The sequence below is a fragment of the Massilia sp. BKSP1R2A-1 genome (assembly GCF_050586525.1).
Classification (GTDB): Bacteria; Pseudomonadota; Gammaproteobacteria; order Burkholderiales; family Burkholderiaceae_D; genus Telluria.
In genome coordinates this window covers 1-115,343 of sequence record NZ_JBOBRE010000002.1, presented here as the reverse complement: position 1 = coordinate 115,343, position 115,343 = coordinate 1, and the positions used below count along the sequence as shown (strand labels likewise).

79 protein-coding genes and 1 tRNA gene (1 of these 80 running past the window's edge) are annotated in these 115,343 nt (G+C 66.1%); 56 read left to right on the top strand and 24 right to left on the bottom strand.

Annotation, left to right across the window (positions count from 1 at the left end; all coding sequences use genetic code 11):
• The 4 genes in view from nirB to ACQ7JA_RS03805 are tightly spaced (at most 13 nt apart) and all read left to right on the top strand, a layout consistent with a single transcriptional unit that may run on beyond the window.
• Positions 1-169, top strand: partial view of a nitrite reductase large subunit NirB gene (gene nirB / locus ACQ7JA_RS03820; protein ID WP_430894674.1) — the end only. It extends 2,366 nt beyond the left edge of the window; 169 of the gene's 2,535 nt are visible here — the last part of the coding sequence; the start codon falls outside the window, past its left edge; it ends in the stop codon at positions 167-169.
• A 13-nt stretch (positions 170-182) separates the two neighbouring features.
• Positions 183-530 carry a nitrite reductase small subunit NirD gene (gene nirD / locus ACQ7JA_RS03815; protein WP_430894672.1) on the top strand — a complete coding sequence of 116 codons (348 nt, stop codon included), beginning with the start codon at positions 183-185 and terminating at the stop codon, positions 528-530.
• Positions 515-1,738: an NAD(P)/FAD-dependent oxidoreductase gene (locus ACQ7JA_RS03810; RefSeq protein WP_430894670.1), complete on the top strand. Its 1,224-nt coding sequence runs from the start codon at positions 515-517 to the stop codon at positions 1,736-1,738. Before nirD ends, ACQ7JA_RS03810 begins: the two co-directional genes overlap by 16 nt.
• Positions 1,738-4,428 (top strand): molybdopterin-dependent oxidoreductase, encoded by a 2,691-nt coding sequence (locus tag ACQ7JA_RS03805; protein WP_430894668.1) that lies wholly within the window; start codon positions 1,738-1,740, stop codon positions 4,426-4,428. Before ACQ7JA_RS03810 ends, ACQ7JA_RS03805 begins: the two co-directional genes overlap by 1 nt.
• Here ACQ7JA_RS03805 and ACQ7JA_RS03800 read toward each other — a convergent pair.
• On the bottom strand, positions 4,425-5,387 hold the full coding sequence (locus ACQ7JA_RS03800; protein ID WP_430894666.1) for a hypothetical protein: 963 nt from the start codon (positions 5,385-5,387) through the stop codon (positions 4,425-4,427). The two genes, ACQ7JA_RS03805 and ACQ7JA_RS03800, sit on opposite strands and share 4 nt — an antisense overlap.
• Positions 5,388-5,390: 3 nt before the next feature.
• Positions 5,391-6,140 carry a DUF6345 domain-containing protein gene (locus tag ACQ7JA_RS03795; RefSeq protein ID WP_430894664.1) on the bottom strand — a complete coding sequence of 250 codons (750 nt, stop codon included), beginning with the start codon at positions 6,138-6,140 and terminating at the stop codon, positions 5,391-5,393.
• Positions 6,141-6,706: 566 nt separating this feature from the next.
• Here ACQ7JA_RS03795 and ACQ7JA_RS03790 point away from each other — a divergent pair.
• The 9 genes from ACQ7JA_RS03790 to ACQ7JA_RS03750 all read left to right on the top strand — a co-directional run bounded on the left by ACQ7JA_RS03790 (position 6,707) and on the right by ACQ7JA_RS03750 (position 23,762).
• Positions 6,707-9,835 carry a TonB-dependent receptor gene (locus ACQ7JA_RS03790; protein WP_430894662.1) on the top strand — a complete coding sequence of 1,043 codons (3,129 nt, stop codon included), beginning with the start codon at positions 6,707-6,709 and terminating at the stop codon, positions 9,833-9,835.
• A 94-nt stretch (positions 9,836-9,929) separates the two neighbouring features.
• Positions 9,930-11,450 (top strand): tryptophan halogenase family protein, encoded by a 1,521-nt coding sequence (locus tag ACQ7JA_RS03785; protein ID WP_430894660.1) that lies wholly within the window; start codon positions 9,930-9,932, stop codon positions 11,448-11,450.
• On the top strand, positions 11,447-14,095 hold the full coding sequence (locus tag ACQ7JA_RS03780) for a beta-mannosidase (RefSeq protein WP_430894658.1): 2,649 nt from the start codon (positions 11,447-11,449) through the stop codon (positions 14,093-14,095). Before ACQ7JA_RS03785 ends, ACQ7JA_RS03780 begins: the two co-directional genes overlap by 4 nt.
• A 225-nt stretch (positions 14,096-14,320) precedes the next feature.
• The gene (locus tag ACQ7JA_RS03775) at positions 14,321-15,307 is read left to right on the top strand and encodes a LacI family DNA-binding transcriptional regulator (RefSeq protein WP_430894656.1); all 987 of its coding nucleotides are present in this window, start codon (positions 14,321-14,323) and stop codon (positions 15,305-15,307) included.
• A gap of 25 nt (positions 15,308-15,332) precedes the next feature.
• The gene (locus ACQ7JA_RS03770) at positions 15,333-16,541 is read left to right on the top strand and encodes an AGE family epimerase/isomerase (RefSeq protein WP_430894654.1); all 1,209 of its coding nucleotides are present in this window, start codon (positions 15,333-15,335) and stop codon (positions 16,539-16,541) included.
• A gap of 1 nt (position 16,542) precedes the next feature.
• Entirely contained in the window at positions 16,543-17,466 is a 924-nt protein-coding gene (locus tag ACQ7JA_RS03765; protein ID WP_430894652.1) for a carbohydrate kinase family protein, read from the top strand.
• Positions 17,466-19,886: a GH92 family glycosyl hydrolase gene (locus ACQ7JA_RS03760; protein ID WP_430895395.1), complete on the top strand. Its 2,421-nt coding sequence runs from the start codon at positions 17,466-17,468 to the stop codon at positions 19,884-19,886. Before ACQ7JA_RS03765 ends, ACQ7JA_RS03760 begins: the two co-directional genes overlap by 1 nt.
• 80 nt (positions 19,887-19,966) lie before the next feature.
• Complete coding sequence (locus ACQ7JA_RS03755; protein WP_430894650.1) at positions 19,967-21,274, top strand: sugar MFS transporter; 1,308 nt, start codon at positions 19,967-19,969, stop codon at positions 21,272-21,274.
• Between the two features lie 25 nt (positions 21,275-21,299).
• On the top strand, positions 21,300-23,762 hold the full coding sequence (locus ACQ7JA_RS03750) for a glycoside hydrolase family 31 protein (RefSeq protein ID WP_430894648.1): 2,463 nt from the start codon (positions 21,300-21,302) through the stop codon (positions 23,760-23,762).
• Positions 23,763-23,773: 11 nt separating this feature from the next.
• Here the strand turns inward: ACQ7JA_RS03750 and ACQ7JA_RS03745 are convergent, their stop codons facing one another.
• From ACQ7JA_RS03745 to ispB, 3 genes are all read right to left on the bottom strand, one after another.
• Positions 23,774-24,673, bottom strand: coding sequence for a hypothetical protein (locus tag ACQ7JA_RS03745; RefSeq protein WP_430894646.1), 900 nt, complete (start codon positions 24,671-24,673; stop codon positions 23,774-23,776).
• A 149-nt stretch (positions 24,674-24,822) separates the two neighbouring features.
• Positions 24,823-24,899: transfer RNA gene (locus ACQ7JA_RS03740), tRNA-Pro, on the bottom strand.
• Positions 24,900-24,951: 52 nt separating this feature from the next.
• Positions 24,952-25,938 (bottom strand): octaprenyl diphosphate synthase, encoded by a 987-nt coding sequence (gene ispB / locus ACQ7JA_RS03735; protein WP_430894644.1) that lies wholly within the window; start codon positions 25,936-25,938, stop codon positions 24,952-24,954.
• A gap of 293 nt (positions 25,939-26,231) precedes the next feature.
• Between ispB and rplU the strand changes: the two genes are divergently transcribed.
• The 7 genes from rplU (at position 26,232) to ACQ7JA_RS03700 (ending at position 31,881) form a co-directional block, all read left to right on the top strand.
• Complete coding sequence (gene rplU, locus ACQ7JA_RS03730; RefSeq protein ID WP_027865917.1) at positions 26,232-26,543, top strand: 50S ribosomal protein L21; 312 nt, start codon at positions 26,232-26,234, stop codon at positions 26,541-26,543.
• 43 nt (positions 26,544-26,586) lie between these two features.
• Entirely contained in the window at positions 26,587-26,859 is a 273-nt protein-coding gene (gene rpmA, locus ACQ7JA_RS03725) for a 50S ribosomal protein L27 (protein ID WP_005668438.1), read from the top strand.
• Between the two features lie 106 nt (positions 26,860-26,965).
• On the top strand, positions 26,966-28,078 hold the full coding sequence (cgtA, locus tag ACQ7JA_RS03720) for an Obg family GTPase CgtA (RefSeq protein WP_430894641.1): 1,113 nt from the start codon (positions 26,966-26,968) through the stop codon (positions 28,076-28,078).
• Between the two features lies 1 nt (position 28,079).
• Positions 28,080-28,490, top strand: a complete 411-nt coding sequence (locus ACQ7JA_RS03715; protein WP_430894639.1) for a hypothetical protein — start codon at positions 28,080-28,082, stop codon at positions 28,488-28,490.
• On the top strand, positions 28,487-29,617 hold the full coding sequence (gene proB / locus ACQ7JA_RS03710) for a glutamate 5-kinase (protein ID WP_430894637.1): 1,131 nt from the start codon (positions 28,487-28,489) through the stop codon (positions 29,615-29,617). The genes ACQ7JA_RS03715 and proB overlap by 4 nt, the downstream gene beginning before the upstream one ends.
• A gap of 140 nt (positions 29,618-29,757) precedes the next feature.
• Positions 29,758-31,329 (top strand): methyl-accepting chemotaxis protein, encoded by a 1,572-nt coding sequence (locus ACQ7JA_RS03705; protein ID WP_430894635.1) that lies wholly within the window; start codon positions 29,758-29,760, stop codon positions 31,327-31,329.
• Between the two features lie 189 nt (positions 31,330-31,518).
• Positions 31,519-31,881, top strand: a complete 363-nt coding sequence (locus tag ACQ7JA_RS03700) for a nuclear transport factor 2 family protein (RefSeq protein WP_430894633.1) — start codon at positions 31,519-31,521, stop codon at positions 31,879-31,881.
• Positions 31,882-31,884: 3 nt separating this feature from the next.
• On the opposite strand, the gene nth is transcribed toward ACQ7JA_RS03700, so the two are convergent.
• Both nth and rsxB read right to left on the bottom strand, forming a co-directional pair.
• Complete coding sequence (nth, locus tag ACQ7JA_RS03695) at positions 31,885-32,574, bottom strand: endonuclease III (RefSeq protein WP_430894631.1); 690 nt, start codon at positions 32,572-32,574, stop codon at positions 31,885-31,887.
• 1 nt (position 32,575) lies between these two features.
• Positions 32,576-33,259, bottom strand: a complete 684-nt coding sequence (gene rsxB / locus ACQ7JA_RS03690; protein WP_430894629.1) for an electron transport complex subunit RsxB — start codon at positions 33,257-33,259, stop codon at positions 32,576-32,578.
• A gap of 144 nt (positions 33,260-33,403) precedes the next feature.
• On the opposite strand from rsxB, the gene ACQ7JA_RS03685 reads away from it, so the two are divergent.
• Positions 33,404-33,736, top strand: a complete 333-nt coding sequence (locus ACQ7JA_RS03685; RefSeq protein ID WP_430894627.1) for an RcnB family protein — start codon at positions 33,404-33,406, stop codon at positions 33,734-33,736.
• Positions 33,737-33,792: 56 nt separating this feature from the next.
• Here ACQ7JA_RS03685 and ACQ7JA_RS03680 read toward each other — a convergent pair whose 3' ends face one another.
• The 5 genes from ACQ7JA_RS03680 to ACQ7JA_RS03660 all read right to left on the bottom strand — a co-directional run bounded on the left by ACQ7JA_RS03680 (position 33,793) and on the right by ACQ7JA_RS03660 (position 38,841).
• Entirely contained in the window at positions 33,793-35,028 is a 1,236-nt protein-coding gene (locus ACQ7JA_RS03680; protein WP_430894625.1) for a polyhydroxyalkanoate depolymerase, read from the bottom strand.
• Positions 35,029-35,312: 284 nt separating this feature from the next.
• Entirely contained in the window at positions 35,313-36,410 is a 1,098-nt protein-coding gene (locus ACQ7JA_RS03675) for an NAD(P)/FAD-dependent oxidoreductase (RefSeq protein WP_430894623.1), read from the bottom strand.
• Positions 36,411-36,519: 109 nt separating this feature from the next.
• Positions 36,520-36,843 carry a ferredoxin FdxA gene (gene fdxA, locus ACQ7JA_RS03670; protein ID WP_430894621.1) on the bottom strand — a complete coding sequence of 108 codons (324 nt, stop codon included), beginning with the start codon at positions 36,841-36,843 and terminating at the stop codon, positions 36,520-36,522.
• A 178-nt stretch (positions 36,844-37,021) separates the two neighbouring features.
• On the bottom strand, positions 37,022-37,297 hold the full coding sequence (locus tag ACQ7JA_RS03665) for a protealysin inhibitor emfourin (protein ID WP_430894619.1): 276 nt from the start codon (positions 37,295-37,297) through the stop codon (positions 37,022-37,024).
• Positions 37,294-38,841 (bottom strand): hypothetical protein, encoded by a 1,548-nt coding sequence (locus ACQ7JA_RS03660; RefSeq protein WP_430894617.1) that lies wholly within the window; start codon positions 38,839-38,841, stop codon positions 37,294-37,296. Before ACQ7JA_RS03660 ends, ACQ7JA_RS03665 begins: the two co-directional genes overlap by 4 nt.
• A 179-nt stretch (positions 38,842-39,020) precedes the next feature.
• On the opposite strand from ACQ7JA_RS03660, the gene ACQ7JA_RS03655 reads away from it, so the two are divergent.
• The gene (locus ACQ7JA_RS03655; protein ID WP_430894615.1) at positions 39,021-39,302 is read left to right on the top strand and encodes a polyhydroxyalkanoic acid system family protein; all 282 of its coding nucleotides are present in this window, start codon (positions 39,021-39,023) and stop codon (positions 39,300-39,302) included.
• A 198-nt stretch (positions 39,303-39,500) separates the two neighbouring features.
• On the opposite strand, the gene ACQ7JA_RS03650 is transcribed toward ACQ7JA_RS03655, so the two are convergent.
• Positions 39,501-39,755 (bottom strand): acyl-CoA-binding protein, encoded by a 255-nt coding sequence (locus ACQ7JA_RS03650; RefSeq protein ID WP_159696209.1) that lies wholly within the window; start codon positions 39,753-39,755, stop codon positions 39,501-39,503.
• Between the two features lie 139 nt (positions 39,756-39,894).
• On the bottom strand, positions 39,895-40,251 hold the full coding sequence (locus tag ACQ7JA_RS03645; protein WP_430894613.1) for an FKBP-type peptidyl-prolyl cis-trans isomerase: 357 nt from the start codon (positions 40,249-40,251) through the stop codon (positions 39,895-39,897).
• Positions 40,252-40,393: 142 nt separating this feature from the next.
• Here ACQ7JA_RS03645 and ACQ7JA_RS03640 point away from each other — a divergent pair, with 142 nt between their 5' ends.
• A complete protein-coding gene (locus ACQ7JA_RS03640; protein WP_430894611.1) occupies positions 40,394-41,203 on the top strand; it encodes an EI24 domain-containing protein in 810 nt (269 codons plus the stop codon).
• A gap of 6 nt (positions 41,204-41,209) precedes the next feature.
• Here ACQ7JA_RS03640 and ACQ7JA_RS03635 read toward each other — a convergent pair whose 3' ends face one another.
• Complete coding sequence (locus ACQ7JA_RS03635; RefSeq protein WP_430894609.1) at positions 41,210-41,881, bottom strand: DNA alkylation repair protein; 672 nt, start codon at positions 41,879-41,881, stop codon at positions 41,210-41,212.
• 74 nt (positions 41,882-41,955) lie between these two features.
• On the opposite strand from ACQ7JA_RS03635, the gene ACQ7JA_RS03630 reads away from it, so the two are divergent.
• The 4 genes from ACQ7JA_RS03630 (at position 41,956) to ACQ7JA_RS03615 (ending at position 49,671) form a co-directional block, all read left to right on the top strand.
• Positions 41,956-42,741 carry a competence/damage-inducible protein A gene (locus ACQ7JA_RS03630; protein WP_430894607.1) on the top strand — a complete coding sequence of 262 codons (786 nt, stop codon included), beginning with the start codon at positions 41,956-41,958 and terminating at the stop codon, positions 42,739-42,741.
• A 443-nt stretch (positions 42,742-43,184) separates the two neighbouring features.
• Positions 43,185-46,283: a transglycosylase domain-containing protein gene (locus tag ACQ7JA_RS03625; protein ID WP_430895393.1), complete on the top strand. Its 3,099-nt coding sequence runs from the start codon at positions 43,185-43,187 to the stop codon at positions 46,281-46,283.
• 35 nt (positions 46,284-46,318) lie between these two features.
• Positions 46,319-47,656 (top strand): TAXI family TRAP transporter solute-binding subunit, encoded by a 1,338-nt coding sequence (locus ACQ7JA_RS03620; RefSeq protein ID WP_430895390.1) that lies wholly within the window; start codon positions 46,319-46,321, stop codon positions 47,654-47,656.
• 71 nt (positions 47,657-47,727) lie between these two features.
• Complete coding sequence (locus ACQ7JA_RS03615) at positions 47,728-49,671, top strand: CocE/NonD family hydrolase (protein WP_430894605.1); 1,944 nt, start codon at positions 47,728-47,730, stop codon at positions 49,669-49,671.
• 125 nt (positions 49,672-49,796) lie between these two features.
• Here ACQ7JA_RS03615 and ACQ7JA_RS03610 read toward each other — a convergent pair whose 3' ends face one another.
• Complete coding sequence (locus ACQ7JA_RS03610) at positions 49,797-50,255, bottom strand: rhodanese-like domain-containing protein (protein WP_430894603.1); 459 nt, start codon at positions 50,253-50,255, stop codon at positions 49,797-49,799.
• A gap of 288 nt (positions 50,256-50,543) precedes the next feature.
• On the opposite strand from ACQ7JA_RS03610, the gene glnA reads away from it, so the two are divergent.
• From glnA to corA, 5 genes are all read left to right on the top strand, one after another.
• Entirely contained in the window at positions 50,544-51,959 is a 1,416-nt protein-coding gene (glnA, locus tag ACQ7JA_RS03605; protein ID WP_430894601.1) for a type I glutamate--ammonia ligase, read from the top strand.
• Positions 51,960-52,118: 159 nt separating this feature from the next.
• Positions 52,119-52,649: a DUF4124 domain-containing protein gene (locus tag ACQ7JA_RS03600; protein ID WP_430894599.1), complete on the top strand. Its 531-nt coding sequence runs from the start codon at positions 52,119-52,121 to the stop codon at positions 52,647-52,649.
• A gap of 21 nt (positions 52,650-52,670) precedes the next feature.
• Positions 52,671-53,744 carry a nitrogen regulation protein NR(II) gene (glnL, locus tag ACQ7JA_RS03595; protein WP_430894597.1) on the top strand — a complete coding sequence of 358 codons (1,074 nt, stop codon included), beginning with the start codon at positions 52,671-52,673 and terminating at the stop codon, positions 53,742-53,744.
• 62 nt (positions 53,745-53,806) lie between these two features.
• A complete protein-coding gene (gene ntrC, locus ACQ7JA_RS03590; protein WP_430894595.1) occupies positions 53,807-55,285 on the top strand; it encodes a nitrogen regulation protein NR(I) in 1,479 nt (492 codons plus the stop codon).
• A gap of 64 nt (positions 55,286-55,349) precedes the next feature.
• Positions 55,350-56,318: a magnesium/cobalt transporter CorA gene (corA, locus tag ACQ7JA_RS03585; RefSeq protein WP_430894593.1), complete on the top strand. Its 969-nt coding sequence runs from the start codon at positions 55,350-55,352 to the stop codon at positions 56,316-56,318.
• A gap of 123 nt (positions 56,319-56,441) precedes the next feature.
• Here corA and ACQ7JA_RS03580 read toward each other — a convergent pair whose 3' ends face one another.
• A complete protein-coding gene (locus ACQ7JA_RS03580; protein WP_430895374.1) occupies positions 56,442-57,236 on the bottom strand; it encodes an EamA family transporter in 795 nt (264 codons plus the stop codon).
• Between the two features lie 56 nt (positions 57,237-57,292).
• Positions 57,293-58,909: an NAD(P)/FAD-dependent oxidoreductase gene (locus ACQ7JA_RS03575; RefSeq protein ID WP_430894591.1), complete on the bottom strand. Its 1,617-nt coding sequence runs from the start codon at positions 58,907-58,909 to the stop codon at positions 57,293-57,295.
• A 713-nt stretch (positions 58,910-59,622) separates the two neighbouring features.
• Here ACQ7JA_RS03575 and ACQ7JA_RS03570 point away from each other — a divergent pair.
• Both ACQ7JA_RS03570 and ACQ7JA_RS03565 read left to right on the top strand, forming a co-directional pair.
• Entirely contained in the window at positions 59,623-62,709 is a 3,087-nt protein-coding gene (locus ACQ7JA_RS03570; RefSeq protein WP_430894589.1) for a TonB-dependent receptor, read from the top strand.
• Positions 62,710-63,438: 729 nt separating this feature from the next.
• Complete coding sequence (locus ACQ7JA_RS03565) at positions 63,439-66,420, top strand: carboxypeptidase regulatory-like domain-containing protein (protein ID WP_430894587.1); 2,982 nt, start codon at positions 63,439-63,441, stop codon at positions 66,418-66,420.
• A gap of 132 nt (positions 66,421-66,552) precedes the next feature.
• Here the strand turns inward: ACQ7JA_RS03565 and ACQ7JA_RS03560 are convergent, their stop codons facing one another.
• Complete coding sequence (locus ACQ7JA_RS03560) at positions 66,553-67,284, bottom strand: 16S rRNA (uracil(1498)-N(3))-methyltransferase (protein ID WP_430894585.1); 732 nt, start codon at positions 67,282-67,284, stop codon at positions 66,553-66,555.
• A 325-nt stretch (positions 67,285-67,609) separates the two neighbouring features.
• Here ACQ7JA_RS03560 and ACQ7JA_RS03555 point away from each other — a divergent pair, with 325 nt between their 5' ends.
• The 4 genes from ACQ7JA_RS03555 to ACQ7JA_RS03540 all read left to right on the top strand — a co-directional run bounded on the left by ACQ7JA_RS03555 (position 67,610) and on the right by ACQ7JA_RS03540 (position 74,832).
• Complete coding sequence (locus tag ACQ7JA_RS03555) at positions 67,610-70,474, top strand: TonB-dependent receptor domain-containing protein (RefSeq protein ID WP_430894583.1); 2,865 nt, start codon at positions 67,610-67,612, stop codon at positions 70,472-70,474.
• 179 nt (positions 70,475-70,653) lie between these two features.
• Positions 70,654-72,651, top strand: a complete 1,998-nt coding sequence (gene tkt, locus ACQ7JA_RS03550) for a transketolase (protein ID WP_430894581.1) — start codon at positions 70,654-70,656, stop codon at positions 72,649-72,651.
• Between the two features lie 81 nt (positions 72,652-72,732).
• Positions 72,733-73,743 (top strand): type I glyceraldehyde-3-phosphate dehydrogenase, encoded by a 1,011-nt coding sequence (gene gap / locus ACQ7JA_RS03545; RefSeq protein WP_379751089.1) that lies wholly within the window; start codon positions 72,733-72,735, stop codon positions 73,741-73,743.
• A gap of 132 nt (positions 73,744-73,875) precedes the next feature.
• On the top strand, positions 73,876-74,832 hold the full coding sequence (locus ACQ7JA_RS03540; RefSeq protein ID WP_430894578.1) for an IS1595 family transposase: 957 nt from the start codon (positions 73,876-73,878) through the stop codon (positions 74,830-74,832).
• Positions 74,833-74,891: 59 nt separating this feature from the next.
• On the opposite strand, the gene map is transcribed toward ACQ7JA_RS03540, so the two are convergent.
• The 3 genes from map to glnE form a co-directional block, all read right to left on the bottom strand.
• Positions 74,892-75,659 (bottom strand): type I methionyl aminopeptidase, encoded by a 768-nt coding sequence (gene map / locus ACQ7JA_RS03535; RefSeq protein ID WP_430894576.1) that lies wholly within the window; start codon positions 75,657-75,659, stop codon positions 74,892-74,894.
• A 106-nt stretch (positions 75,660-75,765) separates the two neighbouring features.
• On the bottom strand, positions 75,766-78,714 hold the full coding sequence (locus ACQ7JA_RS03530; RefSeq protein WP_430894574.1) for a TonB-dependent receptor domain-containing protein: 2,949 nt from the start codon (positions 78,712-78,714) through the stop codon (positions 75,766-75,768).
• A 148-nt stretch (positions 78,715-78,862) separates the two neighbouring features.
• Positions 78,863-81,592, bottom strand: a complete 2,730-nt coding sequence (gene glnE / locus ACQ7JA_RS03525; protein ID WP_430894572.1) for a bifunctional [glutamate--ammonia ligase]-adenylyl-L-tyrosine phosphorylase/[glutamate--ammonia-ligase] adenylyltransferase — start codon at positions 81,590-81,592, stop codon at positions 78,863-78,865.
• A gap of 162 nt (positions 81,593-81,754) precedes the next feature.
• Here glnE and ACQ7JA_RS03520 point away from each other — a divergent pair, with 162 nt between their 5' ends.
• The 3 genes from ACQ7JA_RS03520 (at position 81,755) to tldD (ending at position 88,694) form a co-directional block, all read left to right on the top strand.
• Positions 81,755-85,924 carry a YhdP family protein gene (locus ACQ7JA_RS03520; RefSeq protein ID WP_430895372.1) on the top strand — a complete coding sequence of 1,390 codons (4,170 nt, stop codon included), beginning with the start codon at positions 81,755-81,757 and terminating at the stop codon, positions 85,922-85,924.
• Between the two features lies 1 nt (position 85,925).
• Positions 85,926-86,723: a carbon-nitrogen hydrolase family protein gene (locus tag ACQ7JA_RS03515; protein ID WP_430894570.1), complete on the top strand. Its 798-nt coding sequence runs from the start codon at positions 85,926-85,928 to the stop codon at positions 86,721-86,723.
• 510 nt (positions 86,724-87,233) lie between these two features.
• Entirely contained in the window at positions 87,234-88,694 is a 1,461-nt protein-coding gene (gene tldD, locus ACQ7JA_RS03510) for a metalloprotease TldD (RefSeq protein ID WP_430894568.1), read from the top strand.
• 192 nt (positions 88,695-88,886) lie between these two features.
• Here tldD and ACQ7JA_RS03505 read toward each other — a convergent pair whose 3' ends face one another.
• Together ACQ7JA_RS03505 and ACQ7JA_RS03500 are read right to left on the bottom strand one after the other, a co-directional pair.
• Positions 88,887-91,574: a TonB-dependent receptor gene (locus ACQ7JA_RS03505; RefSeq protein WP_430894566.1), complete on the bottom strand. Its 2,688-nt coding sequence runs from the start codon at positions 91,572-91,574 to the stop codon at positions 88,887-88,889.
• Between the two features lie 139 nt (positions 91,575-91,713).
• Positions 91,714-94,578 (bottom strand): TonB-dependent receptor, encoded by a 2,865-nt coding sequence (locus tag ACQ7JA_RS03500; protein ID WP_430894564.1) that lies wholly within the window; start codon positions 94,576-94,578, stop codon positions 91,714-91,716.
• A gap of 523 nt (positions 94,579-95,101) precedes the next feature.
• On the opposite strand from ACQ7JA_RS03500, the gene aroG reads away from it, so the two are divergent.
• The 15 genes from aroG (at position 95,102) to typA (ending at position 115,294) form a co-directional block, all read left to right on the top strand.
• Positions 95,102-96,160 carry a 3-deoxy-7-phosphoheptulonate synthase AroG gene (aroG, locus tag ACQ7JA_RS03495; RefSeq protein WP_430894562.1) on the top strand — a complete coding sequence of 353 codons (1,059 nt, stop codon included), beginning with the start codon at positions 95,102-95,104 and terminating at the stop codon, positions 96,158-96,160.
• A gap of 204 nt (positions 96,161-96,364) precedes the next feature.
• On the top strand, positions 96,365-97,303 hold the full coding sequence (locus ACQ7JA_RS03490) for an ABC transporter permease (RefSeq protein WP_430894560.1): 939 nt from the start codon (positions 96,365-96,367) through the stop codon (positions 97,301-97,303).
• Positions 97,300-98,310 (top strand): ABC transporter permease, encoded by a 1,011-nt coding sequence (locus ACQ7JA_RS03485; RefSeq protein ID WP_430894558.1) that lies wholly within the window; start codon positions 97,300-97,302, stop codon positions 98,308-98,310. The genes ACQ7JA_RS03490 and ACQ7JA_RS03485 overlap by 4 nt, the downstream gene beginning before the upstream one ends.
• Positions 98,307-99,992, top strand: a complete 1,686-nt coding sequence (locus ACQ7JA_RS03480; protein WP_430894556.1) for an ABC transporter ATP-binding protein — start codon at positions 98,307-98,309, stop codon at positions 99,990-99,992. Before ACQ7JA_RS03485 ends, ACQ7JA_RS03480 begins: the two co-directional genes overlap by 4 nt.
• A 173-nt stretch (positions 99,993-100,165) precedes the next feature.
• Positions 100,166-101,110 carry a VTT domain-containing protein gene (locus ACQ7JA_RS03475; protein ID WP_430894554.1) on the top strand — a complete coding sequence of 315 codons (945 nt, stop codon included), beginning with the start codon at positions 100,166-100,168 and terminating at the stop codon, positions 101,108-101,110.
• Positions 101,111-101,256: 146 nt separating this feature from the next.
• On the top strand, positions 101,257-102,273 hold the full coding sequence (locus ACQ7JA_RS03470; RefSeq protein WP_430894552.1) for a glucokinase: 1,017 nt from the start codon (positions 101,257-101,259) through the stop codon (positions 102,271-102,273).
• Between the two features lie 353 nt (positions 102,274-102,626).
• Complete coding sequence (gene scpB, locus ACQ7JA_RS03465) at positions 102,627-103,379, top strand: SMC-Scp complex subunit ScpB (protein WP_430894550.1); 753 nt, start codon at positions 102,627-102,629, stop codon at positions 103,377-103,379.
• Entirely contained in the window at positions 103,366-105,288 is a 1,923-nt protein-coding gene (rluB, locus tag ACQ7JA_RS03460) for a 23S rRNA pseudouridine(2605) synthase RluB (RefSeq protein ID WP_430894548.1), read from the top strand. The genes scpB and rluB overlap by 14 nt, the downstream gene beginning before the upstream one ends.
• 313 nt (positions 105,289-105,601) lie before the next feature.
• Entirely contained in the window at positions 105,602-106,090 is a 489-nt protein-coding gene (rimP, locus tag ACQ7JA_RS03455; protein ID WP_430894546.1) for a ribosome maturation factor RimP, read from the top strand.
• Positions 106,087-107,652 carry a transcription termination factor NusA gene (gene nusA, locus ACQ7JA_RS03450; protein WP_430894544.1) on the top strand — a complete coding sequence of 522 codons (1,566 nt, stop codon included), beginning with the start codon at positions 106,087-106,089 and terminating at the stop codon, positions 107,650-107,652. Before rimP ends, nusA begins: the two co-directional genes overlap by 4 nt.
• Before the next feature lie 46 nt (positions 107,653-107,698).
• Positions 107,699-110,551 carry a translation initiation factor IF-2 gene (gene infB, locus ACQ7JA_RS03445; protein WP_430894542.1) on the top strand — a complete coding sequence of 951 codons (2,853 nt, stop codon included), beginning with the start codon at positions 107,699-107,701 and terminating at the stop codon, positions 110,549-110,551.
• Positions 110,552-110,660: 109 nt separating this feature from the next.
• Complete coding sequence (rbfA, locus tag ACQ7JA_RS03440; RefSeq protein WP_430894540.1) at positions 110,661-111,068, top strand: 30S ribosome-binding factor RbfA; 408 nt, start codon at positions 110,661-110,663, stop codon at positions 111,066-111,068.
• Positions 111,065-111,982: a tRNA pseudouridine(55) synthase TruB gene (truB, locus tag ACQ7JA_RS03435; RefSeq protein ID WP_430894538.1), complete on the top strand. Its 918-nt coding sequence runs from the start codon at positions 111,065-111,067 to the stop codon at positions 111,980-111,982. The genes rbfA and truB overlap by 4 nt, the downstream gene beginning before the upstream one ends.
• A 144-nt stretch (positions 111,983-112,126) precedes the next feature.
• Positions 112,127-113,152 carry a S41 family peptidase gene (locus ACQ7JA_RS03430; protein WP_430894536.1) on the top strand — a complete coding sequence of 342 codons (1,026 nt, stop codon included), beginning with the start codon at positions 112,127-112,129 and terminating at the stop codon, positions 113,150-113,152.
• Positions 113,153-113,455: 303 nt separating this feature from the next.
• Positions 113,456-115,294, top strand: a complete 1,839-nt coding sequence (gene typA, locus ACQ7JA_RS03425; protein ID WP_430894534.1) for a translational GTPase TypA — start codon at positions 113,456-113,458, stop codon at positions 115,292-115,294.
• Positions 115,295-115,343: the final 49 nt, after the last annotated feature.

Sequence of the window (115,343 nt, the reverse complement as noted above, 5' to 3'; positions counted from 1 at the left end):
GAAGGAAGCCGTCAGCAATCCCGAGGTACGGCGCCGCTTCCGCCACTTCGTCAACAGCGAAGCGGTGGACAGCAACGTCGTCTTCGTGCCGGAGCGCGGCCAGATCCGCCCGGCCAGTCTTGAAGAGCGACGCGGTCGCGTCATCCCGATTGCCGCCAGCGCGGCCTGAACAGGAGCCCATCATGCAACGAGACCTGCAACTTCAACACTGGACCGCCGTCTGCGCCATCGACGAGATCGTACCCGACACCGGCGTCTGCGCGCTGCTGAACGACCGCCAGGTGGCCATCTTCCGCGTTGGCGTGGAAGAGCCGCGCGTGTTCGCCATCGACAACTTCGACCCCAACGCCGGAGCGGCCGTCCTGTCGCGCGGCCTGGTCGGCAGCATCGGCGAGCGCATCGTGGTCGCGTCGCCCATCTACAAGCAGCACTTCGACCTGCACAGCGGCGAATGCCTGGAAGCCCCCGAGCATTCGGTGGCCAGCTACCCGGCCCGCGTGGAAGGAGGCAAGGTATGGATCGCCCCGTGAAACAGCGGCTGGTCGTGGTCGGCAACGGCATGGCCGGCATGCGCACCGTCGAAGAGCTGCTCAAGCTCGACGCCGGCATGTACGACATCACCGTGTTCGGCGCCGAACCCCGCGTGAACTACAACCGCATCCTGCTGTCTCCCGTGCTGGCGGGCGAGAAGCAGCCGGAAGACATCGTGCTGCACCCGCGCGCCTGGTACGAGGAACACGGCATCACCCTGCATGCGGGCGATCCCGTGGTGGCGATCGACCGCCGCCGCCGCGTGGTGCGTGCGCGATCGGGGCTGGAAGTGGGCTACGACCGCCTGCTGCTGGCGACCGGCTCCAGCCCTTTCATCGTCCCGGTGCCGGGGTCGAAGCTGGCCGGGGTGATCGGTTTCCGCGACCTCGACGACGTCGACACCATGCTGGCGGCAGCCGGTCGCGGCGGCCACGCGGTCGTCATCGGCGGCGGCCTGCTTGGGCTGGAGGCGGCGAACGGCCTGCTGCGGCGCGGCATGGCGGTGACGGTCGTCCACCTGACCGACAGCCTGATGAACCAGCAGCTCGACCCGCAGGCCGCGCTGCTGCTCAAGGCAGCGCTGGAGCGGCGCGGCCTGCGCATCCTGCTGGGCGCGCAGACGGAAAGCATCCTCGGCGACGACAAGGTGGAAGCGGTGCGCTTCGCCGACGGTCTCGAAGTGCCGGCCGACCTGGTCGTCATGGCGGCCGGCGTGCGGCCGAACATCGCCCTGGCGCGCGAGGCAGGCCTGTACTGCGAGCGCGCCATCGTCGTCGACGACACCCTGCAGACCTATGACCCGCGCGTGTACGCGGTGGGCGAATGCGTCCAGCACCGCAAGGCGACCTTCGGCCTGGTGGCGCCGATCTGGGAGCAGGCGCGCGTCTGCGCGGCCCACCTGGCCGGCCGGGGCCACCGCCGCTACGTGCAGCAGGCGACCGCCACCAAGCTGAAGGTCACCGGCATCGACCTGTATTCGGCCGGCGACTTCAATGGGCTGGAGGGCAGCGAAGACCTGGTGCTGCGCGACCGCCATGCCGGCGTGTACAAGCGCCTGGTGCTGGCCGGGAACCGCGTCGCCGGCGCCGTCCTGTACGGCGACGTGGCGGACGGGCCCTGGTATTTCGACCTGATCCAGAGCGGCGCCGACATCTCCGCCATCCGCGACCGGTTGCTGTTCGGCCCGGCCCTGTGCGAGGCGGCGTGATGGGGGCGCCCATCATTCCCATCGCCGCGGCGGTGCGCACCACCTGCCCCTATTGCGGCGTGGGTTGCGGGGTCAAGGCCAGCTTCACGCCGGACGGCGCCCTGATCGAGGGCGACCCGGAGCACATGGCGAGCCGGGGGCGCCTGTGCGTCAAGGGCTCGGCGCTGGGCGAGACCCTCGGCCTGGACGGACGCCTGCTGGCGCCCGCGATCCGCGAAGAGGGCAGGCTGCGCACGGCAGGCTGGGACGAGGCGCTCGGCAAGGTCGCGTCGACCTTCGCTTCCATCGTCGCCGAACACGGCCCGGACGCGGTGGCGCTCTACGTCTCCGGCCAGCTGCTCACCGAGGATTACTACGTCGCCAACAAGTTCATGAAGGGTTTTGTCGGCAGCGCCAACATCGACACCAATTCGCGCCTGTGCATGTCGTCGAGCGTCGCCGGCCACAAGCGCGCCTTCGGCGAAGACCTGGTGCCCGGCTGCTACGAGGACTTCGAGCTGGCCGACCTGATCGTGCTGGTCGGCTCGAACACGGCCTGGTGCCACCCGACCCTGTTCCAACGCATCCTCAAGGCGCGGGAAGCACGCCCTGGCCTGCGCATCGTCGCCATCGACCCACGCCGCACGGCCACCTGCGAGCTGGCCGACCTGCACCTGCCCATCAAGGCCGGCAGCGATGTCTGGCTGTTCAACGGCCTGCTGGCCTACCTGGCGCAAACCGGCGCCTTTGACGCGGATTTCGTGGCGGCGCACACGCAAGGATCGGAGGCCGCCCTGGCGGCAGCCGGAGAGTGCGAGAGCATCGAATGCGTGGCGCGCCACTGCGGCATCGATGCGCGCCTCGTGGCCGAGTTCTACGAGGCCTTCGCCGCGACGGGCAAGGTCGTCACTGCCTATTCGCAAGGCGTGAACCAGTCCTCCAGCGGGACCGACAAGGTCAACGCCATCATCAACTGCCACCTGCTCACGGGCCGCATCGGCAGGCCGGGCATGGGCCCGTTCTCGCTGACAGGCCAGCCCAATGCCATGGGCGGGCGTGAAGTCGGTGGCCTGGCGAACATGCTCGCCAGCCACCTCGAACTCGACCGGAGCGCGCACCGCGAGCTGGTGCGCGCGTTCTGGGATGCGCCGCGGATCGCCGCGAAACCCGGCCTGAAGGCGGTCGACCTGTTCCGCGCCATCGAGGAGGGCAAGGTCAAGGCGGTCTGGATCATGGCCACCAATCCGGTGGTCAGCCTGCCCGACGCCGACCAGGTGCGGCGTGCGCTCGCGCGCTGCGAGCTGGTGGTGGTGTCGGACATGACCGCCGCCACCGACACCGCCGAACTGGCCGATGTGCTGCTGCCGGCCCTGGGCTGGGGCGAGAAGGACGGCACGGTCACCAATTCGGAACGCTGCATCTCGCGCCAGCGCGCCTTCCTGCCGGCGCCGGGCGAGGCGCGCGCCGACTGGTGGGCGCTGTGCGAGGTGGCCCGGCGCATGGGCTACCGCGGATTCGATTACCCGGACACCCACGCCATCTTCGACGAGCATGCGCGCCTGTCCGGCTGGCGCAACGACGCTGCCGGGCTGCCGCGCGCCTTCCGCATCGATGGCCTGGCAGGCCTGGACCGCGCGGCCTACGACGCCCTCGCGCCGATCCAGTGGCCGGTGCCGGCAAGCGGCGAGGGCACGGCGAGGCTGTTCGCCGACGGCCGTTTTGCCCACGGCGACGGCAAGGCGCGCTTCATCGCCACCAGCCCGCGCCTGCCGGCCAATGCGGCCGGCGCAGAGTATCCCTTGATCCTGAATACCGGCCGCCTGCGCGACCAGTGGCACACCATGACGCGCACCGGCAAGTCGCCCCGCCTGGCCGGCCACGCGCCCGAGCCTTTCGTCGACATGCACCCGCACGACGCGCTGCTGGCCGGCGTGTGCGAGGGGGAGCTGGCGCGCGTGAGCAGCCGCTGGGGCACGCTGGTGGCGCGGGTCAGCCACGGCGGCGGCATCGCCCGCGGCAGCGCCTACGTTCCGATCCACTGGACCGGCCAGAACGCCTCCGACGCGCGGGTGGGGGCGGTGGTCAATCCCGCCGTCGATCCCGTCTCGGGCGAGCCGGAATTCAAGCACACGCCGGTGCGGGTCGAACCTTTCGCCGTGGCCTGGCACGGCTTCATCCTCAGCCGCGCGCCGCTCGACCTGGCGCGCGTCGCCAACTGGACGCGGATCTGCGGCAGCGGTTTCCTGCGCTACGAACTGGGCGGCCGCGAAGCCGTCTCGCCGGAGTGGGCGAGGACGCTGCTGGGCGCGGGAGCCGATGCGGACTGGATCGACTACGAGGACCGCACCGACGGCATGCTGCGCTGCGCCCTGCTGGTCGACGGCCGCCTGCAGGCCTGCCTGTTCGTCTCGCGCAGGCCGGACCTCCCGGCACGCAGCTGGCTGGGCGGTCTGTTCACCCAGGGCGAACTGTCCGCCCGCGACCGCGCCACCCTGCTGGCCGGGCGCGCCGCGGTCCAGGGCAGCGATCCCGGACCGACGGTCTGCGCCTGCTTCGGCGTCGGCCGCAATACCATCCGCAGCGCCATCGTGCAGCACAAGCTGGAGGATGCCTGCGCCGTCACCGCCTGCCTGCGCGCGGGCGGCAACTGCGGTTCCTGCCTGCCGGAGATCCGGCAGTTGCTGGCGCAGGAAAACAGCAGGGCAGGCTAGCGCAGCTCATCGCGACAGTGCCCGCCGGCGTCGAGGCGTGCGCGTGCCGCCAGCTGGTCAGTGCCGAACAGCGGCAGTTCCTGGTAGACGCGTTCGGTGGCCGGCACGGCGAACACATAGCCCTGCCGCTCGAGCTTGTGGCGGATCTCGACCTGGGCCACGTACACGGGCGCCAGCACCCGCTGGGCCTTGCGCTTGCCGAGGTCGAGGTAGCCGAAGCGCATGGGATGGACGTGGATGGCGTCCGCCGGCAGCCTTTCCCTGGCGTTGCCCAGTATGCTGGCCAGCCTGCGCGCGATCTCCCGTGCCCCGTCCTCCGGCGCCAGCACCACGGTGCTGTCCAGCGTCTCGGCGACGCCGGGGCGGATCCGGATCGACAGCGCGTCGATCGCACCTTCGCCCGCCAGCGTGAGGGCCACCGAGGCCGCGCCCAGCACCAGGACGCCGTCGATGGCATGGCGCCAGGCGCCGGTGGCGCGCAGCAGCACCGGCTCGGACAGGCGCTGCTCGCGGTCGGCGCCCTGGGCCTTCGACAGCCAGAGGCGCTCGAAGTCGAGGGTGTCGCCGTCGCCCGCCCATTCGCGCAGCTTGAGCTGCTGGGCCAGGGCCTGCAGCTGGCGGGTCAGCACCTCGCGTTCCGCGACGCGTGCGAATGCGCCTTCCAGCGGCGCCAGGCCGGAGCTGAACTGCAGCGCGCCCGAGGCGTGGTGGAGGGTAGCGCGCGCGCCGCCGGTCAAGCGCACCACGGTGCGTTCGGCGCCGGTGACGAAATTCGCGTGGTCGCGCGAGCAGGCGTCGCTTTCCCTCAGCAGGGAGACGAAACGGTTGGCGCGGGTGCGTGCTTCGTCCTGGCTCAGGCCGCGCAGCACCAGCACGTCGGCGCGGCCCGGCACCTTGTCCGCGCAGGAGGCGGCCAGGCTGTCGATCAAGGCTTGTTCGTTCATCGCTAGCATGTTCATGGCTCAGCCCTCCGTCCAGTACCACAGGATGCAGGCCTGCTGGGCCGGCGCCAGGTCGGCATCGACGTTGCCGTGTCCCCAGAGATGGTCGCGGTTCAGGTAGGAGCGGTCCCAGCGGATGTTCCCGTTGTTCCATGTGGCGGCGTCGCCCACGCAGACGGTGATCGGATGGTTGTCGACCCACCAGTCGGACACGCCGTTGTGCCAGGCCGCGTGCACGGTGTCGCCATCGACGAGATTGTCGGCCACGTCCTCGCCGCATTCGTCGGTGGTGATCCCGTCCCACATGGTTTCCCAGGCGCCGCAGTAGATATGCATGCGCGCGAAGATGTTCCACAGGCCGGTGACGCGCTCGCGCCGGACGGTCTCGCAGGAGTAGGCCATCACCCATTCGCTGTTCCAGTCCTCGCCCAGTTGCCAGCGGTTCGAATAGGTGCGCCACTCGCTGTGCGGCGTGTCGTACAGCAAGCGTGCGCGCCCGTCCTCTTCGTGGCCGCCGTGGGTCTCGATCCAGAACAGGTCGACGTTGTCGACCCAGTTGCGGTCGCCGCCGCCCTGGTCGCTGTCGCGGATGTCGGTTTCCCAGCAGTCGGTATTGGCCCAGTAGAAAGCGCGGGTGTGTCCGGCCGCGCGCAGTTTTGCGTCGAAGCCGTTACTTCGGTTGAAGGTAAAGCTGAGGTCTCCAGCCGTGCTCACGCCTGCGGCGCGGGCATGACTGAAGTAGCGGATCGCCTCGATTCCGAAACTTGCCATGGCTTGCTCCTTTCCAGATCGGACACCTCGCCGCCGTTCCCCGACGGGATCGGCAGAGGTGCAAGCGCTACGGTAGTCGCGCCCTTGGCGGACGCTTCTACGCTGGATCAGACAATGCGCCGCTTGGCGCCGCCGGAAGACGGTCGCGCCGTTCGCGCTTGCGATGCGGCAGACCGGGGATTGCCTGCCGGAGATCCATGCAGGCCGGACACAACGCCCCGGCATTTGCCGCCTCTTATGCGTGACAAATGACCGGCCCATGTCATGCCTCCATCTTCCCTATGTAAACACGGGAAACTGTGGCAAAACTGCCACAAACATGTTTAGGAAAACGCGGCTAAACTGCGCAGCTTTTTTGAAACTCAGTTGAGTTCCTCAAACCAACTTTGTATAACTGCCACAACCGAAGTGCCATACCCAGAGACGCAGAGCTACCAGCATCACCGTTTAGTAAATGATGCCAAACGCACCTGCTGGCGCCGGTCCAAGTGTGCCGCGAGCTGGGAGTGTCCCCCGGTTCCGACAGATAAAGAGCCCATCCACAGGGCACAATAAGGAGATGTGAAATGATGTTCAGCAAAGTTCTTGCATCGCGCCCCGCCGTGCGCCCCGCAGTGCGTTTGAGCGCCACGCCGATCGCTTCCGCGGTCGCCATGGCGGTCTTGAGCATGAGCGCCCAGGCCCAGACCACCACCGATGCGGCCGCAAGCGGCCAGGCGGCGGACGCCAGCAAGGCGACCACCGTGGTCGTGACCGGCTACCGCTACGCGATCGAGAAGAGCCTCGACCAGAAGCGCGACGCGAATGCGATCGTCGAGGTCGTCACTGCCGAAGACGTCGGCAAGTTCCCGGACAAGAACGTCGCGGACGCGCTGCAGCGCGTGCCGGGCGTGGTCGTCACCCGCAGCGGCGGCGAAGGCAAGAACGTCAGCGTGCGCGGCCTGTCCTCGGAACTGACGCTGACCCAGCTGAACGGCAACTACATCGCCACCGCCGAATCGAACGGCGATCCGACCCGTTCCTTCAACTACACCCTGATGCCCTCGAACATGCTGGGCAGCGCCGAGCTGTACAAGACGCCGGAAGCGCGCCTCGACGAAGGCGGCATCGGCGGCACCGTCATCCTGCGCACCCGCCGTCCGCTGGACGTCGAGTCGGGCAGCGGCTTCGTCAACATGGAAGGCACCTGGGCCGACACCACCAAGAAGACCGATCCGCAGATCTCCGGCCAGTACGCCTGGCACGACAAGAGCAACCGCTTCGGCGTGCTGGTCGGCTTCACCCAGCAGAAGCGCACCGTGCGCACCATGAGCGCGACCACCGAGAACTGGCAGTGGTACGGCGACGACTACGACGGCCACCCGGCGACCGACGTCAACGGCAAGCCTTCGGGCCTGAATTCCTACTGGTGGGGCGAGTCGGGCTTCAATGACCAGAACGGCAAGTACTACACCAACTTCATGATGCCGACCTCGGTCAACTTCAACGTCCGCGAAGAAGAGCGCGAGCGCAAGGGCGGCCAGGTGACCCTGCAGTTCAAGCCGCTGCGCAACCTGAACATGACGGCGAACTACTTCCGCTTCGACCTGAAGCAGAACTCGCAGACGAATACCCTCAAAGTTCCGGAATGGAACATCGCGCGCTACAGCGGCGACGGCAACTGGCGCGGCGGCCGCCTGCTCGACGGCCTCACCTTCGATCCGAGCGGCACCATCGTCACCGGCGCCAACTACAGCATCCATCCGGGCAAGGCCTACTATTGCAGCGAGGCCCAGGCGGCCGCTGCCGGCCAGAAGCCGGGCGGCTGGGGCCCTGACGACTGCACCGTGCCGACCCCGCAGATCACCGGCAGCTACAACCGCGAGAAATCGCTGTCGCAGGCCTTCGACCTCGAAGTCGAATGGAAGGGCGAGTCGATCGACGCCACCTTCAAGGGCGGCCGTACCTGGGCCAAGGGCGGCCCGGAACTGCAGTTCTCGGCGCCGATGAAGCCGCGCATGCAGAACGCCAACGGCAGCTGGTCGCTGGGTAACACCGCCACCTCCTGGAGCCTGGCGGGTACCCCGAGCATGACCTTCTCGCCCCAGCTGATGCAAAACCTGAAGAACGGCATCGCCGAGATCGACCTCGGTTCGACCGCGTCTTCCTGGACCAAGAACAGCACCGAGCAGAACTACGCCCAGGCCGACTTCACCTGGCACACCGACAGCAGCTGGCTGGATTCGGTGCAGTTCGGCGCCAAGTACCGCGATGGCGGCATCAGCCGCAGCACCGGCAACAACTACTGGACCTGCAAGGGCCTGACCGGCTACGACAACCGCTACCAGAACGGCTGCGACAACAACGCCAACAAGTTCCGTCCGGAGTTCATGTACAGCGAGTCGCTGCCGAACATCGTCGGCGCCATCAATGCCAGCGCTTTCCCGGGCATTAACTTCCCGGCCTACATCAGCTACCTGAACAACACCTACGGTGCGATGCAGACCCGTAACGAAGACAACTTCGTGTACAACGTCGACGAGAAGATCTCGGCCCTGTACTTCCAGGCCAACATCAAGACCGAGCGCCTGCGCGGTAACGTCGGCCTGCGCTACGTCCGTACCAAGCAGCATGCGGATTCGACGGACCAGGTCGACTACTACAACGACTACTTCTTCAACGGTCCTGACGGCAAACCGGCGCCTTGCCTCGCGGGCGGCGCACCGGCCACCGGCGCACCGAGCGGCTCGGGTTGCATCAGCGGCTTCACCGTCCTCCCGGACAGCAACACCAACCCGGCAACCCGCCACATCTCGACCTTCGAGATCAGCGCGCTGGACCGCACCTACAACGACCTGCTGCCGAGCTTCAACCTGGCGTACGACCTGAGCGACACCCTGCTGCTGCGCGCCGCCGCATCGAAGGTGATCGCACGTCCGAGCTATGGCGACATCGGCTCGCCGGGCAGCCTGCGCTACTTCAGCCAGGAATACGTCAACGACCGCCGCCTGATCGGTGGCGGCGACCAGCAGGGCTGGTATGGTTCGGGCAGCAACAAGAGCCTGGAACCGTACCAGGCCGACCAGTATGACCTGGGCCTGGAGTGGTACTTCCAGCGCGGCTCGGTGCTGGGTGGCGGCCTGTTCCGCAAGAACGTGAAGAACTTCTCGGTGCCCGTGGTCCGTGACATCCAGCTGAGCATCGCCGGCCAGAACGTGACCGTGCAGAACTACGCCACCAGCGCGGGCGGCCGCGACGCGGTGTCGCAGGGTGTCGAGCTGTACACGCAGCACACCTTCAGCAACGGCATCGGCTTCCAGCTGAACTACACGTACAACGATACCAACCAGGCTGCCATCACCCTGGAAGACGGCACCGAGATCGGCAAGTCGCCGCTGGTCGGCAGCGCCAAGAACCAGACCAACCTGACCGTGTTCTACTCGAACGACAAGATGCTGCTGCGCGCTTCGTACAACCGCCGCGGCGAGGTCGTGAACGGACTGGTCAACGGCCTGAACGTGTATGAAGAGCCGTACAGCCAGATCGACCTGAACGCGGCCTACAACTTCACCAAGCAGCTCAGCCTGACCGCATCGATCCTGAACCTGACGAAGGAAGAAACCCGCGCCTATCTGGGCAACGACACCAAGGACCGCTTCTACTCGAACGGCTACACCGGACGTGTCGCCTACGTGGGCCTGAACTACAAGTTCTGAGCGTTTCCGTTTCCTCCCCGGTGCATCCTGCCGGGGAGTCTTTTTCCCGGGCTTTGCCGTTCCCTCGGCAAGGCCGTCTTCGTTTGGGTCGAGCATGGAAAAGCAGGACCGCATCCGTTCCATCACGGTCGTCGGTGGCGGCAGCGCCGGCTGGATGGCAGCCGCCGCCCTCGTCACCTATCTCGGCAAGGGCGCCACCGTGCGCCTGGTCGAGTCCGAGGAAATCGGCATCGTCGGCGTGGGGGAGGCAAGTGTCCCCCATATCCGCATGTTCAACAGCCAGTGGCTGGGCATCGATGAAGCCGACTTCGTCAAGCGCACCCACGCCACCGTCAAGCTGGGCATCGAATTCAATGACTGGGCCAGGATCGGCGACAGCTATCTGCACGGCTTCGGCACCATCGGCCGCGCCGTGGGGCCGCTGCCTTTCCACCAGTTCTGGCTCAAGCTGCACAAGCAGGGGCGCGCAGCGCCGATCGGCGCCTATTCGGCGCAGACGGTGATGGCGCCGCAAGGCAGGTTCGCGCCGGGCGACCGGAACGCTCCACCGGGCTCGCCGCTCGCCGACATCGCCTACGCCTACCACTTCGACGCGACCCTGTATGCGCGCTTCCTGCGCGAGCTGGCCGAAGAGCGCGGGGTGCAGCGCATCGAAGGCAAGATCGTCAAGGTCAAGCAGCGCGGGTCGGATGGCTTCATCGAGTCGCTGGTGCTGGAGAATGGCCAGCGCGTCGAGGGCGAACTGTTCATCGACTGCTCGGGCTTCCGCGGGCTGCTCATCGAAGACACCCTGAAGACCGGCTACGTCGACTGGTCGCATTGGCTGCCTTGCGACCGCGCGATGGCCGTGCCCAGCGAGAAGGTCGATCCGATCACGCCGTACACGAAGTCCACCGCGCGCGCGGCGGGCTGGCAGTGGCGCATTCCGCTGCAGCACCGCACCGGCAACGGCTACGTCTATTCGAGCAAGTACATCAGCGACGACGAGGCGGCAAGCACGCTGCTCGCGAACCTGGACGGCAAGGCCCTGGCCGATCCGCGCCCGCTGCGTTTCACCACCGGCATGCGCAACCAATTCTGGAACAGGAACGTCGTGGCGCTGGGCCTGGCCAGCGGCTTCCTGGAGCCGCTCGAGTCGACCAGTATCTACCTCGCGCAATCGGGCATCACGCGTTTGCTGAGCCTCTTCCCGACGCGCGACATGAGCCCCTTGCTGATCGACCGCTACAACCGCGAATCGGCCTTCGAGTACGAGCGCGTGCGCGACTTCCTGATCCTGCACTACCACGCCACCGAGCGCAACGACACGCCCTTCTGGGACTACTGCCGCACCATGGAGGTGCCGGACAGCCTGCGCGAGGCGATGGAGCTGTTCCGCTACGACGGGCGCTACTTCCGCAACGGCGAGGATTTCTTCGCGCTGCCGAGCTGGGTGCAGGTGATGCTGGGCCAGCGCATCGTTCCGCAGAACTACCACCCCATCGTCGACGAGATGCCGGAAGAAAAGCTCGTCGAGCACGTCGAGGGCATCCGCACGATGCTGGCGCGTGCCGTGTCCACCATGCCGACCCACCAGGAGTGGATCGACCGTTACTGGAAAGCGAACACGCCATGAACAAGCGTCCATTGCTGGGTCCTGTCGCGCGCCTGCTGCTGGGCGCCGTGCTGGCCATTGCCACCGCCTCGGCCATGGCGGCCTCGCCGGGCCAGATCCTCATCGACAAGGGCTGGACCTTCCGCCTGCTGCCGGGCAGCGCCCAGGCGGGCGCCCATCCGGAAGCGGCGCCCTGGCGCGCGGCGTCCGTGCCGGGCACCGTGCATACCGACCTGTTCGCGCACAAGGTCATCGCCGACCCCTATGTCGGCGCTCCCGAAGCCGGCCTGCAGTGGATCGGCCTGGCGGACTGGGAATACCGGACCCGCTTCGATGCGCCGCGCGAGGTCCTGGGGCGGGCACGCAGCGACCTGGTGTTCAAGGGCCTCGATACCTATGCCGAAGTCTGGCTCAATGGCGAGCAGCTGCTGAAGGCCGACAACGCCCACCGCACCTGGCGCTTGCCGGTGCAGGGCAGGCTGCGCGCGAAGGCCAACGAGCTGCGCATCGTGTTCCGCTCGCCGATCGCGACCCTGCTGCCGCAGGTGCAGGCGATGCCGAACAAGATCGCCGGTAACTATCCATCCCCCTATGGCGACGAGCCGAAGGATGCGATGACGGGGAATTTCGCGCGCAAGCCCGCCTATCACTATGGCTGGGACTGGGGGCCGCGCTACGTGACCGCGGGTATCAGCAAGCCTGTCGTGCTGCAGAGCTGGGATGCGGTCCGCATCGACGACCTGCAGCTGCGCCAGGACCACGTGGACGCGGCGCGCGCCGACGTCGCCGCGATCGCCAGCCTGGATGCGGTACGCAATGGCGCGGTGTCGCTGCGCCTGTGGCAGACGGCGCCCGGCGGCAAGCGCACCCTGGCGGCCGAGCAGGGGGCGAACCTGCGTGCGGGCGCCAACCGTATCGAATTGCCGGTCCGGATCGATCAGCCCCAGCGCTGGTTCCCGACCGGCTATGGCGCCCAGCCGCTGTACCGCTACGAGCTCGAGGTGGTCGACGGCAAGGCGACCGTGGCGAAACTGGCCGCGCGCACCGGCCTGCGCAGCGTGGTGCTGCGCCGCGACCCGGACGAGAAGGGCAAGCGTTTCTACTTCCTCGTCAACGGCATCCCGGTCTTCGCCAAGGGCGCGAACACCATCCCCTTCGACATGTTCCAGCCAAGAGTGACGAGGGCGCAGCTGCGCCGCGTGCTGGAGTCGGCGCGCGATGCCAACATGAACATGCTGCGCAGCTGGGGCGGCGGCTATTACGAGAACGACGATTTCTTCGAGCTGGCCGACGAGCTGGGCCTGATGGTCTGGCAGGACTTCATGTTCGGCGGCGGCATGCAGCCGGCCTACGACGATGGTTTCCGCGCCAGCGTGGTGGCGGAGGCGCGCGACCAGGTGCGGCGCCTGCGCAACCATCCGAGCGTCGTCCTCTGGTGCGGCAACAACGAGGAAGAGATCGCGTGGAAGTACTGGGGGCACGGCAAGGACCTCAAGAAGGCCGATCCCGCTTTTGCCGACAAGGTCTGGAAGGGCTATGTCCAGCTCTTCGGCGGCGATCTGCGCCAGGTCGTGGCCGAAGAAGGCGGCGGCATCGGCTACTGGTCCAGTTCCCCGGGCGACGACCTGGCGGAAGTGGCCAACACGCCGGCCAGCGGCGACATGCACTACTGGGAAGTCTGGGGCAACCCGGCGCATCCGGTCACGAAATACCTGGAGATCACGCCGCGCTTCATGTCCGAGTACGGCTTGCAGGCCTGGCCGGTGCAGCGCACGGTCGACGCTTTCGCGAAACGCGCGGAGCAGGGCGTGGCGACCCCGGTCATCGAGGCGCACCAGAAGTTCCTGGCGGGTAAAGGCAACGAACGCTTGATGAAGTACGTGAAGGAGGAATTCGGCGAGCCGAAGGATTTCGGCCGCTTCATCTACCTGAGCCAGGTGATGCAGGCCGAGGGCATCGAGCTGGCGGCCCTGCACCACCGTGCTAGCCGTCCCTTCACCATGGGTTCCCTCTACTGGCAGCTGAATGACGTGTGGCCGGGCGCCTCCTGGTCGAGCGTGGACTGGTTCGGGCGCTGGAAGGCGCTGCAGTTCCACGCGCGCCGCTTCTTCGCGCCGGTCGCGGTGTCCGCGCTGCGCAATGCGGCCGGCCAGACGCAGGTACACCTGCTGAACGACCGTACCCAGGCCGTGCGCGGCGAGCTGCGCCTGCGCGTGATGACCCTCGACGGCGCGGTCCTGCGCGACGAGCGCAAGCCGGTCGAGATGGCGCCGCTGTCGGCGACCAAGCTTGCCGACTACGTAGACGCCGACCTGCTCGGCCGGGCCGACCCGGCATCCACCGTGGCGGTCTTCGAACTGCGCGCGGAGGGCGAACCGGCGTCGCGCCGTGTGGTGTACTTCAAGGCGGCCAAGGACATGGCGTGGCTGGAGCCGGGCGTGCAGGCGCAGTGGCGCCGCGACGGCAGTGCGTATGTGCTCGAGCTGCAGGCGGCGACCCTGGTGCGCGGCCTGTGGATCGATGCGGGCGAGGCCGAGGTGTCGGATAACGCCCTGACCCTGCTGCCGGGCGAGCGCGTCAGCCTGCGCGTGTCCTCGAAGGCCGGCCTGGCCGCCTTGCGCAAGGCCTTGCGCCTGCAAACCCTGTCAAAAGACACCGCCTATTAACAAAAGTTTGTTTACTAAAAATGCGCTAAAAATGCCGTGCTTTACGCAACTGCGGTTGACGCTGCCAAAACGCGGCTGATATAAAAACCGACTATGAAAAGGAGGGGCGCGAAGCAGCCCTCCCACGGCAGGAAGACGCGTTGCGAAACGCGTTTAATAAAACAAAGACTGGAGACCTTTCATGCACGTCATTTCGCTGCATGGCCTGCGCCTGGAGGCGCGGCCATGAGCCAGGTAACCCTGCGCGACATCGCGGAAACCACCGGCCTGTCGATCGGGACGGTCTCGCGCGCGCTGAAGAACCAGGCCGGCATGACCGAAGTCACCCGCGACAAGGTGCGCGAAGCGGCCCTGCGCCTGGGCTATGACTTCTCGCAGCTGAAGAAGGGCCGCATCCGCCGCATCGCCTTCCTGCTCCACAGCCAGCACAACACGCTGGCCTCCAGCCCCTTCTTCTCGCCCGTGCTGCACGGGGCCGAAGAAGCCTGCCGCCGCGAAGGCGTGGCCCTGTCCTTCATTGCGGTCGGCCCGGCCGAGCCGGTGCTGGGCCAGATCCGCCTGCACCAGCCCGACGCCATCATCTGCGCCGGCTTCTTCGAACCCGAGGTGCTGGCCGCCCTGCAGCAGGTCGGCAAGCCCATGGTGCTGGTCGACATGCACCGCCGCGGCTTCACCTCGGTCAACCCGGACAACCTGCGCGGCGGCTACCTCGCCACCCAGCACCTGCTGCGCACCGGCCGCAAGCGCATCGCCATGCTTTCCGGCTCGCTGGCCCACTACAGCATCCAGCAGCGCAACCGGGGCTTCCGCCAGGCCCTGTTCGACGCCAAGGTGCACGCCGATCCCGACCTCGAAGTCATCGTGCCCTCGATGGGCGAGGGCGACGAGGCGGTGGCCGAAGCCATGCGCAGCCTGCTCAGCCTCCCGAAGCGCGCCGACGCGGTGTTCTGCTACAACGACAGCACGGCGCTGGCCGCCATGAAGTTCTGCCTGAACGAAGGCCTGAAGGTCCCCTACGACATCGCGATCGTCGGCTTCGACGACATCGCCGCGGCGGCTGCCGCGATTCCCCCATTGAGCACGGTACGCGTCGACAAGGAAGCGCTGGGCCGGGCCGGGGTCGATCTCCTGCTGCACAAGCCGGACGAACAGCCATCCCAGATTACCGTGCCGGTCGAGATGATCGTGCGCGAGAGCAGTTACGACGACTAGTCTCCACCCGCCCAACCACGACAATATGACCACTCTCCCGAACTTCCGCAGCCCGGACGTCCTGCTCGACCACGCGCGCCACACGATGCGCTTCTACCATCCGCGCGCGATCGACCCCGCGGGCGGCATGTACCACTACTTCAAGGACGACGGCGCGGTCTACGACGCCACCCACCGCCACCTGGTGAGCAGCACGCGTTTCGTGTTCACCTATGCGATGGCCTACCGCCACTTCCAGGACCCGGGCTACCTCGAGGGCCTGAAGCACGCGGTGCGTTTCGTGCGTGAGGCCCATCGTGCCCCGGACGGCGACGGCTACGCCTGGATGCTCGACGGGGGCAGGATCGAAGACGGCACCCAGCACGCCTACGGCGAAGCCTTCGTGCTGCTGGCCTATTCGCACGCCGTCATGGCGGGCGTGGAGGAGGCGCGTCCCTGGATCGGCGAAGCCTTCGAACTGATGGAGCGCCGCTTCTGGGTTGACGCCGATGGCCTGTATGCGGACGAAGCGAGCCAGGACTGGAGCACGCTGTCGACCTACCGCGGCCAGAACGCGAACATGCACTCGGTCGAAGCCCTGCTGGCGGCCCACCAGGCCACCGGTGAAGCGCGCTACCTCGAGCGGGCCTACACGGTCGCCTACAACATCACCCAGCGCCAGGCCCAGCGTTGCGGCGGCCTGATTTGGGAACACTACGACCAGCAGTGGCAGCCGGACTGGAAGTTCAACATCGACGACCCGGAAAACCTGTTCCGCCCCTGGGGCTACCAGCCGGGCCACTTCACCGAGTGGGCCAAGCTGCTCCTGTTGCTGGAATCCCGTGCGAAAGGCGTCCTGCAGCAGGACCTCGCGTGGCTGCTGCCGACCGCCGAGCGCCTGTTCAAGGTGGCGGTGGAGCAGGGCTGGGACCAGGAACACGGCGGCCTGTGCTACTCGCTGGCCCCCAGCCTCGAGATCTGCGACTGGCACAAGTACTTCTGGGTGCAGGCCGAGAGCGCGGCAGCCGCCGCCATGCTGGCCGAGCGCACCGGCAATGCCTACTACTGGGAATGGTACGACCGCATCTGGGCCTACAGCTGGGCCCATATGGTCGACCACCAGCACGGCGCCTGGTACCGCATCCTCGACCGCGAGAACCGCAAGCTGAGCGACGAGAAGAGCCCGGCCGGCAAGGTCGACTACCACACCATGGGCGCCGTCTACGACATCGTGGCCGTGCTGCCGAAAGCGTGACATGGACAACGCTCCCGTGATGCTGTGCGCCGGCGAGGCGCTCACCGACATGATCGACCAGGGCCAGGACACCTGGGTCGCCCGCGTGGGCGGCTCGACCTGGAACGTGGCGCGCGCACTGGCTGGCCTGGGCGAGAAGACCGCCTTTGCCGGCGCCATCAGCCAGGACCGCTTCGGCGACGCCCTGTGGGCGGCCAGCGAGGAAGTCGGCCTGGACCTGCGCCTGCTGCAGCGCGTGCCGCGTTCGCCGCTCCTGGCGATCGTCGAGAAGAGCGAGCCGCCACACTACTTCTTCATCGGCGACGACAGCGCCGACCTGCATTTCGACCCGCGCCAGTACCCGGCCGGCTGGACCGAGGCTCTGGAATGGGCCCACTTCGGCGGGATCAGCCTGGCGCGCCAGCCGCTGGCGTCCACGCTGGTGGCGCTGGCGCAGCGATTGAAGGCCCAGGGCGTGTCGATCAGCTACGACCCGAACTACCGCAACCTGATGGACGAGCGCTATACGCCGACCCTGGAAGCGCTGGCGTCGATCGCCGACGTGATCAAGGTGTCGGACGACGACCTGCGTGGCCTGTTCCCGGGCCTGGGCGTGGACGTGGCTTTTTCCCGCCTGCGCGCGATGAATCCTGCGGCGCTGTTCCTGCTGACGCGCGGCGGCCAGGGCGCGAGCCTGTTCCGTGGTGAAGAACGCGTCCATGCGATGGCGCCAAAAGTTGCCGTGGTCGACACCGTCGGCGCCGGCGACGCCAGCATCGCGGGCCTCTTGCACAGCCTGTCGCGCCAGCCGGCGCGCAGCCTGCAATCCCACCTGCACGCCGCGCTGGCTGCCGGTTCCGCCGCCTGCCTGCAAGCGGGCGCCACGCCGCCGACCCCCGCGGCCATGCACCAGTTGTTCGAACTGCTCGAAGGAGAAGTATCGTGATGCGTCAAACCCGTTTTGCTCCCGCCCTGGGCCTCGCCCTGGTGGTCCTGGCCCTACCTCTGCCCCTGTCGGCGGCAACCGCCAACACCACGCCCGTGAACACCTTCATCGGCACCCAGGACGAAGGCAATACCTTCCCGGGCGCCTCGGCGCCCTTCGGCAAGATCCAGGTCAGCCCGATCGCCGACCACTACGCCGGCTACCGCTACAGCGACAAGCGTATCCGCGGCTTCGGCCACTCCTTCGTGTCCGGCGCCGGCTGCTGGGAGCAGGGCGGCCAGCTGTCGGTACTGCCGGTGACCGGCAGCATCAAGCCGGGCGGCGATTTCGATACAGCCAAGCCGGGCAGCTTCGACCACAAGAAGTACGCCGCCGAATACACCCATGACGGCGAAGTCGGCCAGGCCGGCTACTACAAGGTCAAGCTGACCAGCTACGGCGGCATCACCGCCGAATCGACCGCGCTGACCCGCGCCGCGGCCGAGCGCTATACCTTTTCAGACCAGACCGCGACCGGCCACGTGCTGCTCAACCTGGGCCAGGCCAACGAGCGCCATTCCGTCATCGGCAGCCAGGTGAAGATCGTCGACGACCGCAGCGTCGAAGGCCAGATCGTCACCAAGAGCTTCTGCGGCGGCGCCAAGTACACCACCTGGTTCCGCATCCAGTTCGACCAGCCCTTCGTCGCCAAGGGCATCTGGGACGACCGCGGCGGCTGGCCCGGCGTGGACGGACCGAGCCAGAACGGCGAAGCCAAGCCGCACGGCGTGTGGCTGAGCTTCGACCTCAAGAACGGCAAGGCCGTCACCGCGGTGAGCGCGATCTCGCACGTCGATGCGGAAGGCGCCCGCATCAACCTGAAGGCCGACGGCATCGTGAACGGCCAGCCGATCTCTTTTGAAGCGATGAAAGCCAAATCGCAGGCCGAGTGGCAGCGCGAACTGGGCAGTGTGCGCATCGAGGGCGGCAGTAACGACGACCGCACCGTGTTCTACACCGCGCTCTACCACGCCCTGCTGCAGCCGATGACCGGCAACGACGCCGACGGCCGCTACCGCGGCTACGACGACAAGATTCATACTGCCAAGGACTGGACCTACTACGAGTACTTCTCGCTGTGGGACACCTACCGCGCCCAGAACCAGCTGATCGCCCTGCTGCGCCCGCAGCGCGCACGCGACATCGCGAATTCCGTGCTGAAGATCCGCGAGCAGGGCGGCTGGCTGCCGCGCTGGGGCTATGCCAACTTCGAAACCAACATCATGACCGGCGACCCGGTGACCCCGTTCATGGTCGACCTGTGGCGCTACGGCGCCCTGAAGGGCCGCGAGAAGGAAGCCTATGCCGCGCTGCGCGAGAACGCCTTCGGCGTGCCGGCCTTTGCAATCCGCCCGCAGGGCCGTTCGGGCAATCCGAGCTACCTGCGCCAGGGCTTCGTCCAGTATGACCGCAGCTTCATCTCGAAGGGCATGGACACCGACCCGCACCATGGCGCCTCGGCGACCCTGGAATACGCCCTGGCCGACAGCGCGCTCGCCGAAATGGCGAAGAAGCTGGGCCACACGAAGGATGCGCAGATCCTGTCGCAGCGCGCCCTGAACTGGAAGAAGATCTGGGACCCGAGCGTGGTCGATGCGCCGACCGGCCAGAAGGGCTTCCCGCGTCCACGCCTGGAAGATGGCAGCTGGTTCGCGGACGTCGGCAGCGGCTTCGATCCGCGCGGCGACCATGGCTTCCATGAAGGCACCGCCTGGCAGTACCAGTGGCTGGTGCAGCAGGACGTGCCGGGTCTTACCGCCGCGATGGGCGGCAACCAACAGGCCCTGGGCCGCCTCGACCAGTTCTTCGACATCGACGCCATCACGGCCGACCCGAATGCGGTGCGCAAGTCCTGGGTCGTGGGTCCGTACAGCTACTACGCCCAGTTCCGCTACAACCCGAACAACGAGCCCGACCTGCATGCGCCCTGGATGTACACCCTGATGGGCCAGCCCTGGAAGACCACCACGGTGCTGCGCGCGGCCGAGACCCTGTTCACCAACGGCGCCGGCGGCGTGACCGGCAACGACGACCTCGGCACCATGTCGGCCTGGTACCTGTTCAGCGCCCTGGGCATCTACCCGGACACCCCGGGCAGCGGCCGCTTCCTGCTGCATGCGCCGCGCTTTGCCAAGGCCGAGATCGACCTGCCGAAGGGCGGCGTGCTGCGCATCGAGGCGCCGGGCGCCAAGCCGGGCGTGCGCCAGTTCGTCAAGTCCGTGAACTATGCCGGCAAGCCGGTACAGCGCGTGTGGCTGGACTGGGAGCAGCTGCAACAGGCCGGCACCCTGCAGTACGGGCTGTCGGCGCAGCCGGATACCGCCGGCTGGGGCACCCGTGCCAGGGACCTGCCGAACCCGCCCGCGGGCATCGCGCAGTAATCGTTCGCTTCAAGACCATCGCCCCGGCCCGCGCCGGGGCGATGTGCATGCTGTACGTATAAATAATCAGGAGACTTCACATGGCAAACATTCCGCAGCCGACGACGACGACGCTGCCCCACCCGACCACGCAGGCCGGCACCACGGGCCCGCTCGTCATCATCACCATCCTGTTCTTCATGTGGGGTCTCCTGACGGCGCTGAACGACGTCCTGATTCCGCACCTGAAGGAGCTCTACACCCTGACCTATGTGCAGGCCATGATGGTGCAGTTCTGCTTCTTCGGCGCCTACTTCATCGTGTCGCTGCCGGCCGGCGCGCTCATCAAGCGCATCGGCTACCAGAACGGCGCCGTCGCCGGCCTGGTGGTCGCGGCCATCGGCTGTGGACTGTTCTACCCGGCCGCCAACAGCGGCTATGCGCTGTTCCTGTTCGGCTTCTTCGTGTTGGCGGCCGGCATCACCATCCTGCAGGTGGCGGCCAATCCCTTCGTGACGGTGCTGGGCGACGCCCGCAATGCCTCGAGCCGCCTGACGCTCACCCAGGCCTTCAATTCCCTGGGCACGACCGTGGCGCCGGCCCTGGGCGGCATCCTGATCCTCTCCGGCAGCGTGATGGGCGTGGAAGAACTGGCCAGGCTGCCGGCCGTGGAGCAGGCCGCCTACCGGGCGGCCCAGGCGGCCAGCGTGCAGGGTCCTTACCTGGTGCTGGCCGGCGCGCTGCTGGTGCTGGCCGTGCTGTTCGCCCTCGTGCGCCTGCCGAAGATCGTGCATGCGGACGACCCGGTGCAGAACGTGGGTGAGGAGGCCAAGGGCTCGGTGCTGGCCCACCGCCACCTGCTGCTGGGTGCCATCGGCATCTTCGTCTACGTCGGCGCCGAAGTGAGCATCGGCAGCTTCCTGATCAACTTCTTCGCCGAGCCGAGCATCGCCGGCCTGTCCCATGCGGACGCGGCCCACTACGTCAGCTTCTACTGGGGCGGCGCCATGATCGGCCGCTTCATCGGCTTCGCCGCCATGCGCTACGTCAGCCCGGGCAAGGCGCTGGCCTTCAATTCGGCTGCCTCGATCGCGCTGATCCTGTTCGCCGTCTTCGGCCAGGGCCAGGCGGCCATGTGGGCGATCATCGCGGTGGGCCTGTTCAATTCGATCATGTTCCCGACCATCTTCAGCATGGCCCTGTTCAAGCTCGGCAAGTTCACCGGCCAGGCATCGGGCATCCTGTGCATGGCCATCGTCGGCGGCGCCATCGTGCCCTTCGTGCAGGGCTTCTTCGCGGACGGCATCAGCGTCCAGACCTCCTTCCTGGTGCCGGCCGCCTGCTATGCCTTCATCCTGTACTTCGGCCTGAAGTACGCGAACCTGTACGGCAAGGGCGCGACGGTCTGATGTAAGGAAGAAGGAGATGTCCGCGATGCGGTCCACCCTGCGTTTTCCCGTCGCGGCCTGCGCCGCACTCGTTCTCCTTCTTTCCACCCCGGCCGGCGCCGCCCTGCGCGGCGTCGGCAAGGTGGTCGGGAGCCGCGCGCTCGACGACGGTCTCGAACTGAAGTTGTCCAGCGGCGCGCGCGTGCGCGTCGGCTTTGTCACCCCGGATGTGGTGCGCGTGCGCATGACGCCGACCGGCCGTTTCGACGCGGACGTCTCGTACGCCATCGAAGGCGCCCCGCCACGCAGCAAGGCGACCAGGACGAAGCAGGGCGCGGCCACGCAGCTGCGCTCCGCAAGCGGTACGCGCATCGTCGTCCAGCATGCGCCGGAACTCGCCATCTCGGTCTTCGACAGCGCCGGCCGGCTGGTCGTCGCTGACGACCCCGCCCGTCCTATGGCCTTCAACGCCGCCGACGGCTCGGTCGAAACCTCGATGCGCCGCGACGACTACGAGCTGTATTACGGCTTCGGCGAAAAGACCTTCCCGATGTCGCGCCACCAGCAGGCCATGGTGATGTGGAACGCCGACGTGCCGGACTACCCCGCCGGCCACGATCCCTCCTACCAGGCGATTCCCTTCTTCATCGCCCTGCACGAAGGCCGCAGCTATGGCCTCTTCTTCAACAATACCTGGCGCAGCTGGTTCGACATGGGCAAGCTGGACCCCCACCGCTACAGCTTCGGCGCAAAGGGTGGGGAACTGGATTACTACGTGTTCACGGGCGGCGCCGAACGCACCCCTGCGGGCGTGCTGCGCGACTACACGGCCCTGACCGGACGCGGTGCGCTGCCGCCCCAGTGGTCGCTAGGCTACCACCAGTCGCGCTGGTCGTATATGAACCAGGAAAAGGTGCTGGACGTCGCGCAGCAGTTCCGCCGGCGCCGCATTCCGGCCGACGTGCTCTACCTCGACATCGACCACATGGACGGCTTCAGGGTCTTCACCTGGAATGCCGGGACCTTCCCCGCGCCGAAGACCATGCTGGACAGCCTGCACGAGCAAGGCTTCCGGGCCGTGACCATCGTCGACCCGGGGATCAAGCTGGACCCGAACTTCCCGATCTACCAGAGCGGCCGGGCAGGGGACCACTTCGTGAAAAGGCCGGACGGCAGCGAGCTGCACGAGAAAGTCTGGCCCGGCATCTGCGCCTTCCCGGATTTCACCTCAAAGGCGGCGCGTGACTGGTTCGGCAGCCTCTATCGATCGGCCCTCGACCTGGGTGTGGACGGCTTCTGGAACGACATGAACGAGCCGGGCGTCTTCCCGCCGGACGACTTCAAGGGGCCCGAGATTCCGCTCGGCCCGCACCGCACCTTTCCGCTCGACGTACGCCATGACGGCGACGGCCGGCCGGGGAACCACGCGCAGTACCACAACGTCTACGGCATGCAGATGGCGCGCGCCAGTTTCGAGGGCCTGAAGAAGCTGCGCCCCGAAAAGCGCCCGATGGTGCTCACCCGCGCCGGTTTTGCCGGCGTGCAGCGCTACGCCGCGGTCTGGACCGGGGACAATTCGCCGACCTGGGGCAGCCTCGCGCTGACCATTCCGATGCTGGCCAACCTGTCGGTGTCGGGCGTGCCTTTTGTGGGCGCCGACGTTGGCGGCTTCATGGGCAGTCCGAGCGCCGAGCTGCACGCGCGCTGGATGCAGGCTGCAAGCCTGACGCCTTATTTCCGCACCCACTCGAACGACGTCTCGGCGCCGCGCGAACCCTGGGCCTTCGGGCCGGAATACGAGCGCATCAACCGCGCCGCCATCGAGCTGCGCTACCAGCTCCTGCCTTACCTGTACACGCTGTTCGAGGAAAACGAGCGCACGGGCAGGCCGCCCATGCGTCCGCTGTGGTTCGAGTACCCGGCGGATCCGCGCGCCGGCCTGGTGGAGGACCAGTACCTGCTAGGCGCGGACCTGCTGGCGGCCCCGGTCCTGAAGGAAGGGCAGACGAGCCGCGAAGTCTACTTCCCGAAGGGCGCCGCATGGATCAACTGGTGGACGGGGAAGCGCCATGAAGGGGGCGCGACGGCGAAGGTCGCGGCGCCGCTGGACCGGCTGCCGCTCTTCATCCGCGCCGGCGCCATCGTGCCCGTTTCCGCGGTGACGCAGCATACCGGCGAGATGCGTGACGCACCCCTGACCCTGCTGGTGGCAAGGGGCGCCGATGGCAGCGGCCGGGTCTTCCAGGATGCCGGTGACGGTTATGGCTACCTCCAGGGGCAATCGCGCACGATCACCGCGCGCCAGCAAGGGCAGAGCCTGCGGCTGGAGATGCCGGAAAACCGGGGCTACCAGCGTGTGAGCGCGATCGAGTTCATCGGCCTGCAGGCGCGGCCGCCCGCCGTCAGGATCGATGGACAGGAGGTGGAGGGCGCCTTCGATGCGGCCACCAGGCGCCTGCGCGTCGCGCTACCGGGCGAGCACGTGAAGCAGGTGCTGCTGGCCGACTAGGCAGCGGGCGCCTATTTCGTCTCGAACTTCCAGCGCATGTCGACCTCGACCACCTGCTCGCCCTTCTGGCCAAGCAGGTCGAGGGGCACGCGCAGGGTGGTCTTGCGGCTGCCGCTCTGCTGCACCTTGCCGCGCAGCTGATCGAACACCCAGGCCATCGCTTCCTTGTGCAGCTGGACGCCGTCGACCGGCGTATCGGTCCGGCGGTCCGCGCCGTAGTGGCGCGTGACCTTGCCCTTGGGCGCGGGCGGCTGGGTGGCCACCCACAGGCTGCCGGTCTTCGTATCCAGCGTCACCATGCTCTGGCAGACGAAGACGGCCTCGCGCTCGCCGCCCTGGTAGTCGACTTCCTTCCTCTCGAGGTAGGGCCTGGGGCCGCCCACGTCGTCGATGGCGCCATCCACGCTGTCCTGGATCCGCGCGCGGTACGCCATCCGGCAGGCTTCCGGCTGCAGGCCGCTGAAGTTCAGGTAGCGGCCGTCCTGCGGCTGCGGCACGGAGGGCGTGCCCGTCCAGGCCATGGTCATGCGGCTGGCCTCTTCGCCGACGCGCTGCAGGCAGGCGACGTTGTTGCCGCAGGCGGCCGCCTTCTTCTGCATCTGTTCCGCCACGCGCTGCGCCTCGGCTTCGGAAGGCATGCGGGCCTGCACCGGCGCATTCTGCTGCGCCAACATCTGCTGCGTGCCGGCTTCGTCCAGGCGATTGACGGCCTCCAGGCCGGCGACCGGGTGCACGGTGAAGGCCAGGTGCGCCGCCTGGGCGGTCTTGAAGATCGACTTGCCCTGGGTGCCGCGGGTCTGTCCGCTCCCGTCGATCTTCACGTCGAGGACCAGGCGGCCTGACTCGGGGACGGCGGCATGGCAGGTAGCGGCAAAGGCGAGGAGGGCAGGCGCGAGGAAGGTTTTTTTCATGGCCGGATGAACGATAATGTCGAAAGGCGTGAGGCTAATCGTTCGCTTTGCGCGCGTCGCCCACCACCACAGGGGGGAATCGCTACGTGCCATGGACGAAAAAAAACAGCGAGCCTTGGATGAAGGACTCGCTGCTTTTCTGGAATTCGTGGTCGGGGTGAGAGGATTCGAACCTCCGGCCTCTACGTCCCGAACGTAGCGCTCTACCGGGCTAAGCTACACCCCGACGGTTTGAGATCTCGTTTCCGAAATCTCGGGAAGGCATTACTATAATTTGCTCAATGGTTCCTGTCAACAGCGAAACTGCAGAGCTGGAGCAGGCTCGACTTGTAGATACTGTCCGGCAGGCCGCTGATGGCCTCGGCCGCGCGGCGGGCGGCGCTTTCCGCCTGGGCGCGGGTGTAATCCAGGGCGCCGCTGGAGGTAACGGCCGCCAGCACCGCGTCGAACTGCTCTTCGTCGCCGTGCTCGATGCAGCTGCGCACCAGCTGGCGCTGCTCCGGGGTACCGTTTTCCATCAGCCAGATCAGGGGCAGGGTGGGCTTGCCTTCACGCAGGTCGTCGCCCAGGTTCTTGCCGATTTCGGCGGCGTCACCGGCGTAGTCCAGCACATCGTCAATTAACTGGAACGCCGTGCCCAGCGAGCGGCCGTATTCGCCGGCCGCGTCGATCTGCGCGTCGCTCGCGCCGCCGACCAGGGCGCCCAGCTCGGCGGCCGCCTCGAACAGCTTGGCGGTCTTCGAGCGGATCACCTTCAGGTAGCTCTCGTGGGTCACGTCCGGATCGTGCATGTTCAGCAGCTGCAGCACTTCGCCTTCCGCGATCACGTTGGTGGCGTCGGACAGGATGCGCATCACGCGCATATTGTCGAGGCTGACCATCATCTGGAACGAGCGCGAATATAAAAAGTCGCCGACCAGCACCGAGGCCGCGTTGCCGAACAGGGCGTTCGCCGTCTGGCGGCCGCGGCGCATCGAAGATTCGTCGACGACGTCGTCGTGCAGCAGGGTCGCGGTGTGGATGAACTCGACCACCGCCGCCAGCTCGTGGTGGGCGCTGCCCTTGTATCCATAGGCATTGGCCAGCAGCAGCACCAGTACCGGCCGGATCCGTTTGCCGCCCGCGCTGATGATGTACTCGGCGATCTGGTTCACCAGGCTCACTTCCGAGTGCAGGCGCTGTCGGATCACCGTATTCACGGACTCCATGTCGGCGGCGATCGATTGGGCAATGGTGTTCTGGGCGGTTTGGGTAGCGGCTGACAAGGCGAACCTGCGGTAACAGTAAGTAAAGACAGTGGCGTTTTGGTCAAGTGCGGCGATTATACGACATGCAAGGGGAGGCCGTCCCGCGCCTGGCTGAGAGAGCGCTACAGCGAAGGGCTGTCGATCGCGCCGTTGGCTTTGCGCTACGCCCGTTTAGGCGCTTGCCCGCGAAACGTGAAGCCCTTTTGACCGCTTGCCACGAGTTATGTATAATCCCCTGTTCCCCGGCATCCGAACAGCTCAGCGTCTCTGACGCCGGCGGGATTCTTTTAACATTTGATGAGGTTTCAATCATGTACGCGGTCATAAAAACCGGTGGCAAGCAATACAAAGTTGTCGCTGGCGAAAAACTCAAAGTAGAACAGATACCTGCTGACATTGGTTCCGAACTCACCATCGATCAAGTTCTCGCGCTCGGCGCGGGCGACAGCATCAAGTTTGGTGCTCCGCTGGTCGAAGGTGCCTCGGTCCTGGTGAAAGTTGTTTCCCACGGTCGCCACGACAAGGTCCGCATCTTCAAGATGCGCCGTCGTAAGCACTACCAGAAGCGTCAGGGCCATCGCCAGAACTTCACCGAAATCCAGGTGGTGTCGATCAACGGCTAATCCCCGTTCGATTCACCAAGTTCATTCATCAAGGAGCAAATAAATGGCACACAAAAAAGGTGGCGGTACTACCCGCAACGGCCGTGACTCAGAAAGCAAACGCCTTGGCGTGAAAGTCTACGGCGGCCAGGCGATCAACGCCGGCGGCATCATCATCCGTCAACGCGGCACCCCGGTGCGCGCTGGCGCCAACGTCGGCACCGGCAAGGACCACACCCTGTTCGCGCTGGTCGACGGTACCGTCAAGTTCGTCAAGCAAGGCGTGGGCTCGAAGCAGTTCGTGACCGTCGTTGCTAACGAAGCAGTCGCTGCTTAATAAAGCACTCGCGCCGCATTTCGCGGCGCTTCTTTGCAAGGCGTAAGCCTTCCATCGAAAGGCTCTGCCCACGGTAGGGCCTTTTTAGTTTTTATCGGTCACCATCATGAAGTTTATCGACGAAGCAAGAATTGAAGTCATCGCCGGCGACGGCGGCAACGGGTGCGCCTCGTTCCGCCGCGAGAAGTTCCGCCCATTCGGCGGCCCGGACGGCGGCGACGGAGGCAAGGGCGGCTCGATCTTCGTGGTGGCCGACCGTAACATCAACACCCTGGTGGACTTCCGCTATTCGAAGACCCACCACGCGCGCAACGGCGAACCGGGCCGCGGCTCGGACTGCTACGGCAAGGGCGCGGAAGATGTCTACCTGCGCATGCCGGTCGGCACCCTGATCGTGGACGACGTCAACGGCGAGATCATCGCCGACCTGATGGAACACGGCCAGACCGAACTGCTGGCCAAGGGCGGCGAGGGCGGCTGGGGCAATATCCACTTCAAGACCTCGACCAACCGCGCGCCGCGCCAGAAGACCGAAGGCAAGGCCGGCGAACGCCGCACCCTGCGCCTCGAGCTGAAGGTGCTGGCCGACGTGGGCCTGCTGGGCATGCCGAACGCCGGCAAGTCGACCTTCATTACCGCCGTCTCGAACGCCAAGCCGAAGATCGCCGACTACCCGTTCACGACCCTGCATCCGAACCTGGGCGTGGTGCGCGTCTCGCACGAAAAGAGCTTCGTGATCGCCGACATCCCGGGCCTGATCGAGGGTGCGGCCGAAGGCGCGGGCCTGGGGCACCAGTTCCTGCGCCACCTGGCGCGCACGGGCCTGCTGCTGCACATCGTCGACCTGTCGGGCTTCGATGCCAAGGCCGACCCTGTGAAGGAAGCCAAGGCCCTGGTCAAGGAACTCGAGAAGTACGACGAAGAACTGCTGAACAAGCCGCGCTGGCTGGTGCTCAACAAGCTCGACGTGGTGGAGGAATCCGAGCGCAAGAAGGTCGTTAAGGACTTCATCAAGCGCATGGCCTGGAAAGGGCCTATGTTCGAGATCTCGGCCCTGAACCGCGAAGGCTGCCAGGACCTGGTCAATGCGATCTACCTGCACCTGGAAGAGAAGCGCACCAGCGAGCAGCGCGCCGAAGAGACTTCGATGACCGAGGAAGCCCGCGGCATCAACTCGATCGATCCCGACGATCCCCGCTTCAAGATCCTCGAAGACTAAGTTGGCCGCAGTCCTGCCCCATCGCGGCCGGCTGCGCAGCCGGTTGTTGCACCTCGTCGCCACCGCCAGTTCCCTGGCGGCGCTGGCGGCATTGCTCGATCCCGACGGTATCGCGTCGGCGATGGGCCTGTTTCTCGTGGGCGTGAACGGCTACAGCCAGTTCTACGCCATCTACGTGGGTGTCCGCCTCGCAACCGCGATGCTGGCCTACCTGGCAGCCAGGCAGGGCGACCAGCCCATCCTCGGCGACCTCACCGCCTTGTTCCTCCTGGCCCAGCCGGCCGGGCGCCTCGTCGCCGCATTCGCGATCGGGCTGCCGAAGGGGGTATTATTAGCTGTCTGCGCGGTCGAGCTGTTGGCAGGACTTTCCCTGCTGGCCTTACGGCCGCGAGGAAAATTCCTGTCGCCATGACTCAATTCCTCCATTCCGTCCTCCAGCAAGCCTCCAGAATCATCGTCAAGGTCGGTTCCTCCCTCGTCACGGACGAGGGCAGGGGCCTGGACCACGCCGCCATCGCCCGCTGGGCGTCCCAGATCGCCGCCTTGCGCGGCCTCGGCAAGGAAGTCGTGCTGGTCTCTTCCGGCGCCATCGCCGAAGGCATGCTGCGCCTCGGCTTCACCGCCCGCCCGACCGACATCCACGAACTCCAGGCCTGCGCCGCCGTCGGCCAGATGGGCCTGGCGCAGATCTACGAGACGAGCTTCCGCGGCCACGGCATCGGCACCGCCCAGGTGCTGCTGACCCACGCCGACCTGGCCGACCGCGAGCGCTACCTGAACGCGCGCTCGACCCTCACGACCCTGCTGCGCCTGGGCGTGGTCCCGATCATCAACGAGAACGACACCGTCGTTACCGACGAGATCAAGTTCGGCGACAACGACACCCTCGGCGCCCTGGTTGCCAACCTGATCGAAGCCGACGCCCTGGTGATCCTCACCGACCAGCGCGGCCTGTTCTCCGCCGATCCGCGCAAGGATCCGCAGGCCAAACTCATCGGGGAAGCCCAGGCCGGCGACCTCCAGCTCGAAGCGATGGCGGGCGGCGCCGGCTCCAGCCTGGGGCGCGGCGGCATGCTGACCAAGGTGCTGGCCGCCAAGCGCGCCGCGCGTTCGGGCGCCCACACCATCATCGCCTGGGGCCGCGAAGAGAATGTGCTCACCCGCCTGGCGGGCGGCGAAGCGATCGGCACCCAGCTGACCGCACCGACCGGCCGGCTGACGGCGCGCCGCCAGTGGATGATCGACCACCTGCACACGACGGGCGAAGTAGTGATCGATGCGGGCGCCGCGCAGAAGCTCACCCGCGAAGGCAAGTCGCTGCTGCCGATCGGCGTGATCGGCGTGCGCGGCGAGTTCGGGCGCGGGCAGGTGATCACCTGCCTCGACGAAGCCGGCACGCCGCTGGCGCGCGGGCTCACCAACTACACCAGCAGCGAAGTGCGGCGCATCATGCGCCATTCGTCGGCCGAGATCGAAGGCATCCTTGGGTATGTCGAAGGGCCGGAGCTGGTGCATCGCGATAACCTGGTCCTGCTCTGACAGGCGCCAAGGCTGGGATGTTGCCGCGTAGATACAGGTAAGGATCGTCAAATCAGTTAGATTTTGCCTGGCGGATACAAAGGACGTAGACTGGTCATGCGTGGCGAATAGCCCTACCGTTCACCTCCTTCAAGGCCCACATGAAACTCAGCCGCAAACTCCCGATCGGCTTCGCCGCCGTCACCCTGGTCGTCGCCTGCGCCGGCTTCTTCGGCATGAGCCGCATGAACCAGGCGCTCGACACCTATAACGAGGCCGTGACCCAGTCCGGCCACGCCCAGCGCGTCGAAGGACTGCTCTCGCACTTCCGCCTGCAGACGCAGGAATGGAAGAACACCCTCCTGCGCGGCAAGGACGAGGCGCAGCGCGGCAAGTACTGGGACGCTTTCCAGAAGACCGAAACCGCAGTTGCGCAGGAAGCGAAGGCGCTGGTCGCCATCCTGCCGGCCGGCGAGGTGCGCGATCTCCTGAGCCGCTTCGACGGCGCGCATGCCAAGATGGGCGAGGGCTATCGCCGCGGCTACGCCGACTACACCTCGTCCGGCTTCGATGCCGCCGCCGGCGACACCGCCGTCAAGGGCATGGACCGTGCGCCCGCGGAACTGCTGGCCCAGGCCCAGGAGGCGATGTCGAAACAGGCCGTGGCGACGGTCGCCTCGGCCGAAGCGGTGGGCAAGCAGGCCACCATTCTGAGCTACAGCCTGATGCTGCTGGGCGCCGTCGCGGCGGTCGTCGCCGGCGTGCTGGTGTCGCGTTCGATCACCCGCCCGATCGAAGACGCCGTCGAAGTGGCCCAGAGCGTCGCCGCGGGCGACCTGCGCGCCACCATCGAGGTGCGCGGCAACGACGAAACCGGCCAGCTGCTGCAGGCGCTGAAGGACATGACCGGCAGCCTGCAGACCATCGTGGCCCAGGTGCGCAACGGTACCGAGACGATCGCCGTGGCGTCCGACGAGATCGCGCAGGGCAATGCCGACCTGTCGGCCCGTACCGAGCAGCAGGCCGGTGCGATCGAGGAAACCGCCTCGTCGATGGAAGAGATGACTGCCACCGTGAACCGCAATGCCGAGAACGCCCAGCACGCCAGCATGCTCGCGATCTCCGCCTGCGACGTGGCGAGCAAGGGTGGCCAGATGGTCGAGCAGGTGGTCGGCACCATGGCCTCGATCAGTGAATCCTCGAAGAAGATCGTCGACATCATCAGCGTCATCGACGGCATCGCCTTCCAGACCAATATCCTCGCGCTGAACGCGGCGGTCGAAGCTGCGCGCGCCGGCGAGCAGGGCCGCGGCTTCGCGGTGGTGGCCGGCGAAGTGCGCAATCTGGCGCAGCGCTCGGCCACGGCTGCCAGGGAGATCAAGGAACTGATCAACGACTCGGTCGCCCGCGTCGATGTTGGCAACCAGCTGGTGGGCCAGGCCGGCGCCACCATGGGCGAGATCGTCAGCAGCGTGCGCAGCGTGATGGACATCATCGCGGAGATCAGCACTGCCAGCGCGGAGCAGGGCGCGGGCATCGCGCAGATCAATATGGCGGTCGGCGAGATGGACACGACCACCCAGCAAAACGCGGCGCTGGTCGAAGAGGCGGCGGCTGCGGCGCAGTCGCTGCGTGACCAGACCGCGGCGTTGAACGACGTGGTTGCCGTGTTCAAGCTCGAAGATGCGCGCAAGCCGATCGGCGTGCATTCACCAAAGAGGCTTGCCGCGTAGGGTGGGCCTAGGCGGCCCCGCGAGTCCCCCGCCCACGCGTTCAAACAAAGCATCCCTGGCCACTGCGCATCCTTGAGTTGAACGCGCGTTCGGCGAAGCGTGATCCAGTCCACCGGACTGGATCACCCCTACGTTAAGATGGAAAACGCGCCAGTTCCTGGCGCGTTTTTTTATTTAGCGATGGAGCGTATGAACACCACTTCCCCTCTCGCCGTCGTCCAGGCCCAGCTCGATGCCTACAACGCCAAGGACCTCGACGCCCTGATGGCGACCTACGCGCCGGACGCGCAGCAGTTCGCGCTGCACGGCGCCCTGCTGGCGCAGGGCCTTGAGGCGATTCGCCCGCGCTACCAGGAACGTTTCGCCGAACCGGACCTGCACGCGCGCCTGGTCAGCCGCTCGGTGATCGGCAACTTCGTCACCGACGTCGAGGTCGTGACCCGCAATTTCCCCGAAGGGCGCGGCACGGTGGAGATGCTGTGCGTGTACGAGGTGGTCGACGGGCGTATCGCGCGCGCCTCGTTCGCCACCGGCGAAAAGCGGATGGGCTGAGGCTTACTTGAGGCCAGCCGCTTCGGCGGCTTCCACCGCCGGGTCGAGCGTGCCCGGCGGCGCCGGCGTCTTGTCCTTGAACTCGCACAGGTCCGCGATCAGGCAGTTCCAGCACTTCGGCTTGCGCGCCACGCAGGTGTAGCGGCCGTGCAGGATCAGCCAGTGGTGGGCGTCGATGAGAAAATCCTTCGGCACGAACTTCAGCAGCTTCTGTTCGACGATGTCGACGTTCTTGCCCGGCGCGATCTTCGTGCGGTTCGAGACCCGGAAGATGTGGGTATCGACCGCCATGGCCGGCTCGCCGAAGGCGGTATTCAGCACCACGTTGGCGGTCTTGCGGCCCACGCCGGGCAGGGCTTCCAGCGCTTCGCGCGAATGCGGCACCTCGCCGCCATGCTGCTCCACCAGGATGCGGCAGGTCGCCATGACGTTCGCCGCCTTTGTGTTGTAGAGGCCAATGGTCGAGATATAGGACTTGAGTTCGTCCAGCCCCAGGTCGAGGATGGCCTGCGGGGTGTTGGCCACCGGGTAGAGCTTGCGCGTGGCCTTGTTCACGCCCACGTCGGTCGACTGCGCCGACAGCAGCACCGCGATCAGCAGTTCGAAGGGCGTGGTGAATTCGAGTTCGGTGGTCGGCTTGGGGTTGGCCGCGCGAAAGCGCGTGAAGATCTCGAGGCGTTTGGCTGGGTTCATCTCATTCCTTGTCGGATGGAGGTGTGCCTGCGGCTTTCAGGCGCGCGCGTTCCATCGCGGCGGCGATGATGGCGCGCTTGCGTTCCTTCTCCGCCAGCTCTTCCGGCGTGTTCGTGACTTCCGCCGTCACCGCGCGCATCTTCTCCAGCGCCTTGGCGGCCAGGCGCGCATCGTTCTCTTCCTTCTCGCGACGCAGGCGCTCGCTGCGGAAGTCGTGGCGGCTGCGCGCCGCATCCGCGGCTTCCTGCGACCAGGCGGCCCAGCCGGTCCGCTCGCCCGTCACCGGCACCATCGAGATGCAGTCGACCGGGCAGGGCGCCACGCACAGGTCGCAGCCCGTGCACAGGCTCGGCAGGATGGTGTGCATCTGCTTGGCGGCGCCCGTGATCGCGTCCACCGGGCAGGCCTGGATGCACAGGGTGCAGCCGATGCAGAGCGACTCGTCGATGAAGGCGACCGGGCGCGGGCGTTCGATGCCGTTGGCCGGATTGATCGGGATGACCGGCCGGCCGGTGACGTTTGACAAGCGGCGCACGCCTTCGATGCCGCCCGGCGGGCACTGGTTGATCTCCGCTTCGCCGCGCGCGATCGCCTCCGCATACGGCCGGCAGGCGGGGTAGCCGCACTTGGTGCATTGCGTCTGCGGCAGCTGGTCTTCGATCAGGTCGGCGAGCGTTTTGGTCACGGTAGATAGGCATTAGCGCGTGGCGTGCGCGAAAGCCGACATTATCCGCCAAAACCAGGGCCTGCGCGACCTGCGTGCTGGAGCGAACAGACCGGGCCGTGTGCGCATGGTGTACTGGAGCCAATCGACAAACAGGGAGCCGAGATGAACAAGATGATCGTTTCAGCCCTGGTCGCCATGGCGCTGGCCTGTGGGGCCGCGGCCCAGGCGCACCAGCGTAACGTGGAGGACGCACGCCAGCAGCAGGCCAGGGCCGTCAAGGCCGGGCCCTACCGCAGCGTGGAAGCGAGCGGACAGCTCAAGCGCGGCGAGCAGCTGCCGCCGCGCTATCGCACCCATCACTACGTGGTGGAGAACTGGAAGGCGCATCGCCTGACGCAGCCGCCGGCGGGGCACCAGTGGGTGCAGGCGGGAAGCGACTATGCGCTGGTGTCGATCGCGACCGGGGTCGTCACGGAGGTATTGGTGGGGAAGTGAATTTGGCGCGAGCGCCAAACGAAACGCCGGAGCGAGCTCCGGCGTTTTCACATGGTTCAGGCATTCGCCTTGATGAACTCCGTGATCTTCGGACAGATGATCTCGCGCCAGCGGCGGCCCGAGAAGATGCCGTAGTGGCCGCACTTGGGCGCCACGAATTCCAGGTGCTTTTCCTTCGGGATGCCGCTGCACAGGTCGTGCGCCGCGCGGGTCTGGCCCAGGCCCGAGATGTCGTCCAGCTCGCCCTCGACGGTGAACAGGGCGACGGTGGTGATGTCCTGCGGACGCACCAGCTGGCCGCCGACTTCCCAGGTGCCCTTGGGCAGGGCGTGTTCCTGGAACACGGTCTTGATGGTGTCGAGGTAGTACTCGGCCGGCATGTCGAGCACGGCGTTGTACTCGTCGTAGAACTGGCGGTGCGCCTCGGCCGAGTCGTCGTCGCCCTGCACCAGGTGCTGGTAGAACTCGCGGTGGCTCTGGGCGTGGCGGCCCGGGTTCATGGCGATGAAGCCGGCGTGCTGCAGGAAGCCCGGGTACACCTTGCGCCCATAGCCGGGATAGTTGCCCGGCACAGAATAGATCACGGTGTTCTCGAACCACGAGAAAGGCTTCTCGATCGCCAGGTCGTTGACCGCGGTCGGCGACTTGCGCGGGTCGATCGGGCCGCCCATCATGGTCATGGTCTTGGGCAGCTTCGGGTCCTTGTTGGTCGCCATCAGCGAGATCGCGGCCAACACCGGCACGGTCGGCTGGCACACCGAGATGACGTGCACGTCCGGGCCGAGGTGGCGGATGAAGTCCTGCACGTAATAGATGTAGTCGTCCAGGTGGAAGGGACCATTGGACAGGGGCACCATGCGGGCGTCGGTCCAGTCGGTGATGTAGACGTCGTGCTCGACCAGCAGGGCGCGCACGGTATCGCGCAGCAGGGTCGCATGGTGGCCGGACAGCGGCGCCACCACCAGCACGGTCGGCTGCTTCAGCCCGGCGAAGGCCTTGTCGCTCAGGTCTTTCTTGAAGTGCAGGAGCTTGCAGAAGGGCTTCTCGACGACGGTGCGCTCGATGATGCCGACGTCGGCATCCTGGATCGAGACGGTCTTGATGCCGAAGGCAGGCTTTTCGTAGTCCTTGCCCAGGCGGTACATGAGTTCGTAGCCGGCGGCGATACGCTGCGAGAACGGCGTGTGCGCGAACGGGGAAACGGGATTGGAAAAGAGTTTCGAGGACGCATCGGCCCACTGCATGAGCGGGGTCAGGAAGGAGCGTTGCATCTCGTGCAGTTGATAAAGCATAAATAATTCCTTCGTTTGGTGCGCTTCGCAATCGTTTGCGCTTGGATTCAATCAATTATAGGGGATAGTCATTTACTTGTGGAAACAGCCGTTTTCACTCCCCGGAACCCATGGCTCACTTGTAGCATATTTGTGCAAGACGCTTCGGTGAGGCGTCCCACATAAGAGGAAAGCGCGGTGCGATTGCCGGACTTCGTCGCTTCGCACTTACTCAACAAGACCTCCAGGCAACAAAAAAGCCGCCCGGCTTGCGCGGGGCGGCTTGTTCGGGAATCGCTCGGGAATCAGTCGAAGACCGGAGTCTCGACGCCGAGGATCTTGTGCAGCTTCGGCGAGGTCGTCGTGTACTGCATGTGGATCTTCTTGTCCGGGAAGATGTAGGGCGCGGCGCCGAAGGCGGCCAGCGCGGCTTCGTGGAAGCCCGACAGGATCAGCTTCTTCTTGCCCGGGTAGGTGTTGATGTCGCCCACGGCGAAGATGCCCGGGACGTTGGTCTCGAACTTCTCGGTGTCCATGACTTTCAGCTGCTTGCGCTCGATGTCCAGGCCCCATTCGGCGATCGGACCCAGCTTCGGCGACAGGCCGAAGAAGACCAGCAGCATGTCCAGCGGCACGCGGCGGGTGACGCCGTCGGCGCCGGTGACCTTCACTTCGGAAAGCTGGCCGGCCTTCTCTTCGAAGCCGGTGACCTGGCCGATGATCAGCTGCATCTCGTACTCGTCGCACAGGGCCTTCATCTTGGCGACCGAAGCCGGGGCGGCGCGGAAGTCCTCGCGACGGTGCAGCAGCACGACCGACTCGGCCTTGCCGACGAAGTTCAGGGCCCAGTCCAGGGCGGAGTCGCCGCCGCCGCAGATGACCAGGTTCTTGCCTTCGAACAGGACCGGATCCTTGACGCGGTAGAACAGCTGGGTGTTCTCGAACTTCTCGATGCCGTCGACCTTCATGGTGCGGGCCTGGAAGGAACCCACGCCGGCGGCGATGAAGATGGTCTTGGTGATGAACTGCGTGCCGGTCGAGGTCTCGACGTTGAAGCGGCCGTCTTCGCGGCGCTGCACGGTGGTGACTTCCTGGCCCAGGTGGAAGGTCGGCTCGAAAGGCTCGATCTGCTTGAGCAGGTTGTCGGTCAGTTCCTGGCCGGTGCACACCGGCACTGCCGGGATGTCGTAGATCGGCTTGTCAGGGTAGAGTTCCACGCACTGGCCGCCGACGGCCGGCAGCGAGTCGATGACGTGGGCCTTGATCTCGAGGAGGCCCAGTTCGAAGACCTGGAACAGGCCGACCGGACCGGCGCCGATGATGACGGCGTCGGCATCGATCGCGCCGGCGAAGGAGCTGTTCGGAGCGATGCTGCCCGCTTCGTGGGAGGCACTGATAGTCATGCGCTTGTCTTTCTTTGGAATGGGGTAGGAGTGGGACGGTGGCCGCTAGTGTGCCACGATTGACGAACGGCCGCAGACGCCGGCCCGGCGGGCCGGGCGTCTGGCACGTTCAGCGGGCCAGCTGGTCCAGCTTGTCCTTGACGTCTTTCCACTCTTCGGCGTCTGGCAGCGCCGGCTTGGTCTTGGTGATCGACGGCCAGAAGCGCGACAGGTCCGCGTTGATCTTGATGAATTGCTGCTGGTCCGACGGCACGTCTTCTTCCGCGTAGATCGCGTTCACCGGGCACTCGGCCACGCAGACGGCGCAGTCGATGCACTCGTCAGGGTCGATGGCGAGGAAATTCGGGCCTTCCCGGAAACAATCTACCGGGCATACATCGACGCAGTCGGTGTAACGACAACGGATGCACGATTCGGTGACAACGTGGGTCATAACAGTCCTATTAGTTTATTGGGTCGCGTCGCCGGGCGCTGACTGGGCCGGCCGGACATGCAAAGCACTGTATTTTAGGGCAATTCGGCGTTTCCTTCTAGTGGCCTTCATACACAATATATATAAGCAAATGCGTCGGGCGGCGCGCGCCTGGCGCCGCCAGCACCGGCAGAAACCCTCAGGCGCTGGCGCGCAGGCGGTCGAGCAGGGTCTGCCAGTCGCCGCCGCTGCCGTCCTCGCGCAGGAAGACCGTGTGGCAGCGCTGCCCGTCCTCGACCGTGATCTCCCAGCGCGGCAGGTCGGCGCCGACCGGGCAGGCGGGCGCCGCCGAGAAGAAGTCGAGCCGCCCCAGGAGGACTTCGAGCTCGCCGCCGTCCGGGTGGGCGGCGGTGTCGAGGTCGTAGGCCTGGGCGAGCCCGGCGAAACCGCCGCAGGCGCGTGCGCTGATCTTCATGGCTGTTCCGGGGCCAGCGCCACCGGCGGCGCCAAGCACCCGGCCAGGCGCCCGTTCGCGCCGCACCAGAGCGCCAGCGCGCGCGCCTCGGCGTCCAGCACCCGGTCCATCCGGTAGTACTCGGGCAGGTTCATGGTGCCGCAGCAGGCGCGCCGGTCCTGGCGGGCGCCCGCCTTGTCGCAGACCTTCGGCGCCAGCTTGTCGACGCCCGGGACCGCCGTCGCAGCCGAGGCCTGGCCAGGCGCCTCGACCACGTCGCGGCGCGCGAACTGGTTGTGGATGAAGCCGGCATAGGCGGCCGGCTTGCCGTCCTCGACCACCAGGCGCAGCATCTCGTTGACCACGTCGGCATAGCTGGCGGCGCTGTCGGGCGCGGCGATCAGGGCGCGCAGCAGCAGGCCGCGCAGGTAGGCCGCCACCCGGTGCAGCACGGCGGCGCAGTCGTCCAGCACGGGATTGCGCTCGTAGGCGAACATATCGGCCAGCACGTCGTAGACGGCGCCGGTGAAGACCTGGGAGATTGCGTGCACCTGGGTGCCGGCCTGGCCGAGCGTCAGGTCGTTGTCGGCGTTGCGCAGGCCGACGGTAGAGCCCAGCGCCAGCCCGAACTGCTCGGCGACGTCGGACAGGAAGCTCTTGTCGTGCAGCTGGGCCCGGGTCTGGGCGATCACGGCTTCGCACAGGTCGAGCTGCGACAGGGCCAGGAAGATCGCGGTCAGGTCGCCGAAGGCTTCGTGCAGGCCGCCGGTCTGGGGCGGGGCGTCGGCCAGCAGCCACTGGGGCTTGAGACCGTCCAGTACCGCGTGGGCGGTCTCGTGGGCCACGATGTCGAAGGAGCGGCAGGTATAGACCCGTTCCGGCTCCGTGGCGCCGGCGCCGGTTCCGGCCGGCTCCAGGCTGGGCACGAAGTCGCCGAACTTCAGGCAGCCCTGGGTGCGGCTGTAGAAGGCGTTCATCACGTTCGGCAGGCCGTGCGGGAAGAGCATCAGGGGACGGGTGTCCATGCTGGTGTTCCACTGCCAGGGCAGGGGCATGTCCAGGCCCACGGCCAGCAGGGCGCGCTGGTACATGGTCAGGGTCTGGCGCACCACCGCATAAGTGTGCACCGCATCGAACTGCGGGGTGTCGGGTTGCGTGACGAAGTCGCCGAAGGCGTTCGGCTCGACCGGGTCGATGCCGGGTGCGCCCGGCGCGATGCGGGCGTCGCGCGGGCCGGCCAGCACCGGGCCGGGCAGCCAGGCGCGCCGGGTGCCGATGTCGCCCACCGTGGGATCCTGCTTCCACATCAGCACGCGGGCGCCGAAGGCCTGGGGCAGGGCGGGCGGCTCGGCCGCGGCATCGTCCTCGCCGGCGCCGGCCTCCATGTTCGCCGCGGTGCCGGAGGCCGGCTGCGGCCCGGTGTCCGGCAGCAGGGGCTGCTCGAGCAGGCGGGCGGCGCGGTGCTGCTGCAGGTAGGGGGCGCTGGGCGTGGGGATGGGGCGGGCCGGCGGCTGGTCACGGTCGGGCGTGGCCAGTGCGTCGGGCAGGAGGGGACCTGGTTCCATGACGGCTCCTTGCGAAATATCGGGCGGCATGACCATGGTCGCGCGCCGGGCGGCGTGGACATTGACGAAAGTCAATTGAGCTATATTGAAGAGCAGACAGCACCGTTGGACTGGCTTAGTCCGCTTCCAGGTGGCATCATTGCGGATTGTCTCGCAACAGATTGAAGGAAACAGACTCCATGTCGGAAATCAGCATCGTCCAGGAACATAACCTGAGCCCGGAACAGGCGCGCGACGCGGCCCAGCAGGTGGCCCAGCGCATCGCCACGGAATATGGCCTGGCATGCAAATGGGATGGCGACGTCCTGCGCTTCGAACGCAGCGGGGTGGAGGGCGCCCTGACCCTGGAAGACCAGCGCGCCGCGATGCGCATCCGCCTGGGCTTCTTCATGGGGGCATTCGCCCCGGCCATCGAGGCCAAGGTGGCGGAGAAGATGCGGAAGGTCTTCGTTCCGGGGTGAGCAGCGAGAACCGTAGGGTGGTGCGGCTCCACCGGGTGCCTTGATCAGCCAGTGGCGTGGATGCCGCCCGCGCGTTCAAACAGCCTGTGAATTGCCGCGCGGTCTGTTCCAAGGGGAGTTGAACGCGTGGGCGGGGGACCGTCCACCCTACAAAAACGGCCACCCGCAGGTGGCCGTCAACGAGGGGAGCTATGAAGCTCAGCCCTTCAGTTCCTCGATCAGGTCGATGTACTGCTGCATCGCGTCTTCCTGGGAGGTGCCCTTCAGGGCGGCCCAGGCGTCGAACTTGGCGCGGTTGACGAAGTCGGTCATGCCGGGGCGCTCGCCGGTGGCGTCGCCGCTCGCGCCCTGCTTGTACAGCGCGTAAATCTTCAGCAAGGTCATGTTGTCCGGGCGTTCCGGCAGATTCTTGGATTCGGCCTGGGCCTGGGCGAACTGTTCTTGCAAGCTCATGAGTACTCCTCTAGTTGGTTGCGTTGGCAATATATTATGCGCAGGCATCTTAGCCCAGGAGGAGGGCGTACGCCGGGAATCCGGGCGCATTTTAGAGGGGATGCTCAGGCGGCGCCGACAGGACGCCGCCTGGGGAGTCTTAGACGGCGAGCAGTTCGACGTCGAAGATCAGGGTGGCGTTCGGCGGAATCACGCCGCCGGCGCCGCGCGCGCCGTAGCCGAGGCTTGCCGGGATGGTCAGGCGGCGCTGGCCGCCGACCTTCATGCCCTGCACGCCTTCGTCCCAGCCGCGGATCACGTGGCCGGCGCCCAGCGCGAACTCGAAGGGGTCGTTGCGGTCCTTGCTCGAATCGAACTTGGCGCCCTGGCTGCCGTCGTCGTTGCGCAGCCAGCCGGTGTAGTGGACGGTGACGTGCTGGCCGGCTTTCGCCTCGGCGCCGCTGCCGACGACGGTGTCTTCGTATTGCAGGCCGGAATCAGTGGTAATGGTGGACATGGTATTCCCTGTTGTTCAAGTTGAAGGGCGATTGTAGTGCATCGCACAAGGCTTTGCGTAGAATGGCCATATTGAAAAGACGACAAGGAGCCGCGATGCCGACCAACAGCGCCCGTGCAGACCACCACTGGAAGGATATGCCATGAAGGGCGTCGGCCTGGCTTACCGGCGCGCCCTCGGCGCCCAGTTCTCGCGCCGCATGCTGGTCCTGTCGACCGCGCCGCTGGCGCTGTCGCTGCTGCTGTGGGGCTTCGTGCTGTGGACCGGCCTGCAGCCCCTGCTCGACTGGCTGCAGGAAACCTTCGCGCAATACGAGATCTTCCAGGCCAGCGGCAGCATGCTGTCCATGCTCGGCCTGGGCGTGCTGAAAGTGATGGTGATCCCGCTGCTGGCGATCGCGCTGCTGCTGCCCCTGATGATTGCCTCGGCCCTGCTGTTCATGGGCGTGATCGCCATGCCGGCGATCGAGCGCCACGTCGGCAATAGCCAGTACCCGAAGCTGGAGAAGAAGCAGGGCGGTTCCTTCATCGGCAGCGTCGGCATCAATCTCGGCAGCACGGCGGTGTTCGCGATGCTGTGGCTCCTCACCCTGCCGCTGTACGCGGTCCCGCCGCTTGCCTGGCTGGTGCAGGCCTGCCTGTGGGCCTGGGTGACCTCGCGCGTGATGAGCTACGACGCGCTGGCGGCCCACGCCAGCCCCGAGGAAAGGCGGGAGCTGATGCGCCGCCACCGCGGCGCGCTGCTGGCGATCGGCTTCGCCTCCGGCCTGGCCGGGGCGCTGCCCGGCATCGCCTGGATGGGCGGAGCCCTGATCTCGATCGTGCTGTTCCCGGTCCTGGCCATGCTGTCGCTGTGGCTCTACATCATGATCTTCCTGTTCGCCGGGCTGTGGTTCCAGTATTACTGCCTGGGCGCCCTGGACGAGCTGCGCGCGGGGACGGCGCCGGCCTGACGTCCCCTAGCGCAGGTGCTTGCGCGCTTCGCGGACCGTGAGCGGAGACAGCAGGTCTTCGTGCGCATCGACGAAGCGCCTGACGTTCTGCGGCGCCCATTTGGCATAGTCGCGCAGCGCCCAGCCGATCGCCTTGCGGATGAAGAATTCGCGCTCGGGCGCCAGGCGCAGCGCATAGCCGAACAGACGCGCTTCATCGGTCTCGCGGCGCCAGCCCAGCTGGTGGGTCATGGCGATGCGGCGGATCCAGAAGGATTCGTCGAGCAGGGCGGCATCCATGGCCTCCTGCGCGCCGGCGGTTCGGTGCGCACGAAGCAGCCTGCCGATCACGCCCGCCATGCCGTCGACCGTCTCCCACCAGGGCTTGCGGCGCGCCAGCGCAAGCAGGGGACCGATGGCGCCGACGGGCAGCTCCTTGCGGCGCAGGTCGAGCAGGTCGATGGCCGCGTACTGGAATTCGCGCAGGGGTTCGTCCCACAGGCGCCCGGCCAGTTCCAGCAGCGCGGGCCAGGGCATGCGTGGCGCCCATTCCCTCACGGCCGCACGCCGTGCGGGCGTCGCCACACCGAGAAAATCGAACTGGTCGCGCTGGTAGGCGCGCATGGACAGCGCCCGCGCGGGGTCGGCAAGCAGCGCCAGGCGTGTCTTCAAACTGTCGAGCGGATCGGGTGTCGTCATGTTTCTTGTCAAATTTCCGCGTCAACCGGACCGGTGGCTGCGCCGTTCAAGAAGGATAGGCATGGGGAGAACGCATGGGATTCGGCTTGATCGTCGTGGGCGACGAAATCCTGTCCGGCAGGCGCCAGGACAAGCATTTCAGCAAGGTGGTCGAGCTGCTCGGCGCGCGCGGCCTGCAGCTCGACTGGGCGGAATTCGTCGGCGACGATCCGCCGCGCCTCACCGCCACCCTGCAGCGCAGCTTCGCCGGCAAGGACATCGTGTTCAGCTGCGGCGGCATCGGCGCCACGCCGGACGACCATACGCGCCAGTGCGCGGCGGCCGCGCTCGGCCTGCCCCTGGTCCTGCATCCGGAAGGGCGGCGCAACATCGAAGAGCGGATCCGCGAGACGGCGCGCGAAGCAGGGGGCGAGCCCGACTTCGCTGCGCCCGACAATCTGCAGCGCCTCAAGATGGCCGAATTCCCGCAAGGCGCCGAACTGATCCCGAATCCCTACAACCGCATCGCCGGTTTCACGGTCGCCGACCATCACTTCGTGCCGGGCTTCCCGGTAATGGCCTGGCCGATGATAGCCTGGGTGCTCGAGACCCGCTATGCCCATCTGTTTCACGCCAGCGCCTTCGAGGAACGTTCGCTGCTGGTGTTCGAGGCCGCCGAGGCCGCGCTGACGCCGCTGATGGAAGCGCTGCAGCGGGACTATCCCGGCGTCCGGGTCTTCAGCCTGCCCAGCGTGGGCGACGACGGCAAGCGCCGCCACATCGAACTGGGCGTGAAAGGCGAGCCCGCGCGAGTGGCGGCGGCGTTCGCCGCGATGCGCTCGGAACTGGAGCGCCGCGGCGCCGACATCGGCCCTGTGTAGGACTCGATGCCGTCCAGCTAACTCTGCCGTTGTTTTTTTGCGAAAATGCTTCGTGCGCATCAAATTTGTTAAACCGTGTCTCGCGCGTGTCGTATTGATGTGGTGGAATGATACCTGTGGAGGTGCAATCCTGAGTGAGCTTGCACCGCGCGTTTTGCGACCTGACGCGAGCAATCACTCGATCGAACCAGCAGCACGGATGGCAGGCAGGTTGGCGGGGATTGCGCGCGTTTTTGATTCAAACCAGTTGAGCCATCATGGAAAGTAATCGCCGTTTCAAACGGCCCAGTCTTCTCTCCCGCGTTCTCTCCAGCTTGCGCGGACGATTCACCTTCGGCGTGGCCGGCGGCGCACCCGTGCTCGCGTCCGCGGGCGGCAACGACGTTCCCCTGTACGAAGCCTATCCCCACCTGGCCAGCGGCGCTGCGCCCGGCCGCAGCCGCGTGCCGCCGGCCGAGCCGCCGGAAGGCGAGGGGCCCGAAGGCGCGCCTGACAACAAGCCCACCGGGGCGCCGCGCAAGCGCCGCTTCAAGACCTGGTTCTACGTTGCGCTCCTGATCCTGCTGGTGCTGCTGGGCGGCTGGGGCGCGCTCGAGATCCGCACCTCGCGCCTGCAGGCCAGGATCTTCGCCGGCATGGCGCAAGACCTGACGTATCGCATGGACAAGGGGCCGAGCAAATCGATCCGCTTCCCGGCCGCCAGCCCCTACGACACGCGCCTGGGCTACGCCAACATGCCGTCCTACCTGGACAAGCTGCAGTCGCGCGGCTATCACATCGACGCCCAGGCCCGCATCTCGCCCAAGATGATCGAGATGGCCGACCGCGGCCTCTACGCCACCTATCACGAGAAGACCAAGGTCGGCCTCGAGATCCTCGACTGCCGCGCCCAGCCCCTGTTCGCCTCGCGCTTCCCCGAGCGCTTCTACCACGAGTTCAAGGACGCGCCGCCGCTGCTGGTGCAAAGCCTGCTGTTCATCGAGAACCGCGAGCTGCTCGACCCGGCCTACCCGCACCGCAACCCGGCGGTGGAGTGGGACCGCTTCTCGAAGGCGGTGTTCGACAAGACCCTGAGCACCGTGGGCCTGGGCGGCGAAGGCCGCGTGGCCGGCGGCTCGACGCTCGCGACCCAGATCGAGAAATACCGCCATTCGCCGGAAGGCCGCACCGGTTCGCTGTCGGACAAGATGATCCAGATGGCCTCGGCCACCCTGCGCGCCTACCAGGACGGCGAAGACACGACCAGGGCGCGCCGCCAGATCGTGCTCGACTACCTGAATACCGTGCCGCTGTCGGCCAAGCCGGGCTACGGTGAAGTCAACGGCATCGGCGACGGCATGTGGGTCTGGTACGGCCGCGACTTCGAGGAGCTGTCCCGTCTCCTCAAGGGGCCGATGAATACTCCCGAGGCGGTCACCGCCTACAAGGAAGCGCTGTCCCTGATGATCGCGCAGCGCCGCCCGGCCTACTACCTGGGCGCGGGCGAACACGACCTCGAAACGCTGACCAACAGCCACCTGCGCGTGCTGGCCCAGGCCGGGGTGATCTCGCCGCAGCTGCGCGACGCCGCCCTGAAGGTCGAGCTGCACCCGGCCCAGGGCTCGGGCGTGGCCGCGCCGGGCGCCGACGCCTTCGTCTCGCGCAAGGCCGCCAATGCCGTGCGCAACCACCTGGGCTACCTGGTGGGCGATTCGCGCCTGTACAACCTCGACCGCCTCGACCTGTCGGTGGTCTCGACCCTGGACGCCGGCGTGCAGCAGGCCGTCACCGACGCGCTGCGCAAGCTGTCGGACGCCGAGCACGCGAAGGCCGCGGGCCTGACCGGCAAGGGCCTGCTCGGCAACGGCGACCCGTCCCAGGTGGTCTACAGCTTCACCCTGATGGAGCGCGGCGAGCACGTGAACTACCTGCGCGTCCAGACCGACAACTACGACCAGCCGCTCGACATCAACGAGGGCGCCAAACTGGACCTCGGCTCGACCGCCAAGCTGCGCACCCTGGTGACCTACCTCGACATCGTCGACCAGCTGCACAAGCGCTACGAGCCGATGGACAAGATCGGCCTGATGGGCGTGGAGACCGACCCGAAGGACCGCATGTCGCAGTGGGCCGTCGAATACTTCCAGCAGCTGCCGGACGGCGCCGACCGGGGGCTCAAGCCCATGCTCGCCGCGGCCATGGAACGCAAGTACTCGGCCAACCCGGGCGAAGCCTTCTTCACCGGCGGCGGCCTGCACACCTTCGGCAACTTCAGCAAGCTGGACAACAGCAAGATCATGACGGTCACCGAGGCGCTGCGCAATTCGACCAACCTGGTGTTCGTGCGCATGATGCGCGACGTGGTGCGCTACTACATGTTCCAGCTGCCCGGCTCCTCGGCCCAGCTGCTGGCCGACGCCGACGACCCGCGCCGCCAGACCTATCTGGCGCGCTTCGCCGACAACGAGGGCAAGGTCTTCCTGGCCAAGTTCTGGAACAAGTACAAGGGCAAGACCTCGCAGGAAGTCGTGGACCTGCTGTTCTCCGGCGTGCGTCCGATGGCCTCGAAGCTGGCCGCGGCCCACCGCACCGTGTTCCCGGATGCGACGATGGAGCAGTTCGGGGCGTTTGTCGACAAGAGCCTGCCGCCCTCGCACGACATGGATGCGGACCGCATTCCGAAGATGTACGAGATGTACGACGTGAAGAACATGTCGCTCGCCGACCGCGGCTACGTGGCCTCGGTCCACCCGCTCGAACTGTGGCTGGTGAGCTACCTGCGCACCCACCCGAACGCCGGCTGGACCGAAGTCACCAACGCCAGCGTCCAGCAGCGCCAGGACGTCTACTCGTGGCTGTTCAAGACCCACCGCAAGCACGCCCAGGACAAGCGCATCGCCGGCCTGATCGAAGTCGAAGCCTTCCTCAAGATCCACGCCCAGTGGAAGAAGATGGGCTATCCCTTCGACTCCCTGGTGCCGTCCTACGCGACCACGCTGGGCGCCTCGGCCGATCGTCCGGCCGCGCTGGCCGAACTCATGGGCATCATCGTCAACGGCGGCGTGAGAAAGCCCGTCGAGCGCATCGACTCGCTGCACTTCGCCAAGGACACGCCCTACGAGACCCTGGTCAAGCGCACCAAGGGCGGCGGCAAGGAGCAGGTTCTCGCGCCCGAAGTTGCCCGTACCGTGGCCGACGCCATCCAGGGCGTGGTCAGCGACGGTACCGCCAAGCGCGTGAAGACCGCCTTCGTGCAGCAGGACGGCAGCGTGATCGCCGTCGGCGGCAAGACCGGTACCGGCGACCAGCGCTTCGAGGTGTATGCGCGCGGCGGCCGCGTGATCGAGTCGCGCTACGTGAACCGCTCGGCGACCTTTGTCTTCAACATCGGCGAACGCTACTTCGGCAGCATGACTGCCTACGTGCACGGTCCGCAGTCCGGCGACTACGACTTCACCAGCGCGCTGCCGGTGCAGCTGCTGGCCAACCTGGCGCCGAGCCTGATGCCGATGATCGAACCGCCCGCGGGCAGCGTGGCCGCGCAGCGGCAGTGCGTGCGTTGAAGGGCAGGGCCGCGGTCAAGCGCGCCGTGACGCGCATGCGCCAGTTCAGCATCGTGTCCCTGCGCGACCTCCTGGTCGCATCGGGGCCGACCCTGCTGGCGGTGATCGCGGTGGCCGTGCTGGCCTATCTCTGGGTCGACCCGGCGCCGCCGCGCAAGCTCACCATGGCCACCGGCCAGTTCAACAGCGCCTACCAGGAATTCGGCCGCCAGTACGCGGCCATCCTGGCGCGCGACGAGATCACGCTCACGCTCGAACCCTCGCTCGGTTCGCAGGACAACCTGGAGCGCCTCATTGCGGGCAAGGCCGACGTCGCATTCGTCCAGAGCGGCTCCACCGTGGATGGGCAGGCCGAGCGCGAAGGGCTGGTCTCGCTGGGCAGCCTGTTCACCGAGCCGGTCTGGCTGTTCCTGCGCGAGTCGGCCAAGGTAAATCACCTGACCGAGCTGAAGGGAAAACGCATCAACCTGGGGCCCGAAGGCACGGGCGTGCCGCGCCTGTTCCGCCAGGTGCTGGATGCGAACGGCATCGAGGCGAAGGACCTGCAGATCGGCGCGCTGGAAAACACCCCGGCCACGATGGAGCTGCTGGCCGGCCGCATCGACGGCCTGGTATTCAGCTCCGCCCCGGAAGCCCCCTTGATCCAGATGCTGCTGCAGACGCCCGGCATCAAGCTCTTCAATTTCACCCAGGCCGACGCCTACACCCGCCGCCTGCCATTCCTGACCCATGTGGTGCTGCCGCGCGGGATCGTCGACCTGGGCCGCGACATCCCCAGCCAGGACTATCACCTGATCGCGCCGACCGCGACCCTGGTCGCGCGCGAGGATCTGCATCCGGCCCTGGTGGGCCTGCTGGTGAAATCGGCCGGCGAGATCCACGGCAAGGCAGGCTGGTTCCAGCAGCAGGGCCAGTTCCCGTCGCCGAAGTACACCGAAATCCCCGTGGCGCGCGAAGCGGAGCGCTACTACCGCGACGGCCCTCCCTTCCTGCAGCGCTATATGCGGTTCTGGCTGGCCAACCTGGCCGAGCGCCTGTGGGTGGTCGTGGTGGCGCTGGCGGCCCTCCTGATCCCGCTGTCGAAGATCGTGCCGCCCATCTACGTGTGGCGCGTGCGCTCGCGCGTTTACAGGTGGTATGGCGAGCTGCGCAAGGTCGAGCAGGAGCTCGAGACGACGCCTTTTGACGCGCGCGAGGCGGCGCGTGAGGGACTGCTGCTGCGCCTCGAAGAAATCGAGGATCGCGTGAACCACATCTCGATTCCGCTGGCCTACGCGGAGGAGCTGTACCGCCTGCGCAGCCACATCAATTTCGTGCGCGAGCGGGTGCGCGGCACCATCGACATGCATGGCCGGGCCACCTCGAAGGGATGATGCGTAAATAACAAAATTCTCTAAGGAAAAGGATTACACTGGCGGTCTTTGTTCCGCATCCGAAGGAAGCCATGATCCGCCGTCCCCTTTCCGCCCTGGCCCTGGGCGCGCTGCTGGCCTGCGCCGGCGCCCATGCCGCCAACGAATCCGTCCACGCCGACGCGCCCGCCCAGCAGCGCAACCCGCGCGAGCACTACACCAAGTACGAGTACCAGATCCCGATGCGCGACGGCGTCAAGCTGTTCACGGTGGTGTATGTGCCGAAGGACAGCTCGAAAGCCTACCCCTTCCTGATGCAGCGCACGCCGTACAGCGCCGGTACCCGTGCGGACGGTGAAACGCGCTACGGCGTCGACTGGTTCCCGCGCGCGCTCAGCCCGACGCCGGAACTGGAGCAGTCCGGCTATATCTTCGTGACCCAGGACGTGCGCGGCCGCTACATGTCGGAAGGCAGCTGGCAGGAGATGACCCCGCACGCCAAGGCCAAGCGCGAGAAGGGCGAGGGCAGCGAGAGCGAAGACATGTACGACACCGTCGAATGGCTGCTCAAGCACATCCCGAACAACAATGGCAAGGTCGGCATCTGGGGCATCAGCTATCCCGGCTTCTACACCGCCGCCAGCATCATCGACTCGCACCCGGCGATCAAGGCTGCCTCGCCGCAGGCGCCGATCGCCGATCTCTACATGGGCGACGACTCCTACCACGGCGGCGCCTTCATGCTGTCGGCGAACTTCGATTTCTACACGAACTTCCTGCCGCAGAAGAACCCGACCCTGCCGAACCGCGCGCGCTCCAGCTTCGAGTACGGCGAGGCCGACGCCTACGACTTCTTCCTCAAGCGCCTGACGATGCCGAACATCCTCGCGACGCTGAGCGCCGAACAGCGCGCGCTGCTCGAGCCCACCATCGTGCACGACACCTACGACGAGTTCTGGCGCTCGCGCGCGATCACGCCGCACATGAAGAACGTGAAGGCGGCCGTGCTGACGGTCGGCGGCTGGTTCGACGCGGAAGACCCGGCCGGACCCTTCGCGATCTACGACGCGGTCGGCAAGTACAACCCGAAGACGCCGAATGCCCTGGTGATCGGTCCCTGGGTGCACGGCGGCTGGGCCGGCAGCGACGGCGCGCGCCTGGGCCACGTGAGCTTCGATGCCAAGACCAGCGAGTACTACCGCCGCGAGATCCAGTTCCCCTTCTTCGAGCAGCACCTGAAGGGCGTGAAACCCGCGCGCACGCTGGCCAATGTGAACGCCTTCGAGACCGGCACCAATGTCTGGCGCACGTATTCGGCCTGGCCGCCGGCGCCGGCGAAAGCGAAGACCCTGTACTTCGGCCCGAACGGCACCCTGAGCTGGCAGCAGCCGGCCAGCAGCGGCACGGGCTACGACGAATACGTCGCCGATCCGCGCAAACCGGTTCCCTACATCGGCTACGCCGCCACCGGCGTGCCGCGTGAGTACATGGTCTCGGACCAGCGCTTCGCCGCCACCCGCCCCGACGTGCTGGTCTACCAGAGCGAGGTGCTGGAACAGGACGTGACCGTTGCCGGCCCCGTGCTGCCGAAACTCGTCGTCTCGACCACCGGGACGGATGCGGACTGGGTGGTCAAGCTGATCGACGTCTACCCGGCCGAGTACCCGACTCCACAAGCTGAGCGCAAGGGCAACGACGTCGGCCCGCCGTCGGTGAACATGGGCGGCTTCCAGCAGCTGGTGCGCGGCAATCCGCTGCGCGGCAAGTTCCGCAACAGCTTCGAGAAGCCCGAGCCTTTCACCCCGGGCAAGCAGGAGGCGCTCAGCTTCGACATCGGCCAGGTCAACCACACCTTCCGCCGCGGCCACCGGATCATGGTGCAGGTGCAGAGCTCCTGGTTCCCGCTGGTCGACCTGAATCCGCAGACCTTCGTGCACATCCCGAAAGCGAAGCCGGAGGATTTCCAGAAGGCGACCCAGCGCGTCTACCGCGCGCCGGGCGCGGCCTCAGGCCTGCAGCTGATGGTGATGCCGTAGGGTGGGCAATCCTTTGCCCACGCGTTCAACTCTCGCATGCGCATCACAGCGCTTCCGTAAGCTGAACGCGTGGGCAAGAAACTTGCCCACCCTACAAAAGCTCAGGGCCGTATCGACGATACCGGCTACGCCCCAATCCAGGGCAAGCCCGCCTTGCACCACCCACCCACCGTCTTGCGATGCCCCTGCTCGTCGCGATCCCCCTCGAAGCCTTCCAGGATGTCGTAGGACTGCGCAAAGCCGTTTTCGGTCGCCACGCGCGCGCTGTGGCGCGAGCGCACGCCCGAGCGGCACAGGAAGAGCAGCACCTCGTCCTTGCGCGCGACCTTGTCCAGCTGGGCGGCGAAGTCTGGGTTCGGCTGGCCCCCGGGGTAGGTGGCCCATTGCACCGCCACGTGCTGGGATTCGGGGACGGCGACCTTGCCGACCCAGTCGCGCTCGGCATTGGTGCGCACGTCGACCAGTTTCACGCGCGGATCGCTCTGCAGGAGGGCGAATGCTTCTTCCGGCGTGACGGCGCCGGCATAGGGCTGGCCAGGGGCGCGCCCGCGGGCGCCGGCGAGGATGGATTCGGAAGTACTCATGAGCATCGGTCCATTTTTAGAGAATAAAAAGCATTGCACCAACTTGGTTCGGTGTATCCTGCGCTGCGATGGTGCATCGCACCCGAGTGGTGCACTCATTTGGTGCGAGTGTATTCACGGCGTGACAGTGACCATGCACCGATTGTAGGACCAGCACGAGCGAATTCCAACGAAGCATTGTGCATTTACTCATAACGCTGGGTTGGCACGGTTCATGCTTTGAAGTAGAGCAAGTTGCCGTTCCGTGAAGATGTGGGACGGCACCCCCTTTTCAATCAGGAGATACGAATGGCAAAGACGGCTGCAGACGTAATTCAACTCATCAAAGACAACGAAGTGAAATTCGTTGACTTGCGCTTCGCGGACACCCGCGGCAAGGAGCAGCACGTGACCGTCCCCGTGTCGCACTTCGACGAAGACAAGTTCGAGTCGGGCCACGCCTTCGACGGTTCGTCGATCGCCGGCTGGAAGGGCATCGAAGCCTCGGACATGCTCCTGCTGCCGGACCCGAACACCGCCAATCTCGACCCCTTCATGGAAGAGACCACCCTGTTCATGCAGTGCGACGTGATCGAACCGTCGGACGGCAAGGGCTACGACCGCGACCCGCGCTCGATCGCCAAGCGCGCCGAAGCCTACCTGAAGTCCTCGGGCATCGGCGACACCGCCTACTTCGGCCCGGAACCGGAATTCTTCATCTTCGACTCGGTCCGCTGGAAGATCGACATGTCGGGCTGCTTCGTCAAGATCGATTCGGATGAAGCGTCCTGGTCGACCGACAAGGAAATCGAAGGCGGCAACAGCGGCCACCGTCCGACCGTCAAGGGCGGCTACTTCCCGGTCCCGCCGGTCGACAGCTTCCAGGACATGCGTTCGGAAATGTCGCTGATCCTCGAATCGATGGGCATCCCGGTCGAAGTGCACCACCATGAAGTGGCCGGCGCCGGCCAGAACGAACTCGGCACCAAGTTCTCGACCCTGGTCGAGCGCGCCGACTGGACCCAGAACCTGAAGTACGTGATCTGGAACGTGGCCCACAGCTACGGCAAGACCGCGACCTTCATGCCGAAGCCGATGAACGGCGATAACGGCTCGGGCATGCACGTGCACCAGTCGATCTGGAAGGACGGCAAGAACCTGTTCGCGGGCGACGGCTACGCCGGCCTGTCGGAAACCGCCCTGTACTACATCGGCGGCATCATCAAGCACGCACGCGCGCTGAACGCGATCACCAACCCGGGCACCAACTCGTACAAGCGCCTGGTGCCGGGCTACGAAGCCCCGGTCAAGCTGGCCTACTCGGCACGCAACCGTTCGGCCTCGATCCGCATCCCGCACGTGGCGAACCCGAAAGGCCGCCGCATCGAGACCCGCTTCCCGGATCCGCTGGCCAACGTCTACCTGTGCTTCGCCGCGCTGCTGATGGCCGGCCTGGACGGCATCCAGAACAAGATCCACCCGGGCGAAGCCGCGACCAAGGACCTGTACCACCTGCCGCCGGAAGAAGACAAGCTGATCCCGACCGTGTGCGCTTCGCTGGAAGAAGCGCTGGAAGCCCTGGACAAGGACCGCGAGTTCCTGACCCGCGGCGGCGTGTTCAGCGACAGCATGATCGACGCCTACATCGACCTGAAGATGCAGGAAGTGCAGCGTCTGCGCATGACCCCGCACCCGGCCGAATTCGACATGTACTACTCGTCGTAATCAAGTGGTCAACACAAGCGTTGCGCGGGTGCGTCACCATGCGTAAGGCTATGTAACAAAGGCGGGGAAAGCGAGGGCTTTCCCCGCCTTTTTTCATGCTTGCTGTATAGTCGGGCCGTTCTACAATATGTGCACGTTTATTGTGCAAATTGATTTCTGATGGGAACGACAATTAGCTTCTACCGCTTTTTCCGCGCCGCCGCGGTCCTCGCCGTCGGCCTCGCGCTCCACCATGGCGCTCAGGCGCAGGGCGCCGTCTACAAATGCGTGGACGAGCATGGCCGCGTGGAATTCACCGACCAGAACCGCAAGGGCTGCAAGCAGCTCGAGAGCTTCTTCTCGAGCGCGCCGGCGCCAGTGCGCGCCTCGGCGCCGATCCCGGCCGTGCGTGCCAGCGGCAGCACCGGCCCGGCGCCGACCGCCAGCCCGACCAGCTTCCCGCGCGTGGACAGCGCCCAGCAGCGCGCCCGCGACGACGACCGCCGCGAGATCCTGAACGACGAGCTGCGCGCCGAGCAGAAGAAACTGGCGGACCTGCGCAAGGACTTCAACGGCGGCGAGCCCGAACGCATGGGCAACGAGCGCAACTACGCCAAGTACCAGGAACGCGTGGCCTCGATGCGCGACGAGATCGGCCGCACCGAACGCAATATCGAAGCGCTGCAGCGCGAGATCACGAATATCAGATAACGACGGATACGACAGGACTGCATGAGCGAACCAGGCGACCATTCACGCTACGCGGGCCTCGACCTGCTGGCATCCAGCGTGCTGCTGGTCGGCCCCGAGGTCGACGTGCGCTACGCCAACCCGGCCGCCGAGAACCTGCTCGAACTCTCGCTCAAGTCGCTGCAGCGCGCGCCGCTGACCGAGCTGTTCACCAACGGCCAGGAACTCAGCGCCCTGTGCGCCCAGGCGCTGGCCCACCAGTACGCCGACCTGCGCCAGGACCTGGCCCTGCAGCGCAACGGCCGCGAGCCCCTGCACGTGAACTCCATCGTCAGCGCACTGGGAGAGGGGATGCTGCTGATCGAGCTGCGCGAGAACGTCCAGCAGCTCAAGCTCGACCGCGAGGAGCGCATCCTCGACCAGAGCCAGGCCAACAAGGAACTCATTCGCAACCTGGCGCACGAGATCAAGAATCCCCTCGGCGGGATCCGCGGGGCCGCCCAGCTGCTGGAACTCGAGCTGCCGCCCCACCACCTGCTCGAACTGCAGGAATACACGCAAGTCATCATCAAGGAAGCCGACCGCCTGCAGACCCTGGTCGACCGCCTGCTGGCGCCGCACCGCAAGCCCCACATCGTCGGCGACGTCAATATCCACGAGGTCTGCGAGCGCGTGCGCAGCCTGATCCTCGCCGAATTCCCCACGGGCCTGACCATCCGGCGCGACTACGACGCCTCGATCCCCGAGTTCCGGGGCGATATGGAGCAGCTGATCCAGGTCGTCCTGAACATCGCCCACAACGCCGCCCAGGCCCTCAGGCATCGCATCGCCGAGGGCGACGCCGAGATCGTGCTGCGCACCAGGGTGGCGCGCCAGGTCACCCTGGCCAAGGTCCGCTACGGGCTGGCATTAGATTTGCATATCATCGACAATGGACCGGGCATCGCGCCCGAGATCCGCGACCGCATCTTCTACCCGCTCGTGTCGGGGCGCGAAGGCGGCAGCGGCCTCGGCCTGACGCTGGCGCAGACCTTCGTGCAGCAGCACCTGGGTGTGATCGAGTGCGAAAGCCGGCCTGGACTGACGGATTTCCGGATTCTGCTGCCGCTGCCATAAGCGGGGCATGTGGTATCCGCCGTGAGTCCCCGAACCATCCATATTGCGGGAACCACGAACACATGAAACCAATCTGGATTGTCGACGACGACGCATCGATCCGCTGGGTGCTGGAGAAAGCCCTGGCGCGCGAAAGCCTGGAGACCCGCAGCTTCGCCAACGCGCGCGACGCCATGAACGCTTTTGAATCCGACACGCCGCAGGTGCTGGTGTCGGACATCCGCATGCCGGGCGAATCGGGCATCGACCTCCTGCAGGCCGTGAAGGCCCGCCATCCGGGCCTGCCGGTCATCATCATCACCGCCTTTTCCGACCTCGATTCGGCGGTCGCTTCCTTCCAGGGCGGCGCTTTCGATTATCTCGCCAAGCCCTTCGACATCGACAAGGCCGTGGCCCTGATTCGCCGCGCACTCGAGGAAAGCCTGCGCGAAGCCAGCGTCGAAGCTGCGCCCGCCGAGACGCCCGAGATCCTCGGTCACGCCCCGGCCATGCAGGAAGTCTTCCGCGCCATCGGGCGCCTGTCGCAGTCGAACGTGACGGTCCTGATCACCGGCGAATCGGGCACCGGCAAGGAGCTGGTCGCGCGCGCCCTGCACAAGCACAGCCCGCGCGCCTCCCAGCCCTTCATCGCCCTGAACACGGCGGCGATCCCGAAGGACCTGCTGGAATCGGAACTCTTCGGCCACGAACGCGGCGCCTTCACCGGCGCCCAGGCCATGCGGCGCGGCCGCTTCGAGCAGGCCGAGAACGGCACGCTCTTCCTTGATGAAATCGGGGACATGCCCTTTGATTTACAAACCCGTCTTCTGCGGGTGCTGTCCGACGGCCACTTCTACCGCGTGGGTGGGCACCAGCCGGTAAAAGCCAATGTGCGCGTGATCGCGGCCACCCACCAGAACCTCGAACAGCGCGTGCGCGACGGCCTGTTCCGCGAAGACCTGTACCACCGCCTGAACGTGATCCGCCTGCGCCTGCCGTCCCTGCGCGAGCGCAGCGAGGACATTCCGATCCTCGCGCGCCACTTCCTGGTGCAGAGTGCACGCCAATTGGGCGTCGAACCGAAGCGCCTGTCCGAGCCGGCCATGCGATTCCTCGCCGGCCTGGAACTGCCTGGGAATGTGCGCCAGCTGGAAAACCTGTGCAACTGGATCACCGTGATGGCGCCCGGCCAGACGGTGGAGGTGAAGGACCTGCCGCGCGACCTGACGCAAGGCGCGCCCCCGCCCTCGACCCTGCAGGACGCCGGCCTGCCCGGCATGCCGGCACCGGCAGCCGCTGCCGCGCCTGCACCTATCCAGGTGCAGGCGGCGCCGGATGGCTGGATCGGTTTGCTGGAGCTGCAGGCGGCCGGCATGCTGAGCGCCGGCCAGATGGACGTGATGGACATCCTCGGCCGCCAGTTCGAGTCGGCCCTGATCAAGACGGCGCTCAAGCACACCCACGGGCGCAAGAACGACGCCGCGATGCGGCTCGGGATCGGCCGCAACACCATCACGCGCAAGATCGTCGAGCTTGGGATAGACGGCGCACGGGACGAGTAGGGCCGATGGTGTAAGCTGGCGCTTATTTGCTTGTTACTTGCTTGTTACGCCCCTTACACCATCCATGCTGATCAACTGTGTCGCCTACCAGGAAGGCAAGAAGCTGTCCGATATCCCCGTCGCCGACATCAGCGAGTACCTGAAACTGTCCGACACCTTCGTCTGGGTCGCCCTGCGCGACCCGGACAAGGAAGAAATCGCCGTCATGCAGGAAGAATTCAGCCTGCACGAACTGGCCGTCGAAGACGCCGCGCGTGGCCACCAGCGCCCCAAGATGGAGGAATACGGCGACTGCGTCTTCGTCATCGTCCACATCGTCGAACTCAATGGCGACGAACTCAATGCCGGCGAGCTGGCCATCTTCGCCGGCCCCAACTACGTGCTCTCGGTGCGGCGCGACGCCAACCAGGGTTTCCTGGGCGTGCGCGCCCGCGCCGAACGCGAGCCGCACCAGCTGAGAAAAGGTTCGGGCTTCGTGCTCTACGCCCTGGTCGACGCGGTGGTGGACCGCTACTTCCCGGTGGTCGATGCGCTCGAATCCGAGCTGGAATCGATCGAGGACCACATCTTCGGCCAGGTCGGCGAACAACGCGCCAACATCGAGCGCCTGTATGCCCTGAAACGCAAGTCGCAGGTGCTGCGCCACGCGGTGATTCCCCTGCTCGACGCCATCGGCCGCCTGCACGGCGGACGCGTGCCCGGCGTCGTGGTCGAGACCCAGGATTACTTCCGCGACGTGCACGACCACCTGCTGCGCATCCTGGGGCGCCTGGACGCAGTGCGCGACACCATCAACACAGCAATCCAGGTGACCCTGTCGATGGTGGCGATCGACGAGAACGACATCAGCAAGAAGCTCGCCTCGTATGCGGCGATCTTCGCCGTCTTCACGGCCTTTGCCGGCATCTGGGGCATGAACTTCGAGTTCATGCCGGAGCTGAAATGGAAGTACGGCTACCCGTTCGCGCTGGCGATCATGGGCGGGGTGTGTTTCTACCTGTACCGGCGTTTCAAGAAGGCCGGCTGGCTCTGATGTTCGGGCCTGGTTTTCTTAGGGTGGACGGCTACGCCGTCCGCGCGTTCAACTGACTGGTGAACAGACGCGAGCGGGCGACTCGACTGAAGTTTGAACGCGCGGCCGGCAGAGCCGACCACCCTACTTTGCAGTGGCAGCTGCGCCGCCGCAGGCGACGATCACCAGCGCGATCGCCAGCCACTGCATGAAGGTCAGCATCTCGCCCAGCACCACGAAGCCCGCCAGCGCCGCGAACGCGGGGCCGGCGCTGACCAGGATGCCGAACACGCGCTGCGGCAGCTTTGCCAGCGCCGCCATCTCGAGCGTGTAGGGCAGGGCGCTGGACAGCACCGCCACCGCCAGGCCACCCAGCAGCACGGAGGAGTCGAGCAGGGCGGCGCCGGCGTGCGCCACGCCGACCGGCACCGTGAACAGCGCCGCCGCCAGCATGCCCCAGGCGACCGCATGCCCGCCGTTCAGTCCGGAGACACGCTTGCCGAACACGATGTACATCGCCCAGCAGAAGGCTGCACCGAGCGCGTAGGCCACGCCGAGCGGATCCAGGGGAGGGACGCCTGCGTGGACCGGCGCCAGCAGCCACAGGCCAAGGGCGGCCAGCAGGACCCAGCCGAGATCGCGTGCGCGGCGCGAGGACAGCACCACCACGGCCAGGGGACCGACCACTTCGATGGCCACCGCGACCCCGATCGGGATGCGGGCGAAGGCGGCGTAGATCAGGAGGTTCATGCAGCCCAGCATCAGGCCGTAGACCAGCAGGTTGAGGGCGTCGCGGCGCGCGGGCAGCCGGCGCCAGGGGCGCACGATGGCGAGCATGATGGCGGCCGCCAGGCCGACCCGCACGGCGGTCACGCCCTGGGCGCCGACCAGGGGAAAGAGGTGCTTGGCCCAGGCGGCGCCGGCGTTCACCGACACCATCGAGGCCAGGATGGCCAGCCCCGGGCCGAGGGGACCGGATGCAGCCGGCGCGTCCCTCACGCGGTCATCGACAGGGCCACGGCTTCCGCGACGCGGATGCCGTCCACCGCCGCCGACATGATGCCGCCGGCGTAGCCCGCGCCTTCGCCGGCCGGGAACAGGCCGCGCGTGTTCAGGCTTTGCAGGTCGTCGTCCCTGCGCTTGATGCGGATCGGCGAGGAGGTGCGGGTCTCGACGCCGGTCAGCACCGCGTCGTGCTTGTAGTAGCCCTTGATCTGCTTGTCGAAGGCGACGAAGGCTTCGCGCATCGCGACAATCGCGTAGTCCGGCAGCGAAGGGGCGAGGTCGGTCAGGTGCACGGCCGGCTTGAAGGAGGGGACCACCGAACCGAACTCCTTCGAGGCCACGCCTTTCACGAAGTCGCCCATCAGCTGGCCCGGCGCATCGTAGTTGGAGCCGCCCAGGACATAGGCGCGCGACTCCAGCTCGCGCTGGAAGGCGATGCCGGCCAGCGGGTGGCCCGGATAGTCGTCGGGCGTGATGCCGACCACGATGGCGCTGTTGGCGTTGCGCTCGGCGCGCGAATACTGGCTCATGCCGTTGGTGACCACGCGGCCTTCCTCGCTCGAGGCCGCGACCACGGTGCCGCCGGGGCACATGCAGAAGCTGTAGACGGAGCGGCCGTTGGAGGCGTGGTGCACGATCTTGTAGTCGGCCGCGCCCAGCAGCTTGTTGCCGGCGTTCGGACCGAAGCGGCACACGTCGATGAGGGACTGCGGGTGCTCGACGCGGAAGCCGATCGAGAAGGGCTTGGCTTCGATGTACACGCCGCGCTCGTAGAGCAGCTCGAAGGTGTCGCGCGCGCTGTGGCCGATCGCCATCACCAGGTGGCGGGTCGGGATCTCTTCGCCGTTCGACAGGCGCACGCCCTGGACCTGGCGCACGCCGTTTTCCTCGCCCACGTAGATGTCGTCGACGCGGGTCTCGAAACGGATCTCGCCGCCCAGGGCGATGATCTCGGCGCGGATCTGCTCGACCATCTTGACCAGGCGGAAGGTGCCGATGTGCGGCTTGCTGACGTAGAGGATCTCTTCCGGCGCGCCGGCCTTCACGAACTCGGTCAGCACCTTGCGGCCGTAGTGTTTCGGGTCCTTGATCTGGCTGTACAGCTTGCCGTCCGAGAAGGTGCCGGCGCCGCCTTCGCCGAACTGCACGTTCGACTCGGTATTCAGTTTGCGCTTGCGCCAGAAACCGAAGGTGTCGACGGTGCGCTCGCGCACGATCTTGCCGCGCTCGAGCACCAGGGGATTCAGGCCCATCTGGGCCAGGATCAGGGCCACGAACATGCCGCACGGGCCCATGCCGACCACGATCGGGCGCGGGGTGCCGGGCACCGGTTTGGCGGTGGTGGCGAATTGGTAGCTGGTATCGGGCGCCGGCACGACGTACTGGTCGCCGGCCAAGCGCGCCAGCACCGCCGCTTCCCCGCGCACCTCGACGTCGAGGGCGTAGATCAGCACGATGGCCGTCTTCTTGCGCGCATCGTAGCTGCGCTTGAAGACGGTGAAGCCGAGCAGGTCCTCGCTGGCGATCCCCAGTCGCTGGAGGATGGCTTCGCGCAGCGCGGGGTCGGGGTGGTTCAGCGGGAGTTTGAGTTCGTTTATTCGGAGCATCGTAGGGCAGGGCGAAGGCAGGCTGACAACACGGTCGGCGCGGCGGCTCGGGGGAGGAAACGCGCGCAGGCAAAGCGCTATTTTACCGTGTTATGGCCCAGCGCCGCGACCGACAATCCAGGCGGTCGCATGCCTTGCAGTGCGGGCGCCGGCCGTTGGCGCCTGTTCAAGTGTAAATATTCTACTTTGTGGTATTTACTGGTAATTGTATTTTTTGTATTTTGCTGTGGTCCTGGTCGCTGCTGACGCGCGAGCGTGCGCATGGAGTGCTTGTCCATGTTTGAGGGATTTAACAGACTGTCCGATGGAGCCCGCCTTTTCACGATATTCGGGCCTTTTCATCATTATCATTAAAAGTTCGGACATTTGCTTTTTTGTCGAATATTATTCTTTGCATGAGCGTAAGTACAGTAAATATATGGCATATCGTGTTGATGACGAGATTTTTGGGTGTCAACTAAAATTTTAGATTGTTAACTGTTGTTTGTTTGCATATTTACACTTGTTGTCGTTGACGTCACAACTTTTCCTATGGTTTTATGCTTGGGTTGAGCTGGATGCAACCAGTAAGACGAGGAACAAATATTCCTCTTAAGCCCAGCGGGAGAGAAACCCGGCAGTTCAGGAGACGCGCTGCATCGCCTAGTGGCGAGGCAGCGCCGGCCTGCCGGTCGGAGGCGCTCCCGGTAACAAGAAAACGTTTAGGGAATCACATGTTGAAAAAAACTGTAGTAGCCCGCGCTCTGTCGATCGCCTTCAGCACCACGGCGCTTGCAATCGCGGTCGTTCCGCCGGCAATGGCGCAGTCGAACGCCTCCGGCTCGGTCTTCGGCAAGGTCGCCGCCGGCAGCGGCGACACGGTCGTACTCAAGAGCAACGACACCAACCAGACCCGTACCGTCACGCTGGATGCCAACGGCGGCTTCCGCGCCACCAGCCTCCCGATCGGCAGCTATACCGTTACCCTGCTCAAGAGCGGCGCTACGGTCGGCAGCACCCAGCTTGAAGTGCTGGCGGGCCAGGGTGTCGAAGCCCAGTTCGCCGGCGCCGCGCCGGCAGCCGGCCTGCAGTCGGTCCAGGTGACCGGCCGCCGCAACCGCATCGACGTCTCCAGCTCCGTCAACGGCGCCACGTTCACTGCCCGCGAACTGGAAAAGCTGCCGACCGGCCGCAACGTCGAATCGATCGTCCAGCTTGCTCCCAACACGACCCGCAGCGACCCCAGCTACCCGGCTGGCGCCAGTTTCGGTGGCGGCGCTGCTTCGGAAAACGCCTATTACATCAACGGCATGGTGGCGACCAACCCGCTGACCCAGCTCGGCGCGATGGAGCTGCCGTTCGGCGCGATCGCCCAGGCGCAGGTCCTGACCGGCGGCTTCGGCGTCGAATTCGGCCGTTCGACTGGCGGCGTGGTCAACATCACCACCAAGTCGGGCACCAACACCTGGGAAGCCGGCGCCATGGCGTCGATCACCCCGAAATCGACCCGCGCCAGCTACCGCGACCAGTACTACGCAAACACCGGCGTGCTGCCGAAGACCGACAATCAGCTCTATCTGCGCCGCGAAGACAATGAGCTGCAGCAGAAGCAGTACTCGGCCTATGTGGGTGGCCCGCTGATCCAGGACAAGCTGTTCGGCTTCGTCGCGCTGGAACAGACCCAGAGCGAGCAAAGCCTGGTGAACGGCACGACCGCCTCGACCGCGCTGGCTTCGAACGGCTGGCGTGATGCCAAGACCACGACCAAGCGCTATTTCGGTAAGCTGGACTGGAATATCAACGACGATCATCGTCTTGAATTCACGACCATCGGCGACCTGCCGGAAACCGACCTCAACTATCGTTCGTACAACTACGCTACCCGCGCGGTCGGCTCGGCAGTGAACTCCTCGATCCACCAGGAATATGGTCCGATCAACCCGAACGGCGGCAAGCTGAACAGCCTTCGCTACGTCGGCAACATCACCGAAGACCTGACCATCAACGTGCTGTACGGTAAGACCAAGGCCGACCACATCTATGAACCGACCGGCTACGATCCGACCCTGCTGCAGGTGACTGCATCGCCGGAGAACCGCTATCCTGGCCTGAACTACAACAGTGGCCAGCGTGTCACCGGCAGCATTCCGCTGAGCGGCGCGAGCGATGAGGTCACCTCGAAGCGCCTGGACCTCGAATACAAGATCGGCAACCATACCCTGCGCGCCGGCCTCGACAACAACAAGGCCGTCTCCATCAACGCAGGCGATGCCTACGCGGGCGGCGGTATCTGGACCTACCTGCGCAACGTCGACAAGAACGGCAATCCGGTCATCGACCGGCCCTTCTCCGCCGATGGCGGCACGGTTCCGGCGCTGGGCCAGTTCGGCGGCCTGGCAGCCCAGGGCTACTATGTCGGCAGGACCATCGTCTCGACCATCTCGAACGCTTATGCCGGTCAGGATGCCCAGTACATCGAAGACCGCTGGCAGGCAACCAAGGATCTGCTCGTGACCGTTGGCGTGCGCCGCGAAGGTTTCTACAACGCGAACCAGGACAACACCAAGTACATCGAGATGAAGAACCAGTACGCGCCGCGTGCGAACGTGGCGTGGGATGTGAACGGAGACAGCTCGTTCAAGGTCTACGGCAGTATTGGTCGTTACACCATCCAGATCCCGACCATGGTCGCGCTGCGTGGCGCCAACGGCTCGGTGTTCACCAACCAGTACTATGCCTACACCGGTACGGATGCGAACGGCCAGCCGACCGGCCTGACCCAGATGACCGGCGTCCTGTCGTCGAACAACGAGTTCGGACAGGCCAAGGATCCGAAGACGGTCGCAGCGCAGGACATGAAGCCGGCCTTCCAGGATGAGCTGACCATGGGCCTGGAGCGCCAGCTGACCCCGGACTACAACTTCGGCGTCAAGTTCACTTACCGTACCCTTCGCTCGACCATCGACGACACCTGCGACGGCCGTCCGTTCGAAGCCTACGCTGCGCGCAACAAGATCGATGCGTCCAACTGGCACTTCGGCTGCGCGACCTTCAACCCGGGTGAAGCGAACGACTTCTACGTCGATTACGCCGGCAACGGCCAGCACACCAAGGTTCACCTGACGAAAGAAGAACTTGGCTTCGACAAGCCGAAGCGCACCTACGCTGCACTGGACTTCTCGCTCGAGCATCCATACCGCAACGGCTGGTATGCCAAGGTGAATTACACCCTGTCGCGCAACAAGGGCAATACCGAAGGCCAGACGCTGTCGGATACCGCGACCGCCCAAGGCGATGTGGCGGCAACCCAGACCTGGGATTATCCTGAGCTGATGGTAGGCGCCTACGGTCTGCTGCCGAACGACCGCAAGCACCAGATCAAGGCCTACGGTTTCGTCGACCTGACCCCGGAACTGACCCTCGGCGGTAACCTGCTGCTGGCATCGGGCCGTCCTCGTTCTTGCTCGGGTACCAACCCGATCACGAGCGCGCCTGGCTGGGGCGGTCCGAACTACCAGTCGGCCTCGCGTTACTGCTTCGGTGCGACCGGTGCCGACAACGTGCTGGTCCCGCGTGGTAGCCTCGGTCGCCTCCCATGGGAAAAAACGCTGGACCTGAACCTGGTTTACAAACCCAAGTTCCTGGAAGGCCTGTCGCTGCGCGCGGATGTCTACAACGTGTTCAACAGCCAATCGATCTCGAAGGTGAACGAGCGTTACAACACCAACAACGCGCGTTACGCCCTCTACGAGATGGGTACGTACTTCACGCCGCCACGCGCTGCGAAGTTTACCGTCGAGTACAACCGCCGCTTCAAGTAATCATGCTCTGAACGCCTGTGGTCGCGATGGCCACAAGCGTGAACGGTAGCGCGGTCCACACCGCCTCAAAGCACCCCTCAGGCTCATGCCTCAGGGGTGCTTTTTTTTTGTCTGGCACAGGCGGGACAAGGCATTCCAGACGCCCAGAGCGTCAATACAGGAAAAGAGCAAACATGCTCCGTAACGCCCTTGTCAAGCATATTTCCTTTTGCAGAGCACAAGCATTTTCCTGCTGAGGGGTGAAGCGTTCCGGACATACATATTGCTGCGACGCAGCGCGTCACCTTTCGCACCAATTTGTGACTGCTGAGCAAAAATGGTGCACACCAAAAATCCCAGCGAAAACACTGCTTTTCCCCCAAATCGGCGATAAAAATATTGGTGCGATGCACCAAAATAATACTTTTATGCTCCTATCGCATATCAAATTGGAAAGTGTTGTAAGTGTGCAAAATGTCACAGTTATTGTTGACGGCGCAACTTTGCGTATGGTTCTATGTAAAAGTTCCGCTGGGAACAGCCCATCGGAACAAGGAAGATTTGTTCCTTTCTTGCCCGGTTGGGAGACAAACTTGGCGGGGTCAAGAGCCGTGGCACTCCGGCACGAGGTACGCACAACAGTACCGGCGCCGGAAAACTTTGAGCCTGTTGGTCGAAGGTGCTCCCGTAATAACAACATTTAGGGAATCACATATGTTGCATACAGTGAAACAGAAGTCGAAGGTGGCAGTGTTCCGTCGGTCCGCAATTTCGGTCGCGATCGGCATGTGCTTCATGGGCGCCGCGCTGGCAGCCGAAACGGGTGGTCTGCGTATTAACATCACCGGCACCGGCGGCAAGCCGGTTGCGGGCGCAACCGTGCGCGTCAGCTCGCCGAGCAGCCTGGTCACCAAGACCGGCGTCACTGAAGCGGACGGTACCGTCCGTATCGCTGGCCTTGACCCGGCAACCGACTACAAGATCGAAGTCGTCGCACCCGGCTACTCGAACTTCGCCGCTACCGGCGTCGCGGTCGTCTCGAACCAGAATCCGGCCCTGAGCTATTCGATCGGCGGTGACTCCGGTGCGCAACAGGTCGTCGTGACCGGCTCGCGCCTGGCCCAGGTCGATACCACCTCGGCTGTTGTCGGCACCATCCTGAACCTGGGTGTCGTGGAATCCCTGCCGACCGGCCGTAGCTACCAGAGCTACCTGCAGCTGGTCCCGGGCGTCAAGCCTTCGTCGGGCGGCAACCCGTCCTCGAAATCCGGCGTGAACTACTCGGACATCGGCGGCGCCACCGGCTCCTCGTCGGACAACGTCTACATCCTGGACGGCGTCGACGTCACCGACCCGAGCACCGGTACCTTCGGCTCGAACATCAACTCCGAGATCATCCAGGAACAGCAGATCCTGACCGGCGGCATTCCTGCGGAATACGCGGGCGGTTCGGGCCTGGTGTCGAAAGTCATCACCAAGTCGGGCGGTAACGAATTCCACGGCTCGGTCAACTACTACTTCCAGAACGACAAGCTGGTCGCCGACTACAAGAACACCACCTCGTCGGGCTTCTCCACCTACGACGCGGCCGTGACCCTGGGCGGCCCGATCATCAAGGACAAGCTGTGGTTCTTCGCTTCCTATCAGAAGAAAGCGCGTGAGACCGATGTGGTCAACTCGGACACCGGCGCCTACATGCGTACCGTCGACCGCGACGACCGACTGGGCTTCGCCAAGATCACCTGGCAGGCAACCGAGAACGACCGACTGGTGGCGTCCTTCTTCAACGACCCGACCAAGACCACCGGCTCGACCACCGCGACCACGCTGAACAACCGCGATACCCGTCGCAAGCAGGGCGGCAACAACTACAACATCCAGTACTCGCGCGACATGGAAAACCTGCGCGTGACCGCGTACGCGTTCCGCCACATCGGCGAAGTGTCGGACTTCTCGGCCAGCACGGCGATCCGTAATACCATCCTGTTCCGCACCCCGCCGTCGCCGGCGCTGTCCTCGGTCCAGCTGGGTGGCTTCGGCTCCGACACGATCTCGGAACGTAACCGCGACGAAGTCGGCATCAATGCCGAGTACTTCCTGGAAACCGCGAATGCAGGCACCCACACCATCAAGGGTGGCTTCCTGGTCTCGAAGAACGAGTACTTCGAGGACGCACGCTACACCGGTACCGAGAAGGCGCAATATCAGTCGATCAATGTGGCCCAAGGCAATGTCTCGCTCGCCGAGGCAGGCGCCGCTTCGTTCGGCTGGACCGCCCGTCCGGTCGTTGTAGCCGACGTCCCGCGTATCATCACCGCCATCAACGCCGCTCCTGCCGGCGACCGCACCTACTTCTACAACCTGCTCGACACCAACCGCGACGGCACCATCAGCGACGCGGAAGTCCGTGCGATGCGCCTGGGTAGCACCGCCGGCAATCCCAACGGCCAGGTCAACCTGTACCGCGCCGTCGAAACCGTTACCTCGCCATACACCGTCGAAGCTACCGGCAAGGCAGCCTTCCTCCAGGATACCTGGACCAAGGACCGCCTGACCGTCGGTTTCGGCGTGCGTGCCGAAGAGTGGAAGCACAAGGATTCGAAGGGCAACGAGTCGGCCAAGTTCAAGTGGAAGCTGGCGCCGCGCCTGAACGTGGTGTATGACCCGGCCGGCGATGGCCGCAGCAAGGTCTGGGGCTTCCTGGGCCGTTACTACGACCCGATCCGTACCAATATGTCGGACTTCGCCGGTAACCTGACCGGTCCAGTGCAGGAAGAGCAAGTCTTCGTCGGCGACCGCTGGCTGACCTTCCGTACCCGCGGCGGCGAGAAGCAGCCTGATGCCGTGTTCGCGCCGACCACCAAGACCCCGTACACCGACGAGTTCATGCTGGGCTACGCGACCAACATCGGCCGCGACTACACCGCGTCGATCGCCTACACCAAGCGCCGCACCCGCGACATCCTGGAAGACTACGACCTGGCGCTGTACTCGGATCCGAACAACACCGTGCCAAGCCATGCCGGTCCGGGTTCCCCGTTCTACCTGCCGTATTCGTACTTCGGTTATTCGTCGAAACCGAACTCGAACTACGTGCTGGGCACGCTGGCCGGCGGCAAGCGCGACTATCAGGGCGTCGAGCTCAGCCTGACCAAGGCCAAGCGCGACAACTGGATGGGTTCGGTCTCGTACACCTGGAACGAAGCCAAGGGCAATACCAACTCCGATAGTAACGCCGACTTCCAGGGTGACTGGGTCGCACTGGATCCACGTGCCCCGAACGCCTACGGCCCGCAGCCTGGCAACATCAAGCACCAGTTCAAAGGCTACGCCACCTACTACTTCAACAACGGCATCGAGGTCAGCGGCGTGTACAACTGGAACAGCGGCCTGCTGTACACCCGTTCGCAACTGGTGTCCGGCCGCTACCTGCCGGAGATGGACGACGAGTACGTTGTCGGCGGCGTGACCGATACCTGGATCAAGGCCGGTTCCATCGGCAGCCAGACCGGTCCGTCGTACTACACCTTCGACATGCGCCTGAAGTACACCTACAAGCTGGCCGGCAGCCAGAAGGTCGAATTCTTCCTCGACCTGTTCAACGTGCTGGACAAGCAGTCGGGTACCGCGGCCCAGGCCCTGGTCAATTCGACCGGCAAGTACCAGTTCGGCCAGGCCAACGCCTTCGTCGAACCACGCCGCCTGTACGTCGGCGCACGCTACTCGTTCTAATCCAACGAGCATCCGTGCCTGAAACCGGCCCCGCAAGGGGCCGGTTTTTTCATCCGCCGTCGGAATGGACGGCAAAAAGCCCCGGGGCGAGGAATCGCCGCCGGGGCTTTGCTTTGCGCAGCCGGGCTTGCCCTACATGCCGCCCCACAGCCCGCCGAGCAGGGCCAGCGCCGCCAGCGCGGCGGTCTCGGTGCGCAGCACGCGCGGACCGATCGACAGCATGCGCGCGCCAGCCGCGACCGCCGCGTCTTCTTCTTCCCGGGTGAAACCACCCTCCGGACCCACCATCAGCGTGACTGCCTGCGGGCCCCATTCCTGCGCCCATTGCGCCAGCGAGCTGTCCGCGCGCGGACTGAGCAGGATGCGCTGGCCGGCCGCGGCCTGCGGCGCCTCCAGCCAGCGCCCGACGTCGGCCACCGGCGCCAGCTGCGCGAGGCGGTTGCGCCCGCACTGTTCGGATGCCGCCTCGATCACGCCCTGCCAGTGGGCATGGCGCTTCTCTGCGCGATCGCCCTGCAGGCGCACCACGCTGCGGCGGGCCGCCAGCGGCGCGATCGCGGCCACCCCGAGTTCCACTGCCTTCTCGATGATCCAGTCCATCTTGCTTCCTTCCGGCAGGCCCTGGGCCAGGGTGACGGCGTAAGGCAGCTCGGCTTCCACGTCCTCGAAGGACTGGACCGTTGCGCTCGCGCGCTTCTTGCCGACTTCCGCGAGCTGAGCCGCGTACTGGCCGCCACGCCCGTCGAACAGGGTCAGGGCGTCGCCAGCTTCCATCCTCAGTACATGCAGGTGGTGGGCGACCGGCGCCGGCAGCTCGACGGTGTGGCCTGGAGCCAGGGAAGCAGGGCAGTAGAAACGGGGCATGTCGTTGGAGGCATCTATTCGGGGAAGCCATTGTAGTGCCTGGCGCCCGGCTCAGCCAGCCGGCAGGGAGGTTTCATCCAGTGAGAATCTTGATAGAAAGCGTTTCATTTTGGATACAGAACGCTGCTTTGCGTTGACTTTAAGAAATCGTAACTGTATTTATTATATTTACACGTGCATACACTTTGATTTTGCTCAAAAGGCGATGCGCGTGAGAGGGAATGGGCTGTCGGATCCCGTAACCCGGGCCGGGCGCATTCGTGTTGTTCCAACCGTCGGATTTAAAAAAATGATTAAAGAAAAAGCCTTATCGCGCGCTGTCCGTATGTCCCTGCTGGTCGCTGGTCTCGGAGTCGCCACCCAGCCTGTTCTGGCTCAGGAAAAAACCGCCGTCGTCGAAGTGACCGGCACCCGCATCACCTCGCCCGGCATTACCTCGAACAGCCCGATCTCGTCCGTTACCGCAGCCGAAATCCAGGCGAACCAGCCGATCGCGGTGGAGGAATTCTTCAAGAACCTGCCGGCAGCCGCTCCCTCTATCGGCCAGGGCACCAACAACGGCAGCGGCGGCGCGGCGACCATCGACCTGCGCGGCCTCGGCTCGAACCGTTCCCTCGTCCTCATCAACGGCCGCCGCCTGGTGCCGTATAGCCTGGACGGCACCGTCGATACCAACTCGATCCCGCTGGCCCTGCTGAATCGCGTCGACCTCGTGACCGGCGGCGCCTCCGTCGTGTACGGCGCCGACGCCGTCGCCGGCGTAGCCAACTTCACTCTGAAAAAGAACTTTACCGGCGTCGACATCAGCAGCACCTACGGCGCGACCGCCGACGAGAAGGACACCAAGCGCCGCCGCGTCGACCTGACCATGGGCGCCAACCTGGACGACGGCCGCGGCAATGTCGTCCTGAGCATCGGCAAGACCAAGACCGACCCGCTGACCCAGGGCGAGCGCGAATACGGCATCACCAGCCTGAACTCGGTCTCCGGCCTGCCGTCCGGCTCGGCGACCACCGTGCCTTCCGGCTTCTCGGTTCCGGTCGGTCCCGGCGGCACCAGCACCCTGGCCGGCAACTGGCAGATCAACCCGACCACCGGCGCCCTGGTGCAGCCGGCCGTCGCCTATAACACCAACCCGCCGAACTACTATGCGACGGGACTGGAACGTACCCAGGCGACTGCGCTGGGCAACTACCGCATCAGCGACAACTTCGAGGTGTACACCGAGCTGTTCTTCACCGACAGCACGGTGGCGTCGGCCCTTGCCGAGACCGGTACCTTCGCCAACACTTTCAACGTGCCTATCGGTAACCCGTACATCCCGGCAGCGGCCCGCCAGCAGATTTGCGAACGCCGCGGCATCCCGGCAGCGGCCTGCGTGGCCGGCAACGCCACCCTGGTGCCGATGACGGTCAACCGCCGCTTCACCGAGCTGGGCCCGCGCTACAACAACTTCGACAACAAGACCCTGCAGTACAACATCGGCCTGAAGGGCGACCTGGCCGGCGACTGGACCTACGACACCTACTGGAGCCGCGGCTCCGCCGAGCAGATCCAGACCCGCCAGAACTGGGGCTCGCTGGCCAAGGTCGGCCAGGCGCTCAACGCCCTGACCACCACCGCCTGCGTCAACCCGGCCAACGGCTGCGTCCCGCTGAACGTGTTCGGCGCGGCCGGCTCGATCACGCCGCAACAGGCCGCCTTCATCAACCAGAGCGCGGTGCTGCGCCAGAAGGTCGAGCAGGACGTGCTGCTGGCGTCGGTGTCCGGCAACCTGGGCGAGAGCTTGAAGAGCCCTTGGGCCGATGACCCGATCGCCCTGTCCCTGATGGCCGAGCGCCGCAAGGTGACCGCCGGCACCCAGTCGGATTCCGCCTCCCAGATTCAGGGCGAAGTGCTGGGCACCGGCGCGCCGACGCCTGATCGCAAGGGCAGCTTCACGCTGGAAGAATATGCCTACGAGATGTTTGTTCCGCTGGTGAAGAACAAGCCCTTCATCCAATCCCTGAACATGGAACTGGGCTATCGCACCACCTCGTTCGAGACCGCCGGCAAATTCAACGACTACGGCAGCTGGAAGTTCGGCGGCGAGTGGGCACCGGTCAAGATGCTGCGCCTGCGCGGCATGGTGCAGAAGGCGACCCGCGCACCGAACGTGAACGAGCTGTTCGCGCCGGCCGTCACCAGCCTGTCCAACCTGGCGACCGACCCCTGCCAGGGCGCCCTGATCAACAGGGCCCAGGCGAATACCCCGGGCACCCTGTCGAACCTGTGCCGCCTGACCGGCGTGCCGCTGAGCGAGATCGGCAGCCTGCCTGTGCCGTCCTCGGGCCAGATCAATACCCTGGTCGGCGGCAACACCGCCCTGGGCCCGGAGTCGGCCAAGACCCGTACCTTCGGTTTCGTGATCGAGCCGCTGCCGCGCTTGGCCGTTGCAGTCGACTACTACAAGATCGTGATCACGGATGCCGTGTCGCGTCCGTCCAGCGCCGACGTCATCGACCGTTGCTACAGCACGGCCTTCAACCCGGGCCTGGTGATGAACGAGGCATGCGCCGTGATCGGCCGTAACCCGCTCAACGGCACCTTCAACGGTGTCGATTCGAAGGGCGTGGCGCGTCCGCAGTCGAACCTGGGCCGCTTCAGCACCGCCGGCGTCGACCTGAACGTGAACTACCGCGTCAACTTCAGCCAGCTGGGCATGGACGCACGCTACGGCAGCCTCGACCTGGGTCTGGGCGCGAACTTCGTCAACGAGTGGGAATACCAGGCGACCCCGAACGCGGTCAACCGCAACTGCCTGGGCTACTACAGCGTCGCCTGCACGGAGATCAACGGCACCATCAACTACAAGCGCAAGTTCAACCAGCGCACCACGTGGAACATGGGCGCCTGGTCGGTCGGCTACAACTGGCGCTACACCAGCGCCCTGCAGGAAGAGCCGGGCGGCGCCACCTTCCTGCCGGCCTTCTCGAGCATCCCGTCGTATAACTACGTGGACCTGACCGCGAGCTGGAACGTGCTGAAGAACGTGCGCCTGACCGCCTCGGTGACCAACCTGACCGACAAGAAACCGCCGATCGTCGGCGGCACCATCGGCAGCACCGGCACCAACAGCGGCAACACCTTCCCGCAGTACTACGATGCGATCGGCCGCTACGTGACTTTCGGCGCTTCGGTCAAGTTCTGATCGCTTGATGCTGTAAGGACAGCCCGGCGCCCTGGCGCCGGGCTTTTTTTCGCCCAAACGCCGTCATGTTCTTATATAGAGGGGGCGCGGCTTTCGGCCGGTCGCGGACGGCTCTGGTAAAATAATGGGCTACGGCCGCCAAGCAGCCACCGCCTTCCCATCCTTGATCCTTCGTATCCATGAAATCTACGCAAACCACCACCCTGATGGCCAACGCGATCCGCGCGCTGGCGATGGACGCCGTCCAGAAGGCCAACTCCGGCCACCCGGGCATGCCGATGGGCATGGCCGAGATCGGCGTCGCGCTGTGGGACAAGCACTATCGCCACAATCCGGCCAATCCGGGCTGGTTCAACCGCGACCGTTTCCTGCTCTCGAACGGCCATGGCTCGATGCTGCACTATGCGATGCTGCACCTGGCCGGCTACGACCTGTCCATGGATGACCTGCGCGATTTCCGCCAACTGCATTCGAAGACGGCCGGCCACCCGGAAGTCGGCATCACCCCGGGCGTGGAAACCACCACCGGCCCGCTGGGCCAGGGCATCGCCAACTCGGTCGGCATGGCGCTGGCGGAATGGCTGCTGGGCTATGAATTCAACCGTCCAGGCTACGACGTGGTCGACCACTACACCTACGCCTTCCTGGGCGACGGCTGCCTGATGGAAGGCATCTCGCACGAGGTCGCGTCGCTGGCCGGCACCCTGCGCCTGAACAAGCTGATCTGGCTGTACGACGACAACGGCATCTCGATCGACGGCCGCGTGGAAGGCTGGTTCACCGACGACACCCGCAAGCGCTTCGAAGCCTATGGCTGGAACGTCATCGGCCAGATCGACGGCCACAGCGTGGGCGACGTCTCGGCCGCCATCGAGCAGGCCAAGCAGTCGGACCGTCCGACCCTGATCATGTGCAAGACCATCATCGGCAAGGGCGCCCCGAACCTGGAAGGCGGCGACAAGGTCCACGGCGCCCCGCTGGGCGACAAGGAAATCGCGGCCGTGCGCCAGCACCTGCTGTGGGATCCGATCCCCTTCGACATCCCGGCCGACGTCTACGCAGCCTGGGACGCGAAGGAGCGCGGCGCGGCGGCCGAAGCCGAGTGGAACGCGAAATTCGCCGAATACCGCGGCGCCCATCCTGAACTGGCTGCCGAATTCGAGCGCCGCATGAAAGGCGATCTGCCGGGCAATTTCGATGAGGTGCTGAATGCCGCCATCGCCGCCTGCGTCGAGAAGAAGGAAACCATCGCCACCCGCAAGGCTTCGCAGAACGCGATCCAGGCCCTGGCCCCGGCACTGCCGGAATTCCTGGGCGGCTCGGCCGACCTGACCGGCTCGAACCTGACCAACTGGAAGGAATCGGTCGCCGTGCGTTCGGGCATTCCGGGCAACCACATCAACTACGGCGTGCGCGAATTCGGCATGGCCGCGATCCAGAACGGCGTCGCTTTGCACGGCGGCTTCATTCCTTTTGGTGCGACCTTCCTGACCTTCTCGGACTACAGCCGCAATGCCCTGCGCATGGCCGCCCTGATGAAGATCCGCTCGCTGTTCGTGTTCACCCACGACTCGATCGGCCTGGGCGAAGACGGCCCGACCCACCAGTCGATCGAGCACGTCTCCTCGCTGCGCCTGATCCCGAACCTGGACAACTGGCGTCCTTGCGACACCGTCGAGTCGGCGGTGGCATGGGGCGCGGCGGTCCAGCGCAAGGACGGCCCATCGACCCTGATCTTCTCGCGCCAGAACCTGCCGTTCATGGAGCGCGACAATGCCACCGTGGCGAATGTGGCCAAGGGCGGCTATGTGCTGCGCGACGCCGCTGACGCGAAGGTCGTGCTGATCGCCACCGGTTCGGAAGTCGAGCTGGCCATGAAAGCCGCCGATGCGCTGGCAGGCGAGGGCGTTGCAGCACGTGTGGTCTCGATGCCGTCGACCGACGTGTTCGAACGCCAGGAGGCGAGCTATAAAGCAAGTGTGCTGCCGCGCGGTATCCCGCGCGTCGCGATCGAAGCCGGCGTGACCGACTTCTGGTACAAGTACGTGGGCCTGGAAGGCGCCGTGGTCGGCATCGACACCTTCGGCGAATCGGCGCCGGCGCCGGTGCTGTTCAAGCACTTCGGCTTCACCGTCGAGAACGTCGTGGCCAAGGCCAAGGGCGTGATCGCGGCGTAATCGTTTCCACGGGCTGCCTTCGGGTGGCCCGTTTCGTATTCGCAGTTCGAAAAAAGTTTTTTTCTAATCAGGAGCCAAGCAATGACGATCAAAGTTGCAATCAACGGTTATGGCCGCATCGGCCGCAACATCCTGCGCGCTTTCTACGAAGGCGGCAAGAAACAAGACATCCAGATCGTGGCGATCAACGACCTCGGCAACGCCGAATCGAACGCCCACCTGACCCGCTACGACACCGCGCACGGCAAGTTCCCGGGCACCGTCACGGTCGAAGGCGACAACATGATCGTCAACGGCGACAAGATCCGCGTGTTCGCGCAGCGCAACCCGGCCGAAATCCCATGGGGCGAGCTGGGCGTGGACGTGGTGCTGGAGTGCACCGGCTTCTTCACCACCAAAGAGAAAGCCTCGGCCCACCTGAAGGGCGGCGCCAAGAAGGTCATCATCTCGGCGCCGGGCGGCAAGGACGTCGACGCGACCATCGTCTACGGCGTCAACCAGGACGTGCTGAAGTCGAGCGACACCGTGATCTCGAATGCATCGTGCACCACCAACTGCCTGGCCCCGCTGGTCAAGCCCCTGCACGACGCCATCGGCCTGGAAACCGGCCTGATGACCACCGTGCACGCCTATACCAACGACCAGGTGCTGACCGACGTGATGCACGAAGACCTGCGCCGCGCCCGTTCGGCCACCCAGTCGATGATCCCGACCAAGACCGGCGCCGCCGCCGCGGTCGGCCTGGTGCTGCCGGAACTGAACGGCAAGCTGGACGGCTTCGCGATCCGTGTGCCGACCATCAACGTGTCGATCGTCGACCTGTCCTTCATCGCCAAGCGCGACACCACCGTCGATGAAGTCAACCAGATCATGAAATCGGCATCGGAAGGCGCCCTCAAAGGCATCCTGACCTACAACACCGACCCGCTGGTCTCGGTCGACTTCAACCACAACCCGGCATCGTCGAACTTCGACGCGACCCTCACCAAGGTCTCGGGCCGTCTGGTGAAAGTCTCGTCCTGGTACGACAACGAGTGGGGCTTCTCGAACCGCATGCTCGACACCACCGTCGCGCTGATGAACGCGAAGTAATCTTCGGCTTCGGCAGAAAGAACCCGGACTCAAAGGTCCGGGTTTTTTTTGGCTGTGTTCGCGGTCGTTGGGTGAACCAAATCGTGTTGTCGAAGTCTTACGCATCGTTGAGTTAACTCATCTGGAGTGACGATGCAAGGCCTGAGCTTTGACGAATTGTTCGCATTCTTGTCCGCGGCGCCATTGTCCAGCACCGATCTGGCCCGCCTGCGAGCGTGGATCGACAGCGTCCGCGACCCAGCCGAGTGCCTGGCGCTCATCGAGGCGGCCGCTGCAGGCCGGCCATGTCCCCATTGCGCCTGCGCGCGCCTGCACCGGTCAGGCTTCGCCAGCGGCCTGCAGCGGTTTCGTTGCCTGGGCTGCCGCCGTTCCTTCAATGCGCTGACCGGCACGCCGCTGGCCCGGCTGCGCAAGCGCGCGTGCTGGCTGCCATATATTCAGTGCTTGCTGGAATCGCGCACCGTGCGCGACGCGGCGCTCGCCACCGGCGTGCATCGCACCACCAGCTTCCGGTGGCGCCACCGCTTCGCGCCGGGCGCCGCGCGCCACCGGCCTGCCGCCTTGTCGGCGATCGTCGAGGCCGATGAAACCTACCGGCTGGAATCGCAGAAGGGATCGCGCAACTTGACGCGCCCGCCGCGACAGCGCGGTGGCGCCGCCCGGCGACGCGGCATCAACCGCGAGCATGATTGCCTGCTGGTAGCGCGCGACCGCAGTGGCGCCACGCTGGACTTTCATACCGGCCGTGGTCCTGTGACTGCGGCGCAGCTACGCGCCTGCCTGCAGCCGGTGCTCCCCAGCGACGTGCTGCTCATCAGCGATGGCGCGGCCGCCTACGTCCGTTTTGCCGCCGACGCCGGCATTACGCATGCGTCCGTCAATATCCGGGCGGGCCGGCGCGCACGCGGCGCGATCCACATCCAGAACGTCAATGGCTGGCACAGCCGCTTCAAGAACTGGCTCGTGCGTTTCAAGGGTGTGGCCAGCCGCTACCTGGCGAACTACTCGGGATGGCAGCGCTTACTGGACGCGCAAACGTTGCATACACCAGCTCAGTGGTTATCTACTGCGGTACGACAAGGTAAGTAGAGGCAACTGCGAAAGCATAGTTAACGCGAACACAGCCTTTTTTTTCGCCCTGCGGCGGCTTACTTGTCGTGGCTGCCCGGCGTGAGGATCTCGAAGCCGTGCGCGGTGACGGCGATCATGTGCTCCCATTGGGCCGACAGCGATTTGTCGGCGGTGACCACGGTCCAGCCGTCGTCCAGCTGGTCGACGTCCGGCCCGCCCAGGTTGATCATGGGCTCGACCGTGAAAGTCATGCCTTCCTTGAGCAGCAGCCCGGTGTTCGGGCGGCCGTAGTGCAGCACCTGCGGGTCTTCGTGGTAGACGCGGCCGATGCCGTGGCCGCAGTAGTCGCGCACCACCGAGTAGCCGGCGCTTTCCGCCAGTTTCTGGATCGCGTGGCCGACGTCGCCCAGGCGCGCGCCCGGCTTCACGGCGCGGATGCCGGCCATCATGGCCTTGTAGGTGGTCTCGACCAGCTTCTGCGCCTCGGGACGCGGGGCGCCGGCGTAGTACATGCGGCTGGTGTCGCCATGCCAGCCGTCCTTGATCACGGTGACGTCGATGTTGACGATGTCGCCATCCTGCAGGACATCCTTCTCGCTCGGGATGCCGTGGCAGACTACGCCGTTGATCGAGGTGCACAGGGTCTTGGGGAAGCCGTGGTAGCCGACGTTGGCCGGCGTCGCCTTCTGCACCTTGCGGATGAATTCATTGCAGCGGCGGTCGAGCTCCTCGGTGGAGACGCCCGGGACCACGTATTCGCCGATCATCTCGAGCACGTCGGAGGCCATGCGGCCGGCCACGCGCATCTTGTCGATGTCCTTTTGATTCTTGAGTTTGATTGCCATGGGGGATGGACGGGTCGCCGTCCTGATGCGTAGAAACGCACATGATACCGCGCCGCCAAAAAGAAAACGCCCCGGAGGGCGTTTTCAGGCTGCACGGCGCGCGGGATTACAGCTTGACGCGCAGGCCGACGTAGATGCGGCGGCCGATCGCGTCGTACACGTCGGCGGCCGTTTCGGCGCCGGTGACGTTGCCCGGCAGGCCGCTGATGATCGGCGGCGCCTTGGTGTCGAAGACGTTGTCGATGCCCAGGATCACCTCGGTCGACTTGCGCAGCGCGTAGGTCATCTGCAGGTCGGTGTAGGTGCGCGAACCGACGCCAATGGATTTCGGCGCCAGGTCGAAGCCCGACAGGAACTGGTCGTCCAGGTAGGACTTGCCGATGTAGCTGAAGGTCGACTGGATGTTGAAGTCGTTCCACTGGTAGCCGAGGTTCAGCGAGGCCTTGTTCTTGGCCGAGCCGATTTCGCCGGCGCTCTCGTCGATGTCGGCATCCGGCAGGCCGCGATCCCACAGGTTGCGCACCCAGGTGTAGGCCAGGCGCGTGTTCATGCGGCCAGGACCGACGCGGTCGGCCCAGCCCACGGTCAGGTCGACGCCCTCGGTGCCCAGGCCGCCGCTGTTGCTGACGGCGGTGTCGATGAACTCCAGCGAGCCGGCGCTGTTGGCCCCGACGGCGTTCGGACGGCGGGTGATGAAGCTGCAGAAGGCCTGGTTGCCGCCGGCATAGCAGTTACGCAGGGCGTACTGGCGGTCGGTCGGCACGATCGCGTCTGCAATCTTGATCTTGAAGTAGTCGGCCGTGAAGGTCATGCGGTTCAGGGCGCGGATCGAGCGCGGGGTCCAGACCACGCCGACGGTGGTCGAGCGGCCTTTTTCCTCCTGCACGTCCGGGTTGCCGCGGTTGTAGCCGCTGATGCCTTGCAGGTCGGACTGGTTCAGGGTGAAGGCGCCATTGGCGTTGATGTTGGCCAGCACGCCCGGTGCGGCGCGGCAGGCCGCGTCGTACAGGCCGCTCGAGGTGGCGGTCACGCCCAGGCAGGGATCCTGGATGCCGGTCGGGAAGTCCTGGCTCGGGGCCTGGTACAGCTCGTCGATGTTCGGCGCACGGGTCGACAGCGAGCGGGTGGCGCGGACCTTGAAGTCCGACACCGGCGACCATTCGAGGCCGGCGTTCCAGCTGTTGGTGCGGCCGACGGTCGAGTAGTCGGACGCGCGGTAGGCGCCCAGCAGGGTCAGCTGCTTGGCGAAAGGCTTGTCCTTCAGCAGCGGGACGCGGCCTTCGACGAAGATTTCCTTGACGCTGAAGTCGCCCTGGGTTTCCGGGGTCGCGTTGCCGGCGTTCAGGCCGGCCTGGGTCAGGGCATCCGGCGTCGCGCGCGATTCTTCCTTGCGCCATTCGAAGCCGGTCGCGAACGACAGGGCGCCGGCCGGCAGTTCCCACACGTCGCCGTTGATCGAGCCGCCCACGATGGTCTGGGTGATGACCGATTGCAGCGAACCCGGCGCGGCGATGTAGCGCACCGCTTCCGGGCTCATGGTCATGGCGCCGAACACATTGGCCGGCACGCAACCCTGGGCGCGCGCGTTGGCGTCGCGGCAGATCGCATCGGTGCGGCTGCCGTTGCCGTTCAGGTCGTCGACGTCGACGATGGCTTCCAGCGCGTTGCGGAAGTTCAGCACGTTGACCTGGCCGCCCGATTCCTGGGCTTCCTTGGTCTGGCCGTAGGCGCCGAACAGTTCATAGTTGAACTTGTCGGCGATCAGACCCTTCAGGCCGGTGGCGACGCGGAAGGTGTCGCGCTCGGCGCGGCTGCCGCGGTTGCCGAAGTCGGCCATGCGGCGGGTGAAGTAGTAGTCACGGGCGCCGTCGCCGTCGGTGTCGCTGATGCGGTCCCACAGGTATTGCGGCACGACCGGGTTGCGCACATAGCTGCCGCCGACCAGGAACTCGGCCGGCACCTGGCCGCCGGTGGCCGGGTAGATATCCTCGGCGGCGAGGGGATACGGTTCGATGGTGGTCGAGACGCGGGTCGAGGCATAGTTGCCCTCGAAGAAGGCCGAATGGTTGGCATTGAGCTGCAGTTCACCGGTCAGGGCCATCAGGAAGCGCTCGGTCGGCACCGCGATCGCGCGGTAGGCCGAACGGTTGAAGCCGGTAGGCTGGGCGCCGCCCGTGCCATTGGTATTGGCCGGAATCGGGTTGCCGGCGGCGTCGTAGGTGAAGCTGCCGCTGTCCGGGTAGAAGGTGCCCGCGGGCGTGAAGCCCGAGTAGAAGGGACGCTGGATGACGAAGGCGTCGGCCGCCTTGCCGGTCACGCCGGCCATGCGCGAGTACTGGTCGACGGCGGCGAACTTGCGGTCGCGCGACATCACGGCGCCCTGGCGCGAGTAGCCCAGGTGACCCATGACGTTGGCGGTGCCTTCGTTATTGCTGGTGCCGAAGGTGATCGAGGCCTTGCGCTTCTGGTCGTCGCCCTGTTCGTAGGTTTCGCCCATCTGCGCATCGAACAGGATGCCGTTGAAGTTGCGCTTGGTAATGATGTTGACCACGCCGGCCACCGCATCCGAGCCGTAGGTAGCGGAGGCGCCGCCCGTCAGCAGTTCGACGCGCTCGATGAAGTCGGTCGGGATCGAGTTCAGGTCGACCGAGGCCGAGCCTGGCACGCCGGACACGAAGCGGCGGCCGTTAAGCAGGACCAGGGTACGGGAGGTGCCGAGGTCACGCAGGTCGATGGTGGCGACGCCCGCGCTCGCGGTCGAGAAATTCGAGTTGGTGCGGCTGATGCCCGGCGTACCGATGGTCGGGTTCTGCAGCAGCAGTTCCTGCAGGTTGGTGGCGCCGGAGGCGGCGATGTCGGCCGCGGTCAGCACTTGCAGGGGGGAGGGCGATTCGGCGCCCGGGGCAGCGATGCGCGAACCGGTCACCGTCACGACTGCCGCCTGGCCAGCGGGTTGCGCCGGCGCGTCGGTCTGTGCATGGGCAGCGTGCATGCCGAGCGTGACACCGCCCAGGCAGATCAGCCGGATCGAGCGGGACAGGATAGTTTCCATCATTTCAGAATGCTCCAAGGAAGGAATGAACGCGGCGGCCGATCGGGCCGCCACTCGTAAAACCAACCCGCATTCTTTGGGAGATGATGTATCTCAGTCAATTGTGCGCTGCTACAGATTTAACACTGTTGTATTTTTGTATTGAATCACGTCACGTTTCCAAAAGGATATGCCACAATTCGGTAACCGCGTCGGAATGCGCCCGCACCAAAGCCGGCTCGACCCGGGCCTTGTCCTGCCCCTGCAGGCGCACCTGGTGCTGCAGCTTGCGCATGGTCCGGTAGGCGTCGGCGACCTTCGACGCGAGCGCCGCGTCGATCAGTCCCAGTTCCCCGCACGTGCGAAGAAGCGCGATATTGCCGGCATTTGCCGTCAGTTGCGGATAGGTGGCTGCATGGCGCAGCACCAGGTACTGGACGATGAACTCGATGTCGATCATCCCGCCCGGGTCCTGCTTCAGGTCGAACAGCTCGCCCCGGTTGAAGTTGGCGTCGCGCATGCGGCGGCGCATGGCGCGGATCTCTTCCTTCAGCTCGGCCTTGCGGCTGCTGCGGTCCTTGCGCAGCACCCGTTCGCGGATTGCCTCGAAGCGCGCGCCGATGGCGGCGTCGCCGGCGCAGAAGCGGGCCCGGGTCAGGGCCTGGTGCTCCCACAGCCAGGCGGAACTGTCCTGGTAGCGCTCGAAGGCGCTCACCGAACTCACCAGCATGCCGCTGGCGCCGTCCGGGCGCAGGGCGGTGTCGATGTCGAACAGGATGCCGGCCGCCGTGTGGGCCGTGTTCCAGGTGATGAAGCGCTGCGCCAGTTTCGCGTAGTTGGAGGGCGCGCTGTCGTCCTCGTCGTCGAACAGGAAGATCACGTCGAGGTCGGAGACGTAGCCGAGCTCCTTGCCGCCCAGCTTGCCGTAGGCGATGACGGCGAAGCGCGGCTCCTCGACGTGGCGGGTGGCGACCGTGCGCCAGGCGTGGCGGACGGTGGCGCCGACGATGGTGTCGGCCAGCAGGGACAGGTGGTCGGCCAGGCGCTCGACCGACAGTTCGCCGGCCAGGTCCAGGGCCAGCAGGCGGAACAGCTGGGCGTGGTGGGTCTCGCGCAGAATGTCGAGCTGGCGCTCGGTGTCGCCCTGCGCCTCGGTCAACTGGGCGTCGAGGCTGGCGGCCAGCTGCCCGACCTCCTCGGCGCCGGCATTGCGGTCGTCGAGCAGCTCGTCGAGCAGGATCGGATGCTGGGCGAGATAGGTCGCGGCCCAGCCGCTGGCATTGATCATCCGGATCACCCGTTCCAGGGTGTGCGGGTATTCGGTCAGCAGGGATAGATAGGCCGAGCGGCGCGCGATGGCCTCGAAGAAGTCGAGCAGGCGGCCGAGGGTCGCCGCATGGCTGCCGACACCGGCTTCGCGCACCACGGTGGCGACCTGGACGAGGGCGGTGTCGGCGAGGGCCAGCAGGCGGGCGCGGCTGGCTTCGGGCAGGCTGACGAGGCGCGGTCCCTGCAGGGTGGAGACCAGGCGGGCGGCCGCGCCCTCCGGCTCGTCGTAGCCGAGCTCGACCAGGCGGGCGGCGATCGCCTCGCGGTTCTCGGGGTCGTCGGCCAGCAGGGGCACGTCCGGATCGGGGCTCTCGCTCTTGTCGGCGAAGATGGCGTCGAACTGGGCCGCCACATAGGCGCGCTGCTCTTCCAGGCGCGCGAGCAGGGTGTCGACGCTTGGTGCGCCCATCATTTCGGCCACCAGCTGGCGGTCGGCTTCGCCCACGGGCAGGGTATGGGTCTGGGCATCCTCCAGGTATTGCAGGCGGTGCTCCAGGTTGCGCAGGAACGTGTAGGCGGCGAGCAGGCGCTCGACCGTGTCCGGCGGCAGCAGTTCGCGTTCGCCCAGCAGGCGCAGGGTCGCGCGGGTGGAACGGTCGCGCAGGGCCGGGTCGCGCCCGCCGCGGATCAGCTGGAAGACCTGGGCCAGGAACTCGATCTCGCGGATACCGCCGCGCCCCAGCTTGACGTTGTGGCTGCGCTCGGGATGCAGGCGTTCCTGGCGCTTCACTTCGGCGCGGATCTGGGCGTGCATATTGCGGATCGCGTCGATCACGCCGAAGTCGAGGTAGCGGCGGAAGACAAAAGGCCGCACGATGGCGTCCAGGGCCGCGATGTCTTCGGGATCGCCGGTGACCGCGCGCGCCTTGACCCAGGCATAACGCTCCCATTCCCGGCCCTGCACAATGAGGTATTCCTCGACCATGGCGAGGCTGGCCGCGAGCGGGCCCGAGTTGCCGTTGGGCCGCAGCGCCATGTCGACCCGGAAGGTGAAGCCGTCCTCGATGATCTCGGACAGGGCCGCGTTCAGGCGGCGGCCGAGGCGCACGAAGAATTCGTGGTTGGACAGCTGGCGCTGGCCGGGGCCGGCGGCAGTCTCGCCATCCTCGGGGTAGACGAAGATCAGGTCGATGTCGGAGGAGACGTTGAGCTCGCCACCGCCGCCCTTGCCCATGGACAGCACCATCATCTGCTGGGGCCGGCCGGATTCCTCGCCCATCGGCATGCCGTGGGCCTGGATGAGTTCGTCGGTGAGGGCCGCCAGGTGGGTCTGGATGGCGAAGTCGGCGAAGCGGGTCATGGCGGTGACGACTTCGTCGAGGTCGGCGCGTCCCTCCAGGTCGCGCCGGATGATGGCGCAGACCCACAGGTTGCGCACACGCCGCATGGCGCGCGGCAGGGGCAGTCCGGCCGCCAGTTCGCGCGCCAAGGCTGCGCCGAGGTCGGCCTCGGCCAGCGATAATCGGGTGATGTCGTCGAGCAGGGCGGAACGGGCCGGGTCGGCGTCGAGCCAGCGTTGCAGGAATCGGGAGAAGCGTTGGGGTGGAACCGCGGCCGGCGGGGCTGGGGGCATGGCTGTCCTTAAGTGTTTTTTGCCGTCCGGCAGGCGTTCGTGCGGTAGAATTGCCCGCCGTGCTGCACCGGTCAGCACGATGGTAAGGTAGACGCCGCGCCCCGTGCAAGCCACCTGTTACTAGAGAATATATATTTACGGCGAGCCTTTTTGAGCACCTTGATGGACAATCCGGAACCGCAGGCCGCATGCGAGCACCTGCCGCTCGCCGTTCGATGGCAGCGGCTGCGCGCCGCCTATCGCTATGCGAACCTGGCCTCGCACCACGTCCTCGGCTTCACCATCAAGCTGGTGCTGTTCATTTATTTTGCGCTGGCCGTGCTCTTCCTCGTGCTGCGCTACGCGGTCCTGCCGAATATCGGTCTATATAAGAGCGACATCGAACAGGCGGCCGGACGCGCGCTCGGCAACCGGGTCACCATCGGCCAGCTGGCCGCCTCCTGGCAAGGCATCCACCCCCAGCTTTACCTAGCCGAGGTGCGCCTGATCGACCCCGCGGGCCGCCAGCTGTTGGCCCTGCCTTCCGTCTCGGCGACCCTGTCCTGGTGGAGCCTGGCCGCTTTCGAGCCGCGCCTGCATGCGCTCGAGATCCGCCGGCCCCAGCTCGACGTGCGGCGCGGCAGGGATGGCATTTTCACGGTGGCCGGTGTGCGCGTCGATCCCGGCAAGAAGGAGGAGGGCGGCGGCGCCGACTGGCTGCTGCGCCAGCGCGAGATCGTGGTGCGCGAGGGCCGCGTGGACTGGACCGACGAGTTGCGCGGCGCGCCGACCCTGGCCCTCACCGACGTCACCATGGCCCTGCTCAACCGCTTCGGCGGCGGCCACCGTTTCGCGCTGCGCGCCACCCCGCCGCGCGCCTACGCCAGGCCCCTGGACGTGCGCGCCCAGTTCCGCCACCGCTTCGGCGCCCGCCCATCGGACGTCACGCGCTGGAAGGGCGAGCTTTACGCGGACCTGCGCGACGCCGACCTGACCGCCTGGCGCCGCCACATCGACATGCCGTTCGAGCTGTCTCGCGGACGCGGCTCGCTGCGCGCCTGGCTGAACTTCGACCATGCCCGCCTGGCCGGCTTCACCGCCGACCTGGCCCTGGCCGACGTCAATGCCCGGCTCGACCCGCAGCTGGCCCCGCTGGCCCTGTCGCGCCTGAGCGGACGCCTGGCGGCGCGCGAAGAACTGCTGCCCGGCCGAGAGGACGGCAAGCCGACCTTCGGCGCCCACGGCCACACCGTCAGCCTGACGGGCTTCACGATCACGACGGCGGATGGCAAGGCCCTGCCGCCGGCCACGCTCGAGCAGCGCTGGCGCCCGGCGCAGCGCGGCAAGCCGGAACAGGGCGAGCTGCGCGCGCGCCAGCTCGACGTGGGCGCGCTGGCCGCGCTGGCCAATTACCTGCCGCTCCCGCCCCAGCAGCGCCAGATGCTGCAGGACTATGCGCCGCGCGGCGTGCTGCGCGACGTGTCGGCCGACTGGACCGGCCGCTATCCGGCGCTGCGCGGCTTCCACGTGCGCGCCGACGTGGCGGGCCTGGCGCTCAGGGCCCAGCCGGCCCGCGCGGCGCAGGCGGCGCGGCCGGGCGTTCCCGCGCTGCCTGCGCGGCCGGCCACGCCCGGCTTCCAGAACCTCAGCGGCAGCGTCGACGCCACCGAGGGCGGCGGCAGCGTGACGGTCGATTCGAAGGCCCTGGTGCTGGACATGCCGGCCTGGTTCGCCGATCCGGCGCTTCCGCTCGACCGCCTGGGCCTGAAGGCGCGCTGGACCTACGACCCGGGGCGCCAGCTGCTGCTCGAATTCGAACGCCTGGAGTTCGCGATGGGGGCGCTCAACGGCGCGCTGTCGGGACGCCACGCGCTGCCCCTCGCCACGGGGGCGGGGCCGGGCACGGCCGATTTCACGGGCACCCTGGACGGCTTCGCAATCGATTCGATCGGCCGCTTCCTGCCGCTGGCCACTCCGGAGCACCTGCGCGACTGGCTGGTCGGCGCGCTGCAGGGCGGCACCTTGAAAGACGCCACCCTCCGCCTGCGCGGCGACCTGGCCGGCTTCCCCTTCCGTGCGACGAACGTGCTGGAGCGCGCGCGCGGCGAATTCAAGGTGGCCGGACGCCTGCAGGACGCCCGCCTCGAATACGCGCCGGGACACCGGCATCCGGACGGCACACCCCTGTGGCCGCTGGCGGAACACATCAACGGCCGCATCGAGTTCGACCGGGCGCGCATGGAGATCCGTGGCGACACCCTGAGTACCCTGGGTGTCGCGCTGTCGAACGTGAAGGCGGTGATTCCCGATCTCGGCGCGCACGAGAAGATGATGCTCGAGATCGACGGCGCGGCCGCCGGACCCCTGCAGGAATTCCTGCGCTACGTGGCGGCGAGCCCGGTGCTGGGCTGGATCGGCCACTTCACCGAGGACACCCGCGGCAGCGGCAATGCGCGCCTGGCCTTGCGCCTGCGCATGCCGCTGGCGCATCTGCCGGAAACGAAAGTGCAGGGCAGCCTGCAATTGCTGGGCAACGACGTCAGCCTGTTCCCGGAACTGCCGCCCCTGAACGCGGCGCTGGGCCGGATCGATTTCCATGACCATGGCGTGAACCTGAACGGCGTCGGCGCCAGCTTCCTGGGCGGGCCGCTGGCCCTGTCGGGCGGCACCCAGCGCGACGGCAGCATCGCGATCCGCCTGGCGGGCACCCTGTCCAGCGAGGGCATGCGCCGCACCGCGCCGATGCCGGCCCTGCAGCGCCTGGCGACGCGCCTGTCCGGCAGCACCCCGTATTCCGGCGTGGTGGCGGTGCGCGAAGGACGCCGCACGGTGACCCTCGAATCGAACCTGGGCGGCCTCGGCATGGAGCTGCCGGCGCCACTGAACAAGCCGGCCCCGAATGCGCTGCCGCTGCGCTTCGTGCTCGCGGGCGAGCCGACCGTGAACGGCCTGGCGCGCGACGATATCCGCATCGGCCTGGGCGACGACATCGCCGCGCGCTACCAGCGCGAGAAGCAGGGCCGCGGCCCCTGGATCGTGCGCCGCGGCGGCATCGGCGTCAACGTGCCGGCGCCGGAGCCGGATGGCGGCATGATGATCCACGTCGACATGCGCGCGCTGAACGTGGACGGCTGGATCGCGGCCGGCAAGGCGATCGCCGGCGAGGACGCCGTTGCAGCCGCAGGCGAGGAGGGCACCGGAGGTGGTTTCGGCCAGTACGTGATGCCGACCGTGCTGGCCGGCCGCGTGGCCGAGCTGACCATCGGCGAGCGCCGCATGGCCGACGTGGTGCTGGGCGCCACCCATCTGCGCGACACCTGGCAGGCCAACATCCATTCGCGCCAGGCCAGCGGCTACCTGACCTGGGTGGAATCGGCGGGCGGCCTGGGCAAGGTGACCGCGCGCCTGGCCTCGCTCGTAATCCCCGAATCGGCCCAGGCCGAGGTGAAGGACCTGCTGGAGTCAAACCGCGGCGCCAGCGCCACCATTCCTTCGCTCGACATCGTCGCCGAGCAGTTCCAGCTGTTCGACAAGCGTCTCGGACGCCTCGAGCTGCAGGCGAACAATGTACAGGCGCTCGCCGGACGCGAGTGGCGCATCAACCGCCTGACCCTCGACAATCCGGACGGCCAGCTGAAGGCCAACGGGCGCTGGCTGACCAAGGACGGCCGCAGCACCACCAGCCTGAACTTTGCCCTCGACATCGATGACGCGGGCAGGCTGCTGGACCGCCTGGGTTTCCCCGATACCCTGCGCCGCGGCAAGGGCAAGATGTCGGGCGACATCGCCTGGAGCGGGCTGCCCTATGCGCTGGACATTCCGAGCCTGTCGGGGCAGATCGAGATGAACGTGGAGTCGGGCCAGTTCCTCAAGCAGGATCCGGGCGCGGCCAAGCTGCTGGGCGTGCTCAGCCTGCAGGCCCTGCCGCGCCTCCTGAAGCTCGACTTCCACGACGTGTTCTCGGAGGGCCTCGCTTTTGATGGCATCAGCGCCAATGCCATCATCCAGCGCGGCGTGCTGCGCACCGAGAACCTGAAAATGCATGGCGTCGCGGCCACCGTCCTGATGGACGGCAGCGCCGACATCGCCAACGAGACGACCAATCTGCGCGTGGTGGTGATCCCCGAGTTCAACCTGGGCACGGGGCCGCTGGTATATGGCCTGGCGGTCAATCCCGTGATCGGTATCGGCAGCTATCTGGCGCAGCTGTTCCTGCGCGCGCCGGTGATGAAGGCGCTCACCTACCAGATGCGCATCTCGGGGCCGTGGAAGTCCCCGAGCATCGTCAAGCTCGACAACCCGCCGCCGGCCCCGCCTGCGCCTCCGGCCGCGAAGAAACAAGGAAAGGATTGATATGGCGACCGTAGCCGCAGTACAGATGGTGTCCACGCCCGTGGTCGACGAAAACCTGGCGACCGCGCGCCGCCTGGTAGGCGAGGCTGCCGCGACCGGCGCCCAGCTGGTGGCCTTGCCCGAGTACTGGCCCATCATGGGCATGAGCGACAGCGACAAGGTCGCGCATGCGGAGCAGCACGGCAGCGGCCCGATCCAGGATTGCATGGCGGCGCTGGCGCGCGAACACGGCATCTGGCTGGTCGGCGGCACGCTGCCGCTGGTGTCCCCGAGCGCCGGCAAGGTATTGAACACGAACCTGGTCTACGACCCGCAAGGCGTGGAGGTCAGCCGCTACGACAAGATCCACCTGTTCGGCTTCAACAAGGGGACCGAATCCTACGACGAGGCGCGCACCATCGTGCCGGGCGAGTCGGTGGGCGCCTTCGAAGCCCCCTTCGGCCGCGTCGGCCTCTCGGTCTGCTACGACCTGCGCTTCCCGGAACTGTTCCGCGCGATGGGCGAATGCGTCTTGACTATCGTCCCCGCCGCCTTCACCCACACGACGGGCCTGGCCCACTGGGAAGTCCTGCTGCGCGCCCGCGCCATCGAAAACCAGTGCTACATCCTGGCCTCGGCCCAGGGCGGCCTGCACACCAACGGTCGCCGCACCTACGGCCACAGCATGCTGATCGACCCCTGGGGCGAAGTGAAGGCCGTGCTGCGCGAAGGCGAGGGCGTGATCCACGGCGAACTCGACGCGACCTTCCTGGCCGGCGTGCGCGAAAGCCTGCCGGCCCTGCGCCACCGCAAGCTGTAAATCCTCCACAGGCCCTAGCAATGAGGGTCAGAGTCGAATTATTCGCCAATATCCGTCTATCAGTCGACGGTGAACCATGTTTCATTCCTTTCTCCAATAGCCTTGTGTTTCGTACTCGGTAATTCGACTCTGACCCTATTAAGCGCGCCGGCATAGTCCACCACCCTTATTGGGGTCAGAGTCGAATTATTCGCCAAGATCTACCGCTCAGTAGCTTGCAGCCTATGTTTCGTCTTTCTCAGCAATAGCTTCGCGGATCGTGCTCAATAATTCGACTCTGACCCTAATTAGTGCTTGAGATGGTCAATTGCCTGGTCATGAGGGTCAGAGTCGAATTATTTGCCAAGAAACCCGGCGGAATTGGTTAGACGCTAGATTTATTGTCCGACTGGCATGGTCTGAAGGATCGTGTTCAACAATTCGACGCTGACCCCACTTGGATGGTTTGTGTCCGGTACGATGTGGGCGGATATGGCACAATGAAACTTCCATAGAAAGACCGAACGCAAAATGAAACCATTCGAACCGAACCTTTCCTCCCTGGCCGTCGCCCGTGACGTGCTGTTGACGCCCTTTGGCCTCGACGAGGGCAAGCTGCTCAAGGCGCTGGGCTCGATGTTTACGCACAAGGTCGATTACGCCGACCTGTATTTCCAGTTCACCAAGAGCGAGGGCTGGAGTCTCGAAGAGGGCATCGTCAAGACCGGCAGTTTCTCGATCGACCAGGGTGTCGGCGTGCGGGCCGTGTCGGGCGAGCGCACGGCGTTTTCGTATTCCGACGATATTTCCGAGGCGGCGCTGCTGGATGCGGCGGCGGCGACGCGCACCATTGCGCGCGCGGGCAGCGGGAAGGTGAAGATCGCCACGGCGGCGCGTCCGACTGGTGGGCGTTCCCTCTACCTGCCGCACGATCCGCTGGCTTCGCTCGATGCCACCGCGAAGGTGAAGCTGCTGGAGCGTGTCGAGAAGATGGCGCGCGCCAAGGATCCGCGCGTGGTGCAGGTGATGGCTGGCCTGGCCGGCGAATATGACGTGGTGCTCGTGGTGCGCAGCGATGGCGTGCTGGCGGCGGACATTCGTCCGCTGGTGCGCGTGTCGGTGACCGTCATCGCGGAGCAGAATGGCCGCCGTGAAGTCGGTTCGTCCGGCGGGGGCGGGCGCTACGATTATGGTTACTTCAGCGACGAGCTGCTGGACAAGTATGCGACCGAGGCCGTGAAGTCGGCCTGCGTCAACCTGGAGGCGCGTCCGGCGCCGGCGGGTCCGATGACCATCGTGCTCGGCCCGGGATGGCCCGGCGTGCTGCTGCACGAGGCGGTCGGCCATGGCCTGGAGGGCGACTTCAACCGCAAGGGCTCCTCGGCCTACGCGGGCCGCATCGGCGAGCGGGTCGCGGCCAAGGGCGTGACCGTGGTCGACGACGGCACCCTGCAGGACCGCCGGGGCTCTCTGAACATGGACGACGAGGGCAACCCGACCCAGTGCACGACCCTGATCGAGGACGGCATCCTGAAGGGCTATATCCAGGACACGCTGAACGCGCGCCTGATGAAGATGCCGGTGACCGGCAATGCACGCCGCGAGTCCTTCGCCCACCTGCCGATGCCGCGCATGACCAACACCTATATGCTGGCCGGCGACAAGGATCCGCAGGAGATCCTGGCCTCGGTGAAGAACGGCCTGTACGCGGTCAACTTCGGTGGCGGCCAGGTCGACATCACCAACGGCAAGTTCGTGTTCTCGGCCAGCGAGGCGTATATGATCGAGAACGGCAAGATCAGCTATCCGGTCAAGGGCGCTACCCTGATCGGCAATGGCCCGGAAGTGATGAACAATATCTCGATGATCGGCAACGACATGCGCCTGGATTCGGGCGTCGGCGTGTGCGGCAAGGAAGGCCAGAGCGTCCCGGTGGGCGTCGGCCAGCCGACCCTGCGCATCGACGGCGTGACCGTGGGCGGCACCGCCTGATAGCCACCTCGCCACCTTCGGCATGAACAGCAACGCCCGGCTTCGACCGGGCGTTGTCGTTTCGGGCTTCGGCACACTGGTCCGACTCCGGGGGACTTCCATCGGTGCCGTGGGGATTGAACGCGCAGCCGGCCTGGCATGGTTCAGTCCACTGGACCGAACCACGCCTACGAAAGCGCAGCTTTTTAACGCTTAGCGGAAGCGGTAGGTCAGGCGCATGTACACGGTCGCTCCCAGCGGGTCGGTATAGCGCGGATCGTAGCCCAGCTGGAAGTTGGTGACCTGGTTGGTGAAGGGCGGCTTCTCGTCGAACAGGTTCTTGATGCCGGCGGTCAGCTCGGCCTTGTCGTTGCCCGTGTACGTGGTCGAGATCGACCAGGTCGAGTAGTGGCCCACCTTGTTGAAGAATTCCGGCGCCACCGCCGTATTCTGGTCCGTGTAATGCGACATGAAGCGGTTCGTCAGGTTGAAGCTCCAGTCGCCGCGCACCAGGGTGAACAGCAGGTTGTGGCGCCAGCGGAATACCGGCGTCGCGTCCGCGTAGCGGCCTGCGTTCTCGGTGAAGAGGCCGCCCGGCTCGTTCTGGTAGTCGTACTTGTTGACGTAGGTGCCGTCCAGGTTGGCCGAGAAATTGCCGAAGCGCGTGAGCGGCATCCGGTAGGCCACGGACAGGTCGAGCCCGCGCGTCTTGACTTCGCCCAGGTTGTCAGTGATTAAGAGCACGTATTGCAGCTGGGTGCCGGCCGCGTTGTAGACGAAGAGGTCGCGGTATTTTTCGAAGTTGCCGAACACGGTCTGCTCGGCCAGCGAATTGATCTGGTCTTTCAGGCGGATGTTCCAGTAGTCGAGCGAGACCGTCAGGTTCTGCGTCGGCTCGACCACGATGCCGGCGCTGTGGGTACGCGAACGTTCCGGCGACAGGTCCGGGTTGCCGCCGCCGCGCACCAGCTGCTGCTGGTCGCAGGCGATGTTCGGGTTGGCGCCGGGCACGGGCTCGCCGCCCGGACACAGCACCGGGTCGTTGTAGGTGTCCGAGCTGTTGGTGGTCGTTTGTGGGCCGAACAGGTCGAACAGGGTCGGGGCCCGGAAGCCCTTGTTGAAGGAGCCGCGCACCAGCACCTGGCGGGTCGGCTGCCAGCGCAGCGCGACCTTGGGGTTGAAGCTGCCGCCGACGTCGCTGTAGTGGTCGTAGCGTGCGGCGAAGTTCAGTTCCAGGTCCTTGATGACGGGGACATTGACCTCGCTGAACAGGGCCCAGATGCTGCGTGCGCCCGACTGGTCCCGGGCGTCGGCGGAACCCGAGCTGGAAGCCTGGAAGGCCAGATCGCGGTTGACGAAGTACTTGGCGCGGTCGCGCCGGAATTCGGCGCCGACCGCGAAGCCCAGCGGACCGCCGGGAAGCGCCATCAGCTCGCGGCTGGCGCGCGCGTCGACGGCCGCGCTGTGGATGCGCGCGTGCAGGTATTCGCCGGACAGGAGGGAGTTGGCGAGGTAGTCCCTGCCCGCCGCATCCTGCATGCCGAAGGGGTTCAGGATGGCGGCGGCGACGCCGTCGATGATGCGCTGGTCGATGACATAGCCGCCGTTGAAGACGCTGCGCGCCTTGCCCAGCGAATAGGAAATCCCCGTGTTGTAGTCCCAGCCGGCCATCGTGCCTTCGAGGCTGGCCAGCAGCCGGTCGGTCACGCTGGCGTCGAAATTATTGCGCCGGCCGGTTTCCAGCGGGCGCCAGCTGATGTCGAGCGGCTCGCCGGTGAGGCCCGGGAAGGCGGGCACGACGCCGTTGCCCGGATAGTAGGGGCTGTTGCCCGGCATGATGACGCCGATGCCGGACAGGGGCGGCGGCGAGACCAGGGCTTCGTTGGTGCTGCGGCCGTGCACGAACTCCAGGCTGCCGGTGTGTTCGCCGAACTTGCGGCTCAGCCTGCCCATGGCGCTGAACTGGCGCGTCTTCGGGATGTTGTCGACATAGCGGGTGTAGTCGAAGGCGCACAGCGGCGCGTCCGGCAGCGGAGGGGATTCGGGCAGCTGGCAGGTCGGGTAGTAGGGGTTGCCGCTGATGCCGAGGTCGGAGAAGAAATTGGCGGGGAAGGTCGTGCCGCTGACCTCGAACATGCCGCGCTCGGGACGGATGCCGGTGCGCGAGAAATCGCGGTCGGTCGCGCGCAGCGGGCTTTGCTGGTGCCAGTCGATCACGCCCCAGGCGCTGATGCCGTCGCGCTCGAGGTCGCCCCAGCCGCCGGACAGGTTGAGGCGCTGCTCGTTGCCGCCGCCGCGCCGGTAAGGCTCGTAGCCTTCGAAGGTCACGGCCGCGCCCTCGACGGAGCGCTTGGTGATGAAGTTGATCACGCCGCCGATGGCGTCGGTGCCGTAGATCGCCGAGGCCCCGTCGCGCAGCACCTCGACGCGCTCGAGCGCCGCCACCGGGATGATGTTGAGGTCGACGCTGTCGGCGAAGTAAGGGTGGTTGGCCAGGCGCCGGCCGTTGAGCAGCACCAGGGTCTTGTCGCTCCCCAGTCCGCGCAGGTCGGCAGTGGCGCGCCCGCCGGTGCCGGAACCGACCGCCGCGGTCGAACCTTCCGAAGACTGGTTCATCGGGATGGCGTTGAGCACTTCCTGGGCCGTCGCCAGGCCCTGCTTGGCAAATTCGGAAGCGCGGATGGTGGTGATGGGCAGCGAGGTTTCGGCCGCCAGGCGGCGCCGGATCGAGGAGCCGGTGATCTCGACCCGCTGCATCGGCGCCGCTGTCGGCGTCTGGGGCGGCTGCAGCCCTGGCGGCGAGGTCTGTGCCAGCAGGGGCGGGGCGCACAGCAGCGCGCCGGCGGCCGAGCCGCCGGCGAACAGGCGGCGCAGGGTACGGGACAGGAAGGTTTCGTTCATGGTGAAGTAGCGTGCTGCGTTGGGTAGAAAACGGCCGGCGCCCGGCGCATGTGCCGCGCGCCGGCACCTAAACCGGCTGGAGCGGGCCCGTTCCAACGAGGCGGACGCGCCCGCGCCGCCGTCCCGGGCCCTTGTGCGCTCAGAAGCTGTAGCGCGCCCCCAGGGTGTAGAAGCGGCCGACGGCGCCGGCATAGTCCAGCGGGTTGTACGACACGGCGCCATAGGTCAGCGGATCGAGCGGGGCGACCTTGTCGAACACGTTCTGGATCGAGCCGAAGACTTCCCAGCGCGGCTGCGGCTTCCAGCGGAACACCAGGTCGACCGTCGTGAACGAGGCCAGTTCGCAATCGGTCGGGGCGTCGTTGCCGTTGGCGAAGTGGGTGGCGCAGCCGTCCGGATCGTCCTTGAACAGGGTGTTGTCGATCCGGCCGCGGTAGTTCACGTTGGCCGACAGGCGGAAGTCCGGTCGCTCCCAGGATGCGCGCAGGTTCACGCGGTTGTCGGGCGTGCCGATGCAGTTGGTGACGTCGCAGTTGCCGTGGGTGCCGGCGAAGTCGCGGGTGCTGCCGTCCTGCTCGGTACGTTCCCACTTGACCAGGTGGGTCCACTTGGCGTCGAAGACCAGATTGCCCAGGCCCTGAGGCAGCGGCATGCTGTGGCGCGCGTCGAGGTCGACGCCGCGCACCCTGGTGCTGGCCGAGTTGACGTAGCTGGCCAGCACCGCCGTGATGGCGCCGGGGTCGCCCGGAATGCCGGCTTCGGCCGTGCTGGGGTCGCGCGCCACGCGTCCGGCCAGGATCGCGGCGTCGACCTGTTCCTGGTTGATCTCGTTCTTGCGCTTGATCTGCCAGAAGTCGAGCGAGACGCTGGTGCGCGGCAGCGGATCCCAGATCACGCCCACGTTGAAGCTCTTCGAGCGCTCGGGATCGAGGTCGGGGTTGGGCGAGGTGATGAGGGCGATGCTGGCCGGATTGCAGGCCGCTGCCACGCCGAGGGCGCAGCGGATCGGGTCGTCCGCGGTGGAGAAGGCCGCCAGGCCGCCGCGGCCGTTTTCCGCCGGGCTCGGTGCGCGGAAGCCACGGGCGAAGGTGGTGCGCAGGGCCAGCTGGCGCATCGGCGTCCACTTGATGCCGGCCTTCGGGGTATAGGCATTGCCCACGTCGGTGAAATGGTCCCAGCGCATGGCGCCGGTCAGCTCCAGGCCCGGCAGCACCGGCGCCAGCACCTCGCCGTACATGGCGAAGACGTTGCGCTGGCCCTCGTAGGCCGAGTAGCCGAGGCCGATGATGTTGCCGCGTTCCGTACCCGCGGTCGGTTCCAGCTCGGCGGACTCGTGGCGGAATTCGGCGCCCACCGCCACCCCGAGCGCGCCGCCCGCCAGCTTGCCGAATTCGCGCGTGGCCTTGAAGTCGACCTGGGCAATTTCGGTGTGGGCGTCGTTCGAGATTTCCGGCGACAGGGCGGCATAGACGGCCGGCGAGTTCAGGCCGGCATTCTCCGCGATGCGCCAGAAGCTGCCCACCGGCAGGGCGCGGTAGCCGGGGCTGTTGGCGATGGCCGCCGCCACGTTCGTGGGCGTGGGATTGAGCAGGGCGAAGGTGACGTCGCGCTGCAGGTAGCCGGTGCGCTCGTTGCTGACCTTGTTGCGCGAGTAGAGCAGGGAGCTGTCCCATTCCCAGCCGGCCGCCTCGCCGCGCGCGCCGACCAGGGCGCGCAGGAAGGTGGAGTCGATGCTGGAAAGGCGCGGGCCGACGTCGGCCGCGAGGTAGCGCAGCCGCGCCTCGCGCCCGAAGTAAGGGTTGTCCGGGTGGGCGGCGCCCAGCGCCACGCCGGCGCCGCTGACCGGGCCGCCCGGATAGCCCTGGTTGAAGCTGACCGCGGTGGGCGTGGTGCCGGATTCGCTCAGGCTGTTGTAGAGGTTGAGCTCGGTATAGCCTTCGACCTTGTCGTTGAGCTTGAAGGTGCCGCGTCCGAATACCGTGACGTATTCCGAGTCGGGCTGGATCTGGCTGTACTGCCAGGCCGCGTCGATCAGGCAGCCGCCGCCCGGGTCGCCTTGCGGATGGTTGGTGAAGTTGCCGCAGGCCGCGCCGGGAAACAGGCGGGTGAAGCCGGCGCCCGCCAGGTTGCCGCGGTTGTAGTAGTCGAGCGTGTCGGGGTTGCGCACATTGCCGTTGATCGAGCCGCTGCTGGAGGCATTGTTGCCGGTGATGGCCCCGGCGCCGCCCAGCGCTTCCTGGGCCGAGAAGCCCCAGGGCCGCAGGTCGGCCTTGCCGATCCAGTCGCGGTTGCCGCGCTCGCGGTTCCAGATCTCGTCGGTCTTCTTGTACTCGAAGTTCAGCAGCACGTTGTAGCGGTCGGTGTCGAGGTCGCCCTTGCCCCAGGTAAGGGCGACGTTGTTGGTCTGGCCGTCGCCCGCCTCGCCGGTGCCGATCATGGCGCGCGCCGTGGTGCCCTTGAAGTCGCGTCGCAGGATGATGTTGACCACGCCGGCGATGGCGTCGGAACCATAGATGGCCGACGCCCCGTCCTTCAGGATCTCGACCCGCTCGACGGCGTCGGTGGGGATGACGTTGAGGTCGGAGAACACCTTCTGGCCATCGTCGGCCAGTCCGTAGGGCGCCATGCGGCGGCCGTTGAGCAGCACCAGCGTCGAGGCGGTGCCGAGGCCGCGCAGCGAGATGCCGGAAGCGCCCGAGGCGAAGCCGCCGCCGAAGGTCATCGGCACCGAGCCCGAGTTGTCGACCGCCAGCGTCTGGAGCAGCTCGGCGACCGTGGTCTTGCCGGAACGTTCGATGTCGGCGCGGTTCACGGTCTGTACCGAGGAGGCGGTCTCGGCCTGGGCGCGCCGGATGTTCGAGCCGGTGATTTCGACGCGGGTGATCGGCTTGGGCGCCGCTTCCTGCGCGAACGCTTCCGGTGGTACCGCCAGCAACGCCAGGCCGACGGCGCCGCCGCCGGCGAAGATGCGCCGCACGGCGCGCGAGAGCAGGGTTTCAGTCATGTCCGGACTCCAGTGGTTGGGTTTTCCCGCAGTCCTGGCTCTTGAGCATAGTTAATATCGCAAGATGATTTTCTTGCGAGAACACAAGCAATGCAGAAACCGGCGGGGCTTGAAGCGACTGTTGCACCGATTAATGAACGGCGACTGATCCCGCTCAAAGTGCTCGGAAAGGAAAGGAGGGCCTGTGTGGTTCGCGCAACCAGTCGCCAAATCCGGCCTGGTCAAGGCGCGGCAGAGGCGCAAACGAGCTTGTCTGGACAAGCGACAAAGAGCTTGCCAATCTTCATGCAATGTTGTTATAGTCAATGAGACATGGTCAACCCCGACCCCATCGGACATCGCATGCACCACACCGTTTTCTTTAGCCGCCACTTTTACTTTAGCCATTCCAGCCCCTTGGCGGTGGAGTAGCGGCAGGTTCACGCGATTACAAAGAACAGTCCGACGCAATCCAGACAAACCGCCAGCGATGGCGGTTTTTTCGTTTATAGACCCGATACATCACCCAGACACGGAGTACAGCATGCCTCGCACCGACGATTTACGCATCCGCGAAATGAAGGAACTGACGCCGCCCTCGCACCTCATCCGCGAGTTTCCGGTGACGCCGGCGGCTGAAACGACCGCAGCCGGCGCGCGCGTGGCCCTGCACCGCATCCTGCACGGTCAGGACGACCGCGTGATGGTGGTGGTCGGCCCATGCTCGATCCATGATCCGAAAGCCGCGCTCGAGTACGCGCGCCGCCTGGTCGAGCAGCGCGAGCGTTTCAAGGGCGAGCTCGAGATCGTGATGCGGGTCTATTTCGAGAAGCCGCGCACCACGGTCGGCTGGAAGGGGATGATCAACGACCCCTATATGGACAACAGCTTCCGCATCAACGACGGCCTGCGCATGGCGCGCGAGCTGCTGCGCGACATCAACGAGCTGGGCCTGCCGGCCGGCACCGAATTCCTCGACGTGATCAGCCCGCAGTACATCGCCGACCTGGTGAGCTGGGGCGCGATCGGCGCGCGCACCACCGAGTCGCAGGTGCACCGCGAGCTGGCCTCCGGCCTGTCCTGCCCTGTCGGTTTCAAGAACGGTACCGACGGCAACATCAAGATTGCGGCCGACGCCATCAAGGCCTCGTCGCAGCCCCACCACTTCCTGTCGGTGACCAAGGGCGGCCACTCGGCGATCGTGTCGACCTCGGGCAACGAGGACTGCCACATCATCCTGCGCGGCGGCAAGGCCCCGAACTACGACGCCGCCAGCGTCGAGGATGCGTGCCGGCAGCTGGCCGCCAACGGCCTGGCCAGCCGCCTGATGATCGACGCCTCGCACGCCAACAGCAGCAAGAACCCGCAGAACCAGGTGCCGGTGTGCGCCGACATCGCCAGCCAGATCGCGGGCGGCGACGATCGCATCGTCGGGGTGATGATCGAATCGCACCTGGTGGGTGGGCGCCAGGACCTGGTGCCGGGCAAGGAACTGACCTACGGGCAGTCGGTTACCGACGGCTGCATCGACTGGGAAACCAGCATCGGCGTGCTCGAAGGGCTGGCGGCCGCCGTGCGCCAGCGCCGCGTTCGTCAGGAGTAGGGGTGTTTCGGTCCAGTGGACCGAAACACGCTTTGCCGTCCGCGCGTTCAAACCTGGGGAATGCTGCCTGCGCGGCGGTTCCATTGCTGGCTGGACGCGCGGACGGGGGACCCGTCCACCCTACGTTATGACGGGCTGATGAAAAGGAATGGCTGTCGGCACGGCAAGACGGCAGAATAGGCGCTTCAACCATCCGGGAGTTCCATGCTGAGTTTTATCGTCCGGCGCCTGTGGCAGATGCTGCCGACCATGCTCGGGGTCGTGGTGCTGGTCTTCGTCCTGTTCAACTGGGTCGGCGGCGACCCGGCCTACCTGCTGGCCGGGAAGATGGCCGACACGGCCGCCATCGAGAACATCCGGCGCCAGCTCGGCACCGACCAGCCGTATGCCGTCCAGCTGTGGATCTTCATCAAGCAGATCCTCACCTTCGACTTCGGCAATGCCTGGAGCACGGGCGAGCCGGTGTCGCAGATCATCTCCAGCCGCCTGGGGCCTTCGCTCACCGTGCTGGTGCCGCTCACCATCCTGGAAACCGTGTTCGGCATCGCGCTGGCGCTGGGCATCGCCTTTGTCCGCGGTTCGCTCACCGACCGCGCCGTGATGGTGGCCTGCACGGTCGGCATGTCGATCTCGATCCTGGTCTACATCATCGTGTTCCAGTACGTCTTCGCCTACGAGATGGGACTGTTTCCGGTCCAGGGCTGGGGGAATAGCCTGGGCGAGAACCTGCTGCGCTATGCGCTGCTGCCCATCATCATCGGCCTGGCGGTGTCGATCGCGCCGACCCTGCGCCTCTACCGCAGCTTCGTGCTCGACGAGGTGAGCCAGGACTATGTGCGCACCGCGCGCGCCAAGGGCCTGAGCGAGCGGCGCGTGGTCTGGGTGCACGTGCTGAGGAATGCCGCGATCCCCATCATCACCCACGTCATGGCCAACCTGCCGGCCCTGCTCATCGGCGCCTTCCTGCTGGAGCGCTTCTTCGGCATTCCCGGCATCGGGCGCGAAGTGATCCTGGCGGTCGAGCGCAGCGACTTCCCGGTGATCAAGGCGATCACGGTCTACGTCGCCGCCGCGACCATGGTGTTCAACCTGCTCGCCGACCTGCTGTACCAGGCCGTCGATCCGCGGGTGAAGCTCTCATGATGGTCCATGCCGCTTCCCCCGGCCTGTGGGCGCTGGCCTGGCGCCGCCTGCGCGCCGACCGCGTCGCCATGGGCGCGCTCGCCGTGGTCGCCGCCTTCCTCGTGATGCTGCTGCTCTCCAGCGCCGGCCTGCTCGCCGCCGACTGGGAAGAGGAGGTGGCCGTCAACTATGCGCCGCCGACCTTCGTCGGCGCGGACGCCGGCACGCGCGCCCTCGCCGCGGCCCAGCTGCCGCGCGCGACCCCGCCGAATGCCTTCGATCCCCTGGCCGCGGAGCTGGCCGAGCTCAAGGCGCAGGTGGCGGCCAGCCACCCGCCCGTGGAGAAGGCGACGACCTTGCCCTTCGGCGCCGACAAATGGGGCCACGACATCGTCAAGAAGACCATCAAGGGCGGCGAAACCTCGATCGTCGTCGGCCTGGTGGCGGCCCTGGTCGCGGTGGCCCTGGGCACCCTGTTCGGGGCGCTTGCGGGTTTCTACGGCGGCCTGGTGGACGACCTGTTCAACTGGTTCTACAGCATCTTCACGTCCATCCCTTCGATCCTGATGATCCTCACGGTGGCCGCGGTGCTGCAGCAGAAGGGTGTGATGACCATCGTGCTGATCCTCGGCCTGACCGGCTGGACCGGCCCCTTCCGCCTGATGCGCGCCGAGTACATCAAGCACAAGGCGCGCGAGTACGTGATGGCGGCCGATGCCATCGGCGCATCGGGCTGGCGCCGCATGTTCGGCCACATCCTGCCCAACGTCGCCCACGTGGCCCTGGTGCAGATGTCGATCCTGGTGGTCGGCTTCATCAAGGCCGAGGTGATCCTGTCCTTCCTGGGCTTCGGCGTGCCGGTCGGCGTGGTGTCCTGGGGCAGCATGCTCAATGAGGCGCAGAACGAGCTGATCCTCGGCAAGTGGTGGCAGCTCGTGGCGGCGGCCGGCGCCATGGCGCTGCTGGTGACAGCCTTTTCCCTGTTCGCGGACGCGCTGCGCGACGCGCTCGATCCCAAGCTGAAATGAACGAGGACATCCTGCTCCAGGTGCGCGACCTGCGCATCGACTTCAAGGTCGGCAAGAAGAACACGGTCGAGGCCGTGAAAGGCGTGTCCTTCGACGTGCCGAGGAACAGCACGGTGGCGCTGGTCGGCGAGTCCGGCAGCGGCAAGTCGGTCAGCTCGCTGGCCGTGATGGGGCTGCTGCCGATTGAGACGACCATCGTCAAGCCCGGTTCCAGCGCGCGCTTCGACGGACGCGAACTGCTCGGGCTGCCCGTGGCCGAGCGCCGCAAGCTGTGCGGCAAGGACATCGCGATGATCTTCCAGGAGCCGATGTCCTCGCTCAATCCGGTGTTCACGGTGGGCTACCAGATCGGCGAGGTGCTGCGCCGGCACATGGGCATGACGGCGAAGGCGGCGCGGGTGCGCACCCTGGAGCTGCTGGCCGAAGTCGGGATTCCGGATCCTGCGCTGAAGATCGACGCCTATCCGAGCCAGATGTCGGGCGGCCAGCAGCAGCGCGTGATGATCGCGATGGCGATCGCCTGCGAGCCCAAGCTCCTGATCGCGGACGAGCCGACCACGGCGCTCGACGTCACAATCCAGAAGCAGATCATGGAACTGATCGCGCGCCTGCAGAAGAAGCACCGCATGGCGGTGCTGTTCATCACCCACGACCTCGGCCTGGTCGCCGAGATCGCCGACCGTGTGATCGTCATGCGCCATGGCGAGGTGCGGGAAGAGGGCGAGGCCAGCCAGGTGTTCGGCGCGCCCCGCGACGCCTACACGCGCGCGCTGCTGCACTGCCGCCCGAAGCTGGACGAGCGGCCGCTGCGCCTGCCGGTGATCGACGACTACATCGAGGGGCGCCTCCAGCCGGGCGATGCCCTGCCGCAGCGCACGCGCGGCACCCATCCCGGCGACGAGCCGCTGCTGGTGGTGAAGAACCTGGCCAAGAGCTTCTGGCTGCGCGAGGGCCTGTTCGGGAAGCGCGAATTCCAGGCGGTGCGGGACGTGTCCTTTACCCTGGGACGCGGCAAGACCCTGGGCGTGGTCGGCGAATCGGGCTCGGGCAAGACCACGGTCGGCCTGACCCTGCTGCGCCTGCACCGCGCCACCGGGGGCAGCGCGCTGTTCGACGGCCGCGACCTGTTCGGCATGCCGGAGCGCGACTACCAGGCTTATAAACGCCGCATCCAGATCATCTTCCAGAATCCCTATGCCTCGCTGAACCCGCGTTTCACGGTCGGGCAGATTCTGCTGGAGCCGATGCGCATCCACCGCATCGGCGCGAACGACGCCGAGCGGGTGGCGACGGCCCATATGCTTCTCAAGCGGGTCGGCCTGCCCGAACAGGCTTTCCACCGCTACCCGCACGAGTTCTCCGGCGGCCAGCGCCAGCGCATCGCGATCGCGCGCTGCCTCACCATGAAGCCCGAGATCCTCGTCTGCGACGAATCGGTGTCGGCACTGGACGTGTCGGTGCAGGCCCAGGTCCTGAACCTGCTGCAGGACCTGCAGGACGAGTACGGCATGAGCTACATCTTCATCTCCCACGACCTGTCGGTGGTGAAGTACATCGCCGACCAGGTCATGGTGATGCAGCAGGGCAGGGTGGTGGAGCTGGCGGACTCCGACGAGCTCTATCGCAATCCGCAGCACGACTACACGCGTACCCTCCTCGCCGCGATACCGCAGGGTGTGTAGGGTGTTCGGCTCTGCCGAACGCGCGTCCGACTTTCGGTGGAGCCGTCACGGCGCATGCCGGATCTGGACGCGCGGTCGGCGAGCCGACCACGCTACGAAAAAGCGTTGTTTCCCTGCCAAAGGACAGGGCCGCGTCGCCTGTGACCGGCGGGGAATTCGGATACACTAGAACGATGTCCCAACTTATCGAACTGCTGCAAATCTACGGCGTGCTGATCGTGTTCGGCATCGTCCTGGTCGAGCAGTTCGGCCTGCCGATTCCCGCCTTTCCGATCCTGGTGGTGGCCGGCGCGCTGTCGGTCGACGGCGACCTGGCCTGGCAACTGTGCCTGCTCGCCGCCGTGGGGGCCTGCCTGATCTGCGACCTGTTCTGGTTCCGCGCCGGGCGCTTCTACGGCAAGCGCATCCTGCGGCTGCTGTGCAAGATTTCCCTGTCCCCGGATTCCTGCGTCAACCAGACCGAGGACCGCTTCCGCCGCTTCGGCGCGAAGTCGCTGCTGGTGTCCAAGTTCGTCCCCGGCTTCAACACCATTGCCGCGCCCCTGTCCGGCGCCATCGGCACCGAGGCGCGTCCCTTTCTGGCCTATGCCATCACCGGCGCCGCGCTCTGGAGCGGCACCGGCATCCTGCTGGGCGTGCTGTTCCACGACGGTGTCGAGGAGCTGCTGTCCACCCTGGAGACCATGGGCGGCACCGCGCTGTCCGTCCTCGCCTCGCTGCTGGCCCTGTTCGTCGCCGTCAAGTACGTCGAGCGCCGCCGCCAACGCGCCCGTACCAACCTGCCGCGCATCGAGGTGGGCGAGCTGCTGGACCTGATCGACGCCGGCCACGACCCGCTCATCATCGATGCGCGCAGCCTGACGGCCCAGGGCATCGAGGCGGCGATTCCCGGCGCCCTGGTGTTCAAGTCCTGCCCGCCCGAGCAGCTGATGGCGGGCCTCGACCGCAACCGCCACATCGTCGTCTACTGCAGCTGCCCGAACGACGTGACGGCCGCCGAGGTGGCCAAGCAATTCCTGGCCAACGGTTTCCATCGCACCCGCCCCCTCAAGGGCGGGCTGGATGCCTGGAACGCGCACCACGGCGCGGGCCCGGAGCTGGACCCGGCAACCTGCTGACGAGGTAGTTCGACTACTTCAAGGTGGCTTACCCTCTGTTGTATGAAGCGGGGCGGTTTTGCGTGCTTGTACCTAAACTACAAAAATAACTTGTAAGAGCACTACGAAGTTTAGTAAGCTTGGTCATCGCTTCCCTTCATGCTGCAATGACCGTCCTCGCCCCCAGCCCTGCTTTCCTCTCGTCCACCTTCGCGGATGGCGCACGCCTGCTTGCCGATATCGGCGGCACCAATGCGCGCTTCGCGCTGGAAACCGCTTCCGGGCGATTCGAGGCGATCGAGGTGCTGGCCTGCAGCGAACACGCGACCCTGGCCGACGCCGCCCGCAGCTACCTGGCGCTGCCGCAGGCGGCCGCCCTCCACGCCGGCATCCGCCATGCGGCCATCGCCATCGCCAATCCGGTGACGGGCGACCAGGTGCGCATGACCAACCACCACTGGGCCTTTTCGATCGAGGCGCTGCGCCGCGAGTGCGGCTTCGATACGCTGGAGGTGGTGAACGACTTTTCGGCGCTGGCGCGCTCGCTCCCGCACCTGGGTGCGCAGAAGCTCCAGGTCGGCGGCGGCGCTCCCGTGGCCGACGCGCCCCTCGGGCTGCTCGGCGCGGGCACCGGTCTGGGCGTCTCCGGCCTGGTGCCGGGCGCGGACGGGCACTGGACCGCGCTGCGCAGCGAAGGCGGCCATGTGAGCTTCTCGCCGGTCAATGAGGTCGAAGTCGCGATCCTGCAATACGCCTGGCGCGAGTTCGAGCACGTCTCGAGCGAGCGCCTGCTCTCGGGCGCCGGGGTCGAGCTGATCTACCGCGCCCTGGCCGACCGTGCCGGCCGTCCGGGCGAGAGCCTGTCCGCGCCGGAGGTCTCGCGCCGCGCCCTGAGCGGCGAATGCCCCCTGTGCGACGAGGTGCTGGAAGTCTTCTGCGGCATGCTCGGCACCGCCGCCGGCAACCTGGCGATCACGCTCGGCGCCCAGGGCGGCGTGTACATCGGCGGCGGCATCGTGCCGCGCCTGGGCGAGCGCTTCCTGAAGTCGGGCTTCCGCCGCCGCTTCGAGCAGAAGGGCCGCTTCAGCGCCTACCTGGCCGCGGTGCCGACCTATGTGATCACGGCCGACTACCCGGCCTTCCTCGGCGTGTCGGCGATTCTGTCGGAAAAACTGGCGGCTTGAGGCGATTGGTGGCCCCGGGCGGCGGAATTTGACGGCAATCGTGCTTTCCCTGAGGACGGGCCTTGTCCATTCGCCGGTTTTATCGGTTACAATGCCTTCCAGTTGCTAGAGACGCCCCCGCCGCATCACCCGCGAACCCGCGTTTCGCCGAAACACCAACAGAGCCGTGGCGCGCATCGGAAGTTATCCCGCCGCCAACTCAGCCCGGCGCATCCAGGCCCGGGCCCCGGATTCCAGCATTTGCGCAGCACCTTCGCACCGCCACCCTGGCGCGCGCCTGGCATCCGCGATTGCACCCGCGTAGACGGATTATTGAATTGATTCTTGCATTCTGAGCGTGACGACACCGCGACATGAATACTGACGAGGCCAAGCGCGTCCTCGAGACCGCCTTGCTGTGCGCACGCGAGCCGATGACGATCCACGGCATGAAGAAGCTCTTCGCCGAGGTCGACGCCAATGGCCGCCAGCTGAACGCCGGTGTCGGTAGCGACACGATCAAGATTCTGCTGGAAGAATTGCGTCAGGATTGGCAGGGGCGCGGCATCGAGATCGTCGGCCTGGCGTCGGGCTGGCGCTTCCAGAGCCGGCCCGAGATGAAGCCTTACCTCGACCGCCTGTCGCCCGAGAAGCCGCCGAAGTATTCGCGCGCGACGCTGGAAACGCTGGCGATCATCGCCTACCGCCAGCCGGTCACACGCGGCGATATCGAGGAAATCCGCGGGGTCGCGGTGAACTCGCAGACCATCAAGATGCTGGAAGACCGTGGCTGGATCGATGTGGTCGGCCACCGCGAAGTGGTGGGGCGTCCGGCGCTGCTAGGCACCACCAAGCAGTTCCTGGACGACCTCGGCCTGGCCTCGCTGTCGCAGCTGCCGCCGTTGCAGGCGGTCAGCGAGGGCCCGGACAGCCGCAGCCTGGAGGCGCTGGAGCAGGCGCTGAACGAGAACTTTGAAAAGGCGGATGCCGAGGCGGCCGCCAATGAAGACGATATGAATACCGAGACGGGTGTCCTGCCTGTCGACGTCCCGATTCTTGACCGGGAGACGGCAGATGCCGCTGGGCCGGGTCAGCATAATAAAGATACGAACGATGAACCCAACTGAACCGAACGACACCCTGCCCGTGGACGCGGGCGACGCCGCTCCGGCAAAGCCGAAGCGCACCCGCAAGCCGGCCGCGCCGAAGGAGGCCGCTGCCGAAGCGCCTGCCGAAGCAGCCGCCAAGCCGAAGCGCACCCGCAAGGCCGCCGCCGCGCCGGCCGAATCCGCTCCCGTGAGCGAAACCGCGCCTGCATCCGAAGCCAAGCCGGCGCCGAAGGCCCGCAAGCCGCGCGCCGCCAAGGTGGTCGAGGCGCAGCCGGCCGCCGCTGAAGCGCCGGCCGTTGCCGAGCCGGCCGCGGCGCCCCAGGAAGCCCGCCCCGAGGGCGAGGCGCGCAAGCCGCGCGGTCCGCGCCAGATGCGCGAAAAGCGCCAGGAGCGCGAAGCGCGCCAGATGGAGCAGCAGTCTGCCGATCCCGAGGTGAGCGCGGAGGCGGCGCCGGCCGAGGGCGAGCAGGCTCCGGTCGAAGGCCGGCGCGAAGGCCGTGGCCGCAACCAGCAGCCAAAGGGCCGCGGCCAGCAAAGCCAGCGTCCGCAGCAGAACGCCCAGCCGGGTCAGCAGGCCCAGGGCGGCAAGCAGGGCAAGCAGCAGGCTAAACCAGGCAAGCAGCAGGGCAAACCAGGCAAGCAGGGCGGCAAGGGCAATGAAGCCGACGCCGTGTTCTCCTTCGTCACGTCGGACGCGTTCGACGCCAACGAGGGCGGCCGTGGCCAGCAGCAGCCGAAGCCCGTGCGCCGCGACCTGACCGCCGACGACGACGCGCCCAAGCTGCACAAGGTGCTGGCCGAGGCCGGCCTGGGCTCGCGCCGCGACATGGAAGAGCTGATCGTCGCGGGACGCGTGTCGGTGAACGGCGAGCCGGCCCACATCGGCCAGCGCATCCTGCCGACCGACGCGGTGCGCATCAACGGCAAGCTGATCCAGCGTAAGGTGAACAACAACAAGCCGCCGCGCGTGCTGGTGTACCACAAGCCGGCCGGCGAGATCGTCAGCCACGACGATCCGGAAGGCCGTCCGTCGGTGTTCGACCGCCTGCCGACCATGAAGGCGGGCAAGTGGCTGGCCGTGGGCCGCCTGGACTTCAACACCGAAGGCCTGCTGCTGTTCACCACCTCGGGGGACCTGGCCAACAGGCTGATGCACCCGCGCTACAACATCGATCGCGAATACGCGGTGCGTACCCTGGGCGAGCTGGAAGAGGGCATGCGCCAGAAGCTGCTCGCCGGCGTCGAGCTGGACGACGGCCTGGCCTCGTTCTCGAAGGTCCAGGACGGCGGCGGCGAAGGGATCAACAAGTGGTACCGCGTGGTGATCGGAGAGGGGCGCAACCGCGAGGTGCGCCGCATGTTCGAGGCGGTCGGCCTGACCGTCTCGCGCCTGATCCGTACCCGCTACGGCGCCATGACCCTGCCGACGGGCCTCAAGCGCGGCCGCTGGGAAGAGCTGCAGGACAATGACGTGCGCGCATTGATGGCCGCCTTCGGCGTCGAGAAGAAAGGCGGCGCGCCCGAATTTGGCAAAGGCGAGGGCAAGGGCAAGGGTGGCGCCAGGGGTGGCAAGGGCCATGCCCCGCAACCGAACCGCGCCGACGGCAACCGCATCGACCGCGCCGACGCCAACCGCAACGTCGATCCTTTCGGTCCGCCGGTGGTCCGCGTCGGCACCAATCGTCCGCAGGGCTTGCCGGGCATGCCGGCCGGCCGTCCGCAAGGGCAGGGCGCGCAGGGCGGCAAAGGCAAGGGCCGTGGCAATAATCCCAATTCCTTCGGTGGCGGCAAGCAGAGCGGCCGTCCGAAGCAGCCGGATCCGCTGCAGACCACCTTCGGCTTCGCCGGCACCGGCGGCGGCCGTCGCGGTGGCCAGGGTCCGCGTGGTTCCGAGCACGGTCTCCCGCGCCGCGGCCGCCGCGGCTAAGCACCGGCTTTCCGGCTGCGCAGTGCCCGGCGCGGGATTTTTTGCGCGGCGCCGGGCGCATCATGCTGCAATGCCGTAGAATGGCGGCCATAGCCCCTTATGGTATTCCTGCTAACTGTTGTTTACTTGTCATTTCTACTCACGGCGATTGCGAGAGAAGCAGGATCACTGTATAATTTGCAGCCTAATCAAAGTTCTTCCCAGTATTTTCTTGGTGCAAGTGCTTTCATCTGGTTGGGTTGTGAATACAAAAAGATGGGCAGATGCCCATTTTTTTTTTGGAAAATCGTTTTGAAGCTCCTGGAGAAGCGTCGTGCAGCAGTTTGAATTAATCGCCAAAACAGTGAGTGGCCTCGGCTACGAACTCGTCGACGTCGAGCGCGGCGAACGCGGGATCCTGCGTGTCTACATCGATTTCCCCGCAGCCGATGCGGAAGAAAAAGGCCCGATCACGGTCGAGGACTGCGCCACGGTGAGTCACCAGCTGACGCACGTGTTCACCGTCGAGAATGTGGATTATGAACGGCTGGAAGTGTCGTCGCCGGGCCTCGATCGCCCGGTGCGCACCCTGGCCGACTTTGCGCGTTTCGCCGGGCACGAATGCACGGTCAAGCTGCGCGTCGCCATGCCGGGCACCGCGAACCGGAAAACCTTTACCGGTATCCTGCGCGGGGTCGAGGGCGACAAGGTCGGTCTGGAATTTGATAATAAAGATGGTGCGGCGTTGTTGGAATTTACGCTGGCCGAATTGGACAAGGCACGTTTGGTGCCACAGGTGGATTTTAGGAGTCGCAAAGCATGAGTCGCGAAATTTTGTTACTGGTTGATGCGCTCGCGCGCGAAAAGAACGTCGATAAGGAAGTGGTCTTCGGAGCGCTCGAGTTCGCGCTCGCGCAAGCCACGAAAAAGCGCTATGAAGGCGAGGTCGACATCCGCGTGAGTATCGACCGCGACAGCGGCGAGTTCGAAACCTTCCGCCGCTGGCACGTCGTGCCGGACGAGGCCGGCCTGCAGCTGCCCGACCAGGAAATTCTGCACTTCGAAGCCAAGGAACAGATTTCCGACATCGAAGTCGACGAATACATCGAAGACCCGATCGAATCGGTCGAGTTCGGCCGCCGCTTCGCCCAGGATACCAAGCAGGTCGTGCTGCAGCGCGTGCGCGATGCCGAGCGCGAGCAGATCCTGCAGGATTTCCTCGAGCGCGGCGATTCGCTGGTCACCGGCACCATCAAGCGCATGGAGCGCGGCGATGCCATCGTGGAATCGGGCAAGATCGAAGCGCGCCTGCCGCGCGACCAGATGATCCCGAAAGAGAACCTGCGTATCGGCGACCGCGTCCGCGCCTACATCCTGCGCGTGGACCGCAATATGCGCGGTCCGCAGGTGATCCTGTCGCGCACCGCGCCGGAATTCATCATGAAGCTGTTCGAGCTGGAAGTGCCGGAAATCGAACAAGGCCTCCTGCAGATCAAGTCGGCTGCCCGTGACGCCGGCGTGCGCGCCAAGATCGCCGTGTTCACCGCCGACAAGCGCATCGACCCGATCGGCACCTGCGTCGGCATGCGCGGTTCGCGCGTGCAGGCCGTGACCGGCGAGCTGGGCGGCGAGCGCGTGGACATCGTGCTGTGGTCGGACGATCCGGCCCAGTTCGTGATCGGCGCCCTGGCGCCGGCGAATGTCTCCTCGATCATGGTCGACGAAGACAAGCACGCCATGGACGTGGTGGTGGATGAGGAAAACCTGGCGATCGCGATCGGCCGTTCGGGCCAGAACGTGCGCCTGGCGTCCGAGCTGACCGGCTGGAAGATCAACATCATGACCGCCGAGGAATCGGCCAACAAGGTGGCCCAGGAAACCGCCGCGATCCGCGTGCTGTTCATGGAAAAACTGGACGTGGACCAGGAAGTGGCCGACATCCTCGTCGATGAAGGTTTCTCGAGCCTTGAAGAAATCGCTTACGTCCCGATCTCCGAAATGCTGGAAATCGAGTCGTTCGACGAAGACACCGTCAACGAACTGCGCACCCGCGCCCGTGACGCGCTGGTGACCGAAGCGATCGCTTCCGAAGAAGGCCTCGAAGGGATGGAAGAAGCCCTCGTGAACCTGGAAGGCATGGACCGCACCACCGCCGGCAAGCTCGGCCTGGCTGGCATCAAGACGGTCGAAGCCTTCGCGGCACTCGCCTATGACGAATTCGGCGCCATCCTGGCGCTGTCGTCGGACCGTGCCCGCGACCTGATCAAGAATGAATTTAGTGATGTGACCGACGAAGAGATGAAGCTGGTCGACAGCAAATACGATGACCGCGCCAAGGCGCTGCAGGCGAAAGCCTGGAGCCTGGCAGAAACGGCCAAGGCGTAATTTGCAAATCTTTATCATCTCAGCGACACATAGAAAAGAGGACTGAATGGCGAGTAACAACGTAGCCCAATTTGCCACCGAACTGAAGATGCCTGCAGACCTGCTGCTGACACAGCTGCGCTCGGCCGGCGTCGAGAAAAGTTCGACGTCAGATCCCTTGTCGAAAGATGATAAGGACAAGCTGCTGAACCACCTGCGCCGTACCCACGGCGCAACCGAAACCGGTGAAAAGAAGAAGATCACGGTGACCCGCAAGGAAACCACCGAGATCAAGCAGGCTGACTCGAGCGGCAAATCGCGCACCATCCAGGTCGAAGTCCGCAAGAAGCGTACCTTCGTGCAGCGCGACGACCTGGTCACCACCCCGAAGGCGGAAGCCGCGCCCGTCGTCGACGCCGCCGAACAGGCGCGCCGCGATGAAGACGCGCGCCGCCAGGCCGAGCTGATCGCCCGCCAGGAAGCGGACCTGCGTGAAAAGCAGGAGCGCCTGGCCAAGCTCGAAGCGGAAGAGGCTGCACAAGCCAGGGCCGCCGAAGAGCAGGCCAAGCGTGACGCCGCCGAGAAGGCCAAGCGTGACGCCGCCGAGGCCGCTGCCGCCGCGAAAGCCGCGGCAAGCGCCCAGGCGCCTGCGACCCCGGCCAACGCCGCTGCCGAAGAGGCTGCGCAGGCCGCCGCCGCGGAAGCCAAGAAGCGCGCCGAGGAAGCCGCCAAGGAAGCCGCCGAACGTGCTGCCGCCACCGAGCGCGCACGCAAGGCCGTGGCCGACGAAGTGGCCCAGATCAAGCTCATGATGAGCCAGCCGCGCCGCGTCATCAAGGCGCCGGAACCGGCGCCGAAGCCGGCTGCTCCAGCAGCAGCGGCAGGCACCCTGCACAAGCCGGCCGCGTCAAGCGACAAGAAGCCGGGCGAAGCCAAGCCGGGCGACAAGAAGCCGGGCGACAAGAAGTCGATCAAGTCGGCGAACGTGTCCTCGACCTGGTCGGACGACGCCAAGAAGCGCGGCGCGCCGGGCGGCGCCAAGGGCCGTGGCGCGGGCGCCCCGACGGGCGGCCGTGACGGCTGGCGCAGTGGCGGCCGCAGCGGCGGACGCCGTTCGCACAGCGATGACCGCGAAACCAATTTCCAGGCCCCGACCGAGGCGATCGTCAAGGACGTGCACGTTCCGGAAACCATCACTGTCGCCGAACTGGCGCACAAGATGTCGGTGAAGGCATCGGAAGTCATCAAGCAGCTGATGAAGCTGGGCCAGATGTGCACCATCAACCAGGTGCTGGACCAGGAAACCGCGATGATTCTCGTGGAAGAAATGGGCCACAAGGCATTTGCGGCTGCCGAGGACGATCCGGAAGCGCTGCTGGCCGACCAGGGCGCCCACGCCGAGTTCGAAGCGACCTCGCGTGCTCCTGTCGTCACCGTCATGGGTCACGTCGACCACGGCAAGACCTCGCTGCTGGACTACATCCGCCGTGCGAAAGTGGCGGCTGGCGAAGCCGGCGGCATTACCCAGCACATCGGTGCATACCACGTGGATACCCCGCGCGGCATGATCACCTTCCTGGATACCCCGGGTCACGAGGCCTTCACGGCCATGCGTGCCCGCGGTGCGAAAGCGACCGACATCGTCATCCTGGTGGTGGCGGCGGACGACGGCGTGATGCCGCAGACCAAGGAAGCGATCGCCCACGCGAAGGCCGCCGGCGTGCCGCTGGTCGTCGCGATCAACAAGATCGACAAGCCGGGCGCCAACACCGACCGCGTCACCCAGGAATTGGTGGGCGAGGGCGTGGTGCCGGAAGAATACGGCGGCGACTCGCCGTTCGTCCCGGTGTCCGCGAAAGTCGGTACCGGCATCGACGACCTGCTGGAGCAGGTGCTGCTGCAGGCCGAAGTGCTGGAACTGAAGGCGCCGGCGGAAGCCCCGGCCCGTGGCCTGGTGGTCGAAGCACGCCTGGACAAGGGCCGCGGCCCGGTCGCGACCATCCTGGTGCAGTCGGGTACCCTGAAGCGCGGCGACGTCGTGCTGGCGGGTTCCTCCTTCGGCCGCGTCCGTGCGATGCTGGACGAGAACGGCAAATCGGTGACCGAAGCCGGTCCGTCGATCCCGGTCGAGATCCAGGGCCTGACCGAAGTGCCGAGCGCCGGTGAAGAAGTGATGGTGATGGCCGACGAGCGCAAGGCGCGCGAGATCGCCCTGTTCCGTCAAGGCAAGTTCCGCGACGTCAAATTGGCGAAGCAGCAGGCCGCCAAGCTGGAGAACATGTTCGACCAGATGGCCGAAGGCGAAGTCAAGAACCTGCCGCTCATCGTCAAGACCGACGTGCAGGGTTCGCAGGAAGCGCTGGTGGGTTCGCTGCAGAAGCTGTCGACCTCGGAAGTGCGCGTCCAGATCGTCCACGCGGCGGTCGGCGGCATCACCGAATCGGACGTCAACCTGGCGGTGGCCTCGAAAGCGGTCATCATCGGCTTCAACGCCCGTGCCGACGGCCAGGCGCGCAAGCTGGCGGAAGCCAACGGCGTCGACATCCGTTACTACAGCATCATTTACGATGCGATCGACGAGATCAAGACGGCACTGTCGGGCATGCTGGCGCCGGAGAAGCGCGAGACCATCACCGGCCAGGTCGAGATTCGCCAGGTCATCCTGGTGTCGAAGGTCGGCGCGATCGCGGGCTGCCTGGTCACCGATGGCGTGGTCAAGCGTACCTCGTCGGTCCGCCTGCTGCGCAACAACATCGTCGTGTGGACCGGCGAGATCGACTCGCTCAAGCGCTTCAAGGACGATGCGAAGGAAGTCCGTGCCGGCCTCGAGTGCGGCCTGTCGCTCAAGAACTACAACGACATCCAGGTTGGCGACACCCTGGAAGTGTTCGAAGTCACCGAAGTGGCGCGTACGCTGTAATTTCCCGCTTGGGAGTACGATGGGGCCAGGACGCTTCGCGGCGAAAGCCGCGGGGGCCTGGCCCTCGTTTTTTAAGCGGCACTCACACAAGAACAACACCAGCAAGATCATGGCAAAACACAGTAAAAGCATTCCCCAGCGCGGCCTGCGCGTGGCCGACCAGATCCAGAAAGACCTGTCGGAACTGATCGCCTTCGAACTCAAGGACCCGCGCGTCGGCATGGTCACCATCAGCGAAGTGAAGCTGACCCCGGACTACGCCCACGCCAAGGTGTACTTCACCCTGCTCAAGGACAGCCCGGAAGAGGTCAAGCAGACCCTGGAGGGCCTGTCGAAAGCGGCCGGCTACCTGCGCAACCTGCTGGGCAAGCGCCTGCACATCCATACGCTGCCCCAGCTGCACTTCGTGCACGACACCTCGACCACCCGCGGCCTGGCGATGTCGGCCCTGATCGACCAGGCCAATGCGGTCCGCGCGGCCGACTTCGGCAAAGACGACGATTCGGATTCCGAGTGAACCGCGCGATCAAGAAGCCGCGCGACCTCGTCGACGGCGTCCTCCTGCTGGATAAACCGGTCGGCCTGTCCTCGAACGACGCGCTGATGAAGGCCAAGCGCGTGTTCAATGCGAAGAAGGCCGGCCACACCGGCACGCTCGATCCCTTCGCCACCGGCCTGCTGCCGCTGTGCTTCGGTGAGGCGACCAAGTTCTCGCAAGACCTGCTGGAAGCTGACAAGACCTACGAGGCCACCGTCCGCCTCGGCATCATGACCACCACGGGCGATACCGAAGGCGAGGTGATCGAAGAGCGCGCGGTCGATGTGACGCGCGAGCAGATCGAGGCGGCGCTGGCGCGCTTCCGCGGTCCCATCTTCCAGGTGCCGCCCATGTACTCGGCGCTCAAGCGCGACGGCAAGGCGCTCTACGAATACGCGCGCGAAGGCATCACGCTCGAGCGCGAAGCGCGTCCCGTGACGATCCACGGCCTGTCGCTGATCGACTACACGGCGCCCATGCTGAAAATCCTGGTCACCTGCAGCAAGGGGACCTACGTGCGCGTGCTGGGCGAGGACATCGGCGCGGCCCTCGGCTGCGGCGCCCACCTGAACGCGCTGCGCCGGGTGCAGGTCGGCAGCCTGTCGACCGAGCGCATGATCACGCTCGACGACCTGCAGGCCCACCCGGACCCCATGTCCCTGCTGGCGCCGGTCGATGCGCTGCTGTCGAGCTTCCCCTCGGTCGAGCTCACCCAGGACTTGGCCAAGCGCTTCCTCAACGGCCAGCGCCTCGCGCTGGGCAAGGAAGAGGTGGTGGTGCCCGCCAGCCTGGGCCGCGTGCGGGTCTACCATGAGGGCAAGCTGCTCGGCACGGCCAATCTGCAGGAATACGCCATCCTGGCGCCGGAACGCCTGATCGCGGCCGCGCAGTAGTTCTTCCCCAAGCCGCCGCTGTCCGCGCCACGCCGTGGACGGCGGCCCTGCCGTCCGCGGACGCTCTCCGTGAAGTGTTTTCCTAGGGCAAAGCTTTGGCACGGCTTTTGCAATGATGGAGTCACCACTATTTCGGAGACCATCATGCGACATCCATTCTTCCGCGCGGCCCTGCTGGCCGTCGCCCTGTCGAGCAGTTCCCATCTCTACGGCGCCGCGACTGGCGAACGCGAGCTCGTGATCGAGGAAACGCTGGCGCGCATCAAGGCGGAATACGTTCATCCGGAGCGCTACCCGGCCATCGAGCAGAACGTGCGCAAGCACCAGCAGGCCGGCGCCTACGCGGGAGCCGGTTCCGAAGAAGAGTTCGTCAAACTGCTCACCAGCCACTTGCAGGAAATCAGCAAGGACAAGCACATGAGCCTGCGCCACCAGCCGAACGTGCGCAGCCTGAGGCCAAGCGCGTTCACGAGCACGGCGGCCAAGCGCGAGCAGGAGCGCCGCGACAACTATGGCCTGCGCAAGGTGGAGATCCTGCCGGGCAACGTCGGCTACGTCGACATCTTCCACTTCCACGACGATGCCGAACAGGCGAAGGAGGCCTTCGGCGCCGCCATGGGCTTCGTGGCCAATACCGATGCGCTCATCATCGACCTGCGCGGCCACCGCGGCGGCGGGGAAGCGATGCAGCTGCTGGCCAGTTACTTCTTCGAGAAACCCTTCACCGTGATGGAGCTGCGCTACCGCGGCAACCGCAAGGTCCAGGCCAGGAGCTTCGCCGACATCCGCGGCAAGCGCTACCTGGGCAAGCCCGTGTGGCTGCTGACTTCAGGCCGCACTTTCTCCGCCGGCGAAGCCTTCGCCTATTCGATGAAGAGCCTGAAGCGCGCGACCCTGGTCGGCGCCACCACGCGGGGCGGCGGCAACCCGAATATGATGCTGCCGCTGCGCAACGATTACCTGCTGTCGATCCCGATCGGCGAGTCGGTCAGCCCGGTCGACGGCGGCAGCTGGGAAGGCGTGGGAGTGCAGCCGCATGTCGCGGTGGAGGAGGGGGCGGCGCTGGGTATTGCCCACCGCGCCGCGCTGGAAACCCTGCGCGACAAGGCGAAGGACGAGACGCTGCGCGCCAGCCTGGCGAAGCAGCTCGACGCCCTGGAAAAGAGCTGAAGAACTTTTTGTTCAAGGCCCGTGCCGACGGGTCTTGAAATCGTCAGAAGTATCGCCATATTGGCCTCTGTACCGGGAGCGGCAGCCCCATGCTGCCCAGCGGCGCCCGGACCCGTCATCCTCCTGCAATACCATGCCGCTATTCTCGACGGCGGCATTTCGTCGAAAATTCAGTGCATTCCCCGCCGCTGCGGCGCAGCAAGGCCCACAACCATGCTATAGTAGCGGGTTACGGAAATCGGTAATGCTCGTGAATCATCACCGCCTCCATCCATCACGCAACATTCACTGTTGAAAATACACATGTCAGACACCAAACGCGCAATTCGTAATATTGCAATCATCGCCCACGTTGACCACGGCAAGACCACCCTGGTCGACCAGCTGCTGCGCCAGTCGGGCACCTTCCGTGAAAACCAGGCGGTGGACACCCGCGTGATGGACTCGAACGACCTCGAAAAAGAACGCGGCATTACCATTCTGTCGAAGAACTGCGCGGTCGAGTACGAAGGCACCCATATCAACATCGTCGACACCCCGGGCCACGCCGACTTCGGCGGCGAGGTCGAGCGCGTGCTGTCGATGGTGGACTCGGTGCTGCTGCTGGTCGATGCCCAGGAAGGCCCGATGCCGCAGACCCGCTTCGTGACCCGCAAGGCGCTGGCCCTGGGCCTGAAGCCGATCGTCGTCGTCAACAAGATCGACCGTCCGGGCGCACGCGCCGACTGGGCGATCAACCAGACCTTCGAACTGTTCGACAAGCTGGGCGCCACCGATGAGCAGCTGGACTTCCCGATCGTCTACGCCTCGGGCCTGAACGGCTACGCCGGCATGGACGAAAGCGTGCGCGGCGGCGACATGAAGCCGCTGTTCGACGCCATCCTGAAATACGTGCCGGTGCGTGACGACAACCCGGACGGTCCGCTGCAGATGCAGATCACCTCGCTGGACTACTCGTCCTACGTCGGCAAGATCGGTATCGGTCGCATCAACCGCGGCCGCGTCAAGCCGGGCATGGACGTGCTGGTCGTGAATGGCCAGGACGACAAGAACCCGATCAAGGGCCGCATCAACCAGGTGCTGAACTTCAAGGGCCTGGAGCGCGTGCAGGTCGACGAGGCCGTCGCCGGCGACATCGTGCTGATCAACGGTATCGAAGACATCGGCATCGGCGTGACCGTGACCGCCGTGGATACCCCGGAAGCGCTGCCGATGCTGACCGTCGACGAGCCGACCCTGACCATGAACTTCATGGTCAACACCTCGCCGCTGGCCGGCCGCGAAGGCAAGTTCGTCACCAGCCGCCAGCTGCGCGAGCGCCTCGAGCGCGAGCTGAAGGCCAACGTGGCCCTGCGCGTGCTGCCGACCGACGACGACACCATCTTCGAAGTGTCGGGGCGTGGCGAACTGCACCTGACCATCCTGCTGGAAAACATGCGCCGTGAAGGCTTCGAGCTCGCCGTGTCGCGTCCGCGCGTGGTGTTCAAGGAAGTCGACGGCGTCAAGTGCGAGCCGTACGAGAACCTGACCGTCGACGTGGAAGAAGTGAACCAGGGCGGCGTGATGGAAGAACTGGGCCGCCGCCGTGGCGACCTGCAGAACATGGAATCGGACGGCAAGGGCCGTGTCCGCCTGGAATACCTGATCCCGGCCCGTGGCCTGATCGGCTTCCAGGGCGAGTTCATGACCCTGACCCGCGGCACCGGCCTGATGAGCCACGTGTTCCACGAGTACGCACCGGTCGACAACAGCAAGGGCGACCTGGCCGGCCGCCGCAACGGCGTGCTGATCTCGCAGGATGACGGCGCCGCCGTTGCCTACGCGATCTGGAAGCTGCAGGACCGCGGCCGCATGTTCGTCGAACACAACACCCCGGTGTACGAAGGTATGATCATCGGCATCCACTCGCGCGACAACGACCTGGTCGTGAACCCGATCAAGGGCAAGCAGCTGACCAACGTGCGTTCCTCGGGTACCGATGAAGCCGTGCGCCTGGTGCCGCCGATCCAGATGTCGCTGGAATACGCCGTCGAGTTCATCGAGGACGACGAGCTGGTCGAGATCACCCCGAAATCGATCCGCCTGCGCAAGCGCTTCCTGAAAGAGCACGAGCGCAAGAAGGCGAGCCGCGAAGGCGCGTAATCGCCTTTCAGGCCTGAAGAAGAACCCGCTGCTTGCAGCGGGTTTTTTT

What these genes read in the sequence shown, in the direction of transcription:
- ACQ7JA_RS03760 (WP_430895395.1), top strand. Translation starts at nt 17,466, where the DNA reads ATGCGTCAAACCCGTTTTGCTCCCGCCCTGGGCCTCGCCCTGGTGGTC.
- nusA (WP_430894544.1), top strand. Translation starts at nt 106,087, where the DNA reads ATGAGTCGCGAAATTTTGTTACTGGTTGATGCGCTCGCGCGCGAAAAG.
- tldD (WP_430894568.1), top strand. Translation starts at nt 87,234, where the DNA reads ATGAAACCATTCGAACCGAACCTTTCCTCCCTGGCCGTCGCCCGTGAC.
- ACQ7JA_RS03795 (WP_430894664.1), bottom strand. Translation starts at nt 6,140, where the DNA reads ATGGCAAGTTTCGGAATCGAGGCGATCCGCTACTTCAGTCATGCCCGC.
- rbfA (WP_430894540.1), top strand. Translation starts at nt 110,661, where the DNA reads ATGGCAAAACACAGTAAAAGCATTCCCCAGCGCGGCCTGCGCGTGGCC.
- rpmA (WP_005668438.1), top strand. Translation starts at nt 26,587, where the DNA reads ATGGCACACAAAAAAGGTGGCGGTACTACCCGCAACGGCCGTGACTCA.
- ACQ7JA_RS03600 (WP_430894599.1), top strand. Translation starts at nt 52,119, where the DNA reads ATGGGAACGACAATTAGCTTCTACCGCTTTTTCCGCGCCGCCGCGGTC.
- ACQ7JA_RS03785 (WP_430894660.1), top strand. Translation starts at nt 9,930, where the DNA reads ATGGAAAAGCAGGACCGCATCCGTTCCATCACGGTCGTCGGTGGCGGC.
- fdxA (WP_430894621.1), bottom strand. Translation starts at nt 36,843, where the DNA reads ATGACCCACGTTGTCACCGAATCGTGCATCCGTTGTCGTTACACCGAC.
- corA (WP_430894593.1), top strand. Translation starts at nt 55,350, where the DNA reads ATGCTGATCAACTGTGTCGCCTACCAGGAAGGCAAGAAGCTGTCCGAT.
- tkt (WP_430894581.1), top strand. Translation starts at nt 70,654, where the DNA reads ATGAAATCTACGCAAACCACCACCCTGATGGCCAACGCGATCCGCGCG.
- glnE (WP_430894572.1), bottom strand. Translation starts at nt 81,592, where the DNA reads ATGCCCCCAGCCCCGCCGGCCGCGGTTCCACCCCAACGCTTCTCCCGA.
- ACQ7JA_RS03630 (WP_430894607.1), top strand. Translation starts at nt 41,956, where the DNA reads ATGGGATTCGGCTTGATCGTCGTGGGCGACGAAATCCTGTCCGGCAGG.
- ntrC (WP_430894595.1), top strand. Translation starts at nt 53,807, where the DNA reads ATGAAACCAATCTGGATTGTCGACGACGACGCATCGATCCGCTGGGTG.
- ACQ7JA_RS03620 (WP_430895390.1), top strand. Translation starts at nt 46,319, where the DNA reads ATGCGCCAGTTCAGCATCGTGTCCCTGCGCGACCTCCTGGTCGCATCG.
- map (WP_430894576.1), bottom strand. Translation starts at nt 75,659, where the DNA reads ATGGCAATCAAACTCAAGAATCAAAAGGACATCGACAAGATGCGCGTG.
- ACQ7JA_RS03570 (WP_430894589.1), top strand. Translation starts at nt 59,623, where the DNA reads ATGTTGAAAAAAACTGTAGTAGCCCGCGCTCTGTCGATCGCCTTCAGC.
- ACQ7JA_RS03485 (WP_430894558.1), top strand. Translation starts at nt 97,300, where the DNA reads ATGATGGTCCATGCCGCTTCCCCCGGCCTGTGGGCGCTGGCCTGGCGC.
- ACQ7JA_RS03685 (WP_430894627.1), top strand. Translation starts at nt 33,404, where the DNA reads ATGAACAAGATGATCGTTTCAGCCCTGGTCGCCATGGCGCTGGCCTGT.
- nirD (WP_430894672.1), top strand. Translation starts at nt 183, where the DNA reads ATGCAACGAGACCTGCAACTTCAACACTGGACCGCCGTCTGCGCCATC.
- ACQ7JA_RS03555 (WP_430894583.1), top strand. Translation starts at nt 67,610, where the DNA reads ATGTCCCTGCTGGTCGCTGGTCTCGGAGTCGCCACCCAGCCTGTTCTG.
- ACQ7JA_RS03775 (WP_430894656.1), top strand. Translation starts at nt 14,321, where the DNA reads ATGAGCCAGGTAACCCTGCGCGACATCGCGGAAACCACCGGCCTGTCG.
- ACQ7JA_RS03750 (WP_430894648.1), top strand. Translation starts at nt 21,300, where the DNA reads ATGCGGTCCACCCTGCGTTTTCCCGTCGCGGCCTGCGCCGCACTCGTT.
- ACQ7JA_RS03705 (WP_430894635.1), top strand. Translation starts at nt 29,758, where the DNA reads ATGAAACTCAGCCGCAAACTCCCGATCGGCTTCGCCGCCGTCACCCTG.
- typA (WP_430894534.1), top strand. Translation starts at nt 113,456, where the DNA reads ATGTCAGACACCAAACGCGCAATTCGTAATATTGCAATCATCGCCCAC.
- proB (WP_430894637.1), top strand. Translation starts at nt 28,487, where the DNA reads ATGACTCAATTCCTCCATTCCGTCCTCCAGCAAGCCTCCAGAATCATC.
- ACQ7JA_RS03655 (WP_430894615.1), top strand. Translation starts at nt 39,021, where the DNA reads ATGTCGGAAATCAGCATCGTCCAGGAACATAACCTGAGCCCGGAACAG.
- ACQ7JA_RS03490 (WP_430894560.1), top strand. Translation starts at nt 96,365, where the DNA reads ATGCTGAGTTTTATCGTCCGGCGCCTGTGGCAGATGCTGCCGACCATG.
- ACQ7JA_RS03615 (WP_430894605.1), top strand. Translation starts at nt 47,728, where the DNA reads ATGATCCGCCGTCCCCTTTCCGCCCTGGCCCTGGGCGCGCTGCTGGCC.
- nth (WP_430894631.1), bottom strand. Translation starts at nt 32,574, where the DNA reads ATGAACCCAGCCAAACGCCTCGAGATCTTCACGCGCTTTCGCGCGGCC.
- ACQ7JA_RS03680 (WP_430894625.1), bottom strand. Translation starts at nt 35,028, where the DNA reads ATGCTTTATCAACTGCACGAGATGCAACGCTCCTTCCTGACCCCGCTC.
- ACQ7JA_RS03610 (WP_430894603.1), bottom strand. Translation starts at nt 50,255, where the DNA reads ATGAGTACTTCCGAATCCATCCTCGCCGGCGCCCGCGGGCGCGCCCCT.
- ACQ7JA_RS03800 (WP_430894666.1), bottom strand. Translation starts at nt 5,387, where the DNA reads ATGAACATGCTAGCGATGAACGAACAAGCCTTGATCGACAGCCTGGCC.
- ACQ7JA_RS03700 (WP_430894633.1), top strand. Translation starts at nt 31,519, where the DNA reads ATGAACACCACTTCCCCTCTCGCCGTCGTCCAGGCCCAGCTCGATGCC.
- rluB (WP_430894548.1), top strand. Translation starts at nt 103,366, where the DNA reads ATGAACCCAACTGAACCGAACGACACCCTGCCCGTGGACGCGGGCGAC.
- ACQ7JA_RS03765 (WP_430894652.1), top strand. Translation starts at nt 16,543, where the DNA reads ATGGACAACGCTCCCGTGATGCTGTGCGCCGGCGAGGCGCTCACCGAC.
- ACQ7JA_RS03505 (WP_430894566.1), bottom strand. Translation starts at nt 91,574, where the DNA reads ATGAACGAAACCTTCCTGTCCCGTACCCTGCGCCGCCTGTTCGCCGGC.
- ACQ7JA_RS03500 (WP_430894564.1), bottom strand. Translation starts at nt 94,578, where the DNA reads ATGACTGAAACCCTGCTCTCGCGCGCCGTGCGGCGCATCTTCGCCGGC.
- ACQ7JA_RS03665 (WP_430894619.1), bottom strand. Translation starts at nt 37,297, where the DNA reads ATGAAGATCAGCGCACGCGCCTGCGGCGGTTTCGCCGGGCTCGCCCAG.
- gap (WP_379751089.1), top strand. Translation starts at nt 72,733, where the DNA reads ATGACGATCAAAGTTGCAATCAACGGTTATGGCCGCATCGGCCGCAAC.
- ACQ7JA_RS03530 (WP_430894574.1), bottom strand. Translation starts at nt 78,714, where the DNA reads ATGATGGAAACTATCCTGTCCCGCTCGATCCGGCTGATCTGCCTGGGC.
- ACQ7JA_RS03650 (WP_159696209.1), bottom strand. Translation starts at nt 39,755, where the DNA reads ATGAGCTTGCAAGAACAGTTCGCCCAGGCCCAGGCCGAATCCAAGAAT.
- ACQ7JA_RS03780 (WP_430894658.1), top strand. Translation starts at nt 11,447, where the DNA reads ATGAACAAGCGTCCATTGCTGGGTCCTGTCGCGCGCCTGCTGCTGGGC.
- ACQ7JA_RS03755 (WP_430894650.1), top strand. Translation starts at nt 19,967, where the DNA reads ATGGCAAACATTCCGCAGCCGACGACGACGACGCTGCCCCACCCGACC.
- ACQ7JA_RS03640 (WP_430894611.1), top strand. Translation starts at nt 40,394, where the DNA reads ATGAAGGGCGTCGGCCTGGCTTACCGGCGCGCCCTCGGCGCCCAGTTC.
- glnA (WP_430894601.1), top strand. Translation starts at nt 50,544, where the DNA reads ATGGCAAAGACGGCTGCAGACGTAATTCAACTCATCAAAGACAACGAA.
- ACQ7JA_RS03635 (WP_430894609.1), bottom strand. Translation starts at nt 41,881, where the DNA reads ATGACGACACCCGATCCGCTCGACAGTTTGAAGACACGCCTGGCGCTG.
- ACQ7JA_RS03770 (WP_430894654.1), top strand. Translation starts at nt 15,333, where the DNA reads ATGACCACTCTCCCGAACTTCCGCAGCCCGGACGTCCTGCTCGACCAC.
- ACQ7JA_RS03515 (WP_430894570.1), top strand. Translation starts at nt 85,926, where the DNA reads ATGGCGACCGTAGCCGCAGTACAGATGGTGTCCACGCCCGTGGTCGAC.
- scpB (WP_430894550.1), top strand. Translation starts at nt 102,627, where the DNA reads ATGAATACTGACGAGGCCAAGCGCGTCCTCGAGACCGCCTTGCTGTGC.
- ACQ7JA_RS03645 (WP_430894613.1), bottom strand. Translation starts at nt 40,251, where the DNA reads ATGTCCACCATTACCACTGATTCCGGCCTGCAATACGAAGACACCGTC.
- ACQ7JA_RS03810 (WP_430894670.1), top strand. Translation starts at nt 515, where the DNA reads ATGGATCGCCCCGTGAAACAGCGGCTGGTCGTGGTCGGCAACGGCATG.
- cgtA (WP_430894641.1), top strand. Translation starts at nt 26,966, where the DNA reads ATGAAGTTTATCGACGAAGCAAGAATTGAAGTCATCGCCGGCGACGGC.
- ACQ7JA_RS03790 (WP_430894662.1), top strand. Translation starts at nt 6,707, where the DNA reads ATGATGTTCAGCAAAGTTCTTGCATCGCGCCCCGCCGTGCGCCCCGCA.
- ACQ7JA_RS03520 (WP_430895372.1), top strand. Translation starts at nt 81,755, where the DNA reads ATGGACAATCCGGAACCGCAGGCCGCATGCGAGCACCTGCCGCTCGCC.
- ACQ7JA_RS03745 (WP_430894646.1), bottom strand. Translation starts at nt 24,673, where the DNA reads ATGAAAAAAACCTTCCTCGCGCCTGCCCTCCTCGCCTTTGCCGCTACC.
- aroG (WP_430894562.1), top strand. Translation starts at nt 95,102, where the DNA reads ATGCCTCGCACCGACGATTTACGCATCCGCGAAATGAAGGAACTGACG.
- ACQ7JA_RS03660 (WP_430894617.1), bottom strand. Translation starts at nt 38,841, where the DNA reads ATGGAACCAGGTCCCCTCCTGCCCGACGCACTGGCCACGCCCGACCGT.
- ACQ7JA_RS03430 (WP_430894536.1), top strand. Translation starts at nt 112,127, where the DNA reads ATGCGACATCCATTCTTCCGCGCGGCCCTGCTGGCCGTCGCCCTGTCG.
- ACQ7JA_RS03560 (WP_430894585.1), bottom strand. Translation starts at nt 67,284, where the DNA reads ATGCCCCGTTTCTACTGCCCTGCTTCCCTGGCTCCAGGCCACACCGTC.
- ACQ7JA_RS03540 (WP_430894578.1), top strand. Translation starts at nt 73,876, where the DNA reads ATGCAAGGCCTGAGCTTTGACGAATTGTTCGCATTCTTGTCCGCGGCG.
- glnL (WP_430894597.1), top strand. Translation starts at nt 52,671, where the DNA reads ATGAGCGAACCAGGCGACCATTCACGCTACGCGGGCCTCGACCTGCTG.
- ACQ7JA_RS03575 (WP_430894591.1), bottom strand. Translation starts at nt 58,909, where the DNA reads ATGCTCCGAATAAACGAACTCAAACTCCCGCTGAACCACCCCGACCCC.
- infB (WP_430894542.1), top strand. Translation starts at nt 107,699, where the DNA reads ATGGCGAGTAACAACGTAGCCCAATTTGCCACCGAACTGAAGATGCCT.
- ACQ7JA_RS03475 (WP_430894554.1), top strand. Translation starts at nt 100,166, where the DNA reads ATGTCCCAACTTATCGAACTGCTGCAAATCTACGGCGTGCTGATCGTG.
- ACQ7JA_RS03480 (WP_430894556.1), top strand. Translation starts at nt 98,307, where the DNA reads ATGAACGAGGACATCCTGCTCCAGGTGCGCGACCTGCGCATCGACTTC.
- rplU (WP_027865917.1), top strand. Translation starts at nt 26,232, where the DNA reads ATGTACGCGGTCATAAAAACCGGTGGCAAGCAATACAAAGTTGTCGCT.
- ACQ7JA_RS03470 (WP_430894552.1), top strand. Translation starts at nt 101,257, where the DNA reads ATGACCGTCCTCGCCCCCAGCCCTGCTTTCCTCTCGTCCACCTTCGCG.
- ACQ7JA_RS03805 (WP_430894668.1), top strand. Translation starts at nt 1,738, where the DNA reads ATGGGGGCGCCCATCATTCCCATCGCCGCGGCGGTGCGCACCACCTGC.
- ACQ7JA_RS03675 (WP_430894623.1), bottom strand. Translation starts at nt 36,410, where the DNA reads ATGACTATCAGTGCCTCCCACGAAGCGGGCAGCATCGCTCCGAACAGC.
- ACQ7JA_RS03580 (WP_430895374.1), bottom strand. Translation starts at nt 57,236, where the DNA reads ATGGTGTCGGTGAACGCCGGCGCCGCCTGGGCCAAGCACCTCTTTCCC.